Here is a 115,343-nt window from a genome sequence, read left to right on the forward strand (position 1 = left end):
TCTTGATGCGAATGATTCCAGCGGTACTGCAGGCACTGGATACAAAACAACCTATTTAGAAGGTGGCAACCCGGCACGGATCGCAGATACCGATATATCCATCTCGGATGTGGATAATGCGACCTTAACCGGTGCCAGAATCCAGATTACAAACGTGGAAGCGGGTGATTTTCTTTCTATCGGCGCTTTGCCAGGGGGGATTACGGCAAGTGCCTATAACCCGTCCACTGGGGTAATTACTTTATCTGGAACTGCAAGCCTTGCCGCTTACCAAACGGCAATCAGAGCGATTCAATACTCAAATGATGGCTCGGCATCGGGTGCCGATCGAATAGTCAATATTGCAGTCAATGATGGTGTTGATTGGAGTAATACCGCTGTATCTACTATAGCCATGCAGTTGGTGCCAACTATATCGGTTTCTGATGTCTCTGTTCAGGAGCCACAGTCCGGTACGCTGAGTATGACGTTCACCGTGAATGTGGATACAGCACCTACAAGTGCTTTGACATTCACTGTCAAAACCCAGGATGGCTCCGCGACAGGTGGGTCCGATTATCAGAGCATTGCACCAACTACCTATACGATTCCGGCCGGTGCTACGAGTGCGACGATCACGGTTATTGTAAACAGTGATTCAAACCAGTTCGAAGGAGACGAAGCGTTTTACCTTCAGCTGACAGGATTTAATCAAACGGTTAATTTCGCACCTGGCAGCCAGACCATTGCCGGTGGGGTTCAGGCTACCGGTCATATCGGCGCCAATAACGGCGCGCCGGAGGCCAACGATGATGTATTTATCACCGGCGTTGACGAAGCTCTCGTCACCGGTAATGTACTCAGCAATGACGTGTTGGTAGATAATGCCTCCATCACAGGCTTCCAAAGCACGAGCACCAATGGTGGAACAGTCGTTAATAACGGCGACGGTACCTTTACTTACACGCCCGCTTCTGGTTTTACCGGAGCAGACAGCTTTACCTATACCCTGACCGACGCAGATGGTGAAACCTCAACCGCCACGGTCACTGTTGAGGTGGCGGCAACAGTTGTGCAGCCTCCAGAGGTCACTGGCGTTGTGGATGTAGATTATCTGGAGAATGCCGGTGCTCAGGCATTGCTCGGTGGTATACAGATCAGCGATGTGGATAGCAGTACCCTATCCAGTGTGGTGGTGGAAATAGCCGGTTACATCCCTGGTCAGGATCAATTGACCTACTTGACCGCAGGTACCAGTGTTACCGTATCTGCCGTGCAGTCGGGTTCAACCTATACGCTCACTTTTTCCGGTGGTGTGGATATTGCTGAATACCAGACTGTGCTCCGTACGTTGAATTATACCAACACCTCCGATAACCCATCCGCTGCACAGCGCGAAGTAACCGTTACGGCTTACGACAGCGATTACGCCAACCTGGGCGACTCGGAAACCTTTACCCTGACCGTTCAGCCTGTTAACGATGCGCCTGAGGTGACAGATAAAGACCTGTTTGCGGTTGAGGGCAGTCTGCAAGTTCCGATGGCAATTCAGGCGCCAACTGATGCCGATACAGATGTCAGCGAATTGCAGATTGTCGTTCAATCCTTGCCGGCGACCTCCACAGGCACCGTATTTTTAAGTGATGGCGTTACACCTGTAAGCGCAGGTCAGGTGTTGACAATGGCACAACTGACCTCATTGGTGTTCACCGCGGGTGTTGTGGAGGCCAGTGATGCGTTTGTTTATACCGTTTTTGATGGTGAGTTAACTACAACCGGCACCGTGTCAATCAATGTGGGTGCAACCGAGCCTGATTTTGGTACGGTGTATGAAAGTGGCTTGCCCGATGGTAATTCCGTCGAGGGCCAAAGCGCGGAAGTGTCCGGCAATCTGTTTGAAAATGATGGCGCCGGAGCCGGAACGTTAACCAGTATTGAGTTCAACAGCGTCAGTTATACCGCAGTTGGCGGAATTATCACTGTCGATACTCCTCTGGGCGTACTGAGCGTCAATGCGACAACTGGAGATTACACCTATACGTTGGATACAGCTGACTCAACTGGCAACGATGTGGCCGAGCAGTTTGTCTATAACTACAACAACGGTGTTGACCTTTCCGATACGCTCACCATTACCATTGTCGACGATGTGCCAACGGCCAACGATCTGGTGGAAAATATTCCGGAGTCAGAGGAGCAGATTTTTAATCTGATTCTTACGCTGGATGCATCCGGTAGTATGGCATGGGGTGCTATGACTGGATCAACCAATCCGGGCGCCGGTGAGCCAACCCGGATGGCGCTTGCTAAACAAGCGCTTACTGCGTTAGCCAGCGAGTACTTTAATCAGTCAAGCCAGGTGACAATTACGCTGGTGCAGTTCTCTGGCAGTGCAGCGGTCGTTGGTACCTATACCGATTTGGGCAGTTTCAATGCTGGGCTTGCCACCGTGAATGCGGGTGGTGGCACCAATTATGTGGATGCTACTGATGAAATCCGCACTCAATTCCAGGCGGATCTGGCTGCCCAGAATCCGGCGGACAATGTGCAGAATATCTCCTACTTCATTTCTGATGGTGAGCCCAATGCTGGGACCTCGCCCATTGGTAGTGGCTTCATTGAGTACGTAAATGCCAATGGTATTAACTCTTATGCTGTAGGAATAGGTTCAAGTCTGCCAAGTGATTTAGAGGACCTGAATTATATTCATAACATTGATTCATTGGGCAAAGGTGGCGGACATGTGGACGCTGCCTTGCATGTACCCGATCTGAGCTTGCTCGAGTCGGAATTGTTAAGCACCGTGCCAACGGCATTTGGGGGGAATATTACCGTTAATGGTTCTGTCTCCAATGTAGTATTCGGAGCGGATGGCGGTTATGTATCCGAAGTCAGTATGGATATTGGCGGGACGTTATACACTTTTACTTACAGCGGGGTAGGTTCAGTTTCCGCTTCGCCGGCGTTGTCTGGTCTGATCGTTGACGGATCTAAAATTACAATTGGACCTGCTGTTTTAGCTTTTGGACTTGGAACATTTTCATTCGATTTTTCTGACGGTGGTTATACCTTTAGTGCACCGAATGGGTTGGCTGGAAATTCCTTGCAGTTCGATTACACGGTATCAGACAACGATGGAGACGTTCAAAGCGCAAGCGCGACAATCAATATCGTTGATGATAGTCCGGATGCTCGTGATGATTTGGTGATTGCCGTAGAAGGCAATGTGACCGAGGGTAATGTCATTACCGGACTTGGTACTGATGGTGGGCCGGCATTAGGCTCTGATTTTACCCCGTTTGCGGTACAGGGGGGTGGTGTAGACAAGATCGTTGATAATGCCGCGCTGACTCAATTTACCTATAAAGGCCAGACCATAGGTCTTGAATTGACATTGGTTACACAGCCTGAGCCAACGGGTGCTAGCGCCAATGTTGCACTGACGTCAGCGGGAGCCGGTAATGGATCGGTTCATGATTTTCTGATCACTACACCAAGCGGTACGTTGGTTTATACTGCAGCCGGCAATGCTCGCGGCCTTGGTGTTAATAGCGGTGATAGCGACAATCGTTTGAATAACGGAGAGCGGATTGATATCGCATTTGACGAAGTCGCATTACCTTATGGTGTTCAAAACCTGCAAATAGCAATGCGCGACTTTACTGCCGATAACAGTGTGTCAATTACGTTGTTTGGTGAGAATAATAATGTGATTGCTACGCTTGTCCGAAGCGGTTTTTCTGGCGGTAACGGAACGATTGATCTGTCCGCCTACGAGGGCGTGTATTCCGTCTCCGTGACCGGGCAAAGTGGTGGTGATGGCGATGCTTTGCTATTTAATCTTGCCTATGATCCTACGCCAGCTCCGGCCCCTGAGTTGGTCGAGACAGGTGGTAATAACGGCAGCAATCTGAGTTGGACCTTTAGCTACGATTTTGACCTGAGCGGTAACCCGATTTACCAGGCGACGGTTATGGATAGCAATGACGCTTCTGTCTATGTAATGCGTTCTAATGGTTATTTCAGCTATACCAGCAATGCAGCGGCGAATGCGCAGCAATACGATATCGATACGACAAGTGCGGCAAATGTTTCGGCAGGTGACTTTACGCTAACCTCTCCGGCTGGAATAAGTTATGACACGAATGGTGCCATAGTTGCTGGAGGTCCGACCTTCGGAGACGGAGGTCGGATTTCTGAAGGTGAGACGATGTCTGTCAATTTTTCAAGTGTCACTGCGCCGGATGGTGTGCAAAACGTCGTGTTAACTCTTGGCAGCTATGCTCCAGGTGAGGCAGTCTATATTACAGTGGTGGATAAGAACGGTTCGGTTTTGATAAACAACCAATTGTTCGATTCGGCAAATATAGATCTCAGCGGTTATGGTAACGTAGCGCGCGTCGATATCACAGGTGCCCCCACGAACGCAGGCCAAGGTGACTTGGATTCAAATCGTGCAACCCATGTCGGTTTGCTTGCTGTGCAATATGCGATTTCACCTACAGCAGGTGATTTATTGGATCCTGTGCTCGTAGATTATGTTCTTACCGATAAAGACGGTCAGTCTGATAGCGCTCGACTGGCTGTATTTACACCCGATAACAATATTCTCGGTTCCGCAGGCGCAGACAGCATCTCAGGCGGCGCATTGAATGATGCCATTACCGGGCTGGACGGCGACGATATTCTGGCAGGGAATGCCGGCCACGACACTTTGTCTGGTGGTGCCGGGAACGACATTCTGAGTGGTGGGGCCGGTATGGACTACCTGTTGGGTGGTTTGGGCAACGATACCCTGGATGGTGGCGCGGACGATGATTTGCTCAATGGCGGCGCAGGCAACGACTTGCTGGATGGTGGCCTGGGCAATGATATTTTACTGGGTGAGTCAGGCAATGATGCGCTCTATGGCGGGTCTGGCAATGACCGTCTTGAGGGGGGTGCCGGCAATGACATACTTTACGGTGGTTCTGGCAACGACATCCTGTTTGGTGATGATGGCACCGATACGCTATTTGGCAATGCGGGTGATGACATTCTGACCGGTGGTCGTCATATCGACACCTTTGTGTGGAATTCGCCCGATGCTGGTTCAACGGACATTATCACCGACTTCCAGGTAGGTTTTAACGGCGACATTCTGCATTTAGCCGATCTGCTTACTGGCGAGAACGCGGGCAACCTGGAAGAGTACCTCCAGTTTACCGAGTCAGGCGGGGATACCTATATCCATATCGACGTGGATGGCGGTGCAACCTTCGAATCCAGTCAGGTCATTATTCTGCAAGGTGTGGATATTACCGCGGCGGGTACGCTGTCGACCCAGCAGATTCTTGACGACTTGCTGGCGGGCGGAAACCTGACCATTGATACCTGATCAGAACCCGGCTTCGGCCGGGTTTTTTATTTGAATCTTCCTCCCGGCTCGGGAATACTCTGCTCCATCAATCCTTGATGGGGGCAAAGCCATGAAATTTTGGCAGGCGGCTTCGTTTGCGTTGGTGGGGAGTATGATCGCCAGCCTGGTACCGGCGCAGACCACTGAAAAAGCTGAGTATCGGCAGGGCAGTGTTGTGCTCGGCAAAGTCAGTGAGGGTACCCGCGTTTTTCTGGGCGATCGCGAATTGAAGGTGAGTCCGGACGGTCGCTACGTTTTTGGCATCGGGCGCGACGAAAAAAACAATCAACGTCTGCGTCTGTTGGCGCCAGACGGCAGCAATCGACTGCAGGATGTACGTGTACTGGCGCGCGAATACCGAATTCAGCGGGTCAACGGTGTGCCGAGTGAAACCGTTACGCCGCCAGAAGCACAGCTTAAACGAATCCGTGAGGAGGCTGCACAGGCATGGGCTGCGCGCGACGTGAACAGCGACCTGACTGATTTTGCACATGGCTTTATTTGGCCATTGATTGGCCCGGTTACGGGGGTGTATGGCAGCCAGCGCATCTACAATGGTGTACCTAAAAACCCACATTTTGGCGTCGATGTTGCGGCGCCGACGGGTACAGTAGTCGTTGCCCCCGCTGGTGGCATAGTCCGCCTGGCCCATGAGGATATGTTTTTTTCTGGCGGCACCCTGATCCTGGATCATGGGCATGGACTGACCTCCAGCTTCATTCATTTGAGTGCACTGCTCGTCGAAAAGGGTGAACGGGTAGAGCAGGGACAGCCCATTGCCGAAGTGGGGGCCACTGGTCGCGCGACAGGGCCTCATTTGGACTGGCGTATGAACTGGTTCGATGTCCGGGTGGATCCGGCAACCCTGGTTGGACCGATGCCCAAGCAATAAATACTACGAATACCGCAATTTTCCGCCAGAATTCCGCCCAACCGAGACAGCCGAGGTTGGGCGTTGTACTATATGGCCCTTTGCCCGCGAAACAGGCTGAATGAAATGATTGATCAAAAATTGCTCAGCATCCTGGTGTGTCCGGTGAGCAAAGCGCCACTGGAATACCTTAAAGAGCAAAATGAGCTGGTGTGCTGGGCCAGTGGGCTGGCATACCCGATCCGGGATGGCATTCCGGTCATGCTGGAGACGGAGGCTCGCACGATTTCCGACGAGGAAAAAGCTGCGCACGAGGAGGGCAAGTAAATGCAGGGCGATACTATTTTCGGCAAGATTGTCCGCGGCGAAATCCCAACGGATTTTGTCTATCAGGACGACCTGTGTGTATGTATTAAAGATATCAACCCTCAGGCACCCGTGCATCTGTTGGTGATTCCGCGCAAGCCCATTGCCCGCCTGGTTGATGCCAGTCCAGAAGACCAGGCCTTGCTGGGTCATCTGATGCTCAAGGCCGGCGAGATTGCCCGGTCAGCAGGCTGTGGTGATGCATTTAGACTGGTGATCAACAACGGCGAACAAGCGGGTCAGACGGTGTTTCATCTGCACCTGCATATTCTGGGTAATAAGGTCTACACCGAATCCGGTCTGGGAATGTAATCGGACGTAAGTCCCTCAAATAGTTTGGAAGTTGTAAAGATGAAAAGCGCAGAAATCCGCGACGCCTTTCTTAAGTTTTTTGAATCGAAGGGGCACGCCATTGTACCTTCAAGTTCACTCATTCCCGGCAATGATCCAACGTTATTGTTTACCAATGCGGGTATGGTGCAGTTTAAAGATGTTTTTCTGGGGGATGACAAGCGCCCCTACACGCGCGCGGTCAGTTCGCAGCGCTGTGTGCGTGCGGGTGGTAAACACAACGACCTGGAAAACGTTGGCTACACCGCCCGTCACCATACATTTTTTGAAATGTTGGGTAACTTCAGTTTTGGCGACTATTTCAAGCGTGAAACCATTGGGTACGCATGGGAGTTTCTCACTGGTGCCGAGCATCTGGCGATTCCGAAAGAAAAATTGTGGGTCACTGTTTACGACGAGGATCAGGAGGCGTACGACATTTGGCACAAAGAAATCGGTGTGCCGGCCGAACGCATCATCCGTATTGGTGATAACAAGGGCGCCAAGTACGCCTCGGATAACTTCTGGGCGATGGGCGACACAGGGCCCTGCGGTCCCTGCTCTGAAATTTTTTATGATCACGGTCCGGAAGTAGCCGGTGGCCCGCCCGGCAGTCCGGATGAAGATGGTGATCGTTACATCGAAATCTGGAATAACGTATTCATGCAGTTCAACCGCACGCCCGACGGCGTGATGCACCCATTACCGAAACCCAGTGTGGACACCGGGATGGGGTTGGAGCGGATTTCTGCGGTAATGCAACATGTGCATTCCAATTATGAAATTGATCTGTTCCAGAATTTGCTGCAAGCCGCTGCCAAAGCGACCGGCACTACGGATCTGAGCAATCAATCACTGCGGGTTATTGCCGATCATATCCGCTCCTGCGCGTTCCTGGTGGTTGATGGGATTGTGCCTTCCAATGAAGGTCGCGGTTACGTGCTGCGCCGAATCATGCGTCGTGCAATCCGTCACGGCCATAAATTGGGGCAGCAGCAACCCTTCTTTCATACCCTAGTGGCGGCGCTTGCGGATGAAATGGGTGCAGCTTATCCGGAATTGGTAGAGCAGCAAGCGCACATCACCAAGGTTCTGTTAGCCGAAGAAGAACAGTTTGCCAAAACGCTGGATAAGGGCATGGCGGTGCTGGATCAGGCTTTGGCGCAATTGAAGGGTGATACCCTCGACGGCCTGACTGTATTCAGCTTGTACGACACCTACGGATTCCCGGTTGACCTGACGGCGGATATTGCCCGCGAGCGCGGCTTAAAGCTGGACATGGCGGCCTACGAATCGGCGATGCAGGCCCAGCGCGAGCGCGCGCGTGCCGCCGGCAGCTTCAAGGTGGATTACAGCAATAGTCTGAAGCTGGACGGCGCCACTGACTTCACGGGTTACGACGCGTTGGCCGGCGAAGGCAAGGTCGTTGCCATACTTAAAGGGTCCGACACGGTTGCCAGCCTGCAAGCAGGTGAGCAAGGTGCGATTGTCATGGATGTGACGCCCTTTTATGCCGAGTCTGGTGGCCAGGCTGGCGATACAGGTTATTTATCTGCTGCGGGTGCTCGCTTTGAAGTGCAGGATTGCACCAAGCAGGCAGGACATCACATTCATCACGGTATTTTGCAAGATGGTGTAATTAAAGTAGGCGATACGCTTGGCGCTGAGGTGGATGCCAATGTGCGCGGTGATACCGTCCTAAATCACTCAGCGACCCACTTGTTGCATGCGGCCCTGCGCAAATTATTGGGCGAGCATGTTACCCAGAAAGGTTCTCTGGTAACGGCCGAGCGATTGCGCTTCGACTTCTCTCATAACGAAGCCGTCAAGCCGGCGGAGCTTGCCGCCATTGAGCAAATGGTTAATGAGCAGGTGCGCAACAACTCCGAAGTTCATACCGATGTATGCGACATGGAGCAGGCCAAAGCCAAAGGTGCAATGGCATTGTTCGGCGAAAAGTATGGCGATGAAGTGCGGGTATTGAGTATGGGCGACGGCTTTTCAGTTGAGCTGTGTGGCGGTACTCATGTGAAGCGGACAGGCGATATCGGTTTATTCCGCATCGTATCTGAAGCGGGCATCGCATCCGGTGTGCGCCGAATCGAAGCCGTGACTGGAGCCCGTGCACTCGCTTCTGTTGAAGAACAATCTCAAACCCTGGGTAATGTGGCGGCTTTGCTGAAGACCAGCCCGGAACAATTGCAGGATAAAACCGAGCAGTTGGTGGCATCACATAAAGCGTTGGAAAAAGAACTGGCCGGGCTCAAAGCCAAGCTGGCTTCAATGGCCAGCGGTGATCTTGTCAGCCAGGCCCGGGATGTGGCCGGGGTTAAAGTGCTGGCTGTCAAACTGGACGGTGTAGATCCGAAATCGTTGCGCGATAGCGCTGACCAGCTGAAAAATAAGCTGGGTTCAGCCGTTGTGCTGCTGGCGACAGCGGAAGACGGTAAGGTGTCGTTGGTGGCTAGCGTCACCAAAGACCTTACGGCGCGATTAAAAGCCGGCGATCTGATGCGGCACGCGGCCGAGATGGTTGGCGGTAAAGGCGGTGGTCGTCCGGATATGGCGCAGGGTGGCGGTACCGATGTGGGTGCGCTCCCAGGTGCATTGGAATCAGCGTATTCCTGGGTTGAGTCGCAATTATCCTAAGGTTGCGACATTAAAATGCGCAATATAAATATATTGCGCATTTTCTGCTTAACTTTGCTTTAATTTTGTGTTTTAGTTGCGCGTCCCGGCCGCAGCCCCGTGCTGTGGTCATTGATATTTTCATTTTTTCAGAGAAGGGAAGGCTTATTCATGAGCCTGTTGGTACAAAAATATGGCGGTACCTCGGTAGGTACTGTCGAACGAATTGAGGCTGTGGCTGCAAAGGTCGCCAAGTTCCGCGATCAAGGCCACGATATGGTGGTGGTGGTTTCGGCCATGAGTGGTGAAACCAACCGATTAATTGACCTGGCAAAAAGCATTCAGGAAACACCAGATCCCAGAGAGCTGGATGTACTGGTATCCACTGGCGAGCAGGTCACCATCGCGCTTTTGTGTATGGCGTTAAAGAAGCGCGGCTATGATGCCTGTTCTTATACTGGCTCGCAGGTGCGCATCGTCACCGATAACTCCTTTAACAAAGCGCGCATCCAGCAAATTGATGACGCCAATATCCGGGCCGATCTCAAGGCCGGTCGCGTAGTCGTTGTTGCGGGTTTTCAAGGTGTGGATGAGCAAGGCAATATCACTACACTTGGCCGCGGTGGCTCTGATACCACAGGCGTTGCATTGGCTGCTGCGCTTAAAGCTGACGAATGCCAGATTTATACCGACGTGGACGGTGTTTACACGACCGATCCGCGAGTCGTGCCCAGTGCCCGCCGCCTGGAGCGCATTACTTTTGAAGAAATGTTGGAAATGGCAAGCCTTGGTTCCAAGGTTCTGCAAATCCGCTCCGTAGAATTTGCCGGTAAATACAATGTCCCGCTGCGCGTATTGCACAGTTTTCAGGATGGTCCCGGCACACTGATTACCCTCGATGAGGAATTGAATACCATGGAACAGCCTATCGTTTCAGGCATAGCCTTTAACCGTGACGAAGCCAAAGTGACTTTGGCAGGTGTACCCGATTTGCCGGGTGTAGCGTCGCGTATTCTTGCACCAGTGGGTGAAGCCAATATTGAAGTTGACGTTATTGTGCAGAACGTTTCTTCCGACAATACAACGGATCTCACGTTTACTGTTCACAAGAACGATATGAATAAAGCCCGCTCCGTTCTGGAAGCGGTTGCGGCAGAAATCGGTGCGCGTGAAGTAAAATGCGACGACAAGGTTGCCAAGGTGTCGTTGGTTGGCGTGGGGATGCGGTCTCATGCGGGCGTGGCAGCCACCATGTTTAAAGCGCTGGCAGAAGACAATATCAATATCCAGATGATCACCACCTCAGAAATCAAGATCTCTGTGATTATTGATGAAAAATATCTGGAGCTGGCGGTGCGGGGACTGCACACGGCGTTCGGTATGGACAAAGACCCTGTTGAGCAACAGTAACGGAACTTTTGCGCACAGCGGGCGTCTTATCAACAGGGTTTAAGGGTGTAACCAACTAGTACTGTTAAATTTCCAATTCTGGGCTTTAATAATAGGGTAGGGAATGTACTGGAACGTTGGTTTTGTTATAAAAAGCACCGAACGGCCAGTTTTTGGGTTATGATAACCCGCGACTGGCGGGACCTTCGGTGGTACCCTAGTACAACAGGATGATTTAAGGAGAATCGTGATGTTGATTTTAACCCGTCGCATTGGTGAGACGCTGATGGTGGGCGATGAAGTAACCGTGACCGTACTCGGGGTTAAAGGTAACCAGGTACGGATCGGTGTAAACGCACCTAAAGAGGTGGCCGTTCACCGGGAAGAGATTTATCAGCGTATCCAACGGGAAAAGCAGGAAAGCAACGACTGATTTTCACGCTTCGGAATACAGCAAAAACAGCGGCATTGGCCGCTGTTTTTGTTTCTGACGCATGGTTTTAATGATGTTGAACGTTTTCTGAACAGATTGAGACTAATCCAGAAAAATTCACATAACTCTTTGATTTTATAACGGATGTGGTATTATGCCGCACCTGTTGGAGAGGTGGCCGAGTGGCCGAAGGCGCGCCCCTGCTAAGGGCGTATACCCTAATCCGGTATCGGGGGTTCGACAAGGCGGCGACTAGCCGCCGCTGGACGCCGTAGCAAAGCGAAGGCGCCCCGAAGGGGTGAGGCGCACAGCGGCGAATCAATCCCTTGGCACGGTACCTCCCACAAAACCCTCGCCTGAAAAGGCGGGGGTTTTTTGTATGTCAGAAGCACCAAAGGGCCAGACCCCTTGGTGAGTTGGTGTGAGGCCATTTTCTCCTTCCAAAGTTGGGTTATCATGCCCGTCACTCGTCCTAAAACAAACGAATAATCGGGATAGAAGCATGGTAAAGGTTAAAGCTGCCCTCGGTAACGTGGGTGTTCAGGTGGTTATCGCCATGGTGTTGGGCACATTGGTGGGTGCCATGATGGGGCCGTCTGCCGCGGTATTTGCACCGCTGGGTGACCTGTTTATTAATCTGATCAAAATGCTGGTGGTGCCGCTCATTGCCATCGCCATCATTGCAGGTGCGGCCAATTTGGGTGGTTCCTCGGCTGCCGGTAAGTTGGGTGCGGCGACCTTTGCATTCTTTCTTGGGACGTCGGCGTTGGCGGTTGCTTTGGCATTGGTGGCCGGTGAATTGTTCCAGCCCGGACACGGTGTGGATTTGTCCTCTGCACGTCACCTGTTCTCCAATGAATATGCGGATAAAGGTGGGGTTCCAGGTGCCGTTGAAACGGTACTGGGTATGATTCCCACCAATATTTTTCAATCCCTGAATGACGCCAATATCCTGCAAATCATGGTGTTTTGTCTGTTTTTGGGTATCGCTTTATCGCGACAGCCGGATGCACAGCGCCAGCCTCTGATGCAGGGTATGGACACTATTGTGAATGCCTTTATCTGGATGATTAACGTCGTTATGTGGTTGGCGCCCCTCGGCGTATTTGGCCTGATGGCAGACGCCGTCGGCACCTTTGGGTTTGCCATGCTGAATCTGGTGATGAATTTATTCCTGGTTTACGTGTTTGCCATTTTGGTGTTCGGTTTTGTGGTGTATCCATTACTGGTGAAGCTGTTTTCCAGTCAGTCTGCGCTCGAATTTTTATCCAAAATGAAGAAGCCACAGGCTGTCGCACTTTCAACATCTTCAAGCATGGCCACACTGCCGGTAACCATGGAGGTTGTCGAAGAAGAATTGGGTGTGTCCAAGCCAACGGCCGCATTTGTATTGCCGTTGGGCGCGACCATCAATATGAGCGGTAACGCGATTTACTATGGCCTGGTGGCGGTCTTTTTTGCTCAGGTGTTCAATGTGGACCTGGGTTTACCCGCCTACCTGGCAATCATTTTTACGTCTACGCTTGGCGCGATTGGTCAGGCCGGTGTGCCAGGGCCTTCATTTCTCGTGGTGGCGGTATTACTGGCAGCGGGTATTCCCATTGAAGGTCTTCCGTTATTGTTCGCGCTGGATCGGATATTCGACATGATACGAACGGCGTTGAATATCACGGGTGATGCTGCATGCGCCGTGATTGTAGATCGGTTGGCCAAGCCGACAGAGTAGACGGTTGGGGTAGGGATGCAGAAAAAAGCCGGCGTTAAGCGCCGGCTTTTTTCTGGACGATGGCGCCTTTGTTGACACCTTCATAGGCCTGCACCCGGATACTGTCGCCCGGGTTCTGCTCGGCAAGCGAGCTGGCAATGTGTTCGGCCAGGCATTCTACGGTGGTGTCTGAATCCACCAGGTAGCAATGCTTTGCGGGCATGGACAGAAAAAAATCACCTTGCTGTGCCTGGTAGCGGAAATCGATCAGCGGGTCCGGTTGGCCGATTATGTCGTCACGCGTGCCGATATAAATATCCTTCCATAGATCCGCCCAGTACTGCTCGAGACCGCTGTCCTTGACCCCGTTACGCCAGATCTGAATACGTGAACGGTGGCCGTGGGCAATACGTTGGCAGTTGCCATCATGCTTCTTCAGGCCATGGGAATAGTGGTAGAAGGCGCCGCTGATAGCTTCCTCTTCAAACGCCATAGTTAACCTGGCGACCCCATCACCAAACGCGTGCCGCAATTGTTGTTCGCACCAGTGTGCAACCGTGGAGGGTGTTATCTGATCAGCGTCAATCAGCGCGATGGCGGACTTGGGTGAGCGGCAACGCAACTGGGTATCACCAAAGCGCCACTCCAGTTTGATCTGACCATCCTGTTCCGCCCAGGTCAGGTTCGGAGAGCGGGTGGGAACCAGCAGGCAATGATCAATCCGGTCGTCGAGAAAAGTGCGAACCTGCTTTTTGACGCGGCCGAAATCACACACCATGCTCTGGTCGTCCAACTGACCCTCCAGCTGGATACTGGCCAGCCAGGTCTCGCCCAACAGCCCGCGCTCAGGGTGCAGGTAGCTGAAGTCGGCATTGGTGAGTTGGTCAACAAATAACAGCATGAGTGTCTCCAGTAAGGTCGGGCATGATACCGCTCTGGCGGTCCGGTCGCCAGTTTTCAAGTGCAACCTCTGGTGCCAAACTGACGCAGGCCCCTGACCGGGTAATGCCTTATTAACAGCCTGCTAAACTGATGTGGGTAAGTATAGAGCTTCAGAGGATGCGCTGGGTGCGGTCACTTTCTGCCGTACACCAGGCCAACCGCTGGTTGGGAGGATCATTGCAAAAATTTTTTCAGTGGGCGGTTTATGGCGCGCTAGATCCGGGCCTGCTTGACGAAGTGCAGGCCAGGCAACAACGCCTGTTGCGCTATACCCAATGGCTACTCATCAGTTTGATCCTGATTTTCTGGGTTATGGCCTGGGTTCAGTGGGTGCCGGTCCGTCTTGTGGGGCTGTCGATTGCGCTCGGGTTGTCGCTTTGGGGGCTGCTGGCGGTGAATTGGCACCGGGTCGCGCCTCACCTGAGTATGGCGGCTGTCGGCGTCGCCATTGTTATTGGCTGTTACTCCAATGGTGGCTTGGGCAGTGTCGCTTCCGCCTGGCTCTTATATCTCCCCTTGATTGCCGGCGTGATGGGAGGGATGGCTTTAGCCAAGGTTTGGATTGGCGTCGATATTGCGATTATGTTGACCCTGTGGGGGTTGTCCGCCTCGGGTTTTGTCTTTCCCGACCTCACACCCGAGTATTTCAAGCAAAGGCAGGACACGTTACAGCAGTTTGTTCAGCTTGTTGGTGTGGTGTTGGCGTTGGCCGGATTGATTGGGCAAGTGGAAGCGTCGGAACAGGCCATGAAGGCAACGATCCGTTCCCTCAAAGAAGAAATGCGGGCCCGGGTCATTGCAGAACAAACCGCTGGCGCAGCACTGGCGCGCCAGCAGGCGTTTTTTACGTCCATGAGTCATGAACTCCGCACCCCCCTGAACGCCATCATCGGTTTCGCCCGCATGTTGATGCAGCGAAAAGAGGGAGCTGCATTCAGCGCCCGGGATCTGGATTCTGTTGCCCGGATAAAAACCAACGGTATGGATTTACTGGCGTTGGTGAATCAATTGTTAGCACTTCGCAAAAGCGGTGATAGTGAGGGGCTGCTTCATCGGGAAACGGTTGACCTCGGTACGCTATTGGCGCAGGTGTGTGGTGATCTCCGTTCTTTGGTGCGCAAGGGGGTGGCTTTACAGGTGAAAACAGCTGCACCCGTTACTCTGGAAACTGACACAGGCTTATTGCACCGGATTCTGGTTAATCTGGTGGGAAATGCGCTGAAATTTACCGGGCAGGGCAGCGTGACGGTCGGGTTGGAAGCGCGGGAGAATTACGTCGTCATCAGTGTGACCGATACCGGCCCGGGTATTGCTGAAGAGGATGTGGCGGTGCTGTTTGAGCCTTTTACCCGCGGTGTAGGGCGCGAGGAAACAGAAGGCAGCGGTTTAGGGCTGGCATTGTCGCAACAGTGGGCAGGGATGTTGGGGGGCACCATTACCGTCGAATCAACCTACGGCAGTGGCAGTCGTTTTTGTCTGGAGCTTCCCTTGCAATAGTGATCAAGGTGACAGGCAAAAAAAGGGCAGCCGGTGTGGCTGCCCTTGGCGTCGTTGTCACAGCATCAGAACTGGAACACAACCTTTACGCTTGAATCCACATCGGCGGTGTCGATGTAGCCAATCAGTGAAGGGTTTTGTGCAATCAGCTTTTTCACATCGGCGCTGGAACCCACTTCCTTCGGAGGTGTGCCTTTACCTGTGAATAGCAGCTGTGCCCAGTAGGCTTTGATCTGCTGATCGTTCTTTTTCAGTACCGTGGATACGAAGGCGCTGCGATTAGCGGAGCCATCGGCCTGGTCCACCGGGATGGCGTCGGAGCCGTCGGGGAAGGCCTTTTTCTTACCCAGGAAAATGCGCGAAATGTCGTCTTCGCTCATGCTGTTGGTGTTGCCGGGGTGAACCACCACGGCAACGCCGGACCATGCTGCACAGCTCATCAGAACAGCAGCAATTGCCAGCAGGCGGGAGGCGAGTTTCTTAGAGAATAACGCTTTCATGAAATTCCTCCCTTAAAACACTGAGTCGATAGAGAAGCGCAGGACACCAGCGTCGCCGTCTACACCCACATTTCCGTCAGAATCAAACATACGCTGTGAGTAGTCGATTTTGAAAGAGGCTGATGGGTGGAAGTTGTAACGCATACCTACGGTCCAGGTTTGGTTTTCACCTTCGGCTGAGCTTGCCACTGCTTCAACGCCGCCAATCAAGAATGGCAGTGCAGGGTTTGCGCAGCGCGGATCGGTTGGTGTTGCCGCACAGGTAGTGGTGATTTCTGATGCTAAACCATCCTTGCGGGTATCTTCCTGAACCTCGTAGGTGATGTGGAACATCAGATCATTAAAGGTTTTGCCCAAAGTCAGGTAGGCAGAATCCTGATCAGCGATGAAGGAGTCATCTACTTTGATCTGGGTAATTTCACCTGCAAATAACCAGCTGCCATTGTCTGCCTTGAAGCCCAGGCCAACGAAAGAGCCTTTGTCATCCTCTACGGAAAAGCCCGCTTCGGTGTCGGCCCAGCCGGACGCCACCAGGTTGCCTGCAAGACCGGCTAAAGTGCCATTGGTAATGCTGGTGTCAGCCTGGAAATAAGCTGCTCGCAAGGTCAGCCAATCGTTGTTGACGGTCCAGGCACCACCCCACAAGTTGCGCAAGTCAGCCTGTGATGCCTCACCCGAAATAGTGAGGTCGTTAGCAGTACGGCCCAAAACCAGCTGCAAACCAGAGTCCCAGCTGCCCAAGGCCCCGTTGAACTGAAGGTTGGCACCTTCCATCGTCGAGAAGAAGAGGTCATACACAGACTCTGGTGGACGAATCCACGGGTAGGCATAACCTACATCGAGAAAGTCTGAGTACTGGTAGAAGGGAATACGCAGTTTGCCCACGTTGATGCGCGACGCGTCACCAAAGTCGTAGGACACGAAGGCCCATTCCATTTCTACGTTGAAGTCGTCTGCACCCCGGGCAATGGCCTGCGCTGTAACGGAGAGCCCGTTACCCAGGTTGCTGGACGCTTGCAGAGCCAGCTTGGATTCGGGCCGGAAGTTAAAGTCGTCGTCGTATCCATAAAGACGCAACTCTTGACCGTCATCGCGTGTGGCTTCGCTGGTGCTGATGCCGCCGGTGATGGAGGCAAAACCATTCCAACGAATATCCGCGGCGTTGACGTTAACCGCCAGGGCCGATGCCATGCTAGCAACAGCTGTTGCGAGTAAGGCTTTTTTCATAATCACTCTCTCTCGGTTGATGTTGTAAACAGGGTAGATGACAAACGCAAAATTTGCGTAATAAAAAGCGGCTTTTTATAGGTATTTAGTAGGCCTGGAGTGGCCCTTTATTGTGTGCTGACCAGAAGGACGTTGACGGTCAGTTAAGATTTGGTCGCCGATACTATTTAACCGTGACCCATGCGTCAAATTAATGCGTACTTTTTCTGTGACCTGCTGGTCATATTAGAGAAGCGTCACAAATTGCGTATAATGCGCGCCAGTCGGCCGCTGAAGGCCAATAATTGTCTGATTTTGTTCCGGAAATTACCCATGACCATCCGCACGCGCATTGCCCCGTCGCCCACTGGTGACCCCCATGTGGGCACGGCCTACATCGCCTTGTTCAACTACTGTTTCGCCAAGAGTCAGGGCGGCCAGTTCCTGTTGCGTATTGAAGACACGGATCAGGTGCGCAGTACCCGGGAATCCGAGCAGGCCATCCTCGACAGCCTGCGCTGGCTGGGGCTGGATTGGGACGAGGGTCCGGACGTGGGCGGGCCGCACGGGCCCTACCGGCAGTCTGATCGCAGCGAAATCTACCAGACGTACTGCGACGAGCTGCTTGCCAAAGGGCATGCGTTCAAATGCTACCGCACACCCGAAGAACTGGATGCCCTGCGCGACGCGCGCCGGGAGCAGGGCGGCTTTGCCGCACTCAAACCCTCAGAGTTGGCGTTGCCGGCAGATGAGGTGGCCAAACGTGAAGCCGCAGGCATGCCCTATGTGATCCGCATGGTGGTGCCCGAGGGCGAAGGCCCTTGCCCCATCGAGGATATGCTGCGTGGCACCATCGAGCTGGATTGGGGCCAGGTTGACGCCCAGGTGCTGCTCAAGTCCGACGGTTTGCCCACCTATCATCTGGCAAACGTGGTGGATGATCACCTGATGGGTATCACCCATGTGTTGCGCGGTGAGGAGTGGATTAACTCGGCACCCAAACATAAGTTGCTGTACGAGTATTTCGGGTGGGACATGCCGGTGCTGTGTCACCTGCCGCTGCTGCGCAACCCCGATAAATCCAAGCTCAGCAAGCGCAAAAACCCCACGTCTATCCTCTACTACAAGGATATGGGCTATTTGCCCGAAGGCCTGCTGAATTATCTGGGCCGTATGGGCTGGTCGATGCCAGATGAAAGCGAAAAGTTCACCCTTGAGCAGATGATCGCCAACTTCGACATCATGCGGGTATCTTTGGGTGGCCCCATCTTCGACGTGGAAAAACTCGATTGGCTCAATGGCCTGTGGATCCGGGAGAACCTGTCTGAGGAGCAGCTGGCCGAGCGCCTGCACCACTGGGCCTTCAATAAAGAGCGCCTGATGCAGCTGTTGCCCTTCGCGCAGACCCGCATGAACAAACTGTCTGACTTTGCCCCGTTGATGGCGTTCATGGCCGCCGGCCAATTGCCCATCTCCCAGGCCAGCTTTGCCGACCTGAAAATGGAGGAGGACCAGCTTAAAGCCGTATTGCAGTTTGCTCTCTGGCGCCTGGAAGCCCTGCGGACCTGGGAGCGGGATGCCATTTTCAATGAGCTGAAGACCCTGGCCGGCCAGATGGACATCAAGGTAAAAGATTTCCTGGCCCCGCTGTTCATTGCCATAGCCGGTACCACGGCTTCATTCTCGGTCATGGACTCCATGACCCTGCTGGGCCCGGACATGTCCCGTGCCCGCATCCGCCACGCGCTCAACAGCGTGTTTGGTGAAATCGGTAAAAAGCAGGCCAAAAAGCTGGAAAAAGCCTACGAATTGCTCGGAAACTGACCACCCAGCGGCCCCCCAGTGGGGCCGCTGCAGGTTACATAAGTTTTTGATTTATAAAAGCTTGACACTCCCCAGACCGGTGATAGAATGCGCACCACTTCTGAGGCAGACACCCAAGCACACTGCCCAGACCCAAGTTTTGGGGCTATAGCTCAGCTGGGAGAGCGCAACACTGGCAGTGTTGAGGTCAGCGGTTCGATCCCGCTTAGCTCCACCAAATAAAAAACGGTTTTTTATTTGGTGGAACTAAGCGGGATGGAGTTAAGCCCCCGGTTGATGTGCATGGATGCACTAATGCCGCGAGGGCAACGGCGACCTTCAGCCGTTGGGCCGTAGGTCCGAGCACAGGGATGTGCGGGTCATTTGAACGTAGCGGCGCAAAGCGACCGAAGGGGTGAGACCGGAGGCCGACAAAAGGCCGGGAGCCTTTTGATCCGCACTGGCGCCCGAAGGGCAGGGCACAGGGATGTGCCCTGGATAATCATTCCGCGCTACCGTCTTCACCTAAGAATTAATTCTTTCGTGAACTGGCCGGACTCCGACTTCTGAGATTAAAGTCCACATTAAGTCCAAATCAGTAAATTCATAACGGCAATCATCTGCTACTGAGGAATCTCCTGTTCCCAGGCTGAATCAAAGCCGTTGTTTCCGCAATGAATGTGAAGCGCCGAATAGGTTTGCTCAAGCAGGTACTCAACGTCTTGATCCAAGGTCGCGTCTACAATGGCCCAATAAAGCCGCGCAAGATGGGTGGCATCGTCGGGCGATTGAACGCCAGTTTCCAGCAGTTGCAGTGCGCGTGTATCACCGAGATTTTGGGCTTGCTCTGCAACAAATTGTCGCGCCCGCTCATTTCGAAATTCGATCATAAGGCCTCCTGAGCGTCCTTGATGACGGCCATTCTATCTGCAATCCATTCAAGTTTTGAGCGAAGTTCTGCTACGTGCATCTTTTGGGTCACGGCCAGCAAATAATGTTGTTTCTTTCTGTCCGTAGGATCTGGAACGAATTTAAGTCCTTCGGGAATGTCCGCAACCTCAAGAATCCAATATACAGATACTGGTTTGCCGGGGTTTCGCTTGGCTTTCATCCGCTGAATACCTTTGAGGTGCTGCCAGTGGGCTGAAAAGGAAAGGCCGTGCGCTATAGAGGGTTGCACCCAGTTACCGCAACTGGAAAAAATGTAGTCATCGCGTTGTATGCCATTTAACACCTCGCGATGGGTGCTGCCTGGGTTTAAATGAAGGGTAGGGTGCTCTCCGTCGACGATGGGTCGTGCGAACCATTGGCTGAGTCGTTTTAATGCGTCTCTTAAGTCCTCAAGTGATTTAAACTGCTCCATCCATAAGCCTCCTGTTTTGAGGAGGGTATGCTAGAAGCAGCTACAGTTAAACTAAAGCAAAATCAGGGGTACATACGTGCCACAATTCATCCTGTGAGTGCTATAACGCTAGCTTTGCAGTCGGGCGCCAAGTGGGTGTTGCGCAAGGTGCTGTTTAGATTCGCGTGGCCGAAGGCCCGAGCACAGGGAAGTGTGAGTCCATCCCGCGTCCCGATCCAGAAGCAAACCTTTACCCTGGCCTGATAACGCGGAGTTAATCAACTGTCTGCCGAGCCTCTCTCGCACATTCATTCGCGCAGCATTCGTCCTGTAAAAAATCAATGAGTTCATCCAAAGCCGGATACTGTGGTACGCAATACAGGGTCCGGCCTTCGCGCCGTTGAACCACTAATCCCACTGTTACCAAGCGGGTCAGGTGGTGTGACAGGGTTGAGCCGGGCACGTTGAGGGCAGTTTGTATGTCGCCAACCGGTAGGCCTTGATGACCGCCCTTGACCAGCAGGCGGAATATTTCCAATCGGGTGGCGTGGCCAAGTTCTGCCAATCGTTTGGCGGCGAGTTCGAGTTGCATGGACGTTTCCTGCGGGTAGGCGCTTATTTAATATTTCCATATTACTAGAAATTTATTGACGGCGGGGCGTTTTCTGCTCATCATATTTCCATAATACTGGAAATATAGATTTTATTTTATGAACCCTGAACTTTTGGCAATGCTGTCTGAAGCCGCAACCCTGTTTGTATGGCTAGGTCTTGAGCTCACACTGCTGTTTTTAGTGATCAGTTTTTTGGTGGGCGTGCTTCAGGAGTGGATTCCTGCCAAGCGGGTGCAAGCCACACTGGGGGCTAGTGGCGGGCGTGGCTATTTTTGGGCTGCGATGCTTGGTGGGCTGACCCCGTTTTGCAGTTGTTCGACCATCCCGATGTTGGCTGGCCTGTTGAAGGCGCGCGCCAGTTTCGGGCCGGTCATCACGTTCTTGCTCACCTCGCCGCTGCTCAACCCGATTGTTCTGGGGCTGTTTCTGGTAACGTTTGGCCTTGAGGTGACGCTTTTCTATGCGACCTTTGCGTTAAGTGTTGCCATCGCCATGGGTTACCTTTTGGCTTCACTTGGGTTTGATCGGTATATCCGCCCCGGGGTATTTGGGCGCTCACCTTCCTGTGCTGAACCCGCAGTCGTCAATGGAAACGCAGACTCAACGGGTTGCTGTAGCCAGGTTCAGCCGTCGGGTGTAAGCATCGATGCAGGCGGTTGTTGTGTTGTTGCGCCCGTTGTGGTGGCGCCACTGGCGGGCCGTTGGTTGCGTATCTGGCAGGAATCGTGGAGCCAGTTTACCCGCCTGATGCCCTACCTGTTTGTGGGCGTTGCATTGGGCGCGTTCACCTACGGTTTTCTGCCAACGGAGCTGATTGCCCGCTATGCCGGGGCAGATAATCCGCTCGCGATACCCGTCGCCGCTGTAGTGGGCGTGCCTTTGTATATCCGGGCGGCTACTGTGATTCCACTGTCTGCCGCGCTGGTGGCAAAAGGTATGAGCATGGGAGCGGTGATGGCATTGATCATCGGGAGTGCTGGCGCGAGTCTTACCGAGGTGGTATTGCTCAGGTCTTTATTCCGTTGGCAAATGATCGCAGTCTTTGTCGCGGTGATTTTCGGCATGGCCGTAGTGGCGGGCTATGGCTATCAACTGGTTTTTTAAGCACGAAATACCAAAGGACCGTTAACCGTTTTTACTAGGGCCTGTTCACACTATTTTGGTTGCCGCTGTTGCGGCTAAAAAAGCGCCAATTTAGGCGCGAGGAGTGCAGTTTGGTTACTCCAAATTAGCGACGAGCAACGACGAGTGGCGTTTTTTTAGCCGCAACCCGAAGGGCTGGACCCATTTTTGCGCCCAGCATCGTTGTTGGTCGCTTATGTAGCTCGCTACACGGCGCTCCCGCCGTCTTGCTGGACACAAAAATGGGTTCCAGCAGCGACAATCAAAATAGTGTGAACAGGCCCTAGTTCACCTCGCAACCGGACTCAACCACCCTGCCAGATTCAACAACACTGGTTATAACGTGGATGTCGTCCGGATGAAGGTGGTAAAAACGGGCCAGAGCCCGTGCAAGGCCGAGTTGTATTGCAGAGACCTGAGTATCTGACCAAACGGAGGGCAGCCAGAGATTGGCCATAACTTTGTAAGTTTTGCCCCATTGTTGGTTTCGTGTAATCAGGTTGACGGTAATGTGTTCCGGATCAATACCCGCCTCCCGCGCCCACAGTTCCACAAGGTTTTCGTTTGAAGGCTGACAATCGGGTGATATCACGCAGTTAACGATGGGCATAGTTTTAATCCAAAAAAAATTCCAATCCAAAAAAGCTCCAATCCAACATAATTCCAATCCAAAAAATGCCTGATCAAACCCTGCACAGGGCAGGGCGCTGAGCGATTGCCGTTTTTCTTGGACTGCTAGACCAATGCCAGCACTGTACGCAATTGTCGCGCTGCATCCGTTTCTTTTCCATCATTGTCCACTAACGGAAAGCCCGCGTTGATACGAAAGCAATCCCGATAAAACCCGCGGCTGCTGAACAGCTCGCCTGGCCGCAGGTCTATGTGCTGCGCATACGCACGTTCTGCCAGCAATTGGCTATCCAATCCCGGCACTTGCACCCAGAGTACGCAGCCGCCAGTGGGATCGCTGATGCGGGCCTGGGGCAGGTGCTGGCTGATCACCTGCCGGTATTGACGAAGCTGGCTGGCGAGTGTGGGTTTCAGGCGATTGAGATGACGCGAGTAGTCGCCGGTGTTGATCAGGTCAGCTAAGGCCAACTGGGCGTGCAGGTTCACGCCGTAGTGCTGATGGCTTTGCCGTTCGCGCCATTGCGGAGCAAAGCGGCCGGGCCAGCACCAGCCCAACCGGAGGCTGGCGCCCAGGCTTTTGGACACGCTACCGCACCAGAGTATCCAGCCGTCGCGGTCGAAGTGTTTGGCGGGAATGGCGGCGTCTGGCCGGGTGTCCAGCTCCAGGTAAATATCGTCTTCGATCATGGGAATCTGGTAGCGCGCGGCCATGGTAGCTAATTGCTGCTTCTGGTTAACCGACAGACAGATCCCCTGCGGATTCAGGTGGCTGCTGGAGAGCAGGCAGGCCTGCACGTCTCCGGCGGCCAGGTGCTGTTCAAGTTGTATCAGGTCCACGCCTTCCCGGGTGCCGGGAATTTCCAGCACCTGCCGATCCAGGCTCGCGAGCAGTTCCAGCAGGCCATTAAAACAGGGCGAGCTGATGGCCACGGTATCGCCAGGTCGGGTACAGACTTCCAGTGCCTGGCGTACGGCATCCAGACAACCATGGGTGATGTGCAGGTCATCGGCCTCGGGGTAGAGCTGGTAGTGTCGCAGGTGTTGGGCCAGGGCCTCCCGCAATGCGGCGGCGCCCGCGCGCGGCGGGTAGTCATGCAAGCCGTTACCCAATCGTTGGAGGGCGCGCTTCATGGCGCGCTGCAAAGCCTGTGTGGGCAACAGTTCTGGTGCCAGTCTCGAAATCCCCAAAGGCCCCAAGGGCAGGCCCGGGATTTCCACCGCCCGGTTGGCTTTTACTGCCACGGCAGTAAAGGGCAGGGGGGCGGGCGGATTGCTGGTCTGAGGCGCGCCTTTCACATAGAAGCCGGATTGCGGTACCGCCTGAATCCATCCGCCGGCTTCCAGCCATTGGTAGCAGTTCACCGCCGTGGTCATGCTCACCTGGTGCTGTTGGGCGAGGCTGCGCAGGGCTGGCAGTTTGTCGCCGGCTGTGAGCTGACCCTGCTGAATCTGGCGTTGAAGATTGTTGGCGAGCCGTTTGTATTGCATAGCCTTCTCCTTCGAAGCGCATTAATTGTACTCTAAAAATATTCAATATTTGAATCTGTATCTTTTTTGCCGTCAGGTCACAATCACCTCACCTATCTGGAGGTGTGTATGTCGAATCGGGACTTATTGATTGTTGTGGCGTTAATGGCGCTGTGGGGGCTTAACTTTTCTGCCATCCAATTGGGGGTGGACCAGATTAATCCGTTGCTGCTGACGGCGGCGCGGTTTTTCTGTGCCGTTATTCCCGCCATTCTGTTTGTGCCGCGCCCCGCGGTGGCCTGGCGTTATCTGGTGGCCTATGGCCTGAGTTTCGGTGTGGGCATCTGGGGCATGATGACGCTGGCGATGGATATGGGATTATCCCCGGGCATGGCAGGCCTGCTATTGCAGCTCAATATTGTTTCGGGTCTGGCGCTGGGATGGTGGCTGTTCGGAGAGGTGATAACAGCGCAAAAAATCGCCGGTGCCGGGCTGGCGCTGGCCGGTTTGCTGCTGACGCTGTTGCTGACCGACGGCTCCGTCAGTTGGGCAGGCCTGGGGCTCGCCATGATTGCCGCCCAGTGTTGGAGCCTGATGGGGGTAACGGTTAAAAAGGCCAATACCGACAAGGTATTTGCGTTTGGCGTCTGGGGCATGGCATTCGCGCCTTTGCCGCTGGTGCTGCTGGCCTGGGGCTGGTTTGGCGCCGAGGTGTTTTATCAATTGCCAGACAGGTTTAACGGGCGCGCGCTGTTTTCCATTTTGTTTCAGGCCTGGCCCACCACCTTATTGGGATATTGGCTGTGGAACAGACTCAACCGTCGTTACCCCATGTCGCTGGTGGCGCCGTTTACCTTGCTGGTGCCACTGTTTGGCTTTCTGGGCAGCGTGGTGTTTTACGGTGAGCAACTGGGCCCGGTAAAAATTGCGGCCTGCGTGTTGATTCTTACCGGCCTGGCCATCGGGCAGGGTTGGGTGAAGCTGCCGGTCGGGCGCCGGCAGCCCGTGTAAAACCCATCAGTGGTGTGGTGCGGCGCGACGGATAATCGCACCACAATCCACGCTGGCGGGCAGGGAACCATACAGGCCGAGTTCGGGTGCGACCAAACGGCTTTGAATAAACGCATCGGCTAACGGCGATTGCATGTGCATGAGTGCGGCGGCGCTGCTGCCCAATGCAAGCTTCTGCATCAAAAGCCGGCCGTGTGTCAGTAGTTCCCGTTCACTGCTCTGGAATTGTTTGTGCAGCTGGTTTTGCAGCGCGGTGAGTGCCGGAAAACGGGACCAATCGGCCCAGAGTGCCTCCAGGCAGTCCGGGTGTTTTTTCAGAATGCGCATCAGGTCCAGGCATTGCACATTGCCGGAGCCTTCCCAGATGGCATTGATGGGTGCTTCGCGATAAAGCCTGGCCATGGGGCCGTCTTCCATCACGCCCATGCCGCCAATGCATTCCATGGCTTCGTAAGCGTGGCCCGGTGTGCGTTTGCAAATCCAGTATTTACCCACTGCTGTGCCCACGCGCAGCAGTGCCTGATTAACCGGCGTGGGATTGTCCAGGCACTGGGCCATACGCACCGCAAGCGCGAGCGAGGCTTCGCTTTCCAGCGCCAGATCGGCCAGCACCTTTTGCATCAGCGGTTGATCGATCAGTTTCGCGCCAAAGGCGGCGCGGCGACTGCAGTGATGAATGGCTTGCGCCGTGGCCGCCCGTTGGCCGGCCGCCGAACCGATCATGCAATCGAAGCGGGTGAGCGCGACCATTTCCAGAATGTTGGCCACACCCCGGCCTTCATCGCCAATCAGCCAACCGAGTGCGCCGCGCAATTCGGCTTCCGAGCTGGCGTTGGATACATTGCCCATTTTGTTTTTCAGTTGCTGGATTTGCAGCGGATTTTTGCTGCCGTCAGGGCGCCAGCGCGGCACCAGAAAGCACGAAAGCCGATCTTCCACATAGGCTAACACCAAAAAACCGTCGCTCATGGGCGCGGAAACAAAATACTTGTGGCCCACCAATTCATACATTTCGCCACTGCCCGGTTGGCCAACGGGATAGGCCCGGGTGGTGTTGGCGCGCACATCGGAGCCCCCTTGTTTTTCGGTCATGGCCATGCCGAGCGTGAGACCGGTTTTCTGGTACCAGGGGCGGTTGCTTGCATCGTACTGGGTTGATGAGGTGCCCTTGATCCAGTCGGCCGTGATGTTGGGTTGTTTGAGCAGCGTGGGTCGGGCAGCAAAGGTCATGGTGATCGGGCAGCCGTGACCGGCTTCCACCTGCGTCTGTTGGTAGTACATGGCCGCCCGGTGTTGATGGGCGTTGGTGTCTGTTGCCTGCCAGGGGCTGCAATGCAATTGGTGCTGCATGGCCGACTGCATGAGCTGGTGATAGGCCGGATGAAAACTGACTTCATCCACGCGCTCGCCAAAACGGTTGTGGGTTTTGAATTGGGGTTTGTGGGCGTTGGCGTCAAAACCCAATTGCAGGTAGCGCGCGGACCCCGCCAGCTCACCAAACGCCGTGAGCCCGGTTTTTTGTGGCGTCGATAAATGTTGCGTGAACTGTAATAACGCCTTGTCAGATTCCAGCAGCGAGATATTTTCCAGCGCACCGGATTGGTTCTCTACCGCGTGTGTATCGGCCAAATAATTCATTGCGGATCTCCCGTGAGTAAGGCGCGCAGGCAAAAATTAACCAGGTGCTCGATGTGTTGCTCGGTCAGCCGGGCGTAAGGGTCTGGCAGAATCAGGCTGTCGGCCATCACCGCAACAATGGCGACCGCGGCCACCTGCACGGGTTGCTCGACAAACACCTGCTGCTGAATACCTTGCTGAATGACCTGCTGAAACTTTCCGGCCCAGGTGGCTTTGTAGGTTTGGCGCGCTGCTTCAAGCTCCGGTGTAACCGGCTCGGCCAGCAGGGCGTAGGACAAGACCGGATTGGCATTGGCGCGTTGGGCAAACGCGGTGAGCAGCGTGCGCAACTGGATCTCGGCCGGCGCGAGCGCATTGACCGAATCAAACACAGCCTCGATTTCATATTGTGTGGCGCGTTCAAACAGCGCCACCACCAGAGCGGACTTGTTCTTGAAGTAGCGGTAAACATTGCCCGTGGCCATGCCGGCCTGCTGCGCAACCCCGGCGATGGAAATGGCGCTGAAGCCCTTTTTCGCCAGCAGTTTATGCCCGGCCCTGAGCAGGGCATTGCGGGTGTCGGCTTTGTTCTGGCGGGTGTAGTCGGTTTCCTGATAAGCCATGCACAGTTAAATAAAGTGAATTAGAATTCACATTATCAGATTTGCGGGGCGCACACCAGCAATTGGCGTGATCGGGGTCAGACTCCCCCATACCCAGGTATGGGGGAGTCTGACCCCGATAAACCCGATAAACAAAAAAGGCGGCCGGAGCCGCCATAAGATGCTGCAGTAGAACGCTTGCAGAATTATTCGCCGGCGGGGTTGTAGACCCAGATCATGTTGTTTTCATGGTTGCTGGTATCTTCCCCGATCAGTACCCGGCCATCGTCCAGTACCAGCAGGTTGTCCGGGTTGCTGATACCGTCGGTTGAACAGCGATTGGTTGCCGCCGTGCTGTCGTAGGGACCACCTACCACCACGGGTTCCATGCGCGTGGTGTTGTAGTTGGCATCCAGGCCCATGCGGTACACCACGCCACAGCGATTTTCAGTCAGTTGAATGTCGCCTTCGTTATCGGTCATACCGCTTCTGACTTCAGACATGGCCACATACATCACCGGCAAGGTGCCACTGGCCGCGCCGTGGTAGTTAATGTTAATGCCTTCCATTTTGCGGAATTCCACCGTTGCTCCCTTGGCTTCAGCGGCGCGCAGGGTTTCCAGGAACGCATAGCGGTCATCACCGGTGCCATTGGCCGCCCAGTCATCGATTTCTGCCTGGGTAATGTAGCTGGTGGCGCCATCCACATAGTCGGTTTCATCAATGTTGTCGTAACTGGCGATCCAGGTTTCCAGCTGGGCATTGGTGGCGGTACCAAGCTCAATCCAGCTCAGGTTCATGCCGGCGCGGGCGGTATCTGAAGTTGCATCCTGTGTCACTTTGGCGGCATACAGGGTGCCACTGCTCAGATCGCCGGGGTTGGTGGCAACGAACTTGTAGAAGCCTTTGTCAGTGCCATCGTCGGTCAGGTAAACAGTTTTCTGATCGGGCATAACCACGGCATTTTCATGTGCCATACGACCCAATGTGAAATGCTTAACCGGTACCGGTGCGGCCGCTGTCGGCTGGGTTATTTCTACGATATAGCCGTAGCGGTAGGGGTTGGGAAAGGTACCGCCCAGATAGTCTTGCAACAGCTGCACGTCGGTGTAGCTGGGGTAGCCCGAGGTGTAGGCCGGGTTGTTCCAGTTCTCCGCGTTTTCGGCTTCGTAGTTCTCTTCTGCCACCAGCGGGGTATTCCATGGTGACAGGGTACCGAAGCAGTTGATCAGCGTGCCCATTACGGCAGAAAAGTCCACGTTCATCACGTCACTTACGCTCCACTCACCTTCGCTATCGCGGCTCACGTGCATGCGGCTGACCGCGCCCGGGCGGTCTTCCCAGCTGGTGAACAGGTAACCTTCAGACCCGTCGGCGTTAGCGGCGACAAAGGCGTTAAAATCCGGGTCCTGTGATTGTTTCAGTGCTTGGGTGTTGGCACCGTTTACGATGCTGCCCAGACCAAACGGCAACGCGCCCTGATAGGTGTCTCCGGCGCGGCCAAGGACTTTGTAGCTGCCAATGGCGAGCTGGGTGGTGTTGGCTTCGGCACTGCCATCCGCCGGTACAGCCACATCTGCCAGTCGCTTGTCGAGGCGATCCAGATCCATGCCCTCAACCACGCCGACCGCAGCCAGGTTTTCCGGTGCTGCCAGCGTATCGGAAGGGTGTTGTACGTTGAAGAAAAGCTCGCCGTTATCGGTTTTGTACAGGCCGGTGACCTCCGAGCCAATGGGCAGGGTTGCCAGTCGGATCAGGCTGGGTGCCGCCACCAGGTCCTGACCGTCGGCGCCATCAGCACCATTGGCTCCGTTGGTGCCATTGATCCCATTGCTGCCGTCGTCGCCACCGCATGCGGTGAGGGCAGTGGCAATTGCCAGTGCCAATAGGTTGCGTTGAATCCCAAACATACTTGCGTCTCCCTTAGGGTTATTCCGCAGCCACTTGTGCTGCATTTGATGATGATTGCCAATCGAGGCGCAGGTCCCAACCCAATGCCTGGTGCTTCGGGTCGAGTGGTCGAGTGCCTTCATCGATGGCCTGATGAATGTTCTTTGCAGGTACCCAAGTGGCATCCCGACCCAAGCGATAGCTCTGGGTGCGCACAATATGGGTGTAGGCTTTGTTGAGCTGGCGGGCGCGTTCGGCCGAGGGGGTAATCAGCTGATATACATCTGCGGCGAGAACGGCCCCGGTTTTTACCTGGCCTTTGTCATCAAACCAGCGCGCCAGCATTTCCGTGTTCTGACGGAATTCATCGCCACCGCCGACACGTTTGAAATAGGCCAGAATTTCCGGTTCGGCATGACTTACCGTGGGCGCGTCCGGCATGCCCTGTAAATTGATATAACCCCAACCTTCGGGGCCCGTGACCTTGCGCCCAATGGAGAAGGTCTGATCGATGGTGCTGCCAATGGCACTGTGGCAGCCCATGCATGCCATGTTTTCTTCATGCGTCTGCGGCCGGAGTTCACCGCTGGCGTCTTCGACGAATGCACTGATCATCCAGCCCATGCCATTTTCCATACCGGCATCACCATGGTGGATAAAGTAGGGCAGGTCTTCGTCGACTTTTTCTTTGCGTTCTCGCCGATACCGGTTGTCCAGTTCGGCATCGGACAAGGTTTTTATTTTGCGCATGTGGCGCAATTCTTTCATCCGTGGCGGCGCGACTATCTGATCGTCCTGATCAATACCAAGATAGCGCACGCTGTGTAAAAATTCGGTGCCGGTAGGGTATTGTTGTGGCGTGACGACCACCTGGCTGGCATCACCGAAATAGTGTTCTTGTGCGCGCAAGCGGGTTTCTGCTGCATTGAATCTTCCGTCGCCGTTGATATCAATCTGGTAGCGGGACTCATCAAACGGAAGCACAGAAATGGATGGCAGATCTTTGATGGTTATTTCCACTAGGGCGAGATTCAACCTGTAAATATCGATATTGTATTGGCCCTGACGCTCACGGAAGGGAGTGTCAAGGCGTATAGCCACATCGCCAAATGAGCCGTTGGTGGGCCAGAAAGTCGACGGGAAGGGCTTGTAATTGAATGCAACCCAATGGCTGTTGTCGAGTGCTATGCCGTCCTGGTCAAATGCGCCGTCTGCCAAATGAAAGTTCTGCAAATCGGGTGTATAACCCTGCCAGTTGTTTGCTTTTAGTCGAGGTGCCAGGGCCGTATAGTTGTCTTCATTGACGTAGCGATCAATGGTTTGATCGCTGATGGCTGCCACATAATCACGTCGGTCGACAAACAAATTCTGCCAGTGATTGTTGACGCCCACATCCGAAAACAGGTAGTTGCCCTGCAGGGCACCGTCGTCTAGTTTGTTCATACGGTAATCGGCCGATTTACCCCGCGGGTAAACCTGGTGGCAAACAAAGCAGGGATTGTGTGATGCTTCGGTGCGGGTGTAACACTGGGGTGGAATCGGCGCCTCCTGGTTGTACAGGCGATCATTTTCCACCGGCAGTATCTGGTGCGGCTCGATACTCGGAAATCCGGTATACACAGGTTGATTGGCTGCCAGATCAGAGGGTGTCATATCGCTGCAGGCGGAAATAAGCAGGGCTGGAAGCCACAAGAAACGGATCGTGTGTTGCATATTCTTATAAGCTGCTGGTCTTGAATCAGCGCCCACAATAGCCAGCAATTGTGACAAGCTTGTGCCAGGCACATGACACACGGGTTGCAGTTGTGTGAAGCCGTGTGCCAGAGGAATAAACTAAGCGGAAAGTGGCAGGATAGGTTGGTTAAATTCTCTGCACTTTGACAGAGTTAAAACAACAGACGGGAGTCAGCGCAATTGAAATGGACAATGTGGGGCGTGTGTTTAGGATTTGTTGTTTTTCTTTCGGGGCCAGTGAGCGGTCAGAGTTTTCGCCCGATTGAACAGGCCAACTTGTGGTATCTCTATCTCGATACCGGCATGGTTGTTATCGAACTGAATGACCGTTATGCGCCGAAAACCAGCGCGCGTATCCGCGAATTGTCGGGTGCGGGGTTTTATAACGGAAAAAGTTTTTACCGCGTCATCGAGGGCTTTGTGGCACAGGCCGGGGCGAATGGAAATAGTCCGGGTATGCTGCCCTTGCGGCTGGAGGCAAATGTGAAATTGACTGCGCGCGATCCGCTTCAGCTGGTGCAGCGACCGGATATGTTTGCACCCATCACCGGCTTCTGGCGGGGGTTTGCCGTGGGTGTGGGACAGGATCAACGCACCAGCTGGTTGTTGCATTGCCCGGGTGCGGTGGGGATGTCGCGCGCCGATGATCCCGATTCCGCCACCACCGATTTCTATATCGTTATCGGTCAGGCGCCGCGCTATCTCGACAATATCATGACCCTGTTCGGGCGCGTGGTATGGGGTATGGACAAGGTGCAGCAAATTCTCCGGGCCAAGCCCGAAAGCGATGGCATGCTGGCTGCCGGTGACCCGCAAACGAAAATCCGTTGGGCGGCGGTGGGTAGCGCACTGCCGGCGGAGCAGCGCATTGCGCTGAGTGTGGAGCAGACCGAGGGCGAGGATTTTGAGCAAAAGCTGGCCGACCGGCGGGCGCGGGCCCATCCGTTCTTTTTTCAGAAGCCGCCCGCGGTATTGGATGCCTGTCAGGTACCTATAGCGGTCAGGCGAGCATAATGCTGGTGAGGCCGGCACTGCTCACCAGCAGTAGCACGGCGCCCAGCCAGCGATAGAACACGCGGGCGTCGGTTTGCGCCAGGTAGTTGTGTAACCGTTGGCCGAGCCAGTGGCCGACGGCGGCGCAGGGCAATAACCACAGGTGCTGGATGAGTTGCAGGTCCACATCGGCCCAGATGAAGGCAGCCATCTTAATGGCCACCAGAATAAACCAGAGGGCAAAGAGCGTGTTGCGTAGCCTGGCCTGGGCCACGTGCGCAGCAAATACCGCCACGATGAGCGGCGCACCAATCAGGGACGTGCCCGACACATAGCCGCCCAGCATCAACAGTGCAGTGTCCATCCAGGGCTGCTTGCTGACGATGGGGCGGTTGGCAATGTAGCTGATGGAGTAGATCACCACGATGGCAAAAATAATGCCGGTCATGATGTGGTTGGGCAGCGCCAGCAGTCCGAATACGCCAATCAGTTTCGGTACCAGCATGATGCCCAGAGCGCGTTTGAGATAGCCCCAGTCAACCCGGGTATCCACCCCGGAATCTTTGTGTTTACGGCGATCACCCCAAATACTGAGACTCGAAAACACCAACAGATGCACAGCGATGATCGGCAGATACACCAAGGGACGGTCGTCGATCAGCAGGATAAAGGGCAGGGACAGGACCGCGCCCCCGAAGCCTAAACCTGAACGGACAAAACCCGACCAGATGAACACCAATGCAATCAGCAGGTGGGCAATAACAGACAGTTCAGGAAAAAACGGTGTCATCAGGTGTGGCGTTTACCGGCTTTTTTGAGCGCTTTTTTCGCTTCTTTTTCGGCGTCACGCTCCGCTTTCAGCGCGCGGGCCTGTTCCACTTCCAATAATTCCTGCGCGATGACCTCCGGGGTTTCCAGTGTGATCCGGCCAAGTCTGGCAGCGCGGAAATCCGACACCAGTATTTCACCGCCTTTGTAATAGTCCACTTCATTGGCTTTCATGCCGCCTCGGCGTTGGCAAACCGCAGAAATCAGGCCCAGGCTGTCTTTGGGCAGGCTTTTAAGGCCATAGCGTTCCTTCAGTCCTTCCGGATAGTTGGGCAGCAGGTAGTCTGCCAGGTAGAGCCCCAGGTCTTCAAAGTCGATCACCGTGTTCTTGATGGCACTGGTGGCCGCCAAGCGGAAACCGGTGTTGTTATGCTCGAGTTTGGGCCACAGCATGCCCGGACTGTCAAACAGGATGACCCCGTCTTCGAGGTTAATTTGTTGCTGGGCTTTGGTCACGGCCGGTTCATTGCCGGTTTTGGCCGCCGGCCGGCCGGCCATGGTATTGATAAAGGTGGATTTGCCTACGTTGGGAATGCCGGCCACCAATACGTTGATGGTTCGGTTCTGTTCGGCCTTGGTTGGCGCCAGCTTGCGCACCAACTCCGGAATCAGGCTCTTCAGTTTACCCGGCATGCGCAGGTCTACCGCCAGGGTGCGGGTATTGTCCTGTTGTTCAAAGTGCGTCTGCCAGGCCTGGGTCATGGCGGGGTCGGCCAGGTCATCTTTGCTCAACAGCTTGATCACCGGCAGATGAGTGCAGGCCTCGGCGATCACCGGGTTCTGGCTGGAGTGGGGCACCCGCGCGTCCAGTATTTCCACCAACACGTCAATGCGCGGTAACAGCTCAAGCATTTGCTTGCGCGCTTTATGCATGTGACCGGGATACCACTGGATGCTCATGCCTGTCTCCTGAAAATGTGCAAGGCGGCAATTTTACCCATTGGCGCGGGCTTTGGCGAACCGGACTATACTAGGTCCTGAATTAAGGAGGGTGAATTGATCAGAATTGCTGTTGCGTCCGTTGGGCTGATGGCCAGTGCCGCGTGGGCCTTGGACCAGAATTTTGGCGTCACCCCGTCAGTATTGGAATGGGTTCAGAGCAAATGGGGCCCCGAGGCCCGGGTTCGCGTGGCCAGTTGGCCAGAGAATATGCAGGCGAGCCTGCAGAATCATTCTACCGATGAGCAAAAACTCACCAATGCCAACGATTTTTTCAATCAGGTGCGTTGGGTTGCGGATTTGGAGCATTGGCAAAAAGAAGACTATTGGGCCACGCCCATTGAAACCCTGGCCACTAATGCGGGCGATTGTGAAGATTTTTCCATCGGCAAGTATTTTACGTTACTGCACACACAGCTGGCGCTCGACAAGTTACGCATCACCTATGTTAAGGCGTTGGAGTACAACCAGGCCCATATGGTGTTGGCTTACTACCCCTCGCCGGATGCAGAACCCCTGATTCTGGACAACATCAATAAAACCATCCTGCCCGCGTCTCAGCGGGAAGACCTGTTGCCGGTGTACAGTTTTAATGGAGATGGTTTGTGGTTGGCCAAAGCGCGTGCAAAAAAACTCACCAGCGACACGCAAAAAAACCTCCCACAGTGGCGGGAGGTGAATGAACGTATGCTGCGTGAAATGAACGAAGCGGGTAAACCTACACCTTGAAGTGCGCCACCAAGGTGGTGAGTTCCTGCGCGGTGTGGTCCAGCTCGTTGGCGATTTCAGTGGAGCGGCGCGCGCTGGAGTGCGCATTCTGGGCCAGTTCGGCCATGCTGCCTACATTGCGGCTGATTTCGTCTGATGCGTAGCTTTGCTCTTCAGCCGCGGTGGCAATCTGGGTATTCATATCCCGGATGCGTGAAACGGCATCGGTAATGGCGCGGATGGAATCGCCTGCGGCACCGGCCAGCTCCACGGTCGCGCTGGTTTTGCCCTGGCCGTCGCGCATGGCTCTGACGGCAGTGGCTGCACCGCTTTGAACGGTTTCAATAATCTGTTGAATTTCCGCTGTGGATTCCTGCGTGCGCTGGGCCAGGCCGCGAACCTCATCCGCTACTACGGCAAAGCCACGGCCTTGTTCGCCGGCGCGCGCCGCTTCAATGGCCGCGTTCAGGGCCAGCAGGTTGGTTTGCTCGGCAATACCTTTGATCACACCCAGCACGGTGCCGACGCTGGACGTATCCTGTTCGAGCTTGTCCATGGCAACGGCAATTTTGTCCACTTCGTTTGACAGGGTGTTGATGGCCGCAATGGTTTGTTGCATGACATCCAGACCGGACTTGGCGTTGTTATCGGCAGCCTGAGCCGCGTCTGCAGCACCGGCGGCATTACCAGCCACTTCTTGCACCGTTGAACTCATCTCGTTAATGGCAGTGGAAACCTGGTCGGTGAAGTGCTCGGTTTTACCCGTGTGTTGGGCAATTTCGGATGCGGTTTCGTTGATGTTGCCGCTGGCTTCATTCAAGGCCGAGGCGGTTTGTTTAACGGCGGCGATAATGTTGACGATTTCTGCACGCATGGACTCCAGGTTGCGGGTCAGGTCACCAATTTCGTCCAGCCGATTACTGGCCAACGCACGGCTGAAATCGCCTCGGCCGAATCGTTGAATGTCTTTCACCATTTGGTGAATCGGCAAAATGATCGAGCCTTTCAATGTCCACCCGAGCAGTGCGAGGATCACGACCGCAGCGACAATCAGGCCCATCGCGGCAGTGGTCGCGAGCGCGTCGGCGGCTTCGTCCACCTTGCGCGAGTCACTTTGTACTGCTTGGGCAAGACTGGCTGCGGTTTCATCGAGTAATTTGGCGGGCTCACGGTCAATGCCGCGCACCGCCTGATCGCCCACTACCGGATTGAACTCGCTGAACACAAAATCTTCAAAGCCCTTGTTGTAGGCGTCGTACATTTTTTTGTGGGCATCGCGGAATTGTTCCACCTGTGCCCTGTAGGGGCTGGCACCCATAGCGGTTTCAAGTGCCCGGGCTTTTTCCTGGATGAGTTGGTGTTTGGTTTTAAACCTGTCCCAGTATTTTTCCCGATCGGCTTCGTCAAATCCTCTGAGCAGGACGTTCTTCCATTCCTGCACCTGAATTTTGAATTCGTAGTTGATTTCAGAGATGTTGCGTTCGTAGGTCAGCTGCTTGCTGAGCAGGTCCCGATATTCCTGTACTGAGCCATTGAGAGCCGATACAGCAAACTCGGCCACCAGAAACATAGCCAGCAGACCCGCGCCCACCAAGGACATCAACCGCGCCTGCATACTTGATCGAAGCCAGTTCATGGCAACCCCTTTAGTAATAAACACACATTTTTTAATAAGTTTTGATGACTAAAAAGTCACCAATACGGTTTAAGTATATGCAAGATATCGGCAGTTGCCGGTAAAACTTAGGGATTAATCGTCCGCCGGTCGTGAAAAATTTTGTGGACCGGCAATGAGCGCTGCGAGCGTGTTTGGCATGCCCGTGCGGCGGGTAAACCCCGGGCGCCCATCCGGGGAAAAAGGCGGTATGCCTGTTGCCTTGAGTGGTTGTTTGCACCGCCAGAACAGGCAGGCGAAAAAAAGGGCCGCAATGGCGGCCCTTTCCTGCAACACTGAAAACTTACCAGCCGGTAACTTCTTTCAGTGCAGCACCGATGTCAGCCAGGCTGCGTACGGTTTTCACGCCGGCATCTTCCAATGCGGCGAATTTCTCGTCGGCGGTACCTTTACCACCGGCGATGATGGCGCCAGCGTGGCCCATGCGCTTGCCAGCGGGTGCGGTCACACCGGCGATGTAGGAAACAACGGGCTTGGTCACGTTGGCCTTGATGAAGGCGGCCGCTTCTTCTTCCGCTGAACCGCCGATTTCACCGATCATCACGATCGCTTCAGTGGCGGGGTCTTCCTGGAACAGCTTGAGGATGTCGATGAAGTTGGAACCGGGGATAGGGTCACCGCCGATGCCCACACAGGTGGACTGGCCGAAACCGTAATCGGTAGTCTGCTTCACGGCTTCGTAGGTCAGGGTGCCGGAGCGCGACACGATGCCCACTTTACCTGGCAGGTGAATGTGACCGGGCATGATGCCGATCTTGCACTCGCCGGGGGTGATCACGCCGGGGCAGTTAGGGCCGATCAGGGTCACGCCCAGCTCGTCTACCTTAACCTTGGCTTCCAGCATATCCAGAGTGGGGATGCCTTCAGTGATACACACGATCAGTTTGATACCGGCGTTGGCCGCTTCCAGGATGGAATCCTTACAGAAGGGCGCAGGTACGTAGATCACAGAGGCGTCGGCGCCAGTGGCTTCAACCGCTTCTTTCACGGTGTTGAATACGGGCAGGCCCAGGTGGGTGGTACCGCCTTTGCCGGGCGTTACACCGCCAACCATCTGGGTGCCATAGGCAATGGCTTGCTCAGAGTGGAAAGTACCCTGGCTACCAGTGAAACCCTGGCAGATAACCTTGGTATTTTTGTTGATTAATACGCTCATTACTTGCCTCCCGCCGCTTTAACAACTTGCTGTGCGGCATCGGTCAGGCTGGTGGCAGCGATGATGTTCAGGCCGCTGTCGCTCAGTACCTTGGCACCCAAGTCTGCGTTGTTACCTTCCAGGCGTACAACCACAGGTACTTTTACGCCCACTTCTTTCACTGCACCAATCACGCCTTCGGCGATCATGTCACAACGCACGATACCACCGAAAATGTTGATCAGAACTGCTTCGACGTTTTCGTCGGACAGGATGATCTTGAACGCTTCAACCACGCGCTCTTTGGTAGCGCCACCGCCCACGTCCAGGAAGTTGGCAGGCTGGCCGCCGTGCAGCTTCACGATGTCCATGGTACCCATGGCCAGACCGGCACCGTTCACCATGCAACCGATGTTGCCATCGAGGGCCACGTAGTTCAGTTCCCACTTGGCCGCGCGTGCTTCACGGGCGTCGTCCTGGGAAGGGTCGTGCATTTCCTTGATCTTGGGCTGACGGAACAGGGCGTTGCCATCGATGTTGATCTTGCCGTCCAGGCAGTGCAGGTTGCCCTGGTCGGTGATCACCAGCGGGTTGATTTCCAGCAGGGCGAAGTCATAGTCCTGGAACATCTTGGCCAGACCCAGGAAGATCTTGGTGAATTGCTTCACCTGGTCGTTGTTCAGGCCCAGTTTGAACGCCAGCTCGCGCGCCTGGTAGGGCTGTGCGCCTACCAGCGGATCGATGGTGGCCTTCAGAATTTTTTCGGGTGTTTCTTCCGCCACTTTTTCGATTTCAACGCCGCCTTCGGTGGAGGCCATGAAAACGATGCGACGGCTGGCGCGGTCTACTACCGCACCCAGGTAAAGTTCCTGCGCGATGTCGGTACAGGATTCCACCAGAATGCGTGAAACGGGCTGACCCTTTTCGTCTGTCTGATAGGTAACCAGGTTGTTGCCCAGCCACTTCTTGGCGAAATCTTCGATTTCCTGCTTGGAGCTGACGAGCTTAACGCCGCCGGCTTTACCGCGGCCACCCGCGTGAACCTGGGCCTTGACTACCCACTTGTCACCACCGATTTCGGTAGCGGCTGCAACGGCTTCAGCCGGTGTTTCGGCGGCAACGCCTTTGGACACCGGGAGACCGTATTCGGCAAACAACTGCTTTGCCTGATACTCATGCAAATTCATGATGTCGTTCCACTTTTATGCGATATGCGTTTGTTGGTGCGAGCAAAACTCTGTTCGCCTCTTCGTCACAATACGCTGTACCTGTGATGGTCGGCCGGAGCCGACCCCCTGTTTGCGCGGTGCAATCACCGCGCGCTCTACGCCGTATTGTTATTATTTGCGCTTTTTGCGGTTGGCAATGTGAATGGCGTGGCCATTCGCCGCCAGGGCCGCTTCTTTCACCGCCTCGGACAGAGTCGGGTGACCGAAAATGGTCATGCCGATATCCTCGGCAGATGAGCCAAACTCCATGGCAATGGCAACCTGCTGCACCAAGTCGGCAGCAGAGGGGCCCACAATGTGCGCACCCAGCACGCGGTCTGTGTCCGCGTGTGCCAGAATCTTCACCATACCTGCTGTTTCGTTAGCAGCCATGGCGCGACCACTGGCGGCAAAGGGGAAAAGTCCTACGTTGTAGGGCTCGCCCTCGGCCTTCAGTTGTTCTTCCGTCTTACCGACCGCGGCGACTTCCGGGTGGGTATAGATCACGTTCGGGATAATGTCGTAGTTAACGATGCTCTTCTGGCCGGCGATGCGCTCGGCAACCACCACGCCTTCTTCACTGCCTTTGTGTGCCAGCATCGGGCCGCGCACCACGTCGCCGATGGCCCAGACGCCAGGGGCAGACGTGGAGCACAGGTCGTTTACGTAAATAAAACCGCGCTCGTCCAGGTTCACGCCGGAATCTGCTGCCAGCAGGTTCTGGGTGAAAGGACGACGGCCCACGCACACGATCAGCTTGTCGAACACTTCTTTCTGCTCTTTGCCATCGGCATCGGTGTAGGTCACGGTAACGGACTTTTTCTTGCCTTTGCCTGTGACTTCGGAGCCGGTCACGCGGCAGTTCAGGCGGATGTCCAGACCCTGCTTTTCCAGAATCTTTTTGGCTTCTTTGGCAATCTGCTGATCCATCATGGCCAGGAAGTTAGGCATGGCTTCCAGCAGCACCACTTTGGAGCCAACCCGGTTCCACACAGAACCCAGCTCCAGGCCGATAACGCCGGCACCGATCACACCCAGGCGCTCGGGTACCGCATCAATTTCCAGTGCGCCGGTTGAATCCAGAATGACGTCGTTGTCCACGGGGGCAACAGGAATGTTCACGGGAATAGAGCCTGACGCCAGGATTACGTTGTCCGCAGACAGGGTTTCCACTTTGCCGTCGTGGCCGGTTACTTCCACTACACGGTTGGCCAGCAGCTTGCCGGTGCCGTAGTAGGATTTCACGCCATTGGCCTGGAACAGGGCAGCGATACCGCCGGTGAGCTTCTTCACGATGTCGGCCTTGCGGGCGATCATGGAAGGCACGTCAATTTTCACGTCTTTGGTGCTGATACCGTGAATGCCCAGATCTTCCTTGGCTTCATGGTACTTGTAAGAGCTGTCCAGCAGGGCTTTGGAGGGGATACAGCCCACGTTCAGACAGGTACCGCCATTCACGCCCTTACCGTCGGCGTTTTTCCACTTTTCAATACAGGTGGTTTTCAGACCCAGCTGCGCGGCGCGGATTGCGGCCACGTAACCGGCGGGGCCGGAACCAATCACGATAACATCAAATTTTTCAGACATGTTGTGTCCTCAATTCTGAAAAAGTTTAGGGGAGCACCGCTCCCCGAGAAATCAGGCTAAAGGGCTAAATCAGATTTCCAGCAGAATGCGTGCCGGGTCTTCGATCATGTCCTTAATGGCAACCAGGAATTGTACGGCATCTTTACCATCAATCAGGCGATGATCGTATGACAGTGCCAGATACATCATGGGGCGTATTTCCACCTTGCCGTTCACGGCCATGGGGCGCTCCTGAATCTTGTGCATACCCAGAATCGCGGTTTGCGGCGGGTTCAGGATAGGCGTGGACATGAGCGAGCCGAACACACCACCGTTAGTGATGGTGAAGGTGCCACCCATCATATCATCCATACCCAGCTTGCCGTCACGGGCGCGCAGGCCGAAGTCGCGGATGGTGTTTTCGACATCTGCCAGGCTCATGTTTTCGGAGTTGCGCAGCACGGGCACTACCAGACCCTTGTCGGTGGACACAGCCACGCCGATGTCCTGGTAGCCGTGGTAGACCACGTCGTTGCCGTCGATGGAGGCGTTAACGGCGGGGAAGCGACGCAGGGCTTCGGCCGCGGCCTTCACGAAAAAGCCCATGAAGCCCAGACGGGTGCCGTTGTGGGACTTTTCGAACTGGTCTTTGTATTTCTTACGCAGTTCCATCACCGGGCCCATGTCCACTTCGTTGAATGTGGTGAGCATGGCGGTGGACTGGCTGGCTTCCAGCAGGCGCTCGGCAATGCGTGCACGCATGCGCGACATGGGCACACGCTTCTCGGTGCGATCGCCGGCGGGCAGTTCGATGCCACCGGTGCTGGCCGCGGCGGCTTTAGCGGGCGCTGCGGCAGCCGCAGGAGCAGGTGCGCCACCTTTCAGGTGATCGATTACGTCACCTTTGGTGACCCGGCCACCCTTGCCTGAACCGGCCACGGCGTCGGTGCTGACGTTGTTTTCGTCGGCCATTTTGCGCGCAGACGGGTTAACCAGTTTGTCGTTGCCGGCGGCGGGTGCTGCGGCAGCGGCAGGTGCTTCAGCCGCGGGTGCGGAGGCTGCGGGCGCAGCACCTTCTTCCAGACGGGCAATCAGCTCGTTGGAAAGAATGGTTTCGCCTTCGTCCTTCAGGATTTCAGCCAGTACGCCGTCGGCGGGCGCCACCACTTCCAGAACCACTTTGTCGGTTTCGATATCAACAATCAGTTCATCGCGACTTACAGCTTCGCCGGCTTTTTTGTGCCAGGTAGCGATGGTGCCATCGGGCACAGATTCAGGGAACTGGGGTGCTTTGATTTCGATGCTCATTGTTTGTATTCCTTAGCCTTAGCCAATTCGGTTGACCGTTACTTAACGGTCAGTGCGTCGTCGATGAATTTGTTTTGTTCTTCCAGGTGCAGGGACATGTAGCCTGCCGCCGGTGCTGCCGAAGCCTCACGGCCGGCAAAATTCAGGTAAGCCTTGGGAGACAGATCTGAAATTACGCGGCGCATGTGGTGCTGGCTGGAGTACCAGGCACCCTGGTTCATGGGCTCTTCCTGACACCAAACGAAGTCAGTGAGCTTGCTGTAGGGCTTGAGTGCTGCCAGCAATTCTTCCTCGGGGAAGGGGTAGAGCTGTTCCAGGCGGACCAGTGCCACATCGTCCTGGCCACGCTCCATGCGCGCTTCCAGCAGGTGGTAATAAACCTTGCCCGAGCACAGCACCACGCGCTTGATCTTTTTGGGGTTGACGGTGGTGTCGGCCAGCACATTGTGGAAGTGGCCGTTGGCCAGTTCTTCCAATGTGGAGGTGGCCAACTTGTGGCGCAGAATCCATTTGGGGCTCATCACCACCAGCGGGCGACGCATGGGGCGAATGGCCTGGCGGCGCAGCATGTGGAAAACCTGCGCGGGTGTGGTGGGAATGCAGACCTGGATATTGTGCTCGGCGCACAACTGCATGAAGCGCTCCAGACGCGCGGAGGAGTGCTCCGGGCCCTGGCCTTCATAGCCGTGTGGCAACAGCATGGTCAGGCCGCACAAACGGCCCCACTTGTGTTCACCCGAGGTAATGAACTGGTCGATCACTACCTGCGCACCGTTGGCAAAGTCACCAAACTGGGCTTCCCAGATCACCAGTGCGTTGGGCGTGGTGGTGGCGTAGCCGTACTCGAAGGCCAGTACCGCTTCTTCGGATAACAGCGAATCGTAAATATCGAAGGGCGGTTGATCGTCCTTCATATTTTGCAGCGGCACATAACGCGCTGCATCTTTCTGGCTGTGAATCACGGCGTGGCGGTGCGAGAAGGTACCGCGCCCTACGTCCTGACCGGTTAACCGCACGCGATAACCATCGTCCAGAATGGTGGCGTAGGCCAGTGTTTCTGCCATGCCCCAATTAATGGGCAGGGCGCCACCCGCCATTTTGATACGGTCTTCGTAGATCTTGGATACCTGACGCTGCACCACGATGCCGTTCGGCACTTCGCACATTTTCTGTGCCAGTTGCTGCAGTTTTTTCATGGGCACGCGGGTGTCGCCTGCGGCGGTCCAGTCGTGGCCGATGTAAGGCGTCCAGTCCACAAACATGCTCTTGTCCGGCTCGCTCACCAGGCCGGAAGCCACGTGCTCGCCGCGATCGAGCGCTGCACGGTAGTTGTCGGCCATGGCCTGTGCTTCTTCCGCGGTCAACACCTTTTCGTTCACCAAGCGCTCGGCATAAATAGTGCGCGTGGTTTTGTGCGAACGGATTTTTTTGTACATCAAGGGTTGCGTGGCCGACGGCTCGTCGGTTTCGTTGTGACCACGGCGGCGGTAGCACACCAGGTCAATTACCACGTCTTTCTTGAATTCGTAGCGATAATCCATGGCCAATAAGGTCACGAACATGACCGCATCCGGGTCGTCACCGTTGACGTGGAATACCGGGGCCTCGATCATTTTGGCTACATCGGTACAGTATTCGGTTGAACGGGCGTCTTCACGGAAACTGGTGGTAAAGCCCACCTGGTTGTTCAGCACCAGGTGAATGGTACCGCCAGTTTTGTAGGCGCGGGTTTGTGACATCTGAAAGGTTTCTGTCACCACACCCTGACCGGCAAAAGCCGCGTCGCCGTGAATCACGATGGGTACCACGCGATCGCCGGTCGGATCGGAACGGCGATCCTGACGGGCACGCACGGAGCCTTCCACCACGGGAGAAACAATTTCCAGGTGCGATGGGTTAAACGCCATCGCCAAATGGATTTCGCCGCCGGGGGTCATGATGTTGGAGGAAAAGCCCTGGTGGTATTTCACGTCACCGGAGGTGGTGACCAGTTTTTTGCCTTCGAACTCGGAAAAAAGGTCGGACGGGTTCTTGCCGAACACGTTAACCAGGGTGTTCAGGCGGCCGCGGTGGGCCATGCCCAATACGATCTCTTTGGCACCGTGCGCACCGGCACTTTTAATCAGGCCGTCCAGCATGGGAATCATGGCTTCGCCGCCTTCCAGACCGAAGCGCTTGGTGCCCGGATATTTGGAATCCAGATGGCGCTCAAGGCCCTCGGCGGCGGTCAGGCGCTCAAGAATGTTGAGTTTGATTTCGTTGCTGAAGCCGGCATTAGAGCGTGAGCTTTCCAGCCGCTGCTGCAGCCACTGCTTCTCGGCGAAATTGGTGATGTGCATGATCTCCGGGCCGATATTGCCGCAGTAGGTCTTTTCCAGCACATCGATGATTTCGCGCAGGGGCGCTTCTTCTTTGCCCATGAACAAATTGCCGGTCTGGAATACGGTATCCAGGTCGGCGGGAGTCAGGCCGTGGAAGCTCAGGTCGAGGTCGGGCACCTGCTCGCGTTTCATCAGACCCAACGGGTCGAGTGTGGCTTTCTGGTGGCCGCGGAACCGGTATGAACTGATCAGCTGAACCACTTTTACCTGCTTGCGCTCGTGCTCCACGTTGGCGCCGCCAGAACCGGGGGCAGCAATGGGGCGGGCACGGTTTTTACCCAGCAATTCAAAGTGTTCGCGAATAACGGAGTGGGGCGTGTCCTGAACGTGCACACCATCCACGCGGGGCAGCTGCTCGAAATAGCGCCGCCATTCCTCTGACACGGCCTTGGGGTCGTGTAAATAGGTATCGTACAGATCTTCTACATAGGCGGTGTTCCCATCGGAAATATGGGAAGACTTCCTGAGCAGCTCCAACATGCTTTCTTGCATTTTACCCACCTGGTCGATGGGGCATCGTCTAGCTGTGAGGGCTGTGAATGCATCCAATGGCGAACATTGCGCGTACACATTCCCGGACCGGCGCACCGGTCAAGCGGTTACCCGTTGAAAGCGATGGCGATCCAAAGCTCTCACAGTAGATCGGGCCGAGCCCGACATACCCCTGCTACTTACTAGCAAATACTAGTCATTAACTGGGCGTTCTCTTTTGAAGAAACGCCGTCCTGTTCCTGCGCGAACGCAGATGAAAAATCAGTAGGGCGCCAGCCGCCGGCGGTAATCCTGCGGTCTGGTGCCTGGGTTCCGCACCTTTTCAGACCAATCCGGTACTCTTTGGTTCCGGGAATGGTGGCAGTATCGCTTGTATTTTCTTATGACTAACCCCCAACACGGGTTGGGGGTTAGTGCGCTACTACACTCTGGGCTTATCGCCCCGGGCTTATACCGCCCGTTGTAACAACATATTGCGAATGTGGCCAATGGCGCGCGTGGGGTTCAGACCCTTCGGGCAAACCGCCACACAGTTTTGGATGCCATGGCAGCGGAATACGCTGAAGGGATCATCCAGTTTGGCCAGACGTTCTTCGGTGGCGTTGTCGCGGCTGTCCGCCAGAAAGCGGTAGGCTTGTAACAAACCGGCCGGGCCGATGAACTTGTCGGGATTCCACCAGAAGGACGGGCAGCTGGTAGAGCAACAGGCGCACAGAATACACTCGTACAGCCCGTCCAGCTTTTCGCGGTCTTCCGGGGTCTGCAGCCGCTCGATGGCGGGCGCAGGGGTGCTGTTCTGCAAGTAGGGCTGGACCTTTTTGTACTGATCATAGAACTGGGTCATGTCGATCACCAGATCGCGGATCACCGGCAGGCCGGGCAGCGGGCGCAGAACCAATTTGTTATTTACAACACACTCGGACAAAGGCTTGATGCAGGCCAGGCCGTTCTTGCCGTTGATGTTCATGCCATCGGAACCGCACACGCCTTCACGGCAGGAGCGACGATAAGCCAGGCTGGGGTCCTGGGCTTTGATCAGCTCCAGCACGTCCAGCACCATCAGGTCTTTGCCCTGAGTATCCACCTCATAGGTTTGCATATGAGGGGCTTTGTCGGACTCAGGGTTGTAGCGATAAATTTCAACTTTCAACATATCTGTAGCTCCCCGAATCAGTAAGTACGCGCTTTGGGTTCGAACGCTTCCACCGTTTTCGGTGTGAAGTTAACCGCACGCTTGCCCACCGACTTGTCGGTTGGGAAATAAAGGGAGTGACACAGCCAGTTCTGGTCGTCGCGCTCCTGGAAATCTTCGCGCGCGTGAGCACCGCGGGATTCCTTGCGCTCTTCGGCCACAATGGCAGTGGCTTCCGCAACTTCCAGCAGGTTCTGCAGTTCCAGCGCTTCGATACGGGCGGTATTGAAGGCGTTGGACTTGTCTGCCAGCGTGACGTTTTCAATGCGCGGGCGCAATTCAGCCAGCTTCTTGATGCCATCCTGCATGAACTCGCCTTTGCGGAATACACCAAAGTGATTCTGCATGATGCTCTGCAGTTCTTTACGCAGGGCTGGGGCCGACTCGCCACCGGTCGAGGTGTTGATTTTGTTCAGGCGCGCCATGGCCGCTTCGATATCGGACTCGCTGGCTTCGCGATGTTCGACACCTTCACGCAGGGCTTTTTCAATGAACAGGCCGGATGCGCGGCCGAATACCACCAGGTCGAGCAGCGAGTTACCGCCCAGACGGTTGGCACCGTGTACGGATACGCAGGCAACTTCACCACAGGCGTAGAAACCGTCAATCACCGAATCGGTGCCGTCTTTGTGGGTCAGGGCCTGACCGTGCACGTTAGTGGGGATACCGCCCATCATGTAGTGACAGGTGGGCACAACCGGCACGGGTTCTTTCACCGGGTCAGCATGGGCGAAGGTACGCGACAGCTCACAGATACCCGGCAGGCGGCTTTCCAGCACTTCCTCGCCCAGGTGATCGAGCTTCAGGAACACGTGATCGCCGTCCGGGCCGCAGCCGTTGCCGGCCAGAATTTCCAGCACCATGGAGCGGGCCACGACGTCGCGCGAGGCCAGGTCTTTGGCATTGGGTGCGTAACGCTCCATGAAGCGCTCGCCGTGCTTGTTGATCAGGTAACCACCTTCACCGCGACAACCTTCGGTCACCAGTACACCGGCACCGGCAATACCGGTGGGGTGGAACTGCCACATCTCGATGTCCTGTACCGGGAAGCCGGCGCGCAGCGCCATGCCGATACCGTCGCCGGTGTTGATGTGGGCGTTGGTGGTGGAGGCGTATATACGGCCTGCACCGCCAGTGGCAAATACGGTGGCGCGCGACTTCACGTACACCACTTCACCGTCTTCAATATTGATGGCGATGACGCCAACCACAGCGCCGTCCTGGTTTTTCACGATATCGACCGCGAACCACTCGTTCAGGAATACGGTGTTGTTCTTGACGTTGTTCTGGTAAAGGGTGTGCAGCAGGGCGTGACCGGTTCGGTCAGCGGCCGCACAGGTACGCGCAGCCTGGCCGCCCTTACCGAAATCTTTGGATTGACCACCGAATGGACGCTGGTAGATGCGGCCTTCTTCGGTACGCGAGAAGGGCAGGCCCATGTGTTCCAGTTCGAACACGGCTTCGGGGCCCACGGAACACATGTATTCGATCGCGTCCTGATCACCGATATAGTCGGAGCCTTTGACGGTGTCGTACATGTGCCAACGCCAATCGTCCTGCGGGTCTGCAGAGGCAATGGCACAGGTGATACCACCCTGGGCTGACACAGTGTGCGAGCGGGTGGGGAATACTTTGGTGATAACGGCGGTTTTATAGCCGGACTGAGCCAGCTGCAGCGCCGCGCGCATGCCTGCGCCGCCGCCACCGATTACGATGCCGTCAAAAGAAATAGTGCGCATGTTAGCCATGAATCAATGCCCCCAGAGAATTTCAATGGCCCAGACTGTGTAAGTCAGGGTGACCGCTCCCAGTACCACCTGTGCAAACAGGCGCAGCACAGTGGCCTTGGCACCCATGAGGCGGTCTGTCAGGTAGTCGGTCAGTACGGCCCACAGGCCGATCCAGGCGTGCGCGGCGAGAGAAATGATTGTCGCCAGTGTAAATACGCGCATCCATAGCGTGTCGAACAACGCGCGCCATACGTCAAAGGACAGATCCGGCGTTGTCATTACAAAGCCTGTAATAAAGACGGTATATGCAGCCATGACAATGGCGCTGACACGCTGGATCAACCAGTCGTACAGGCCGCTGCGGCCAAAACTCGTTACGGCAGTTACCATATCCAAACCCCCAGAGCAGCAATGATGATGAAGGCAATGGCAATAACCAGCTTGGCACCGGCCTGGCCGCCTTCAAGACTTTCACCTACACCCGTATCCATGATCAGATGACGGATGCCCGCAACCATGTGATACGCCAGCGCGGCCAAAGTGGCCCACAAAATCAGCTTACACAGCGGATTCTGGAAGTGTTCCTTAAGCTCGGTAAAGCTGGCTTCGGAAGACAGGCTGGCTTCTAGCATCCACAGCAGAATGGCGACGCCGGCAAACAGCGCAACACCAGAAATGCGGTGCAATATAGAAACATAAGCGGTAATAGGAAGTTTGATTGTGGAGATGTCGAGGTTAACAGGTCTGTTTTTGTTCACTTGTGTCACACCTTGTTGCCCGGAATCCGGGCCGTTCGAGGCGCCGCATAAACGGCGTAAATTCCTCTAGCATAGGTAGCAAATGGCGGAATCACCAGCTACCCCCCCTGCAAGACGCGCGAAATTATAAGGAGGCGCCCACTAAAATACAAACACCTTGCGGTACTTATGTCCTTGAATTTCGGGAAAACGGACATTTCTTGCGTACAACTGGAGGCGTTTGTCATTTGGTCGTTTGAAACCTGTCCGGCTTGGTTGATTTATGCTCAATCGGCTGGCGTGCACTAGACTAAAGTCGCGGCGGGCAGTGGGCTCACAAGCGCCTATAATCCTGATATTCATTTGACAAAAACAAACTTAACTTTATAGTTGTGCGCGCTCTAAGGACCGCCCGAGCCAGTCAGCCCGAGGCCATTAGTGCTATAAAAGAGGGTTTGCAAGCCCCGGAAGAAGAGACGATTACAACTTGCAGAAATAGGAGTCCCAAGATGGCTGAGAAGAAAGCGCAACTGGCAATAGAGGGGCGTGACCCCATAGATTTGCCCATATACTCCGGTTCAACCGGCCCTGACGTTATCGACGTCAGCAGTCTGACAGCCAATGGATACTTCACGTATGACCCGGGCTTCATGTCCACTGCGTCATGTGAGTCCAAGCTGACCTATATCGACGGTGCCAATGGCGTACTGTTGCACGGCGGCTACCCCATCGAACAGTTGGCAGAAAAGTCCGATTACCTGGAAACCTGTTACCTGTTGCTCAACGGCGAGTTGCCTAATAAAGAGCAGAAAGAAAAGTTTGTCAGCACCATTATGAACCACACCATGGTGCATGAGTCTCTGACCAATTTCTTCCGCGGCTTCCGTTACGATGCGCACCCCATGTCGGTTATGGTGGGTGTTGTTGGTGCTCTGGCTTCTTTCTACCACGACTCTCTCGACATTAACGATGCAGAGCATCGCCAGATTTCTGCGCATCGCCTGATTGCTAAAATGCCTACCCTGGCGGCCATGTGCTACAAGCATCACATCGGTCAGCCGTTCATGTACCCGGACAACAGCCTGAATTATTCAGAAAACTTCCTGCACATGATGTTCGGCACGCCGTGTGACGATCCGAAAGTGAACCCGGTTCTGGCCCGCGCGATGGATAAAATCTTCCTGCTGCACGCGGATCACGAGCAAAATGCGTCTACCTCTACCGTGCGTCTGGCGGGCTCTTCGGGTGCCAACCCGTTTGCGTGTATCGCCGCCGGTATTGCGACTTTGTGGGGCCCGGCGCACGGCGGTGCCAACGAAGCCGTACTGGATATGCTGGAAGAAATCGGCTCTGTCGACAACATCGACAAGTACATTGCCAAAGCCAAAGACAAGAGCGATCCGTTCCGTCTGATGGGCTTCGGTCACCGCGTTTACAAAAACTTTGACCCCCGCGCCAAAGTGATGAAAGAAACCTGCGATGAAGTGCTGGCTGAGCTGGGTCTGGAAAATGATCCGCTCTTGGCCATCGCCAAGCGCCTGGAAAAAATTGCGCTGGAAGATGAATACTTCATCGAGAAGAAACTCTACCCGAATGTGGATTTCTACTCCGGTATCATCATGAAGGCCATCGGCATTCCCACCGAAATGTTCACCGTGATTTTCGCCACTGGTCGCACCGTGGGCTGGATTGCACACTGGAACGAAATGATCTCCAATCCGTACAAGATTGGTCGTCCTCGCCAGCTCTATACCGGCCCGGTCAAGCGCGATTTTGTCGCCGTCGACAAGCGCTGATACAGGCACCAGAAAAAAACCCCGCTTAGCGGGGTTTTTTTCTATCTGCGCACCGGTTTTTTAAGTGGCGGTCAGCACTGGCTGGTTCGTCTTCGTAACATGCCCGATGTGGGCTAATCTAAGTGCAAACAGGCGGAAGGGTTGCCTGTTGTGGAGGAATTCATGGGTAAAATGCAAATGCCGGATGCGGCCAACGCGCTCAAAGGCCGGCCGGAATCGATGGAAATAACCGGTATTCATTTCGTCAATGGTGTGAGTATCGTCGGGCCTTTTCCCGCAGGCCTGGAAACGGCCATTTTCGGTCTGGGGTGTTTCTGGGGTGCAGAGCGGCGTTTCTGGCAGCAGCCTGGAGTCTATTCCACGGCGGTGGGCTATGCCGGCGGTTATACCCCTAATCCCACCTACGAAGAAGTGTGTTCCGGCGATACGGGCCATGCCGAAGTGGTATTGGTGGTATTCGACCCCACAATCACAAGCTACGAGGCCTTGCTGAAAGTATTCTGGGAAGTACATGATCCTACCCAAGGTATGCGCCAGGGTGGTGATCTGGGGACGCAATACCGGTCGGTGATCTACACGCTGAACGACGCCCAAGCCGCGTTGGCGCAAGCCACGTTTGAGCGTTTTCAGGCCGGGCTGCGGGAAGCGGGACTGGGCGAGATCACCACGGAAATCGCGCCGGCCCCCACGTTCTACTATGCCGAGGAGTACCACCAGCAATACCTGGCGAAAAACCCGGCGGGCTACTGCGGTTTGGGTGGCACTGGTGTGTGCCTGATGCCTTAGCGCTCTGTGGCGACCAGTGCCGACTGGTTTTCCGGTGTCAGGTAACTGCACCAATCGCTCCAGCTGCCCGGATACAGATCGGTGTCCGCTCCGGTCAGCGCCGCACTGAAAATGTTCACGCAGGCGGTAACACCGGAGCCGCAGTAAACCACGGCGGGATCGCCGCTCAGGTCGATGCCCGCCGCTCGCCAGCGTTCGGCTTGCGCGTCGGGTGCAAGAAAAAAGCCCTGTTCGTCGGTGGCGCTCTGCCAGGGCAGGTTGCGCGCGCCGGGAATGTGCCCGGCCACCGGATCGATAGGTTCTTGTTCGCCCCGGTAGCGCGATGGTTCGCGCGAGTCCACAAGGCAGGGCCGTTGGTTCAGGAGTTGCTCGCGGGTCTGGATGCCGGCAAAGCACTCCGCCAGTCGGATATTGCCGGTGACTGTCGTCGGGGGCTCGCCCTGTTCAAAGGGAAAATCACCGTTCCGCCAGGCATTGAATCCACCGTCTAACAGGCGCACGTTGGTAATCCCGGCACGGGTCAGCATCCACCACAACCGGCACGCATAGGCACCGCGGCTGCTGTCGTAGAGCACGAACTGGCTGTCTGTTTGCGCCCCCAGGGCGCGCAGCCTGTGTTCAAACGCGCGGATGCCCGGTAACGGGTGGCGACCGCCATGTTTCGTTACCGGCGCCGATAGATCCTGATTCAGGTCCAGATAGTGTGCGCCCGGAATATGCCCGCTGAGGTAAGTCTCGCGCCCCGCAGTGGGGTTGGCCAGGTCGAAGCGGCAATCGATGATGCGTGTCGACGGCGTTTGAAGGGACAAGTGAAGTTCGGCAGCAGAAATCAGCATGGTGTCGGCTCGGTTGGGCGTCAGCGCAGGTCCTCGGGCGTTATGCCGCGCAATTCAAAGGCAAAGGCCAGTATATGCGCCACCGCAAGATACAGATTTTCCGGAATTTCTTCATCCAGCTCCAGTTGCATTAACAAGGCAACCAGGCCGGCATTGTCGCACAAGGGGATATCGTGGGTGTGCGCGAGTTCGACGATCTCGCGGGCTAATGCGTGTTCGCCCTTGGCCACCAGACGGGGTGCGCTTTTGCCGTCGTACAGCAGGGCGACGGCCTGTTGGATGGCAACCAGTTCCTGTTCGGCGTCCGTCATGCGTGGGTATCCAGCAGTGGGCTGCTTGTGTGCGAGGGGCCTGCGGGCATGCGGCCGGCCAGACAACGGATCTGGCCGACCTGAATGCCATCGTCCTGCATCGCACGGGCGAGCTGCCCGAGGCGTTGATTGATGTGGGATTCCAGTGTCGGCTGGTCGGTCCACAGCGTGCAGTTCAGTTGCTTGCCGTCGGAGCGCAATCGAACATCCAGCGCGCCTTGTTGCGGAATGTCGATAGTCAGACTGAAGCTCCATTCAGCGATCCGTTCGGGTTTGCGGCGTCGGTTGCCTGCCGGGGCGTCATCCTCGGGGCGGCGCCAGTGTTTTTCAATGGTCAGTAACAGCGGCAGGGTGTGCGGGTCTGATTTGATCGGGAGTTCCAGTTGCAGGCGTAGATTGTCCGCACCATCCACTTGGGTTTGGCCCAGTAGCTGCAATTGCTGACGGGTGATGTTGGCCAGCCAGCTCTGGATTTGGGCTTTCAGTTGTGGAAGTTGTTTTGGTTCGGGTGTTATCTCCGTGGGTAACTGCAGCAGATTCAGCAGTTTCTGCAGCAGGTCGCTGCCGGGCGCTTTGCTGGTCAGCGCCAGCAGGCTCCAGAGCAGGAGCTTGGTATCGGCGAAGGGCGCGGCGCCGGTGGGCGTTGTATCCGGTGCGTCCAGCGCGCGGCGCAGATTGGCTTCTGCAAACAAACCGCTTTGCTGAATCGCGGCCTTGACCTGGGCTGCATTGACCGGGATGGAAACCTGCGTGTGGGCCAGGGCGCGCGCCAGTGGTGGATTCTGGCTGATGGTTGACGAATGAGTTAAGGATTGTGCGCTGATCCCTGCGGGTTTTGCCAGACTGATGGCGGCGCGCAGAAGCTGGCTGATTGCCAGCTGTTTTGTTTGTGGCGTATTCAGTGCTGTCTGGCTTTTGTTTGCCAGCAGGCGGTCGATCAATGTGTTCAGCGCTTTGGGTGGTATTTGCTGAGGCGTGCCCGGTGTTGGTCCGGGTGGCGAGGCTGCCGGCGCAGGCACTTCAGCCCGTGGTGTTGGTGCGGGTTGGGGTTCTGCAGTCTGCGGTATCAGCCCCCGTGGAGTGACCTGCAGCTGCAGTTGACTGCCGGGCGTGTGCGGCCTGTCGGTGAGCAACCAGCGCGCCTGGCTCGCAATCAGCAACCGTGTGAGATGCGGTTCGGCGCCTGAGCCTGTAGCGGGCGGCTGAGTCGCGGGTCCGGTGGCGACAGTCGCTGTTCCCGTCGCGTTCATCAGGGTGCTCAGGGTCCTTTGTTGCGTGCCGGTGAGCAATTGATGGAGGTAATTTTTTTGCAGCGGCGTCAGCGGCTGGCTGCTGATCACCTCGGCATTGATCAGCGGCCAGGACGGGGTGCCGGCAGACGGGGCCCCCGGGGGCAGGAGTGGATTGATCGGGCTGCTGTTCATGCCTACAGCATAGCGCCTGTTCACTAATGGGTGAATGTACGGCCTGCGGTGGTTATAATCCGGCTCCCATTGACCATTTCGCAGCCGGGCTGCGTTTCAAGGACCTCCATTGCAAGCACCGCTGCTCTCCCTTGTCAATTTCAGTTGCGAGCGCGATAACCGTTGCCTGTTTGAAGGCCTGAATGCCCGTTTTAACGAGGGTGAAATCTGGCACATTGAGGGTCCCAACGGGGTGGGCAAAACATCCTTGTTGCGGCAAATCACCGGCATCAGCCGCAGCTTCGGTGGCGAGTTGCGCTGGCGCGGGGAACCCGTATCGCGGGCGCGTTTCGAGCTGGCCAGTGATTTACTCTACATTGGCCACTTGCCGGGTATCAAAGCCAGCCTGAGCGCGCGTGAAAACCTCGCCGCATACTGCCCCGGCGTGCCCGACACTGTGCTCGATCAGGCGTTGGCCGGGGTGGGCTTGTTCGGGTTTGAAGATGCGCCCTGCTATCGACTGTCGGCGGGCCAGATGCGTAAAGTCGCACTGGCCCGACTGTCTTTATCCAAACAGACCCTGTGGGTACTGGATGAACCGTTTACTGCGCTCGACGTAAAAGCGGTAGCTGCGTTGGAGCAACGCTTTGTCGGGCATGCCGCGGCGGGCGGCTGCGTGATCATGACCACCCACCAGGCTTGTCAGATCGACGGACTGAAAACCCTGCGGCTCGGTGACTACCAGCCCGGGAGGTCCGCATGACGGAGAGCCTGGGAACCGCGCTTGGGCGCCAATTCAGCCGCGAGCTGAAGCAATCGGTGCGGGCCTCGTCCGAATGGGCTAATCCCGTGATCTTTTTTGTCATGGTCATTACTATGGTGCCCATCGGCATCAGTCCGGATGCAAAACTGCTGGCGGTGCTGGCGCCGGGTATGATCTGGGTGGTGGCCTTGTTGGCCACGTTGCTCTCGTTGGACGGATTATTCCGCACCGATCGCGATGACGGCAGTCTGGAGCAATTACTGATCAGCCCGCATCCGCTGCCACTGCTGGTGATGACAAAGGTGATGGTGCACTGGCTGGTAACCGGCCTGCCGCTGACACTGCTGTCGCCGGTGCTGGGCATGATGCTGTCGTTGCCGGCCGAGGGCTATGTGCCGTTGGTCTTATCGTTGTTGATCGGAACCGGCAGTCTGAGTTTTATTGGCGCGATCGGTGCGGCACTGACCGTCAGTTTGCGGCGGGGTGGTCTGTTGATTGCGCTGATCATTATGCCGTTTTACGTGCCGGTGTTGATATTTGGTGCTAACGGGGTCAGCCGTGCCATTGAAGGCTTTGCCCACAGCGGGCAACTGGCGGTGCTGGGTGCGTTTCTGGCCCTGAGTGTGGCGCTGGCGCCGTTCGCCATTGCCGCCGGGCTGCGGATCTCTGCGGACAGTTAAGTGAATCTGTAAGCAAACAGTTGAATTGCAGTAATACAAGAGGAATACACGTGGGTTGGCAATGGTTTCATCGATTGGGATCGCCGCGCTGGTTTTATGAAAAAACCGGCGTCTGGTTGCCCTATCTGGCAGTGGTGACTGCGTTGTTAATGCTGACGGGGTTGGTGTGGGGCCTGGGTTTTGCGCCCATGGATTACAAGCAGGGCAACAGTTTTCGCATTATTTATATCCATGTACCTGTGTCATTTCTGGCACTGGCTGGTTATTACATCATGGCCATTGCCGGTGCCGTGGGATTGATCTGGAAAATGAAGCTGGCCGATATGGTGATGAAATCGGCAGCGCCCATTGGTGCGGCGCTTACGTTTCTTGCGCTGATTTCCGGTGCCATCTGGGGCAAGCCCACCTGGGGCACCTATTGGGTCTGGGATGCGCGCATTACCTCCATGCTGGTGTTGTTTTTTCTGTATGTGGGGGTGATTGCCTTGCAAGCGTCCTTTACCAACCAGCAGGCTGCCGCCAAGGCCAGTGCGGTGTTGAGTCTGGTGGGTATGATCAATATTCCGATCATCTACAAATCGGTGGACTGGTGGTACACCTTGCATCAACCGGCCACCATTAAATTTACCGAAGCACCCAGCATGCACCCGGATATGTTTTATCCGCTGCTGGTGATGATCGTGGGCATGTACTGTTTCTACGCGCTGGCGTTGATTTTGTTTACCCGGGCAGAAATCGTGCAGCGTGAAAAACAGACCCAGTGGGTGAAGGCGTTGGGAGGTGCCGGATGAAATTTCAGTTCGATTCCTTCGAGGCCTTCATGGCCATGGGCAACCACGGGCCCTTTGTCTGGTCGGTGGTCGCCATTACCCTGGTGACCTGGGGCCTGTTAATCTGGTGGCCCCTGCGCAGTCATAAACAGGCGCTGGCCGAACAGCGCCGTTTGGCGCGGATAGAGCAAGCAAGAATTCAGCAGGCCGCAGAGCAGGAGTAGTTATGGCAATGCATCCGGTGCGCAAACAGCGTTTGATCATGGTGTTGTTTGTGGTGATTTTTTCCAGCCTGGCGATCAGCCTGGTGGTGTATTCCCTGCGTGAAAACATCAACCTGTTTTATCCGCCCGAAAAACTGGTCAACGGCGAAGCGCCCATAGACAGAACCATCCGCGCGGGCGGCTGTGTTGTACCGGGTACCGTGGCACGCGATCCCGAGAGTCTGAAAGTGTCGTTCGCGATTTCCGACGGCATTGCCGACGTGACTGTGACCTATCAGGGCATTTTGCCGGATTTGTTTGCAGAGGGTGAAGCGGTGGTGGTGAATGGTCAGCTGCACGGTGACGGCAGTTTTGAGGCGCGTGAAGTGCTGGCCAAACACGACGAGAACTACACGCCACCGGAAGTGGCCGAAACCATGAAGAAAAACGCCGAAGCCCAGGGCATTGAACATCAGAAAGCCTGCGGGGTAATGAATTATGGTGCCTGAGTTAGGTCATTTCGCGCTGATCCTCGCATTCGGTTTGTCGTTGCTGTTGGCAACGGTGCCGTTGATCGGCAGCTTCAATCAGCAGCGGTTACTGATGGCCACGGCGCCCTCGATGGCCACCGGCATGTTTGTGTTTGTGGCGCTGGCGTTCGTGTGTCTGAGCTACAGCTTTGCCACCGATGATTTTTCCGTGGCGTATGTGGCCAATAACTCCAACAGCCTGCTGCCCTGGTATTACAAGCTCAGCGCCGTGTGGGGTGGGCATGAAGGCTCGCTGTTGTTGTGGGTATTGATCCTGACCCTTTGGACGTTTGCGGTTGCCGTTAAATCCCATCATATGCCCATCGAAATGCGCGCGCGCGTGCTGGCAGTAATGGGCATGGTGGCGGTGGGTTTTATCAGTTTCACCTTGCTGACCACCTCCAATCCCTTTGATCGGCTGTTGCCTTCAGTGCCCTCAGAAGGTAGTGACCTGAATCCCCTGTTGCAGGACTTTGGTCTGATCATCCACCCGCCCATGTTGTACATGGGTTACGTGGGTTTCTCGGTGAGTTTTGCGTTTGCAATCGCCACGCTGATTTCCGGTAAATTGGATTCCGCCTGGGCGCGTTGGTCGCGGCCCTGGACCAATCTGGCCTGGGCCTTTCTCACCATCGGTATCGCACTGGGTTCCTGGTGGGCCTATTACGAACTCGGTTGGGGCGGTTGGTGGTTCTGGGACCCGGTGGAGAATGCGTCCTTTATGCCGTGGCTTGCCGGCACTGCGCTAATGCACTCACTGGCGGTGACAGAAAAACGCGGCGTGTTCAAAAGCTGGACACTGTTGCTGGCGATTTTCACTTTCTCGCTCAGTTTGCTGGGGACCTTTCTGGTGCGTTCCGGCGTGCTCACGTCGGTGCATGCGTTTGCCACCGATCCCGAACGCGGGTTGTTTATTCTCGCCTTCCTGTTAGTGGTGATTGGCGGTTCACTCACGCTTTATGCACTGCGGGCGCCGGCGGTTAAAAGTGCCACCAGCTTCGTAGGTATTTCGCGCGAATGGTTTTTACTGGCGAATAACATATTGCTGGTGGTGGTGCTGGCGACTGTGTTGCTGGGCACGCTGTATCCGCTGATAGCCGATGCCCTGGGCTGGGGCAAAATTTCCGTGGGCCCGCCTTACTTCAATAAATTTTTCATCCCGCTGATGGGGGTGTTGTGTATTCTGTTGGCGGTGGGGCCGCTCACGAATTACAAACGCAGCTCGGAAAAAGAACTGTTCCAGTGGTTGCGCTGGCCCTTCGTAGCGGCTGTTGTGCTGGGCGCCCTGGTGCCCTGGTTGTATGAAACGCCCTATGTCTGGCAAGCCAGTATTGCCGTATTCATTGCCAGCTGGATGGTGTTGGCCGCCGCGCGCGATCTGCGCAATAAAACCCGGCACAGTGCAACCCTGTGGGCGGGACTGAAAAAATTGTCCGTCAGTTACTTCGCCATGCATCTGGCCCATTTGGGCATGGCGGTCACGCTGATCGGTGTGGCTTTCGTGTCGCTCTATGCGGAAGAACGCGATGTGCGCATGTCGGCCGGTAAGTCTTTGGATATTGAAGGTTACCATTTCGAGCTCACCGAAATCCGCCAGGTGCGCGGCCCGAACTACCTGGCCGACGAGGCGGTGATTCTGGTCTCCAAAGGCGATGATCTGATCGCCGAAATGCGGCCCCAAAAACGCAAATACCTGAGTGGCGGCAACCTGATGACCGAAGCTGCTATCGATGCCGGTTTGTTCCGCGATTTGTATGTGGCCATGGGCGAACCGCTGGGCGATGGTGATTGGGCCATGCGGGTGCATTTCAAACCCTTTGTTCGCTGGATATGGTTGGGCGCGATATTCATGACGTTGGCGGGCATTGCCACGCTGTGGGATAAACGCTACCGCCTGCGCGTGGCGCAGAGTCGGCGTGAAGCCGGCACAGCAGTGCCCGGGCAAACACAAGGAGCCTGACCAGAATGCAACGGTTAAAGCTGTTTCTGCCGTTAATTATTTTTGCCGGCCTCGCACTCCTGTTCTGGCGTGGTTTGAGCCTGGACCCCAACGCCATGCCGTCGGCCTTAATCGATAAGCCCATGCCGGCCTTTTCATTGCCCACACTGGAAGACGAAGGCACGCCGGTGGATGAGTCCTTGTTCAAGGGCCAGGTGACGCTGTTGAATGTGTGGGCCACCTGGTGCGTGTCCTGCCGGGTTGAGCACCCGTTTCTGGTGAAGCTGGCAGAGCAGGGGGTGCGCATTGTGGGGCTGAATTACAAAGATGACCCCCGGGCCGCGCGGGAATGGCTGGTGAAACTGCACAACCCTTACGAGCTGTCGGTGATCGATGCAGACGGCCGGCTTGGACTGGACCTGGGTGTATTTGGTGCGCCTGAGACGTACGTTCTCGATAAAACCGGCACCATTCGCTACAAACACGTGGGCGTGGTGGACGACAGGGTGTGGCAAACCACACTTGGCCCGATCGTGGAGCAATTGAACGCCCAGTAGCCGGCCGGCTCCTGAGCGTTCAGGTTAATTACCCCACAATCAGAGGCAGCTGGCCGGCCCGATCTCGGTCCAATCGCTGCTGGTGCCCGGTTCCGATTGCGTCCACCAATTGGCGCGCCATTGCCGGCCGGCATGATCCACTTCGGCACCGGCCTGATAGGCTTTACCACTGATCCACACGTGCGGGATGTCGCTCAGCAAATCCCAGGTGTCGTTGGTTTGTGCCGGTTCACTGCCGGAATTCCACCATTTGGCTTTCCACACTAACTGCTGGTGCGCAACCACGCTGCCGGCGGTGTACACGTGGTGTGCTTCCCAGGCAGGATAGTTGCCCGCGTTGGGGTCGGTTTGGCTACAGCCTGGCGTTTGATTGTGTTTGATATCCACGCGAGCGCTGGCGCTGCTGTTCTGTAACCAGATTTCATTGGCCACCCGATTCTGGCTATCGAATACTATCTGCCCGTTGGCTTGCTGCATGCCCACCTGCACATCGCTGTAACGCTGATTTACGCGACCGGCCAACGCCTCTGCCCAGACACCTTGGTCACTGTTGGCTGAGCTGATGGCCAGGGTTTCAAACACCTGCTCCTGCCCATTGGCATCAAAAACCCGAAACCAGACCTCGTCACCCGGCTGTGCCACATCGGTGCTTTTTACAAAGTAACCGGCACTGATCCAGCTCGGCGGCGGGGTGGTGCCGCTGAAGCGGATATCCGAGCAGTTGTAGAATCCTTCACCGGCTTCGTCAGCCCGCTGCCAACGGGTAAACAGAATCGCATCGCCGTCGCGGCCGGCCGGCAGGTTCACGGGTACCTTGTACATTTTATGCCCGTTCATATTCACCACGGGTAGATTGCCGTGAGTGGCCACTAACTCCAGGTGATCCCATGCCAGCGTCTGTGTTGCCGGATTAAAACCCGGTTTGGTGACATAGACCTCCCAAAAGCTGGGGTTGTGCGGGGTGGATGCGTGAAACAGTAGATCGATCTGGCCACTGACCTGGGTGCGCTGCCAATCCGTGTGGGCCAGACTCATTCCCGCTTTACTGGCGTCGCCAGCGCCACAGAGATTGCCATCCTTGACCGTTTGCCTGACGGCGGCCGCGTTATTGTAGTCCACCACGTTTGCAGAAAACTCGTGGTGCTGGGTCAGCGGTGTGGCGCCCGAAACCTGAAAAGCGGCGCGGCACGCCGCGTTAGGGATGCCTGAACCGTCCGCCGGCCACCAGTAGCCGCCGTCATCCACGCAGAATTGCTGCCGGGCCTTGGGGTATTCCACATAGCCGTGGCTGGTGGCCTGTTGGCTGGCAAGCAGGCCGGTCAGCGCCATGACCAGTGCCGGTGCCGTGAGGAAGTGAGCGTGGCTTATGTTTGTTATTGCCATGTTTGACTCCTTGTTTGATTGAGTTCTCTCGGGCAGCAGGCAGTTGAACGCCTACTGGAGATGACAACGTTGTCATCGCTGTTCAGAATAAGGCCACTTTGGCCATAAATAAACCGAAAAGGCGGGCACTCTCGTGCCAGCTACCGCGGTTTTTGTTGATGGAGATCAAAATACGCACAAGCGGCTGGCGCTACTATGATCCCAACGAATCACAGAACCCCAGCGGGAGGTGCACTATGTATATGGATGGCGTTGTTGCGTATGGCTTGGTAATTGTTGCGGCCACCTGTGCGATGCTCTGGTATGTGGGACGCTATGCGTGGCGTCACTACAAGCAGGACGCTGAGGCGGCTGAGAAGAAAGCCTGAGTGGATTCATCAATCAATGAAAAAGCGCCGACCTGGCGCTTTTTTTATGCCTCACTCAGCCCAATGGCGGCTTTAAGGTGCTGAGGTTTTCGGGGGCGTCGACACGTCTTTGCACAGCAGCATGTCCACAATCCGGTTGGATGCACCAGGGTAAAAGCCCGCTTCCTGCTGATAGCCCCGGCCGTTTTCAAAGGTGCCGAACAGCAGATCAAACACCGGTAAGTCGGAAAAGTTGCGGTAATGGACTCCCCGCTGGTGGTGCAGGCTGTGGCTCTCCGGCCGCTGAATCACAAACCCGAGCCAATAGGGCGTTTTGATATTGGCATGTTGGAACAGCTGCAGAAAAGTTCCCACCAGTAAAAAGACCGTAACTGCCTGTGGGGTAACGTCGATCAGCAGGGCGAGTGCAATGCTGCCCACCAGTGAGAATCCGATCATATCGGTGGGGTTGAAGTAAAAGGTGCCCCAGGCATCCACGCGCTCTGCACTGTGGTGAAACTGATGAAACACCCGCCACAAAAAGTTATTGCTGTGGATGGCCCGGTGCCAAAAATAAATGCCCGCTTCAAATACCAGCAGTGCAACGGCGGCACCGCCCAGTGTGCCTAAATGGGTTAAATCCAGAAGCTGAAACTGACTCAACCAAGGGTCGACCCACATGGGCAGATAGGCTGTCAGAAAAAAATAAATCCAGAAAAATACACCGCAGCGCAAGTACCAGCCTTTGATGCGGGGTAGGGGGCGGGCAGGGAACAGCGATTCCCACAAAATAATCGCGGCATAAAGGCCGATGATGGCGAGCGATACCGGGTCGAGCAGAATTTCCATGGGGCCGGGCATGGTGCAGTCCTTTGTTTTTGGGCCTTTGTCCGAAAAACCATCCTACGCGTTGTTACACCGATTGAAAGGGGGGAAAGGTGTGGGTTACCGGCGACACCCGACAAAATGTAAGTCCTTGGTGTGAGGTTTTACTTATCAGGCGCCAGCGCGTAGATAAAAGCCATCACCACATCGCCGTTCTCACATTCCACCTCAATTGGAATACGCTGATAGTCATTCCCTTCGAACGCATCCAGCGATGCCCACAGGTCGGGTAATTCGAGGGAGTGAAGCAGAAATCCGTGTATTGGAATGCCCTGGGAATCGGGACGCATAGCGGGGTAGCCATCAGCAGAAGCCCAACCCGCTTCGATCAACTGGCCTTTGACGGTTCCGGTCTGCCAGTGGCCAGCCAGTGCCTGCAGCAGGTGGTGATTTTTTCTGCCGGGGGCCAAGGTGCCGTAGGTGAAAAGCCGGGTGTTTGTCGCGTGGGGCATAGGTCAAGGTATGGGCAAAAGGGCGCAGCCTTACAGTTATTGGGTGCCTGCTGATTGAATCAGCAGCACCCGTGGACAATTATTGATCTAACGTAAACTGAATTTTGAAATCAATGAGATTTTTAGACAGCGGGGCGGCAAGTAATTCGGTGCCGGCATAAAACATCGGTATCCCTTCGCCACCGTCATTGCGATAATGCAGTATCAATGCGTCTTTACTGTCGGTGGTTTTCAAGCCGGCAATGATGCCTGCGAGTAATTTCTCCGCGAAATTGGCCTGGCGCAAACCCGCCAGCATTTCATTCATGATCTCACGGTTTTTCGCCGCTATCTCGGGAAGCGCCTGTTCACCTTCCATCGGGTAGGGCATGACCGGCCCCTGTTTCAGTGCCGGCACAAATTTAATGGTGCGGTCTTCATCTGGCGCCAACACGTCGGTAAATGAATCTACGCGGCCATCGCGATAGGTGAGGGTATTTATCGCCTCACCGGTGTAGTCTTCTGTGATCTGCAGGGTGACCTCGTAGCCCTCGCCCAGCATGGAGGGTTCCATGTGCTTGATCGCCAACCGGACTGGCCGGCCCGTAGCGTTTGCCACCCTTTCTGTGAGTACTGCATCGGCCGCGTTCGGGCGCGCGTAGCGGAATTCAGATGAAAACTCGATGGTACCTTCCGCATTGATTATGGGTTGATCGTCAGCATCATACGCACTGTCGTCTTGGGTGGCGTCCGGTTCAACTTCAAAATAAGGCTCGGATCTCAGCCACTCAAGTTGGGTTTCGATATCGGCGGACTCAGGAAAACGGAACCGGAGATCGGCCAGCACCCACACATCCAGTTCGCGTTTGGCGCTTAGTCGGAAATGCCAGTCGATGTCGGTGGTGACGGGATCGCCTGGCCGGCTGTTGTCAACTTCATGCAGTACACCCTCCTGTTCAATCAGGAAGGTGACGGCCATGCGCGCCCGGCGGTAGCCGTCGTCTGCCGGGTTCCAGGCATCGTCTTCGGAATAGTTTTCCTCCTGCGTTTGCAGGTATTGTTCGTTTTCGGGTTCCTCCTGTGCGGAGCAACCAGAGATTAAAATGCCAGTCGAAAGCAGTAGGTAGGTGGTAAGAATATGGGCCGTACGCAGCATGGTGATTATCCTTAATACACAGTTCAGCTGGCTCATAAGCTAATCCGGTCTTGTGATTAACTCAAGAGGGTGGGGTGGCGTCTGTTCGCAGATCAGAAAAAAATCGACGATTTGGCTGTCGGGTTGGTTGTTTGCGAAGATTGCTTAGATGAGGGTTTGCACAGCTTTCTAGATGATGTATTTCATTCCCGTGGGCTGGTGCTGTTGGTGAATGGGTGGTTTGTTTGTGTGTTCTGGCGCCTTGGAGATTGTTAGGGGGTTTGTTGGTTTAGGTGTTTTAATTTTTATCTGACCACAAGTTAAACTTAGCGATGTGGGTTTGAATAAGGCGTTTAGCTGGCAAAAGAACGCCTTACACCGACTTGTCAGTGCTCATCCTATTGAAATAATGGAATTAAATCTCTCTCCTGTGCACCACTTCACGCTACAATTGGCGCCGACTATGGGGGTAAGAATGCTCAGAATATTGATGTGCGCGTCTTTGTGTGTCGCATTGAACTCATGCGTCAACCGATCGCCTTTGCCAGCGGGGGGCGCTTTAGAAAATAAGCCGTATTTGCCTGCGCCCGATCTGGTATTTGAAATCGAAGGTATGAGCCATTGCACCTCCGTCGATGACGCCAGGCTACACATAAATAAAGGCGAGCCTGTCACGCTTATCGTGCATGGTTGCTTCTTATCCGCGGGCCGGTTCCGTGCCCTGGCCGACGTGTTTGCTTTTCACGGGCAGCAAACGATCTGTTTTAATTACGACGACCGTGACCGAATCAGTGACAGTGCCGCACAGCTGAATCAAGCGCTCGCCAAACTTAGTGAGAAAATTGATACTGATCAAATCACCGTGATAGGGCACAGCCAGGGTGGGCTTGTCGCGCGTCAAAGCGTAAGTGAATTCAATGATGCGCAAGCCCTCTCAAAAAAAACCAAAATTTCTTTAGCTACCATTTCAGGGCCTTTTGGTGGCATTGAATCCTCAAAGCATTGTGGTTGGCGTTGGCTGCACCTGGCCAGTTTCGGTATAACGACTGCCGTTTGCCAAGCGGTAACTGGCAGCAAATGGACAGAGATTCCACCCGACAGTCGCTTCATACAAAACCCTACGCCGCTTAATACAAACGTAGTTCGTTTCTTGAAGATCAATACCGATGAAACCGAAACCTGCCGTCGCCATGATGCTGAAGGACGCTGTATTGAAGATGATTATGTATTTTCATTGGCAGAGCAGTCGCACCCTGTGCTGGACCAACTAGAAATTGTCAAGCAAGCCACGGTAAAAGCCGGCCATGTAGAAATTGTGGGTGATTCCATTACGGCGCCAGACAAGTTGATACGCGTTTTGCAGCAGGGCGGTTATATGCGTGATACTCCTGCGGAAAGGCAAGCTGCTTTTCGTGACTTGCTTGATCAGCTATATGTTATGAATTGACTGCCGCTTCGTTTGTTGATACTGCCAAGTTGCGGAAGGGTAGTGCTGAACGTGTTTGCTTAGCGCCAGTCCATGCCTTGCAAGAGTCATGGGTGGCTGGTTGTAGTAAAAAAGGGTTGAGAAGTATATGGCTGGGGTGTCGGCGCTTCGAGCGCGTTCGCCCTGTTGACAGAGAACGGCTTCCGACCCCATTATCTTAGTGGGAGGATATTTCCTTAAACATAAATTACTGGGCTTTGAGCTCTATTACATCCCATCCACGTCTATGCAGCCGGCCTTGCAGGCAGAAGACATAGTGCTTGCTGACACCTGGGTTGATGTGAGCACATTAATACCCGGGGACATCATTGTATTTGAACACCCTACTATCCACGGTATGCGCCTCATCAAACGCATTGCCAAGATCGATACCGATACGGTTATGGTGCTTGGAGACAACGCCAAAAATAGTCTGGACAGCCGCTCGATAGGCAATATTAACAAACAGTTAATTTTGGCAAAGGCCAGTGCCTACATCCGAAGTTGCCACATAGGTAAAATAGCCGACATTGAAAATTAGATGAAATTCATCTTCAGGCTGCAAGCCTTACCGGTAACCTTACTTGTGGCATACATATAAAATCGAAATACTTCTTTGCAGGCATCTTTCAATTCCTTTTGTTGGCGAGAGCTCAATAATTCTGACTTCTCGACATCAACCTCAATTTTCCCCAGGAATTTATCGCTATAGATGTTCTGCTCGCCGGTAAAAGCATATTTAAACATGGCATCATCAACTGCAGCCATCATCTGACGGGCTAAAGTGCCATACTCATCGCAACCTTGCATCGCGATCTTTACAAAAAAATACTCTCCGACATATATCTTCTCCTCTGAATAAATCAGAGGTTCCAGCAGGCAGTCGATGTCCAGCTCACTGAAAAGCTCGTCATCCTTCCAAGTGGCGAAATACGTTAACCCACCAATCTCTCTCGAGCCGACAGGCCTAAAAATAGCACAATTCAAATCATTAACAGCCGCGATCCTCGCAGGCATAAAACCCACGGAAGCAGAAATTTTTTTGCCAACTGTACGATCTAAATTAGAATCGTAGGCATAGATATTTGGATCATTTTTAAAAGCAATATAATAGAAATTCGACTTACCAACATAGGCCGCAACAGGTTTATCAGTAAATGTTTCGCGTAACGCATTTCCATCCCAGCAGTAGCTTTTGTCCCCACAGCTAAACAATACCGAATCATCCACCCTTTCTGGTTGAACAACTATACTTACGCTCTTTGCCTCGGACGGTAGTGCTGCAATGCTATCAAATCTTTCCAAATCAAAAACCGCGACATCACCATGAGTTCCACTACGAGTATATATAAATAGCAGATTATCTAGTTGTGAAAACTTCGTCCAGGTAGATTTAAAGCTCTTTCTAGCCACCTCATTAAAATCTTTGTTCAGCTTAACAACTTCATGAACTGAATAATCGTAGAAAAAGTAAAAGCAATCGATAACCGCCAGCAAAAACCAACTAGTTGCAAAAGTGCAAGGAGTCAACTCATTTGCCGTCTTAAAAAGATATACATTAGGATCTGGGAATCGCGACTCAACGCTAACTGAACAATCGCCAAATGATTTTGTTTCACGAGAATCGATAAATATGTCCGCTTCCTGCTTTGGCACTACTGATTTCCTGTCACCCACAAACGTAGCTAGCAAATTAGCCTCTTTGTAGTAAATTGCTACGTCATCAGTATCGTGCTTAAATATTCTAATATCTTCCTTTGTAAACTCTGTGAGGTGCAATTCTTGGCCACCATCCACCCTGTAGTAGTAATAAAAACTCTTTAAATAAAAACAACTACCTACAACTTGCGGGTATGTATGACTTCCTGAAACCGCGAATAAATTCATCTTAAACCCCTCCGTTCAGTACTGAACGACATCACCCAGTGTTGCGCCTTGCTCAAAAATATTATCAATAACAGGTTTAACATTATCAGTTAGAAATATCGTTAATGTTCCGTTGATCTTTGAATCTTCGAAGTTTTTTAGCAGATCATCATTGCCTGACTGTTTTAAAATTGGATACAAACTATCTGGGCTGTTCGCTATTTTATTAAATAGTTCTGACTTAATTATTTCAATATCACCGCCATTTATTTTATTAAACAGCCATTTAACATCAACCTCACCTGGTTTGCTGAATGCGCGCGCAAGGTCTAATAATCGGGGTCAGATAAGCATTATGGCGCGTTAAGCGTCTTCGCTGGTAAGCCCTCCGGCTTTGTCGCGGAAGGGTAGCACCAAACGTGATTGCCCAACACCAGTCCACGCTTTGCAAAGGCCATGGATGGCCTGGGAGCGAATCGGTACAGGACGTATCGTTGAGCGGCAAAGCGTGGGGTGGGGTTGGGCTTGTGAGGTTAGGGTGGGGTTCCGCGATCTCGCGGTTATTTGGTGGGGGAAAATGAGGTGTGTGTCGGTGCATTCGCGGCTGGGAAGCGGATGGCCGCTCCGCCGTTCCAACTACATAGATAAGTGCCTGGTTTGAGGGGTGCGCTAGAGGGTTGGGTGGGTTCGGACGGGAATGACTCGCACCCTTCGGGGCCGGCTATCAATCATAGATTGATAGCGTTCGGCTGCGCACAAAGCATCGCTTTGTAAACGCTTGCCTCACCCATGTGCTCGGGCCTGCGGCCCAACGGCCGGCTGGCCGTTGCCCAAAATCGCTCCCGGCGATTTTGTGAGTCGGACCGGACGGGACTCGAACCCGCGACCTCCGGCGTGACAGGCCGGCATTCTAACCAACTGAACTACCGGTCCGCTAAACCGGGTTGGCGTGAGTAACTTAGGTTAAACACTGCCTTATATGGTGGGTGGTACAGGGGTCGAACCTGTGACCTACGCCTTGTAAGGGCGCCGCTCTACCAACTGAGCTAACCACCCGTTGTTCAAGAGCCGCGTATTCTACGCATAAATCCGGCCCGGTCAACACTCGGGTGAACTTTTTTATGACTATCAATACCTTGGGCGTTTGGTGGGCGGGTTGGTATACTGCCGGCCGTCTCAACTTTGGTGTGGAGCCTGGCTGTGCCGACCCTGCTAAACCTCATCCGTGCAAGCCTTCTGGGGCTGACGCTTCTGCTGACCGGCCATGCGCTGGCCGTGATTGATGTGTACCAATTCGACAGTGAAGAGCAGCGCCTGCGCTACCTCGAGTTCATCGAAGAAATGCGCTGCCCCAAGTGCCAGAACCAGAACCTGTCCGGTTCTGATTCACCCATTGCCGCTGATTTACGCCGCGAAATCCATCGTCTGCTGCAGGAAGGTAAAAGCGATGACGAAATCGTCGAGTTCATGGTGGCGCGCTACGGTGAATTCATTCTCTACGAACCGCGCATGCAGTCATCCACCTATATATTGTGGCTCGCCCCCATTGGCATGCTGTTGGTGGGGCTTGTGGTCGCGATTCTCATGTCGCGCCGGAAAAACACCCGGGCCACCGTTGATGATGTCGAAAAACAAGCCCGCCTCAAGGCACTGCTGAACGCGAACGAACAGGATAAATAATGACCTACTTCTGGATTGGAGCGCTGCTGTTGGCGCTCATGGCCGGGCTCGCCATCCTTTGGCCGCTCATGTTTGGCGGTAAAGGCGCTGACCTCAAGCGCGAGGCCGTTAACGTTGCCATTTACAAAGACCGCAAGGCCGAGCTCGATGCTCAGCTGGCGGCCGGAGATCTTGATGCTGACGCCCATGCGGCAATGCTCGCAGAGCTCGACGACAGCCTGCTGGAGGATGCCCAGGGTGAGGATAGCCAGCAGCCCGTAACCAACCAGAACAATGCACAGTGGATCCTCCTGATCGCTGCGGTGCTACTGCCTTTGGCGGCCGGTGCCTGGTACTGGGAAAAAGGCGCCAGCCAGGAAGTGGTGCTGCGGGAGATGATGCAGAACGTCAACGGCCCTGAAGATGCCGGCCAGGTTATCGCCATGCTGCGCGACAGCGTCGACAAGCAGCCGGATAACACCCAGAACTGGTTTATGCTCGCGCGCATGTACATGGAAGTCGGGCAATTTGCCGACGCCACCATGGCCTATCTGGAAGTGGTCAATCGCGAGCCGGAAGCGGCCAATGTGGTCGCGGAGATGGCCCAGGCGCTGTTCCTGGCGTCCAAAAACGAAATCACTCCCGAAGTGCGCAAGATCACCCAGCGGGCCCTGAAGTTGGATCCCAACAACGGCACCGCCCTCGGGTTAGCCGGTATCGACGCGTTTGAGCAGCAACAATACCAATCGGCCATTGATTTATGGACCCAGGCGGCCGGCCAGAGCATGCCCGGCTCACCCGCCCGGCAAGCGCTTGAGGGCGGGATTGCCCGCGCTAAATCCATGCTGGGTGAGACAGCGGATGCGGGTGTGGCGGTTGCACCGGACAGGCCCGATACGTCCGGGAAGCCGGTAATCCGCGTGTCCGTCGCCCTGGCCGACAGCGTGCCGCGCGCGGGCCAGACGGTATTTGTCTACGCCCGTGCCTGGCAGGGTGCCCGCATGCCACTGGCAATCCAGCGGCTGAATATCAACGACCTGCCTGCGACCCTCACGCTGGATGACAGCATGACCATGATGGCCGGGGTCTCCCTCGCCAGTGCCGGCGAGCTGGAAGTGCTGGCGCGGGTGTCGGCATCCGGTAGCCCGGCGCCCCAGCCGGGTGACTGGGAAGCGTCTTCCGGACCGGTTTCGCTGGCCGAAGGCGATGCCACCGTCACCCTCACCGTGGATCGCCAGATTCCCTGAATATGGGCGTTGGTAGGGTGAAATGGCGTGGTTGACCGTGTAGAATCGGCCGATCTTTGGGCATCCGTTCAAGCCGGCAGGGAGCGCTAGCCATCACCCCATCCGCTTGGCCATGTTTGGCCCATAAATATTAGAAAAAACAGTAACTTATAGTAGAGTGAAACGGTTACATGCGGCTTAAATGTATCAAGCTGGCCGGGTTCAAATCATTTGTTGACCCAACCACAGTGCAATTTCCCTCCAACCTGAGTGCGGTGGTGGGACCGAACGGTTGTGGCAAATCCAATATTATTGACGCCGTGCGGTGGGTGATGGGTGAGTCCAGCGCCAAGAACCTGCGCGGTGAAAACATGACCGACGTTATTTTCAACGGTTCCGGTGGTCGCAAGCCCGTGGGCCAGGCGTCTATCGAGCTGGTGTTTGATAACTCCGAAGGCAAGCTGGTGGGCGAGTACGCCGCCTATGCCGAGATTTCCATCCGCCGTAAAGTGACCCGTGAAGGCCAGAATTTTTACTACCTGAACGGCAATAAATGCCGCCGCCGCGACATTACCGATATTTTCCTTGGCACCGGTCTGGGCCCGCGTTCTTACGCCATTATCGAGCAGGGCATGATTTCGCGCCTGATTGAAGCGCGCCCGGAAGACCTGCGGATCTTTATCGAGGAAGCCGCCGGCATTTCCAAATACAAAGAGCGCCGGCGCGATACCGAAAACCGTATCCGGCGCACCATGGAAAACCTGGAGCGTTTAACGGATATCCGCGATGAGCTCGACCGGCAATTGTCGCGTCTGGAACGTCAGGCCCAGGCGGCAGAGAAATACGCCGAATACAAAAAAGAAGAGCGCGAATTAAAAGCCCAGCTGCAAGCCTTGCGCTATCGCGTTCTGGCCGAACAGGTAAGCGTCAAGCGCAGCGCTATCCGCGAGCTGGAAGTGGAGGTGGAGTCCTTCGTCGCCGCCCAGGTCAACAAAGACACGCTGATTGAAAAATACCGTGCCCAGTACACCGAGCTGGGCGATAAGTTCAACGAGGTGCAGGGCCGCTATTACTCCGTGGGCTCAGACATTGCCCGCATTGAGCAAAGCATTACCCACGCTCAGGACCGCGTGCGCCAGCTCACTGTCGACCTGGACCAGACCCGCCGCGACTGCAAAGAAGCGGAAGAGCACATGCGCCTGGACGCAGAAAAAGCCGAAGGCTGGCAGGCGGAGTTGCTGGAAATTGAACCGGAACTGGAGCTGATCCAATCCGCCGGTGAAAGCAGTGGCGAAATGCTGCTCGAAGCCGAAGAGCAAATGCAGGCCTGGCAACAGGAGTGGGACGAATTCAACCAGCATGCGCAGGCACCGCGCCAGAAAGCCGAGGTGCAGCAGTCGCGCATTCAGCACCTGGAACAGGTGCAAACCCGGTTGCTTGAGCGCATCCGCAAACTGGATGAAGAAAAATCCCAGTTGACTGCGGGCGACGTAGAAGACGAAATCGAATCGCTCAATGAGCAACTCACCGAAATGGAACTGGAAGGCGAATCCGCCCGCGACCGTTCCGAACAGGTGGTGGAAGACATTAACAACCTGCGCGAGAGCAACAACGACCTCGCCAACCAGCTGGACGAACACAAATCCCGCCTGCAAACCCTGCGCGGTCGCCACGCGTCGTTGGAAGCGCTACAGCAAGCCGCGCTCGGCGAGCAGAATAAGGCGGTGACCCGTTGGTTGGAATCCAATCAACTGGCCGACAAACCACGCCTGGCTGAGGGGCTGAGCGTGCGCGATGGTTGGGATAAGGCCATCGAGACAGTACTGGGCAACCACCTGCAGGCGGTTTGCGCCGACGGTCTGGATCAGGTGGCCGGGGTGCTGGAAAGCCTCACGCAAGGCCAGTTGGTGCTGGTGGATACCCATGCCAGTGTGTCTGCCGTTAATGGCACCAAAGCCACCTTGCTCAGCAGTTTTGTGGATGCAGAGCACGGCATCGACGCCCTGATCGGCTCCGTGTACGCGGTTGAAACCCTGGCCGAGGCGCTGGCGTTGCGCCCGCAGTTGGCTGCGCACGAATCGGTCATTACCAAAGACGCCATCTGGATCGGTGCCAATTGGTTGCGCGTGGTGCGCGACACCGATGCCACGGCGGGCGTGCTCGCGCGCAAACAGGAACTGGAAGACATCGGCGCAGAAATTGCCACGCTGACCGACACAGTGAGCACCCAGTCCGAACAACTGGCATTGGGGCGCGAGCGACTGAAAGAACTGGAACAAAGCCGCGAGCAGCTGCGTCGCAACCTCGACGAGCACAATAAACGCTACGGCGAAATCAAATCCCAGCTCACTGCCAAGCAGGTGCGGGTCGAACAGATCCTGGATCGCAAAAAACGCATCACCGAAGAAGTGGGTGAAGCGCGCGAGCAGATGGAGCTGGAAGCGGAAAATCTGGCCGATGCGCGCATGATTCTGGAGGAGGCCATCGATGCGATGGAGCGCGATACCGGCCGGCGCGAAGAGCTGATGACCCAGCGCGACGGCATCCGTGCCAAGCTGGATCAGGCCCGCCAGAAAGCCCGCCACGATAAAGACCGCTCACACGAACTGGCCATGCGGGTGCAATCCCTGCGCACCCAGTTACAAGCCATCCAGTCCGGCATGAGCCGCCTGAAAGAACAGAGTCAGCGCCTGGCGGAGCGACGCGAACAGCTGGAAGCGGCACTGGCCGACAATCACGACCCGATTGAAGAATACAAGCTCGAACTGGAAGCCCTGTTGGAAAAACGGGTGTCAGTGGAGCGGGAGCTGGGCGAAGCGCGCAAGGCGGTAGAAACCGTCGAGCAGGATTTGCGCGCGGCAGAACAGCAGCGCAACCGCGCCGAACAGGATGTACAGAAAGTGCGCTCCAATCTGGAACAGGAACGACTGGCGGCGCAGACGTTGGATGTGCAGAAGCAAGGCCTGGAAAACCAGTTGAAAGAGGAAGAGTTCGATCTCGAGCAGCTGCTTGAATCCTTGCCGGAAGACGCCGAAGAGGCGCCGATGGTGTCCGAACTGGAAACGATCGGCAATCGCATAACCCGCTTGGGCCCCATTAACCTGGCGGCCATTGACGAATACAAAACCGAGTCTGAGCGCAAGCACTACCTGGATGCCCAGAACGACGATCTGGTGGAAGCGCTGCAAACGCTGGAAGACGCCATCCGGCGGATTGATCGCGAAACCCGCACCCGCTTCAAGGAAACCTTTGATCTGGTGAACAGCGGCTTGCAGGAGCTGTTCCCCAAAGTCTTTGGTGGTGGGCATGCCTATCTGGAACTCACGGGCGAGGATTTGCTCGACACCGGCATCGCGATCATGGCGCGCCCGCCAGGCAAGCGCAACAGCACCATTCACCTGCTCTCGGGCGGGGAAAAAGCACTGACCGCCATTGCGCTGGTGTTCTCGATTTTCCGCCTGAATCCGGCACCTTTCTGTATGCTGGATGAGGTGGATGCGCCGCTCGATGATGCCAACGTCGGGCGCTACGCACGCATGGTGGAAGAAATGTCCGCGCACGTGCAATTCATCTATATTACCCACAACAAAATTGCCATGGAAATGGCGCACCAGTTGATGGGGGTTACCATGCACGAGCCGGGCGTGTCGCGTCTGGTAACGGTTGATGTGGAAGAGGCGGCCGAACTGGCGGCCTCCTGATAATTGCGGTAATTTAACGGGTATAACTGGTTATGAATCCATATCCAATCAACGCGGTGAAGGGACTTCGTCATGCGTGAATGGCTAACGGTCATTATTGCCTGCCTGATCATTGGCGTGTTGCTCGACGGCTTGCGCCGCATGCGCGCGGCCAAACGCAATGAAATGCGTATGTCCTTGTCCATGCACAAGGGCACCAATAAAGAAGACCTGGCGGCCTACGGCAGCGAGCTCCCCAACGGCGGCGCGCGCGTAGTCTCCAAACGGGATGTGCCGCCGCCCAAAGTTGCACCCAAGAAGCCGCGCCCGGTCGATCCCAAGCACGAGCCCAAGCACCAGGAAGAGCTGGATCTCGATCAGCATGTGCCGCTATTGATGAATGTGGACGACGAGGCTGATGGTCGCACTGAACCTACGATTGGCGCGCCAGTGGTCCCGGACGTCGAAGACACAGCAGCTGCCGATCCGGCCGTGGCTGTGCCGGTCGAGTCGCCGGAGCCTGCGGCCGATGACGGTATTGATGAGGATGCCTACGACCGGGTGCTGTTTTCCGGCAAAACCGATGCGGTCCACGCCGATACCCACGGGCGGGAGCCAAAGTTGGCCGATGCGGCACCGGAAGAGGTGTATGTGATCAGTGTGGTGGCGCCCAAAGGTGAAGTTTTCGCCGGCCCCGCCGTGAAAGATGCGATTCTTGGCGCTGGACTGCGGTTCGGCTCTCGCAAGATTTTTCATTATCATCAGGATGAAGACGGCGAAGGCCCGATTCAGTTCAGCCTGGTGAATATGGTGCAGCCCGGCGTATTCGATTTGCAGAAATTTGACGAGCTGGAAACCCCCGGCCTCAGCATGTTTATGACGCTGCCCATGGAAGGCTCTGCGATTGCGGCCTTTGATGCCATGGTGACCACTGCGCGTGCGATTGCCGAAGCGCTGGAAGGCGACCTGAAAGATGAACAACAATCGACCCTCACGCAACAAACGGTGGAACACAACCGGGCGCGGGTGACGGAATACGAGCGCAAGCGCCAGCTGGAACTGGCGCGGGCTTGAGGCGCGACGATAAAGCCCGGTAATACCGGGCTTTTTTACAGGCGCTGAAAATAAAATAACCGACAACGCTGGAACTTCATGTCAGACCAAAAACAAACCTACGAAGAGCTCAAGCAAGCGCTGAATTACCACAGCTACCGTTATTACGTATTGGATGATCCGCAATTGCCGGACAGTGAATACGATCGGTTGATGCAACAATTGCAGGCGATAGAAGCGGAACACCCGGACTGGATCACGGCTGACTCCCCCAGCCAGCGGGTCGGGGCGCAACCGATGGCCGCGTTTTCGCAAGTGCAACACAAGTTGCCGATGCTGAGCCTGGACAACGCCTTCAACGAAGAGGATATGCGCGATTTCAACAAGCGATTGCAAAGCTTGCTGAAGTCCGCCGAACCCATCGAGTTTGCCTGTGAGCCCAAGCTAGACGGCATTGCCGTCAGCCTGATGTACGAAAACGGTTTGCTGGTCCAGGCCGCGACGCGCGGCGATGGCTCGGTAGGGGAGGACATTACTGCCAATGTGCGCACCATCGGCTCGGTACCGCTCAAGCTCATGGGCGGTGATTTCCCTGCACTGCTGGAAGTGCGCGGCGAAATCTACATGCCCAAAGCCGGCTTTGAGGCGCTCAACGAAAAAGCCCGTGCGGCCGGTGAAAAAGTCTTTGTGAACCCGCGCAATGCGGCGGCGGGCAGTTTACGTCAGCTCGATGCGCGCATTACCGCATCGCGGCCACTGGAGTTCTGTTGTTACAACATTGGTGTGGTGGAAGGCGGGAATATTCCCGATCGACACACGGATGTATTGCAACAACTCCAGCGTTGGGGGTTTCTGATCAATCGCGAAATGGCTGCGGTGAGCGGTATCGATGCTTGCCTGGCTTACTTTGCGCGCCTGGGCGAAAAACGCGCGGCGTTGCCCTATGACATCGACGGGATAGTTTTCAAGGTCAATAGCCGGCAATTGCAAAATCAGCTGGGATTTGTGGCGCGCGCACCACGCTGGGCAATTGCGCATAAATTCCCCGCCCAGGAAGAAATGACGCAATTGCTGGAAGTTGAATTCCAGGTGGGTCGTACTGGCAGCATTACGCCGGTAGCGCGTCTACAGCCCGTATTCGTGGGCGGCGTGACCGTGTCCAATGCCACCCTGCACAACCGCGATGAAATAGAGCGGCTGGGTGTGATGGTGGGCGATACGGTGATTGTGCGCCGCGCCGGTGACGTGATTCCGCAGGTGGTATCGGTGATTACCAGCAAACGGCCTGCGGATGCCCGTCCGGTGCAGTTCCCGGAAAACTGCCCTGTGTGCCAATCCCCGGTGGCACAGGTTGAGGGTGAGGCAGCCGTGCGTTGTACGGGCGGGCTTTTGTGTGCGGCCCAGGTCAAAGAAGGCATTAAACATTTTGCCTCGCGCAAAGCCATGGATGTGGATGGGTTGGGCGATAAGCTGGTGGAGCAGCTGGTGGATGAGGGGCTGATCAGCTCTGTCGCCGATCTGTTTTCTCTGACCGAAGCACAGCTGGTGGGGCTGGAGCGCATGGGGGAGAAGTCGGCGCAGAATCTTCTGGCCGCGCTGGAAGCCAGCAAAAAAACCACACTGGCCAAATTTTTGTTCGGGCTGGGTATCCGTGAAGTGGGGGAGACCACCGCGCGCACACTGGCGCAGCATTTTGGTGGGCTCGAGGCCATTATGACCGCTTCCGAAGACGCGCTGTTGGCGGTGCCGGATATTGGCCCGGTATCGGCTGCGAGCATCCGGCAATTTTTTGAATCGGAAAAACACCGCGAGCAAATCCAGCAACTCATTGCCGTGGGGTTTGAATGGGCTGAAACCGAGCCCGCGGCACGCGACGCATTGCCCTTGGCCGGACAGACCTGGGTGCTGACTGGCACGCTGGAGCAGATGACGCGCGATCAGGCCAAGGACAAATTGCTGGCGCTTGGCGCCAAGGTGGCGGGCAGTGTGTCGGCCAAAACTCACTGCCTGGTGGCGGGGCCCGGGGCCGGCTCCAAGCTCACCAAAGCGCAGGGGTTGGGTATTCCGGTGCTGGATGAGCAGGCATTTCTGGATCAATTGACTCAGTGGGAGGCGGGGGCGTGATTGGTTGGCAGGCGCTGATAAAACACACGGCATTGGTGTTGGCGGTCATACTGGCCTCGGGTTGCGCCACGTCGCCGCCCAGTAACCCCGACAATCTGTGCGATATTTTTGAGGAAAAAGACGATTGGTATGAGGATGCCAAAAAAGCGGAAAAACGCTGGAAATCGCCCATCCCGACCATGATGGCCATGATGCATCAGGAAAGCCGTTTTGTGGCCAAGGCCAAACCGCCCCGTACCAAAATCCTGTGGGTAATCCCCGGTCCGCGCAAAAGCAGCGCCTACGGCTACTCGCAAGCCAAAGATGAAACCTGGGAATGGTACCAGCACAACAGCGGCAACAGCTGGTCGTCGCGCGATGACTTTGCCGATGCCATCGATTTTATCGGCTGGTACAACTACCAGAGCGGGCGGCTCTCAAAGATAAAGTCCAACGATACCTACCACCTGTACCTGGCCTATCACGAGGGGCATGGCGGGTTTAACCGGCGCACTTACCGTGACAAACAATGGTTGAAAAACGTGGCCAAAAAAGTGTCCTCCCGGGCTGCGACCTATCAGGCGCAGCTGAACCGCTGCCGGGAAGATCTGGAGTCGGGTGGCTGGTTCTGGTGACGACTGGCAAAAGCGCAACCCGGTCGTTGTTGGCAGTGCCGGATATGCGGTAGAGTTCGGGCAATAGTTTCAGGAAACAGGTCATGCATAACGATCAGGAATCCATCGTCTACGGGTGCATCAAGGATGTGAGCGGTTCGCTTGGGGACCAGCAACGGCGCAAGGTCAATGCCCGTGCCATGATGTCATTGCCTGAAGCGGACGATTGGCCATTTTTGTGCCGCGATATGTTTTCCCTGCCCGTGACCGACGTGCACAACCTCTACCACACCGATGTAATGCACTTCGGCGCCTCCTACAAAGCGGTGGAATACGAGTGGGAGCAATGGCTGGCGAAATTTGAAGACCTGCTGTCCCGCATGTACTGGGTCAGTGCCACTGTTCACCTGGAAACCGAACTGTCTGGTACCCACACCTTTACCTGGGAGGCTAACGGCAGCTATCACGCCCCCGGCAGCGGGGGCATCTCTGTGCGGTGCGAGTGGAGCCACGAGGGCGGGTTGCAAATCTGACCTATGGCCATTGCGCTGGACTCACTGCCCGCCGGCACCCCGCTGGCGGATGATATACGCCTGGTGTTTTTTGATATCGACGGCACCTTGCTGGATCGCGAAGGGCAGCTGCAGCCTGCGACCCGAAAGGCTATTGCCACGCTGCACCAGCGCGGCGTGATGACCGCGTTTGCCAGTGGCCGTCCGCCCTTTGCTGCCGACGCCCTGCAGGCCGAACTGCAACTGACCGGCCCGTCGGTGTTTTACACCGGAGGACACTGCGTCTGGCAGGGCAGTACCTTTGCCGACCACACCCTGGCGCCCGACGAGTGGCATGCTCTGGCCCGGCAGGCGCGGGCGCAATCGATCTATCTGGAAGGTTATTTCGACGATCACTATGTCACCTGTTCGGCGTCTGATATCACCGCCGAGCATGCCCGCCACCTGCGCGTTCAACCGCGATTGTTGCCGTTCGGGCAATGGCCGCGGCAGCCGGCGAAAAAACTGCTATTGGGGGTTAATCTCGAGCGCGAGCCCGAAGGGCTGGCGGCGCTGGAGGCAGATTTTCCCGCGTTTCACTTTGCCTATGCCCACCTGCCGAGTCGGCCGCAATGGCAATTTGCCAGTGTGGTGTCCAGATTTGTGGATAAAACCGACCTGTTCCATCGCTTAGTGAATCATCTGGGCCTGGTACCAGGGCAGGTTGCGGCATTTGGCGACGGGGGCTCCGACCAGGCGTTTTTGCAGGCCGCCGGTCACGGTGTTGCCATGGGCAATGCGTCGGCGCAGGTAAAGGCGTGCGCCCGCTGGGTGACTCGCCCGTCATGGGAAGATGGCGTAGCCTATGGATTGGACCGTTTACTGGGCAATCGTTAATCGGGTGGCTGAGACGCTGCTTGGCAAGCTAACCGGCCTATAGCTCACACGGCTATTTACTATTTGGGATATGAATGATTATCGGTCGATTGTTTAAGAAAAAGGGTTCGTTGGGCCTGAGCCTGGCGGCCTGTCTGGCCTTTATTTTAGCGGCTATCCTGGCCTGGGATCTGCCGCTGTCGGAGGCCATGCGCTTCGCCCTGGCGAGTCTGCTGGCGCTGATTGTCATCATGTTTGCGGCCGCGTTGACGGTGGTGACCATACATCTATTGGCCGGATTATGGCGTAAAATACGCAAACGTTTGTTTGAATAGCCGGCTATGACCCAACAAGACGTCAGTGTTCCCAGCAATTATGCGCGCACGCTGCTCCAGACGGTGGAGGAGAGTGGTGGCGACCGTCAGGCCTTGATGGCCGAGCTGGGCATTGCCGAGTCTGACCTGGAGCCCAACAAGCCGTTTTCGGCCTTGCGCTATGGCCGGTTATACCAGCGCGTCATGCAGGTGATGCAGGACGAGTGCTTCGGCATGTTCAGTGGTGGCAAGGTGCGTTTGGGCTCGTTCCGCTTGTTGTGTCTGACCGTGATCCAGACCACCAATTTGCGTCAGGCCATCGTACGTGCCGGCGAATTCAGCGAGATTTGCCGGGGTTTTCTGGTGCGTTCGCGCCTGTCGGAGCCTGCCCCCGGGGTGGCCCGCATCGAAATGTGTGGCATTGCCGAGATTTCCGATGCTGAGTTCGACCGCATGGTGCGCGAGGCCAAGCCCATTCAGGTCCGCACCAGCCTCGCGGTCTGGCAGCGTTTTAATTCCTGGTTGATTGGCCGCGAAATCCCGCTGACAGGGCTGTATTTCGCATTCCCCTGCCCGGAAGAATTCCGCGAGATGGCGGAGTGTTACCCCACCCAGCTGCATTTTGACCAGCCGTTCACCGGCTTTGAGTTCGACGCCAGCCTGCTCGATGCGCCAGTGGTGCAAAACCAGGATACCCTGATGGATTTTGTGCGCTCGGCGCCTTATCACCTGGTGATCAGCGATGCCAGCCAACAGAGCCTGAAAGCCAAGGTGCGCGCCATTCTGTCGAAGGATGTCAGTGGCAGCCAGCCGAGTGCCGAAGCCGTGGCATCGCGCCTCAATCTGTCGGTGACCAGCCTGCGACGGAAATTGCAGGCGGAAGATACCTCCTATCAGCGGCTGAAAGACGAATGCCGTATGGAAGCCGCTTTCCACTACCTGAGCTGCCCCGAGCTCACCAACAACTGTATTGCCGAGCGCCTGGGTTTTGATGAAACCAGTGCGTTCTTCCGTGCGTTTAAAAAGTGGACCGGTATTACCCCCGGTGACTACCGCAAAGGGCTCGAAAAGGCGTCCTGAACCGGCATTTGCGCCAATTCCACCTACACTTAGCTCATGCCCGTGAGATGTGACCGGATCGCGCAAAAATGTCACTTATTGTGGTTGGTTTCGCTATTGAGAGCGAAGGCGCAATACCGGATTCTTGAACAATACCGAATTCTATAACCAGATCGAAAACCAGAGGTTAATGACATGAGTGATTACAAAACCCCGTTGCGTGACATCCAGTATGTAATGTGGGAGCTGTTGGGCTATGACCAACACTACCAGTCATTGCCGGGTGGCGAAGAAGCCAGCGCCGATGTGGTTAGCGCGGTAATTGAAGAGGGTGCCAAGTTCTGCGACAACGTATTGGCACCCCTGAATGCTGTGGGCGACCGCGAAGGCTGTAAGTGGGATGACGGAGTCGTGACCACACCCACAGGCTTCAAAGAAGCTTATCAGCAGTATGTGGAAGCCGGCTGGCCTTCCATGTGTCATCACCTGGAACACGGCGGTCAGGGCCTGCCCCAGTCTCTGGGTACCATCCTGAGTGAAATGGTCGGATCTGCCAACTGGTCCTGGGGTATGTACCCCGGCCTGTCCCATGGCGCCATGAACACCATCGAAGCGCACGGCACGCCCGAGCAAAAAGAGCATTACCTGACCAAGCTGGTCGAAGGGACCTGGACTGGCACCATGTGTCTGACCGAGCCTCACTGCGGTACCGACCTGGGCATGCTGCGCACCAAAGCCGAGCCCAATGCCGACGGCTCCTACAGCATTACCGGCACCAAGATCTTCATCTCTGCCGGTGAACACGACATGGCCGAGAACATCGTGCACATCGTTCTGGCTCGTCTGCCCGATGCACCGGCGGGTACCAAGGGTATCTCCCTGTTTATCGTGCCCAAGTTCAACCTCAACGCCGATGGCACCCTGGCTGACCGCAATGGCGTGAAGTGCGGTTCTATCGAACACAAAATGGGTATCCACGGTAACTCTACCTGTGTGATGAACTTTGATGGCGCCCGCGGCTACCTCATTGGCCCGGCCAACAAAGGCCTGAACTGCATGTTCACCTTCATGAATACCGCCCGTCTGGGTACTGCGCTGCAGGGCCTGGCACACGCGGAAGTGGGCTTCCAGAAGTCACTGGAATATGCGCGTGACCGCTTGCAGATGCGCGCGCTGTCCGGCCCCAAGAACCCCGATGGCCCGGCCGACCCGATCATCGTGCATCCCGACGTCCGCCGTATGCTGTTGACCCAGAAGGCCTTCGCCGAAGGTGGCCGGATGATGATTTACTTCACCGCACAGCAGGTGGACATCATTGATCGCTCCGATGATGAAGAAGCCAAAAAAGCGGCCGATGAGCTGCTGGGCTTCCTGACTCCGATCGCCAAAGCCTTCCTGACCGAAACCGGTTTTGAGGCGGCCAACCTGGGCCTGCAGTGCTTTGGTGGCCACGGCTTTATTTCCGAGTGGGGCATGGAGCAGAACGTACGCGACTGCCGTATTTCCATGCTGTACGAAGGCACCACCGGTATCCAGGCGCTGGATCTGCTGGGCCGCAAGGTATTGATGACCAATGGCGAGTCGCTCAAGCGCTTCACCAAGATCGTGCACAAGTTCTGCCAGGCCAATGAAGGCAACGAAGCCATGGCCGAGTTCATTCAGCCGTTGGCCGCCATCAACAAGGAGTGGGGCGACCTGACCATGCACGTGGGCATGGCGGCAATGAACAATCCGGAAGAAGTGGGTGCCGCGTCGGTGGATTACCTGATGTATTCCGGTTACGCCGTTCTGGCCTACTTCTGGGCGTTGGCGGCCGCCAATTCCCAGGCCAAGTTGGCTGCTGGTGAGGGTGACAAGGCGTTCTACGATGCCAAAGTGAAAACGGCGCGCTTCTACTTCCAGCGCCTGTTACCGCGTACCCGTACCATGGTCGATACCATCAAATCAGGTGCCAATAACCTGATGGAACTGGACGCAGACGCTTTCGCATTCTGATAGCGGTATTTTGTGTCCCTGACGTTTACACAACTGCAGCAGCGCTTCGAAGCCGGTTTTTTGCCTGAAAAGGCAGCCGGTCTCGATTCGCTGTTCCAGTATGTGGTGCCTGATGGCAGCAATTTCTTCATGCGGGTTGCTGGCGGCGCGCTTGATCTGAGTGCAGGCGACGCCGTCGATCCCGCTGATCTGATTATTACCCTTGAATGGCACACGCTGGAGCAGCTGCTGGCCGGTGAGCTGAGCAGCATGCAGGCCTTTATGTTTGGCCATATCAAGGTGCAGGGCAGTCTTTCGCTGGCTTCGCGGCTCATCGAACTGTTTTCAACCGACGCACAGCACTGATCCTGCAACCCAACTGTGGCTTGCAGGAATGCTGGCCAGCTATAACAATAACAGCCCACCCTGGTGTATCGGCCGGGGTATGAGGAGGAGATGTGATAGATACCAATACCACCGTGGTAGAAGTGTTAAACAAGGCTTGTGAAACCTTCGCCGCCAACCCGGCATTTACCTGCCTGGGCCACACCATGACCTATGCAGAGCTGGACCATCTGAGCCTGCAATTCGCTTGCTATCTTCAACAAAAGACAGAGCTTAAGCCGGGCGACCGTATTGCTGTGCAGCTGCCCAATCTACTGCAGTACCCGGTCGTGGTATTCGGTGCGTTGCGCGCGGGCCTGACTGTGGTCAATACCAATCCGCTGTACACCGCCCGTGAGCTGGAACATCAACTCAACGATTCCGGTGCCAAAGCCTTGGTGGTGCTCGCCAACATTGCCGCAACTGCCGATAAGGTGGTGGCCAAAACCGGCGTCAAGCAGGTGATTGTGACTGAAGTGGGGGACATGCATCCGCCGCTCAAGCGTTTCCTGATTAACAGCGTATTGCGCTATGTGAAGCGCGAAGTCCCGGTACTGAATTTCGCCCATCGGGTGAATTTGCGCGATACCTTTGGCGCTGCAGACATCAATCGTTATGAACCGTCGGCACACGTACCCGCCGATGTGGCGGTATTGCAATACACTGGCGGCACTACCGGCGTGGCCAAGGGAGCGATGCTGACCCATGCGAACCTGGCGGCCAATATGCAGCAGGTGCGCGATGCGCTCGGCGATTCGATCAATATCGGCAAAGAGTACTACGTGGCGCCGCTGCCGCTCTATCATATTTACGCTTTTACCCTGCATTGCATGTGTTTATTGTCGTCCGGTTGCCATTCCTTGCTGATCCCCAATCCGCGCGATATTCCGGGGTTTGTGAAGGCCTTGAAGGGGCAGCCTATTACCGGTTTTGTGGGGCTGAATACTTTGTTCAATGCACTCTGCCGGGATGAAAATTTCGTCAAGCTGGATTTCTCGACCCTGAAAACCACCTCCTCCGGTGGTATGGCGCTGACCAGCGAAGCGGCCAAGCGTTGGCAGGATGTAACCGGCTGCGCCGTCGCCGAAGGTTATGGTATGACCGAGACCTCACCGGTTGTGACCTTTAACCCCGCTAACGCCATCCAACCGGGCACGGTTGGGCTGCCGGTACCCGAGACCGAGGTCAAAGTGGTGGACGAAGAGGGCAACGCGTTGCCGGAAGGTTCGCCCGGCGAGTTGTGTGTGCGCGGTCCGCAGGTGATGAAGGGGTACTGGCAGCGTCCGGAAGAGACCGCCAAAATCCTCGACGACGATGGCTGGCTGAAAACGGGCGATATGGCAGTGATTCAGCCCGATGGATACGTAAAAATCGTAGACCGTAAAAAGGACATGATTATCGTCAGTGGCTTCAATGTCTACCCGAACGAAATCGAAGATGTGGTGTGTCAGCATCCTGCGGTAGTCGAGGCTGCGGCCATTGGTTTGCCGGACGAGAAAAGCGGCGAACAGGTAAAGCTGTTCGTGGTCTCGTCTGACCCATCGCTGACTGAAAAAGACGTGATCAGCTTCTGCCGTGAAAACCTCACCGGTTACAAGGTGCCCCGCACCGTGGAGTTCCGCACTGAATTGCCCAAATCCAACGTGGGCAAGATTCTGCGGCGCGAGCTGAAGCCCGCTGCCTGATCCCTGCACAGGACTCCAAACGCCGGCATTTGCCGGCGTTTTTATTTGAGGCTCCTTAATATTTCACACTCGTGCTAAAGTTCAGCCAGATCAACTGTTTGATTGGCGTGTGAACCGATAGGGAGGCGGATGAGCGCAATAAAGCTGAAAAATGCCCTGGTGCTGTCTGGTGGAGGCGCGCGTGCGGCCTACCAAGTGGGCGTCTTGCAGGCAATCGCCGAGATTCTGCCTGCAAGCCAACGCAATCCCTTTCCCATTATTTGTGGCACGTCGGCTGGCGCCATCAACGCGTTGGCCATTGCCAGCCATCCGGGCCACTTCCGAGAATCAGTCGATGCGTTGGTGGATATCTGGCGCAATATCACCGTTGATCAGGTGTATAAAAACTCTTTGTCAGACCTGATGAAAGGTGTACTTAAGCTGGGTATGTCTTTGTTTAACGAGGGCGCCGGTAAAAACCAGCCGTTAGCCCTCTTGGACAACAGCCCACTGCATCAGCTCATTCACGACCGTATCACCTTCAAACACATTGGCCCCGCCATTGCTGCGGGTGATCTGGACGCGGTGTGTGTGACGGCGATGGGATATTCATCCGGTGAGTCGGTAAGCTTTTTTCAGGGCCGGCCCGACCTGCGCGGCTGGCGCCGTTATCACCGCATAGGCACGCCCACTCAGCTCGATGCCCGTCACCTGTTGGCGTCATCGGCCATTCCCACCATTTTCCCCACCGTCAGGATCAACCGGGAATACTTTGGCGACGGCGCGGTGCGGCAATTGGCCCCGATCAGCCCGGCGCTGCACCTGGGTGCTGACCGGGTGTTTGTGGTGGGGGTGAGTGGTAACCGGAACCCGGAACATTGGGGTAAGCGACGCCCGGTGAAGCACTCGCCGTCCATGGCGCAGATTCTCGGCCATATGTTCAATGCCGCATTCGTGGATAGCATGGAATCCGATATGGAGCACCTGGACCGGGTAAACCGCCTGCTGGCCATGGTGCCGGAAGACAAGCGGGCGGAGGCCGGCTTGCCGCTGCGGCAGGTGGAAAGCCTGATTATTTCACCGTCTCAGGAACTGGATAAAATCGCGGGGCGAAAGGTGCGTTACCTGCCCAAAACCCTGCGATGGTTTTTCAGTTCCACCGGTGCCACTGCCAAGGGCGGTGGTGCAACGGCGGCCAGCTATCTGCTATTTGCCCCACAGTTCTGTTCGGAGTTGATTGATCTGGGATATCAGGACACTATGTGGGAAGCCGACAGGGTCAGGCAGTTTTTCGCCAACCCCTGATCAGCACAAAATAACCCCGGCACAGGGGTAAGCCGCCATTAAAAAGAGCGGCGCACAATAACTATTTCTTTTGAGGGAAGAAACCTGATGACTGAAGCCAAGTCACGCCGTGCCAAAGGTGAGCAGACCCGCCGCCTGATTCTGGAGGCGGCATTGCGATTGATTGTAGAACACGGCCACAAAGCGGTGACCCACCGCGCAGTGGCTGCTGAAGCCGATGTAAATCTGTCCTTGACCACCTATTACTTCAAAGACCTGAAATCGCTGATTTCCGAAGCATTCGACCTGTATCGTGAGCGCATTGAGCGCGAAACGCAGGAAACCTGGTCTGAGGTGTTCACCTACATAGCAGAGCATCCGGCCGAGTCTGGCCCAAGTGCTGCCGCGCTGAGGGAACGTTTGGCCAACTGGGCGGCAGATTACATCATGGAGCAGGTGACCCAAAGGCCGAGCGGATTGGTGCTGGAGATGACCCTGTTTTACGACATGCACTTAGATCCGTCCCTGCGTTTGGCCGCCGGCGCTTTGCGGTCGCGATTCAAGACCGATTTCATCAGTCTGTGCCAGCGTCTGGGTTCCGATTCGCCCGAAGTGGACGCAGAGCTCTTTCTGGGCACCCTCCAGCGCCTGGAATACGAAGGGCTGGCGGCGGGAGCCAAGCCTGAGCGGGCCTCCATATACGCGCAGATGCACCGTCTGCTGCAGTGGATCATGGGTTCAAGTCCCGCCTGACAGCAACGTTGGAAAAGCGAACTACACTCTAATACAGGCCTGTGGGCCTGTTTTCATTTGTGAAGAGTGTATTCAGATGCAAGCGTTGATTGTGGAGCCCTCTGCTACCTACCGAAAGCTGTTGTCATCTACCTTGGCGGTTCATGGATTCAGCACCCTGGAAGCGGACAGTGCATCCACCGCGCTGTTGCTGGCAGAACAGCATCCTGCACAACTTGTGGTGGCTTCAGCGGCCTTGCCCGATATGGCCGTTGCGCGTTTGTGCCAGTCTTTGCATCAGATTGCCAATCTGAGGCATGTACCGGTGTTGGTGCTCAGCAGCAAAATTGACCCGGAGCTCCAGAAGGAATGTCTTGAGGGCGGCGTTACCGACCTGTTTCACAAGAAAAATTTTGCCCAGTTCGAGCGCTCTGTGGACGAGTTCGCCCGTCAGATCATGGGGCGCAATCGCGCCCATGGCCGCATTCTGTACGTTGAGGACACCCGGAGTGTCGGGGTCGCAACCAAAATGCTTCTTGAAAATGCGGAGCATGATGTAACGTTTTTTACCACGGCTGAGGAGGCGATGGCGGCCTTCAATCAGTCGGATTTCGATCTGGTGCTGACCGATGTTGTACTGGCAGGTGAAAACAGTGGGCTCACACTCGTGCGTCAGATCCGCTCCCATCAGGATGTTAATAAACGCGATATTCCGATCATTGCAATCAGCGGCTACGGCGATGAAGCCAGGCGCTTGCAATTGTTCAAGGCCGGCGTTTCCGATTACACGGCCAAACCTGTGTTGGCCGAGGAGCTTCTAGCCCGGGTGAACAACCAGATCAAAACTCAGCGATTGGTCAGCCAATTGAAAATGCAACAGCAGCAACTTGAACGTTTGGCAATGCGCGATCAGCTGACCGGTTTGTACAACCGGCATTTTCTGATGGAGGTGGTCGAGAAGCGCATAGCAGAGTCAAAACGCAAAAGCACGGATCTGTCCTTGGTTATTCTTGATGTTGATCATTTCAAGCAAGTGAATGACGTGCACGGCCATGCAGTGGGCGATCAGGTCCTCGTGCAAGTTGGCAATATGCTGCAACAATTTGGCCGGAAGGATGATGTGATTGCCCGCTACGGTGGCGAAGAGTTTGTCATTCTCATGAGCCACTGTGGGCTGAATGACGCCGAGCGCAAGGCTGATGCATTGCGTAATCGGCTCATGGAGCTGAGGCCAGCCGATCTGGAGGTAACCGCCAGTTTTGGTGTGGCTGCACTAACGCCGGACTCGGGTGACTTTGCTACGCTGTTTGGGCGCGCTGATGCTGCAGTGTATCGCGCGAAAGAACAGGGCCGGAACTGCGTTAGGGTCGCCGAAATAGGGCACGGCTTGACGGTGGGGCTGTAGTAATGAATTGCCGGCGATTTGCGTTATGCAGGGACGCTCTGACAATCGGGTTGCGTGGGAACGCCGGGGTTAAGCGAGAATGGAAAGTAAAATGACAGATTCACGGTTCACGATTGCGTTGGGCGCAAACCTGGATGTGAGTCAGGTGCAGGAAAAATATAAACTTTTCGAAGATGCATTGGCGCGGGCAAGCAGCTTTACAGTGGATTTGTCATCGATAAACCGAATTGATACGGCCGGTATTCAATTGCTGCTGGCGTTTAAAAAGGAGGTTCAGTTCCGCAGTGGAAACGTGACCTGGACTGCGCCCGCCCAGCCTTTTTTGGATGTCGCCTCGCAACTGGGGCTTGCTCACGAATTTGAAGGGCATTGAGTATGGCATGTGTTCTGGTGGTAGATGATTCTGTGTCCATGCGCGGTATGGTAGCCGCCACCTTGGCAGCAGATGGGCATCGGGTGGTGGAGGCCGAGGATGGCGTTGAAGCACTGGCCCGGGCGCAAGCCGCGCAATTTGATGCGGTAATTACCGATGTCAATATGCCCCGCATGGATGGAATTACGCTGGTGCGAGAATTGAGAAAATTAACGCAGTTCAAATATACGCCCATTCTGGTGTTAACCACTGAGTCTTCGGTGGAAAAAAAGCAGGAAGGGCGAGCGGCTGGTGCAACGGGATGGCTGGTAAAGCCTTTCAATCCCGAAAAATTATTGGCCACCGTGGCGCGTGTACTGGATTAAGGTATGTCAATTGATCTCTCTCAGTTTCATCAGATCTTCTTTGACGAAAGTCTGGAGGGGCTGGATGCAATGGAACAGGCATTGCTTGACGTAGTTAAGAATGGCAATGCGTCAGACAGTGTGATTAATACCATATTCCGCGCAGCCCATTCTATCAAAGGCGGTGGGGGCACTTTCGGTTTTAGTGATATCGCTGAGTTAACCCATCACCTCGAGACGGTACTGGACCAGGTGCGCAGTCACCAACGGGATCTGTCAGACGAGGTGGTTGAGGTTGCATTTCAGAGTTGCGACATATTGCGCCGGATGATTGCCGGGCATCAACAAAAGCAACCGGTACCCTTCGAACAATACCAGGGGCTGCATGACAGTCTGGTTCAACTTGCGGAAGCTGGTGTGTCTCCGTCCACCATTGTCGCGCCAAAAGACACCGTCACTGAAACAGTCATGGATCCGGTCGGGCATAAGGAATTTGCAGGCGCTGGCGCTGGCGCAGATGGCACGGCGGTCAAATCAGCGCCAGGCGAACGCGGAGGGTATGCGGGTGGCAATCAGCGATGGTTTATTCGTTTTTGTCCACAGCCCGATATTCTGCTCACGGGTAACGAGCCTTCACGGATATTTCGCGAATTGGCCACATTAGCCAAGCTGGATGTGCGCGCAGACAGTTCGCGTCTGCCGGCATTTGGCCAGCTGGAACCCGATGAGTGCTTTCTGTCATGGAAACTTTGTCTTGAAGGCGATGTGAGTGAAGCTCAGATAGAGGAAGTGTTTGAGTGGGTATCCGATAGTTGTGAGCTGGACATCAAGCCCGTGAGTCAGGTTACCGTTAATACTCAGGCGCCGGTTGCTGGTCAGGCAACCGAACGGAATACTCTGACCGAATCTGCACCTACCGAGAATAATGCCGTAGCAGATGACGCTCTCCCAGATACCCATCAGGGTGACAACGCTATAACCAAACCGGACACCGCCAGCGGGGTGCAGGTAACAACCGCCAGTATATCATCCGGGGAGCCGACAGCCTCGCAAAGTACATCAATCAGGGTCAGTACTGACCGGGTAGATGATCTGATAAATCTGGTGGGCGAGTTGGTGATTACCCAATCCATGCTGAATGACATGAGTCGGGAGCTTGAGAACGAGCGTTTTGAGCGCCTGATTTCCGGGTTGCAGCAACTCACCCAGCAAACCCGGGATTTGCAGGAAAGTGTGATGCGTATCCGCATGTTACCCATCAGCTTCGTATTCAACCGTTTTCCGCGCATGCTGCACGATTTGTCCGCAAAAATGGGCAAGCGTATACGACTGGATATTACCGGTGAACAAACCGAGTTGGATAAGACAGTCATGGAGCGCATTGGTGATCCCTTGGTGCACCTGATTCGCAATGCGGTTGACCATGGCATTGAACCAGCCGAAATCAGGCTTGCGTCAGATAAGCCAGCGGAGGGCGTGATAAGCCTCCGGGCCTTTCATCAGGGCGGGAATATTGTTATCGAAGTCAAAGACGATGGTGCGGGTATTCAACTGGACCGAGTGAGGTCGCGCGCGGTAGAAAAAAACCTGCTCGCGCCGAATCAAACGCTCACTCAGGCTGAAGCGATAGAGTTACTTTTCCATCCGGGGTTCTCCACAGCAGAAGCTGTGAGTGAAGTCAGTGGGCGCGGTGTTGGCATGGATGTGGTTCGCGCCAATATTCATGAGCTAGGCGGTTCGATTGCGGTGGAGTCCGAGCCCGGTAAAGGCTCCCGGTTCCGTATCCAACTGCCTCTGACGCTTGCGATAGTGGATGGACAGCTGCTGGGTGTGGCGGGTGACGTGTATGTGGCGCCACTGCTCAATATAGTGGAATCTGTGCAAGTGCGACGTAGTGGGTTGCGCAAGGCGGCTGCTAATCAATGTTTTTATACCTTGCGAGACGAGAACATACCCGTCGTCAGTCTCGAGGCAATTTTCGGATTTAACCCCCAGGCATTGGTATCGGAAAATGTCCTCATCGTAGTGGTTGAGGCGGCTGGACAAAAATTGGCCCTCCTGGTTGATGAGCTGCTTGGCCAGCAGCAGGTAGTGATAAAAAGCCTATCAAAAAATTACCGCAAGGTAGACGGTTTGGCAGGTGCGACGATATTGGGTGACGGGAGGGTTGCCTTGATTCTGGATGTGCCGGGTTTGTACAAGCTGTATCAGAAAGGTATTGGTCGCAGGGGGCTTTATGCCGTTGCCTGATACTGCCAGTCAATCAGTCGGTGCGCCTTTGGTGTTGCAGGATCTGGCGGCTGATGAGCAGGCAATCGATCTGTTGCACGATTTGGATATGCTGGTGCAGGGTAACCAGCTGATGACATTGTTGGTGGGGGATGAGTACTACGCTATTGATATTCGGGCAGTGACTGAGATAAGACGCTATTCCAACGCAACACGTCTGCCGAACGCATCCGATCATGTTTTGGGTGTGATCAATATGCGTGGGGACATAGTCCCTATACTGGATTTGCGTTTGCTGCTTGGTGTGGGTGATGCAAAGGTGGTGGATACAACGGTGGTTATCATTCTGTCCGAGTGTGTTGAGGGCACGCGTCGATCGCTGGGGTTTGTGGTAGATGCAGTAACGGACGTAATCGCACAGGATAGCGGGTCGGTACAGGTCGGAACGCCTGGCGCAAATCAGATCCCGTATGAATTATATGCCGGGCTGATAAGCCTGGAAGATAAAACGTTAACGCTTTTGGATACCCAGAAAATGTTGGCGCTGGAGTCAGATTAATGGATTTTCTGATTTTTGATCTGGCGGGTGAGCGTTATGCATTGAATGCGTCAGCGGTAGAGGAAATTCGCGTCTGGGAGGGGGCGACACCCCTGCCAACCTTACCGGCTTATGTTCTGGGTGTGGTCAATTTGCGTGGCATCATCGTGCCGCTGATCGATTTGCGTGCGCGCTTTGGATTGGCGGCTATAAAACCGGGGAAAACCTCCGTAGTGGTCTATCTGAATTTACCGGGTCATCAACATAGGATTGGACTGTTGGTGGATAACGTGCAAGACATGATCAATATCCCGGCCGGAAGCCAGTTACAGCCCCCCGGTTTCGGAGCGTCCATCGATGTTGGTTTTATCGAGTCCATGTTCGAGGGGCCGTATGGATTGGTTCTGGTGTTGGCAATGGATGCACTGATGGATCCGGATGTCATGTTCAGACCCCTGCAATCCGTGCAGGCGGGCTGATGTGTACTGTTATAACGATGAAGCCGGTTGAATTGGATGCCGGTCGTGGACTACTTGATTCGCTTGGCCCGGCAACTGACCTTCGGTTGCTGAACTCAGGCGGTAATTCTACCAGGAGAGCTGGAAATGGAAGCTGATCATATGCAGTCGCACTTTCAATCTGCGATCAATAATGCCCTTACCGCCATCATGATGATAGATCGGGATTTCAAAATCACCTATATGAATCGCGCCACGCTGCAACTGTTCAGGAAGCATGAAAGCAGTTTGCGCAGTGTGTGGCCTGCATTTGAAGCTACAGAAGAGTATTTGATGGGAGGCTGTATCGATCAGTTCCATCAAAACCCGGAGCATCAGCGACGACTGTTATCCAATCCCAGCAATCTGCCCCACAAGGCGGATATTCAGATCGGGCCCTTAACAATCGAACTCAACGTGACGGCCATAATAGACAAGCAAGGTAACTACGTTGGTAATACGCTGGAATGGAGTGATGTAACCGATGCCCGAGAGCATGAACAGGCCAGCTACCGGTTCAGAAGCTCCGTTGGCGCCATGACAAACTGTTTAATGATGGCGGATCTGGAGGGCAACATTGTATACGCCAATAATGCGGTTAAATCCATGCTGAGAAACCGTGAGCCGGAGTTGCGCAAGAGCTTTCCCAATTTTTCGGTGGATAGATTGGTGGGTACCAATTTTGATACCTTTCATCAGAATCCTGCGCATCAGAAGGCCATTCTGTCTAATCCGGCGAATTTACCGTATGTGGCCAATATTAAGGTAGCGGACTTGCACTTCAGGCTGACAGCCATCCCGCTTCTGGATGATATAGGAAACCATCTTGGCAATGCAGTGCAATGGGAAGACACAACTCATATCAGAGAAACAGAAACTTTATTGGAAGGGCTGATCAAGTCCGCGAGCGAGGGCGATTTGTCTGCACGTATAGACACTGAAGGTTATCAGGGTTTTGATAAGATCATTTTCAGTGCCATTAATGAGTTGCTGGACTCTGTCAGCCGCCCCATCGATGAGGCCATACGGGTGGCCGAAGCGGTTTCCGGTGGCAATCTGGGTGAAGTGGTGCAGGGTAATTTTGGCGGTCGGTTCTCTGATTTGGCGGGTGGTCTTAATGCCAGTAATGCAAAGTTAAGTGAACTGGTCGGGGAGATAAAACTGGCCTCACGTACAGTGCTGGACGCCGCCAGAGAAATCGCCCAGGGCAATCTGGATCTCAGTCAGCGAACAGAAAATCAGGCCTCCTCATTGGAAGAAACGGCCAGCGCCATGGAGCAACTGGCTTCCACGCTGTCTGAAAATGTAAACCGAACGTCAGAGGCTTCGGAGCTGTCTCGCAAAGCGATGACTAAAGCCTCCGATGGCACCCAAGTCGTTGCTTCAGCGATCGACGCGATGGATGCCATCAAGCGTACCAGCAAAAAAATTGAGGATATTATTGGCGTCATCGACGAAATTGCCTTTCAGACTAATCTGTTGGCGCTCAATGCGGCGGTGGAAGCTGCGCGAGCGGGAGAGCAGGGTAGAGGCTTCGCAGTTGTTGCTGCAGAAGTCCGCAATCTGGCACAACGCAGCGCCAGTGCTGCCAAAGAAATCAAATCCCTGATCAGCGACAGCGTAGAGGCCGTTGGCGAAGGTTCCCGTCTGGTCAAAAATACGGGCGATACGTTGAAAGATTTGTCGGACGCTGTGATGTCTGTGGAAAGCTATATCAGCGAAATCAATATCGCCAGCAAAGAGCAGGCAGCAGGGATCAATGAAGTGTCCCAAGCGGTGTCTCAAATGGACGAAATGACACAGCAAAACGCCGCTCTGGTAGAGCAAGCATCGGCCTCCAGTCGGGCTATGGAGGAGCAAGCAAGAAGTTTACTCGATCTGGTTTCCTATTTTAGTCAGGATGATATGCCAATGACCCGCCCGAAGCGGCGCCAATTGCCTGATGCCCGGCCAGCTGTGCGGCCTGCCGGTGGGCGGCATACGTCAGGCGGTGAGGAATGGGAGGAGTTCTGAGTTCATCGTCGGAGGGTGGTTTGTACGAACTGTCAGCTGCCGATTTTCGTTTTCTGTGCAGTTTAGTGTATGAGCATTCTGGCATTGTTTTGGGTGAAGCCAAGAGACACATGCTATACCGCCGCATCATGCGTCGAATCAGGATTCTGAAAATTGATAGCTTTGCCGGTTACTGCAACTATATTCGGCGCAATGCGCAACAAGAGTTACCGGCTTTTATAAATGCGGTTACCACTAACCTGACCCGATTTTTTCGGGAGTATCATCATTTTGAATATTTGAAACAGGAATATTTGCCCCAGCTCAAACGTGCCGGCTCAGGTCGAGTCCGGCTCTGGAGCGCTGGCTGCTCTACGGGGGAGGAAGCCTATTCCCTGGCGATGTGCCTGAGATCAGTTTTTGCAGATCATGAGCTTGACGATAAGCTGATACTGGCGACCGATCTGGACACGGAGGTGCTCGATGTGGCCAGTCAGGGGTGTTACCCCATGTCGGCGGTTAAAGATATCGCGCCGGCCGAACAAGCCAGGTATTTTTTAAAAGATAAACGCAATGCATTGTGCAAAGTAAAACCAGAGATATCTACTTTGATTCGCTTTCGCCAGTTGAATCTGTTGAACGAATGGCCAATGCGAGGTCAGTTTGACGTCATTTTTTGTCGTAATGTGTTGATTTATTTTGATCGCGAAACCCAGTATCAGGTGGTCTCCCGCTTGGCTCAGAGACTGCACTCAGGCGGGCTGCTATGTCTGGGGCACAGCGAATCGCTTGATCGGCGGGTGATGGGGCTGGTGCCGGTGGGGCGAACCATGTTCAGGCGTCAATAACATGGCCAGGCTTGAAATCAGTGTGCCGGTCAGGGCCGGTTTTGAACACATTAACCGGTATTGGGATCGGCAGCGTCATCGTGTAACCGCTAAGATACTGCCCGGCGAGTTTTTTGTATCGGTGCATCAGGAGTTAATCGCAACCACGCTGGGATCTTGCGTCGCCGCCTGCTTATGGGATGCGCGCGCCGGAGTGGGGGGGATGAATCATTTTATGCTGGCGGTTACAGGGGATCATCCCGACGCCGTGCGATGGGGCAACCAGTTAAGCGAAGCAACCCGTTACGGCAATTATGCGATGGAGCATCTGATCAACGAAATGCTCAAAGCGGGCGCGCGGCGGGAGCAGTTGGTGGCTAAGGTATTTGGTGGTGCAAACTTAATTGCCGGGATGAGTGATATCGGCAGGGTCAATAGTGAATTTGTCTGTCGCTATTTACGGGATGAGAAAATAACGCTGGTCTCCAAGGATTTGCTCGGCGCGTCGGCGCGCAAAGTGCTATTTGACCCGGTTAATGGCAAGGTGTTTATTAAGCGACTGCCGGAGATGGGTAACCGGACCGTGCAAAGCAGAGAAAGTACTTATCGGGAAGGTATCACTAATCAATCCATGGACGGTGATATTGAATTGTTCGAGTAGGGCATACCGGATATGAAACAGATCAGTGTCATAGTAGTAGACGATTCTCGCCTGGTCCGTGAACTGTTGACCGAAATCATAAACGCTGATCCAGTGTTGAATGTAGTTGCCTGTGCAGAAGACGCTTACCAAGCGCGAGAACTCATTAAGCTGCACAATCCGCAGGTTATAACGCTCGATGTGGAAATGCCCGGCATGAATGGGATTGCGTTTCTCAAAAACCTGATGCGTTTGCGGCCGATGCCTGTGCTCATGGTCTCAACGCTCACCGCGCGCGGCTCAGACATCACATTAGAAGCGTTGGAGTTAGGGGCGGTTGACTATGTCACCAAACCCGTAGGTGACCCGGAGCATGGTTTGCAGCGATTGGCCGGTGAGATTGTACAGAAGCTCAAGGCCTGTGCCCGCGCAAATATCACCGCAATTGAGCACAATGCCAAGCAACATCAGTTCAGTGAAGTCCGGGTAGTGAAGCCCGACCCGGCAGCCGTGAACCCTTTTGATGTTATTGTCATTGGCGCCTCAACTGGCGGTACAGAGGCGATTAAAGAGATTTTATGCAGTTTGCCCATGGGCATGCCGCCGGTAGTTCTGGTGCAGCATCTGCCGCCAAAGTTTGCAGAAAACTTTGCCAGGCGATTAGGTGTGATTACGGCTTTCCAGGTGATGGCGGTCAGCGAAGGTATCGTTGGATTACAGCAGAATACGGTCTACCTGGCGGGGGGAGATTGGCATCTTGAAATTAACCGGTGTGCTACAGGTCGTATAGGCCTGAAAGTGTCAGATACGGCCAAAGTCAATCGGCACCGGCCATCGGTGGACGTACTGTTTAACTCAGTCGCCGAACATGTAAAAGACCGGGCGATCGGTGTGCTGTTGACCGGTATGGGTATGGACGGAGCGGCAGGCCTTGGCCGGATGCGTTCAGCCGGGGCCTATACACTGGCACAGGATAAGGACTCCTGTGTCGTGTGGGGTATGCCCCGCGTAGCGATGGAGCAGGGCGCAGTAGAGGAGGTGAAGCCATTGTGCGAAATGGCCGGACGTTTGGTGCAGCTTTGTTTCGGGCGTCGTAGTGGTTAGCAGCATGGATGAGGCAGATGAGTGGCGTCAGCTATTGCAGTCCCATCTGGTTTATGCGCGCGCGGAATGTGAACAGTTGATAGAAGAATTGCTGCGTGCACAGGGGTTGGTCGTGTCTTCTTGCGAGGTGTCAGGTAGTGCCCTTGCTGATCTGGCGAAGGAGGATTTGTCGGTATCGGCGCGCACTTCACTCTACCAACTGATGAGAAGTAATCAGTTGGGTGACTTGCATGCACAAATAAGCCAATCGAGTATCCGGCGTTTGCAACTGCTGCATCGGCAGTTGGATTTGTTGCAAGCTCTGCTGAACGAAGAGCGAGACCCCGCCCGGTTTCAACAGCACACTCAGGCCTTTTCAGCGCTGCAAAAGGCGTTCGAGCAGTCTATCAAGGGGCGACATATACACCAGTCGTCGATGGATGAGGGCGACGCGGAGCTTTTTTGAAACAGGTTGTCAGTATCGCGGTAAACCTGTGCTTTTCGTTGTTCCGATGCGTCTGATATGGCATGGGTTCATGCAATATTCCGGGTTATGTGTTCTGGCTTGATTCACAGTATTGATCGCCTCCAGCGCTTTTGGCTTGGTACAGCGCTTCATCTGCACGTTCAAACCAACGCTCAAAACTGTCGCCGGCCTGATAGTAGGCGAAGCCAATACTGCAGCGGTATTCAGGCAGGTTATTATCCGGTGCGGCTCTGATTGCGGTCATTATCCGGTCGATCAGAATGGTGGCGTCATCTTTGTGCTGGTGATGACATATAATCAGGAATTCTTCGCCACCCCAGCGCGCCAATCGGTCGGTTTCCCGCAGGCAATGATTGACCCGTTGCGTAAAGTTTTTGAGCACCTGATCGCCAATCGTGTGTCCGAAGTTGTCGTTGATAAGTTTGAACTTGTCCAGATCCAGCACCAGCAAGCTGATAATGCTCGGCTGGCGTTTCCAGCGTTGCAATTCATCCTCTGCTAGCTCTCGCATGGCTCGCCGGTTCAGGGCGCCGGTCAGGCTGTCGTAGCGTGATAGATGTGTCAGGTGTTCATTTTTTATTTCGAGTTGTGATTGCGCCTGGCGCAATTGCTGATTGGATTCGGCCAGTCGGTGGTTGAGCAGGCGAACCGACCAGTAGCGCTCTACCATGACCCCCAATATCAGAAGAAATAAAGTGCCGACCTGCCAGGCCAGGCTGTAATCCGTTTTTCGTGAAATGCTGATAGGATTCCAGTGGCGGTAGATTTCGGCATGCTGTTGATGTTCGATATGGGCCAGAGCGGTATCGAGTATACGTTGCAGTTCAGGGTCATCCTTGTGGACTGCCATCCGCAGTTCGTCGCGCTGTGGCAGATCTGATGCAATATGAAGATTGGATAAGCCCAGATTTTGAATGTGGTAGGTCATGGCCAGAAGTGACCCGGCGATGGCGTCAGCCTTTCCCCGTGATACCTGTATCAGGCCATCTAATTCCGAATTCACGGGCAATGTATTGATGTGCGGAAAATGCTTGCGCAGAAATTCATCCTGCATATAGCCTTTGATAACGGCAACCTTATGAGACGCCGTCAGGTCTTCATAGTTGTTGATACTGTGCTTGTGTTCGAGCCGGACGACCATCACATTGGGATCCCTGAAGTACACGTCGGTAAAGCGGGCAAATTGTGCGCGTTCTTCGGTATGGTTCAGCATCGGGATCATATCGCAACGACGCTCGGCCAGATATTTCAGTGTCTGGCTCCAGGATCGGGTGGGCACCAGGAAAAAGCTGGTCCCGATCATGGATTCCAACAGGTTAATGTAGTCTCTCGACATGCCAATATGCATGCCTTGTTCAATGGATTCAAACGGATGCCAATCCGGATCCACGCAATAGGCGATGCGACCTTTGTCCGACAGGTATTGATGCTGCGCTGGGGTCAGTGCCAACTCAGAGCTGTGATTGTTGTTCGCCCACAGCAGGGCGCTGAGTATCCAGATCAGTTTTCCGAGTCGCATCCGGCGCCTATAGTGGAGAGGTTTGTCCTTGAGCCAAGAGTATAGGACAACAGCCTGCTAGTGATCGAAAAATATCCGGCTTGATGCGCAGGCCCCCTGGTCGCCGGCACCGGCGTCAGTGCAAAAAAAAGCCCCAGCATGCTGGGGCTTTTGTGATTACGCGTAGAAGCGATTTACACGCGCACTTCCTGGATCTCGACCGCGGCAATGCGTTTGCCTTCGTCGGCGGCTTTCTGGAAGGACTCAATTTCATTGAAGTTGAGGTAGCGGTAGATCTCGCTGCTCATGCTGTCCAGTTCCTTGGCGTACTCCAGGTATTCCGCCGGGGTGGGCAGTTTGCCCATCACTGCGGCAACTGCCGCCAATTCGGCTGAACCCAGGTACACATTGGCACCCGTGCCCAGGCGGTTGGGGAAGTTACGGGTAGAGGTGGAAACCGCGGTGGAGTTGGGCGCAATGCGGGCCTGGTTACCCATACACAGGGAGCAACCGGGCATTTCAGTACGCGCACCTTTGGCGCCGTAGATGTTGTAGAAACCTTCCTCCATCAGCTGGTGCTCGTCCATTTTGGTGGGCGGGGCAATCCAGAGGCGGGTAGACAGTTCACCTTTGGTGGCGGCCAGCAGTTTACCGGCGGCGCGGAAGTGACCGATGTTGGTCATGCACGAACCGATGAACACTTCGTCGATCTTGTCGCCGGCCACTTCAGACAGCACCTTGGCGTCGTCCGGGTCGTTCGGGCAGCACACGATAGGCTCTTTGATGTCGTCCAGGTTGATATCGATCACCGCGGCGTATTCGGCATCGGCATCGGCTTCCATCAGCTCGGGATTGGCCAGCCACTCTTCCATCTTGCGCGCACGACGTTCCAGGGTGCGTACGTCGCCGTAGCCCTGTTCGATCATCCAGCGCAGCATCACGATGTTGGAGTTCAGGTATTCAATGATGGGTTCTTTATCCAGCTTGATGGTACAGCCGGCAGCGGAACGCTCGGCCGAGGCATCGGACAACTCAAACGCCTGCTCAACTTTCAGGTCAGACAGGCCTTCGATTTCCAGAATGCGGCCAGAGAAGATGTTTTTCTTGCCTTTCTTATCGACGGTCAGCAAACCTTCCTTGATGGCGTACAGCGGAATCGCGTGCACCAGATCGCGCAGGGTAATGCCTGGCTGCATTTTGCCGGAGAAGCGCACCAACACAGACTCGGGCATATCCAGCGGCATCACGCCGGTAGCCGCCGCAAACGCCACCAGGCCGGAACCGGCGGGGAAAGAAATACCAATCGGGAAACGGGTGTGCGAGTCGCCACCGGTGCCCACGGTATCGGGCAGCAGCATGCGGTTCAGCCAGCTGTGGATGATGCCGTCACCCGGGCGCAGGGACACGCCGCCGCGGTTCATGATGAAGTCGGGCAGGGTATGCTGGGTGTCGATGTCCACGGGCTTGGGGTAAGCCGCGGTGTGACAGAAAGACTGCATGGTCAGGTCGGCAGAGAAGCCGAGGCACGCCAGATCTTTCAGTTCGTCACGGGTCATGGGGCCGGTGGTGTCCTGTGAACCCACGGTGGTCATCTTGGGCTCGCAGTAGGTGCCGGGACGGATGCCTTTGCCATCGGCCAGGCCACAGGCGCGACCTACCATCTTTTGTGCCAGGGTGAAGCCCTTACCGCTGTCAACCGGTGCTTCCGGCTGACGGAACAGGTCGCTGGCGCCCAGGCCCAGGGATTCGCGGGCTTTCTGGGTCAGACCACGGCCGATGATCAGCGGGATACGACCGCCGGCCTGGACTTCGTCCAGAATCACGTCGGACTTGAACTCAAACTCGGAGATCACATCGCCAGCTTCGTTCAGGATCTTGCCATCGTAGGGGCGGATTTCGATCACGTCGCCCATGTTCATGTTGTCGACCGGCGCTTCAAAGACCAATGCACCGGCATCTTCCATGGTGTTGAAGAAGATGGGGGCGACTTTGCCGCCGATACATACACCACCGGCACGCTTGTTGGGCACGCCCGGGATATCGTCGCCGAAGAACCACAGCACGGAGTTGGTGGCCGACTTACGGCTGGAACCGGTGCCTACAACATCACCCACGAACGCAACGGGCAGGCCCTTGGCCTTGATCGCTTCGATCTGCTTGAGCGGGCCAACGTTGCCCGGATCGTCCGGGGTCAGGCCTTCGCGCGCCATTTTATACATGGCGTTGGCGTGCAGGGGGATATCGGGGCGCGACCAGGCATCGGGGGCCGGCGACAGATCGTCGGTGTTGGTTTCGCCGGTGACTTTGAATACCACCATTTTGGTGGACTCGGGCACTTTGTTGCGCTTGGTGAACCACTCGGCATTGGCCCAGGACTCCAGTACGGCCTTGGCGTGGGCGTTGCCGGCTTTGGCTTTTTCTTCCACGTCGTGGAAGGCATCAAACATCAACAAGGTGTGTTTGAGCTGTTCTGCGGCAACGCTGGCAAGGTTTGCATCGTCCAGCAGGGCAACCAGCGTTTCAATGTTGTAACCGCCCAGCATCATGCCCAGCAGCTCAACGGCCTTTTTCGCATCGATCAGAGGGGATTTGGCTTCACCTTTGGCAACCGCGGACAGGAAGCCTGCTTTCACGTAGGCCGCTTCGTCCACACCCGGTGGCACGCGGTTGGTGATCAGGTCGAGCAGGGTTTCCTCTTCACCGGCCGGCGGGTTTTTCAGCAGCTCCACCAGCTCGGCAGTTTGCTCGGCTGACAGGGGCTTGGGGGGTACACCTTCGGCGGCGCGCTCGGCGACGTGTTTGCGGTAGGCTTCAAGCACGATGAATGTCCTCTGTATATCACTGTGTGTGAAAGCACCTGGCGTAGGAGCCAAATTTGAAGGGGCTCACTGGCTGGGTTGCTTTCGTGGCCTCTGGCGCGTGGTTCTCGCGCACCGGAGGAATTTTTGGCCTGCATGGCTCTGGGTGCAGAGATTGCAGCCGGCCTCTCTGAGGCAATGAGATCGCTGGGGCAGGGCCCAAAAATCAGCGCTCGGCGGGCGCAAAATTCTACCGGACTCGCGGGTCGATGTTAAGTCGATCGCTCTGAAATCAAACACTTACATAGTGACTATTCATGTTGTGAATGATATTTCAGAAGCATTCATCAGTACTCACCGCGCCCTATAGCTTAGCAGCTGCGGTGGATTTTGCGCGCGACTCTGGGTATGGTGTCGGGCCCGTTCAAACACCTGAATTCATTTCTGTTGTCCATGTTAACGCCCGTAAAAACACCCTGTGTCGGCATTTGTTCCACCGGTATCGGCGATGCAGTTTGCCGGGGCTGCAAGCGCTTCTCTCACGAGGTCATTGATTGGAATGCCTACTCGGAGGCGCAGCGCCGGATCATCGAAAACCGGCTGGCAGGCTTCATGGCGCAGGTGGTGGCACGCTACGTGGTGGTAGAGGATGTGAACGCACTGCAAAACCAATTGGAGCTTCAGCGGGTCAGGTACCGACAGGACCGGGAGCCCTTGTGCTGGGTGTTTGATTTATTGCGTGCGGGTTCAAAATCCATTCGGGAGCCGGCGCATTTTGGCTTGCGCCTGTTAACCCGGTCTCCTTTGCCGCAGATAAAAGCGGATATCGATGCGGATTACTACGCGCTGTCGGTTGCTTACTACGAGGCTTATATCCTTCCGGGGCTGACCAAGGATAAAGCTGACCCGGCATCGCAGGGCTGCTAGAATGCCGCGCTTTGCCGTAAGCCGTTGAATTATGACCGCCATTCCTGAAATCCGTGCGTTCCTGCGCTGCGAGACTCCGCAGGGCTGGATAGACGCCGCGCTCGCGCACCCCGAAATTCTGCTGATTGATCATGCCAATTGCGAGCTCAAGGCCGCGCAGACTGCGCAGGGGCTGATGTGGAAATACGGCATGAACAATTCGGACAAGGGCCCTTATAACCTGGTGCCGGAGACGGCGTTTCTGCTCCTGAACAAAATGTCCCGGTTGGCGCGCGAGGAATTGCGTCACTTCGAGCAGGTGCTGGCGTTTATGAAAAAACGCCAGGTGGTGTATGAGCAGTTGTCTGCGGCGCGCTACGCGGCAGGTTTGCGTCAGCTGGTCCGGACCCACGAGCCAGCCAAGTTAGCTGACACCCTGTTAGTGGGTGCGATCATCGAAGCGCGTTCGTGCGAACGATTCGAAGCGCTTGCGCCCCACCTGGACGAGGCCTTGCAGAAATTCTATTTGTCACTGCTGAAGTCCGAGGCCAGGCATTATCAGGACTACCTGGCGCTGGCGGCAAAAGTTGAACAACCGGATGTGATTGAGCGCCAGCTGGACAAGTTGCTCGATGCAGAAGCGGCACTGATTCAAGGCTCTGACACGGAGTTTCGGTTCCATAGTGGCGTGCCCGCCTGAAGCCGACCGGTTTTATTGTGGTGTGTCGGGTTTTGACATCAGGCTTTTGAGGCAGCGCAATACCCGATAGGCCAATTGGTTGGGCTGGAACGGTTTTACCAGATAGTCGGTCACGCCAGCGGCTACCGCCTGTTTCACCTGCTCCTCGTCATGGGTGCCGGTGACCATAATGAATGGCGTCGTTTTGTGGCCGGGCATGACGCGTAGCGCCTTCAGTACATCCAGGCCGTTGACCTGTGGCATATCCCAGTCGCAGATGATGATATCCACGGTGTTGTTCTGAATGTGATCCAGTGCCAGTTTGCCATTGCTGACGGCCTCCACGTGGTTGAACCCCAGCTGCTTTACGCAGGCGCTTTCCACATTCCGTATTGAGTCCATGTCATCGATGATGAGCACGCGGCGCTTGCTCAGTTGTTTTGCCAATGCTGCATCCATCTAGAGGCCTCTGAAACGGGTAGGAGCTTACCCAAAGCCTAGCAGTTGACTGAAAAACTTCCCGCGGGTTCAGGCAGTAGCCGCAATCCGGCTACCGTGGGGGCTCGATGGCCTTTTGTTCCAGAGAAAGGCTGGTTTCGTCGGCGCGCAAGAACCACAGGTGTGTGTGCCAGTCGCCCAGCACAATGCGTTCGCCCGCGCTGACGGCGTGGCGGGCAGGTCTGTGAGTGTGTCCGTGAATCATCAGGCTGACGCCATTGGCCTGCATCACCCGGTCTACTTCCGCCGAGTTCACATCCATGATGTCTTCGGCTTTCATGGCGGCAAGTGAGCGGGTTTCTGCGCGAATCTTCTCCGCCAGTTGTCGGCGGACAGGCAGGGGTTGTGCGAGTAATGGGGCCTGCCACGCGGGGTTGCGGGCCTGTGCGCGAAATGCCTGGTACTCCACATCGTCGGTGCACAGTGTATCGCCATGCAACAACAGGGTGGGGCGGTCGTACAGGTCAATAGGGGTGGGATCGGTCAGCAGGGTGGCACCGGTATTGGCACAGAAGTCGTCGCCAATCAGAAAGTCCCGGTTGCCGGCCATGAAAAACAGCTGTTTGCCCCCGTCGCTATATGCCTTGAGCGCGGCCTGCACCTCGAGCGCCAAGGGCGCGTCGTCGTCGTCACCGATCCAGGCTTCGAATAAGTCGCCCAGAATGTACAGGGCGGTGGCCGCCTGTGCTTCTTCCGTCAAAAACTGCAAAAACGCCCGGGTAATGGCCGGGCGTTTCGCATCCAGATGCAGATCTGAGATAAACAGTGTTGTCATGCGGGTCAGGCGACAAACGCCTTTTCGATGATCACGGGTTCAACCGGTACATCCTGATGGCCTGCGCTGGAGCCGGTTTTCACGGCTTTGATTTGCTTGACCACGTCCATGCCATTGACCACCTTGCCGAATACGCAATAGCCCCAGCCCTGGGTGTTCTTACCGGTGTGGTTCAGGAAGCCGTTGTTCTTCACATTGATGAAAAACTGGGCGCTGGCAGAGTGGGGATCCATCGTGCGGGCCATGGCCAGCGTGCCTTCGTCATTGGACAGGCCGTTGTCAGCTTCGTTCTCAATGGGGTCGCGGGTCTGTTTTTGCTGCATATCGGGCGTGAAACCACCGCCCTGAATCATGAAACCATCGATCACGCGGTGAAAAATCACGCCATCGTAAAAGCCTTCCTCAACGTATTGTTGGAAGTTGGCGGCGGTTTTGGGGGCCTTGTCAAAGTCCAGCTCGATGTCGATGTTACCGAAGTTGGTTTGTAGGGTAATCATTGCCTGTATCCTTAAAAACTGCGGGATGGTGGGTGTCTGCGCACGGTAAGACCGCTATAATACGCCGTTTGCCTGCCCGCGAAAACCTGCGGGCCACCCAATTCACCGGATATCGAATTACCATGTCTGAACCTACAGTCGCCAAACCCCAGCACTTTCTGGCTCAAATCATCAGTCAGGACCTGGCCGAAAAGAAGCACACCAAAGTCATTACCCGTTTTCCGCCCGAGCCCAATGGCTACCTGCATATTGGTCACGCCAAGTCCATTTGTCTGAATTTTGGCCTGGCAGAGGAATTTGGTGGCGAGTGCAATCTGCGCTTTGACGATACCAACCCCGGTAAGGAAGACCAGGAATACGTGGATGCCATTGCTGAGGATGTTCGTTGGCTGGGTTTCCAGTGGAGTGGCGATATCCGCTATGCCTCCAGCTATTTCGATACCTTCTACGAGTGGGCACTGCATTTGATCCGGGCGGGCAAGGCGTACGTGTGCGAATTGTCGCCAGAGCAGGCGCGGGAATACCGTGGCACCCTGAAAGAGCCGGGGAAAGACAGCCCCTTCCGCGACCGCTCGGTGGAAGAAAATCTGGCCGAGTTTGAAAAAATGCGCGCTGGCGAGTACGACGAAGGTGCCTGTGTATTGCGGGCCAAAATTGATATGGCCGCGCCTAATATCAACCTGCGCGACCCGATTTTGTACCGTATTCGCAAGCTGGCGCACCACCAGACCGGCGACAAGTGGTGTATCTACCCCACTTACGATTTTGCTCACGGTCAGGAGGATGCCATTGAGGGCATTACCCACTCCATCTGCACGCTTGAGTTTGCCGATCACCGGCCATTGTACGAGTGGTTTATCGATAACCTGCCGGTTCCCCATAAACCCAGGCAATACGAATTTGCCCGGCTCGAACTCAATTACACGGTGACCTCCAAGCGCAAACTCAAACAGCTGGTGGATGAAGGTCACGTGGATGGCTGGAATGATCCGCGCATGCCCACCATATCCGGTATGCGCCGCCGGGGTTACCCGGCCAGTGCCTTGCGCAAGTTCTGCGACCTGATTGGTGTCACCAAAGCCGCCAGTACGGTGGACGTGGGGATGCTTGAATTTGCGGTGCGCGACGAGCTGAACGATATGGCGCCGCGGGCCATGTGTGTGCTCAACCCGCTCAAAGTGGTGATTACCAACTTCAACGGCGCTGTTGAAAACATGACCCAGCCTGTACACCCTAACAAGCCTGAACTGGGTGAGCGTTCGCTGCCATTTACGCGTGAAATTTTTATCGAGCGCGATGATTTCACTGAAGACACCAGCTTGTCGCGCAAGAAGTTCAAGCGCCTGGTGCTGGGTGAGTGGGTGCGTTTGCGTGGGGCTTACATCATCAAGGCGGAAGAGGCCATCAAAGATGAGGCCGGGAATACCGTGGAACTGCGCGCTTCCTTGGTGCCGGATACCGTTGGCGCTAACCCGCCTGAAGGCGTGAACCCACGCGGAGTGATCCACTGGGTCTCTGCCACTGAGAATCTGCCCATTGAAGTGCGCCTGTACGACCGCCTGTTTAACGATGAGGCCCCCGATGCCGGTGACAAAAATTTTCTGGATGCGCTGAACCCGGATTCCCTGGTTATTATCGAACGCGCTTATGCAGAAATCAGTCTGGCAGACGCCAAGCCAGAGCAGGCGTATCAGTTTGAGCGCGAAGGGTATTTTTGTGTGGACAGTAAATACAGCAGCGCAGAAAAACCCGTGTTCAACCGAACTATCGGTTTGAAAGATAACTGGGCTAACAAAGTATAACGGACTAAAGATCTTCCTATGGCACTACAGGTTTACTCGTCGCAATCGCGGCAAAAAGAAGTTTTTACGCCTATCGATCCGAGCTGGGTCAAGATGTACGTGTGCGGCCCTACGGTGTACAACCTGGTGCACATCGGTAACGCCCGACCGGTCGTGGTATTTGACACATTATTCCGTCTGCTGCAGTGCCTTTACCCGAAAGTGACTTATGCACGCAATATCACCGATATTGACGATAAGATCATGAAGGTTGCCTTTGACGAAAAGGTCACCATATCGGATGTGTCCAGTCGCTATGCCGATGAATACAAAAAGGACATGGCTGCACTTTACAATTTAGAGCCCAGTATCACGCCATTTGCAACCGATCATCTGCAGGAAATGATCGCAATGATCAATGCGTTGATTGAAAAAGGGCATGCTTATGCGGCCGAAGGTCACGTATTGTTTGCGGTGCAGAGTATGGCGGATTACGGCAAGCTGTCGAACCGTTCGCTCGACGACATGCTGGCCGGTGCGCGGGTAGAAGTTGCTCCGTATAAGAAATATGCGGGTGATTTTGTGCTGTGGAAACCGTCTACTGGCGATGAACCCGGTTGGGAATCGCCGTGGGGATACGGTCGGCCGGGCTGGCACTTAGAGTGTTCTGCCATGATCGAAAAGCATCTGGGCACCACCATTGATATCCACGGTGGTGGCAAGGACCTGATTTTCCCGCATCACGAAAACGAAATTGCACAAAGCTGCTGTGCCCATGATGGTCAGCCTTTTGTGCGTTACTGGATGCACAATGGTTTCGTGAATATTGATGGCGAAAAGATGTCCAAATCACTGGGCAATTTCCGCACGGTGCGCGAGTTGTTGGAAAGCTACGACGGTGAAGTCATCCGCTTGGCGTTGCTGAGCGCGCATTACCGGTCGGATATGGATTTTTCCAAAGAATTGTTGGAACAGTCCAAAACCAATCTGGACACTTTCTATGCGGCACTGCGTCCGTTGCAAGATGTGCAGGCGGAGGATGTTGATATAACCGATTCCGCGTTTATGCAGGCACTGCAGGATGACCTGAATACGCCGTTGGCTTTGAGCGAACTGCACGCATTGATCAAACAACTGAACAAGGCCAATGCAGCCGATAAGCCGGCACTGAAAGGTCAGGTGCTGGCGGCTGCCCGGTTGTTAGGTTTGTTGAATAAATCGCCTGACGATTGGTTTAAGGCCGGCGCTGCTGGTGCGATTGATGAAGATCAGATTGAGGCATTGATTGCCGAGCGCAATCAGGCCAGGGCCGATAAGAACTGGGCGCGTTGTGATGAAATTCGCGATCAGCTGAAGGCCGAGGGCGTGGTGCTGGAAGATAGCAAAGACGGCACCCGTTGGCGCCGGGAGTAATGGTAATAAGGGCCCGCGGGGCCCTTTTTTTTGACCGCTAGAAGGCCAGCACGTAATCAAGGTAAACGCGGTGGTCGGTGGCGTTGGCATTGGAGCGGAGGTTTTTATTGTTCCAGATGTCGTATTCGTTGATGTTGTTGCGGTAGTAACCAGAAATGAAGGTCAGATTCAGCCCGGGCATGCCCGCATCGCTGAAGTCATACCGAAGCGCTAAATCCACTTCCCACTCGGTGCCTTCAAGGTTGGGGTTGTTCGGGTCTGACTGGAAATCCTGGCTGGCGCGCGCGTCACTGCCATGGGTGAAACTCAATCCCCATTGTAGGCCGGGCAGGGAGTCGATGATCTTTTGATTAAACTGTGCGTGAAAAACTTTTTCATTGGCAGCTACAAATTCGGAGATCTGGCGTTTGTTCCAGTGAACCATGGCGCCGTGGTCTTCGCTGTACCAGTAGTGATCGAAGCCATCATCTCCGTTGCGCGAGAGCATGACACCAAAATCGATGTCATCACTTTGGTATTCCATCGAAATGCTGGCTTTTTTTCCGTCGAGTCCGGTACCGGCTGTCCGCTCGCCAAAGGTTGAGTCGTACAGGTGGCCGGCATCGACCGCCGTGAGGTAAGTTACCTTCAGTTCCAGGTGGTCGCCGTTATCAATCGCAAAGCGGTAGCCGCCGCTCAGATGCATGCGCTTGAGGTAGTCCTTGGATTCGCCAGTCTCTGCATTCAGGTAGAGTTGCTGGTTGGAGTATCGGGCGCCGACCAGCACCAGATTATCAATCTGATCGCCCGCATTGTTGGTAAAACGGGTGTAGTCACCGGCGTGACGTGCACTCCAGCGATCGGTGTGCATTGCATAGGCTTGCCAGTGGCCCTGGCCGAAGTGTATGGCTTGGTGCAGGAAGCTGCTTGGGGTTGCGCGTGAGCCCGATGACTCGAGCGTTAAATATTCGAGTGTCGAGGCGCCCGCCGCCAGGTAATTGGCGTCGTTATATTTTACGCGGGCAAAAAGTTGGCCTATTTTTCCGTATCCGGTATCCATTGTGCCGTCGGGTAGCTTTTCGAAAATGTCGGTGCTGCGATTATCGTCGCCACCGCGAAGCTTTATGGCCCCGTAAATTGACGCCCCCACATCCAGATGCTCGCTGAAGCTACCGTTAAAATAATTCAGTTCAGCGGCCTGGCCCCACTGGTCGATAATCGTGGTGCCTGCACCGGTCTCATCCCGGTCTTTATTAAAATAGATATTGCGTAATTTAAGTTCCCAGTGGACGGGTTTTGTCGCGGATTGAGCCGATTCCAGGTCAATGCTGTCGTCCAGAATATCCTTGAAATTCTCGGGCACGTCGGCCTGAGATGCCATGCTTAGGGTGAGTGCCGCAAACAGGCTGCAGGGGAGTGTGGCGGTTTTCCTGATCATGGGGATTTCCCTGATTGAAGAATGGAATCGGAATCAGGATAAGGATACTACACAAGTTGTTTGCAAAAGTGGGGCTGCGCCAGAAAGGTGGCCAAAAAACAGCCAGATTTGACCTCTGACACTACCGGGTAACTGCACTATAATGGCCCTCTTTTAACCTTCGGGTATTGCTCATGATTCAACCAGCGTTCCGATTCCGGCGTCTGCGTCGCACTGAGACACTGCGCCAATTGGTCCAGGAAACACACCTGCGGCCGGAAGACCTGATTCTGCCCTTGTTTGTCGAAGAGGGAATCAGCGAGCCCGTGCCGGTGGTCAGTATGCCGGGGGTTGTTCGTTATCCGGAGTCAATGTTGGCGGCGCAGGTGCAGGCAGCCTGGCAGGCTGGCGTGCGGGCTGTGTTGCTGTTTGGGGTGTCTGCCCACAAAGATGACTGTGGGTCAGACACCTGGCGGGAAAATGGCTTGCTCGCGCGGATGATCTCAGCCGCCAAGGCTGCTTGCCCTGACATGTTGGTCATTAGTGACAACTGCTTTTGTGAGTACACCGATCATGGCCATTGTGGCGTGGTGGTGGACGATGATGTGGACAATGACCGGACACTGAAAAACCTGCAAAAACAGGTGGTGACCGCAGCCAGAGCCGGGGCGGATATGATTGCCCCTTCCGGCATGATGGATGGCATGATTGCCGCGATTCGCGAGGCCTTGGATCAGGCCGGGTTCATTCACATTCCGGTGATGTCCTACTCCACCAAGTTTGCATCGGCATTCTACGGACCTTTCCGCGACGCGGTTGACAGTAATTTCAAAGGCACCCGCGCCAGTTACCAGATGAATCCGGCGAACGGTCGCGAGGCCCTGGCGGAGTCGATGATGGATGAAGCGGAAGGTGCCGATCTGTTGATGGTCAAACCCGGGCTTGCCTATCTCGATATCCTGGCCGCTATCCGGGCGAACAGTAGCCTGCCGCTGGCGGTGTATCAGGTCAGCGGAGAATACGCCATGATCAAAGCCGCAGCGGCGGCGGGCGTTATCGATGAGCGCGCGGTGGTAATGGAGAGCCTGCTGGCTTTCAAGCGCGCCGGTGCCGACCTGATTATTACTTACTATGCTTTGGATGCCATTGAATGGCTCAAGCATTCCTGAACTGGAGACCGACTAAAATGAAAAAAATTATCGTTCCATGCTTGGCAGTACTGTCTTTGTTTCTCGTCGCCTGTTCACCCGAAGTCGGCAGCGATGCCTGGTGTAAAGCCATGAAAGAAAAACCAAAGGGTGACTGGACGGCTAACGAAGCGTCAGATTTCGCCAAGCATTGCGTCTTCAAGTGAGTGAAGCCTAGACTGACGCGCAACTTCCATGTTTTTTACTGATTCCCGCCTCCATTTCTTTCGCCCCTTGGTGGGCAAATACCGGGAAGTGGTGGTTGAGTGTGTCCGCTTGCTTTATCAGAAGCTGTACACGGATCTCACCGGCTATGGTCAAAGTCACGGGCGTGATTTTGTTATCGATGTCTTTGTCGAAGCGATTGCCCGGGCGCCGCTTTTGGATGAAGAAGTCGGTGCACCTGAGGGGCGGTTTAAAGACGCGCGTGCTCTGGCGGGCTTCATACTGAATAATTTGCTCGATAATGGCTGGATGGAGCGTCGTCTCGATGAGGCCACACTGCAAAGCCACTATGGTTTTACCCGGATGGGGCGGGGCTTTGCACAGCCGTTTGTCGAATCGGGCAAGCTCGAATACCGGTCGCGCAACCGGAACACCCGGAATACGCGCAACAGCCTGCAGGCATTCGCTGAAAAGGGCGAGGTGTACGATCTGCTCGATGCGTTGGAGTATTCAGAACGCATCATTTCTGATTTTGCCGATACCATTGCCGAGCTGGAAGAGCGGCGATTGCAGTTGGTCAGGGAGGTGGAGTCACGTCAGTTGATCGAGCAGGCTGCCGATCAGTTTTTTGATTTTATTGACACGGTGTTTAAACCCGATCTTGAAGTGAGACTTTCTGCCGACAGCGTGGAAAAATACCGGGACCAGATAGCCTCTCTGATCAGGCAGGTTAGACGGCGCCGGAAATACGGTGAAGGGGAGCATGCAGAGTTGCTCTGGCAAACAGTGATGGAAATGCGCTTGCGCAAATTACTTCCCGGTCGGGTGGTCGAAGGCCAATCACTGTTGGAAAACATCGTGCACACCATTGAAGAGCGCTTGCAAAGCGCGTGTGACATTATGTTGCCCGCCCTCCGGCGTGCGCTCAACAGTTTTACCGCCCGTGCTGACATTATTATCCGGCAGCTGAGTTATTTGCACCGGCAGGCCGACGAACCCTTGCTGGATGCCTGTAGCCGTTTACGTGAAATGTCTCCCGATAATCAGGAGCAGGCACTGCAGCGGATGGGGCAAGTGTTGGCCGGTGTGCGATCGGGCTGGCCCGCGTCGGAACAATTTGTCTTGCGCAGTCGCAACCGGCGTCGAACTGTCCGTGCGACCCTGGCCAATGCCCCGGGCTTGGATCGCGATGCGCAGAAAGCGCAGTTCATCAGCCAGGTTCTGGATCAGGCCTTCCATGTTTCCAGTCAGCACATACGTGCCTACGTCAGCGATAAGCTGATTACCCAAGGGCGTGTTTACAGTAAGCATCTGGCGGTGCAGGATGCGCGCCAGTTGCTGGCCTTGGCCCATGTGGTCAGTTTGGCCGGCGAACGGCTGGATAATGGATTTGAAATCCTGATTCATCCGGCGCGGTCAGACAGTGCTGGCTTGCAGGTTTTTGAGGCCAGCAATTGTGGTGATGGCTATTTTGACAGCCGCGAAAATTTTGAACTTGAATTGGTGGACAGGCAGCGCGCGTCATGACAATGCGAGAATCTCTTGAGCAGGCTCTGGCTGAAAAGGATCTGGGCTTGAACCAGTTCCAGACACTGATTCAGCGACTGTTGGATTATGGCATTATCTGCCGCGATGAAAGCCAGGTAGAAGCCGAGCTGTACGACCTGTTTTTACGCATTGAGACCCTGGTGGATGAGTATCTGGCTTTTGCCGGCATCCGCTACTTCCACGAACCCCGTTTTGAGTATGTGCGTCTGGTGCCACCCGGCTCGCAATTGCCGGGTGTGGACGATGAGACTGAGGATGCGCCATTTAATCAGGGCTTGCGTGCGGCGTTGCCGCCGGCGCTGGTGGCGGTAGTCATGGTACTGGCCGTGGAGTATGAGAAAGCGCTGCGTGAAGCGCGCGTTGACGAGCGCGGCTTGGCCAACCTCAGCCTTGAGGCGCTGAGCCTTTCTTTGAAAAATCTGTTGGGCCGGAGTTTGCCGGATGCCTTGCAGGAGCGCAAAGCCTTATTCCGACAAATGCGTCAGCTGCGACTGGTGCGAATGAGTGCGGAAGCGGATTTATTGCAGGGCGATAGTTGGCTGCAAATCCGACCGATGATTCTGACGCTGGTGAGCCCGGATGTGTTGTCACAAATTGAAGATCATGCAGGCCAATCTATTGTGATTGGCGATGCAGACGACACGGCGCTCGAGTCCACCGGACCGCGGGATAATTCCAGCGTAGACTCCGGGGCGGGTGAATAAGTATGTACCTGAAAAAATTCATTTACGTTAACTGGGGCAATATCCCTCACGGTGAATTCGAGTTTGGTCCCACCAATTTATTTTCAGGTGGTAATGGCTCGGGCAAAACCACGGCGGCCGATGCCATTCAAACGGTGATGACTGCGGCGCATGACGGGCTGTTTCACTTTAACCCCGGTCAGGATGAGTCGACCCAACGCGGGCGCGGGGGCAAGCAGGTGCGAACGCTCGCGTCCTATGTGCTGGGATGCGACGATGGCGCCTATGCGCGGCCCGAATCGGCCTTTGGCTACCTGGCCGCTTGTTTTGTGCCTCATCCGGGTGAGGATGCCGTTGCATTTACTGCAATGCTGGCGATGAGCGCGTTTGTGGAACAGGCCGGTCGGCAAAAAACGGCGCGCATGGACAGCATCGATTTCTATCTATTACCCGATGTTTCATTGGTCTTGGGCGATCTGCTGAAGGAAGATAGCGGGGGCCGTTATGTGGTGCCCACTGATCAGATACAGAAGTTATTGCGCAAGCAGTATGGCGATGCACGGGTAGAGAAATACGAACGCAAAAAGGCGTACCTTTGCCGACTTTATGGCGCTTTGCGCGGGCGCGATGATGCAGTGAGTGAACGCGAGGCCATCAATGCCGCGCGGGCATTTTCGCGCTTCATGGCTTACAAACCCATTAAAGCGATTGATGAATTTGTCGCCACCGAGGTGTTGGAGCCGAAGGACATCGGTGATGCGGTAAGGGATGTGTCGAGCATGCTCAAACGCATTCATGCCATGGAAGCCGATGCCCGCAAAGTCGCAGAGGCGGCCGATCGATTGCAGCAGGCGCGCAATAGCGCGGACACGTTTATCGCGCATTGGCTGGAGTTGCAACAGCTTATCTATGCGGTGGCGCGGCGTGATTACGATATTGGACAAAAGAAGTATCTGGCCGAAAAGTCGCGCCAGACCGATCTGAAAACCCAGCTGGAGCAGAACCTGCGCGATTCCGATATCGCGCGCGAGCGGCTTGAGGTGTTGCAGCAGGAAATCAACGAAATACAGCTGCAAAAGTTACAGGTGCCTGCATTGCGCGATCGCGAACAGCTGGCGCGTGAGCAGCAGCAAATTGAAGCCGCCATGGTGCGAGCCATGCCGCCACTGATGCAGGACGTGGCAGGTATCCGTCAGGCGCAGGCCAATGCGGCACAGCTATTGACGCTGTCAAAAACGGTGCCATGGGAAGGTTTCGAGCGTCCGGCTTTTAAAGCGCTGGCGGCGCGTGTCGCTGAAAGGGCCTCAGGAGAGCCGGCCGATATTCACCAGCTGGCCAATCGTGACTGGATCGATATCAGTCCACTCGAATCCCAACTGGATGCGGCGCAAGGGTTGCAGCAGTTGCACAATGATTGGGTGGCCGCCTGGCATGCAAAGGGTGGTCTGCAGCAATCGTTACAGCAGGCATTAGATAAGCAGTTGACGCAAGTCAGGCAAACGGAGCGTCAGTTGCAGGCGCGTCTGGCTGAAGTTGCCCAACTGGAAGCCAAACAAGTCAGCTATCCGTCTTATGTGCGGGTGGCGCTGGAGGCGTTGCGCAGGCAACTGCCAGAGGCCGACGCGAGGGTCTTGTGTGATCATGTGGAGGTGGATGATCCGCAATGGCAGGCCGCTATCGAAGGTTATGTGGGGGGCGCTCGGTTCGGCATTATTGTCGATCCCGATTGGGAGGCGGAAGCCATTCGGTTAATCCGCCAGTTGCCTGGGCGGGACAACCGGGCTCGGGTCATTCAGGGTTCACAAGCCCGCAAGGATGCAGATCGCATGACACTTGAAGCCGACTCCGTCCTTGGCGTGATGAGCTTCAGCCACGATACCGCGCGCCATTATATGCAGGCCAGTTATGGTCAGGTGCTGCGGGTTGACAGTGCTGATGCGCTCAAACAGGTGCGTCGTGGTGTTACCCAGGATGCCATTGGAGCGGCCAACTACGCATTGTTCCGCTGTGACATTGATGAGGCTGATCTGGTGTTCGGCCTGAAGGCGCGGGAACGCGCGTTGAAGGCCCGTCAGGCAGAGACGCAGCAATTGGCGCGTGAATTACAGGCGCAACAAGAGCAGGCGGGTGCCTTGCAGCAATTGGTCGACCTGACAGACGGACTTGGCCTTAGTCGCTATGCAGATAGCCTTCAGCAACTGTTGGCCCAGCAGCGTGAGCACGAGGCATTGAGTGCGCGTTTGGCGCGTCTGGATGTCAGTGACTTTGCCGAGCTTGAGCAGACGGCAAATACCCTGCAGGCGAGTTTTAATGAGCAGAAGCAGGCGCTGGCGGCATTGGAAGAGCAGCGTATCCAGGTGGAGGCGGAGCAGCGGCTGGTGACGCTGAACTGCCAGAAAGCCGACCAGCAGCAGGACGAAAAGCTGGGTCAGCTGGAAGCAGCCGAGGATCGATTGGCACAGCTGGTGAATTTATGGCCGGACTTCAATGCGGATGCGGCGCTGGAGCAGGCCGAAGACTGGGCTCAGACGCGGCAGGTGGCGCAGCTGAATGAGCAGCAAACCGATATCCGTTCGGGATTGGGCCGCATAGTGCGCCGGCTCGACAACCTGGTTCAGGAGCACAACCTCGCCGCCGATCTCGCCGACGGTATTGTCTATGAGCCGGACCTGGCGAGCCTGGAAAGTGATACAAATTTTTCAGCGATTTGTCAGCTGCAGCGAAGCCTTGATGGCCTTTATAACCGGCTTCGCAACAATATTTTGGCGACCCGTCAAAGCGAAATCAGCGGTATGCGCGAGAGCTTTAACAACGCCTTTGTGACCAACCTGTGTCACGCGATTTACCAGTCCGTCAAAGAAGGCGAGGCGACACTTGAACAGCTAAACCGCGAGTTGGAGCACCATCGCTTTGGTGCCGACCGGGAGCGCTTCTATTTTGGCTACAGCTGGGTGCCGGAGTTCAATGAATACCGGCAATTTTTCAAAGCGGTTATCGACAATCCGAGCATCGGCGATGGGGAATCCCTGTTCGACATGCCACTGGACAAAAAGCAGCGCCAGGTGCGCGACAAGTTGATGGCGATGTTACTGGACGCCGACGAGCAAAGGGCCCTGAAGGAATTGGCCCGGATTGCCGACTACCGCAACTATCGCAGGTATGAGATATACAAGGAGCCAGAAGGTAAGGAACCCATTGCGCTGAGCCAATATGGTACCGGCTCCGGTGGCCAGCTGGAGACCCCGGCTTATATTATACGCTCTGCAGCCATCACCTCAGCGTTCCGGTTTAATGAGGGGCGCAACCATCTTCGCATGGTGTTGGTGGACGAAGCCTTCTCCAAAATGGACGAGCACCGTTCGAAAGAGGTTATCCAGTACCTGACTGAAACACTCGGACTTCAGCTGATGTTTATCATGCCGTCCAGTAAATCCGGCCCCTTTATGGATCTCATCAGCAACCAGTTCGTATTCAGCAAATGTGCCACAGAGCAGGCTATTGGTGAGCTTCGCAGCAGAGTGTTGGTGGATCGGCAGGTATTGAATCAGTCGGCCATCAAAGCGTTAATGAACGAACATCGCAGCACTTTGCGGCATCAGGCCAGTCTGGACTTTTTAGAAGAAATGGAGCGGGTAACGGGGGCGGGCTGATTCCCACTGGCGAGAGTCGAGGGTGCCAAAAGGGGGCATTCCGGCTTGAGGGTGGGTGACTGGAATGAGAGATGACTAATTGGTCATGTCTTGTTGGTACCTTCGCGCTATAAGTGTCGGTGTTTTTTACGCCATTTTTGTTGTTTACCCTACAGTCCGTATGGATTAATATTGTCATTCCGTACTATTTCAAGCACTGTTCAGTGTCGGGTACGGGGCTCAGGGGGCGCTTTGAGTGAAGCAGTAAAAAGGACTGATCGTAGGATCGCAGCAGTATATTTTTTATA

General features: G+C 55.3%; 99 protein-coding genes and 3 tRNA genes. 62 read left to right on the plus strand and 40 right to left on the minus strand.

Annotated elements, in window-relative coordinates:
- Positions 1 to 463 precede the first annotated feature (463 nt).
- The 8 genes from M5M_RS20550 (at position 464) to M5M_RS00040 (ending at position 13,120) form a co-directional block, all read left to right on the plus strand.
- Positions 464 to 5,356, plus strand: coding sequence for an Ig-like domain-containing protein (locus M5M_RS20550; protein WP_016389117.1), 4,893 nt, complete (start codon positions 464 to 466; stop codon positions 5,354 to 5,356).
- Between the two features lie 91 nt (positions 5,357 to 5,447).
- Complete coding sequence (locus tag M5M_RS00010; protein ID WP_015045417.1) at positions 5,448 to 6,269, plus strand: M23 family metallopeptidase; 822 nt, start codon at positions 5,448 to 5,450, stop codon at positions 6,267 to 6,269.
- Positions 6,270 to 6,374: 105 nt separating this feature from the next.
- Complete coding sequence (locus M5M_RS00015; RefSeq protein WP_015045418.1) at positions 6,375 to 6,575, plus strand: Trm112 family protein; 201 nt, start codon at positions 6,375 to 6,377, stop codon at positions 6,573 to 6,575.
- Entirely contained in the window at positions 6,576 to 6,926 is a 351-nt protein-coding gene (locus tag M5M_RS00020) for a histidine triad nucleotide-binding protein (RefSeq protein WP_015045419.1), read from the plus strand. It abuts the gene before it with no gap.
- A gap of 39 nt (positions 6,927 to 6,965) precedes the next feature.
- Positions 6,966 to 9,593 carry an alanine--tRNA ligase gene (alaS, locus tag M5M_RS00025; protein ID WP_015045420.1) on the plus strand — a complete coding sequence of 876 codons (2,628 nt, stop codon included), beginning with the start codon at positions 6,966 to 6,968 and terminating at the stop codon, positions 9,591 to 9,593.
- A 150-nt stretch (positions 9,594 to 9,743) separates the two neighbouring features.
- Entirely contained in the window at positions 9,744 to 10,982 is a 1,239-nt protein-coding gene (locus tag M5M_RS00030) for an aspartate kinase (protein ID WP_015045421.1), read from the plus strand.
- A gap of 229 nt (positions 10,983 to 11,211) precedes the next feature.
- On the plus strand, positions 11,212 to 11,394 hold the full coding sequence (gene csrA, locus M5M_RS00035) for a carbon storage regulator CsrA (protein ID WP_015045422.1): 183 nt from the start codon (positions 11,212 to 11,214) through the stop codon (positions 11,392 to 11,394).
- Between the two features lie 502 nt (positions 11,395 to 11,896).
- Complete coding sequence (locus tag M5M_RS00040; RefSeq protein ID WP_015045423.1) at positions 11,897 to 13,120, plus strand: dicarboxylate/amino acid:cation symporter; 1,224 nt, start codon at positions 11,897 to 11,899, stop codon at positions 13,118 to 13,120.
- 34 nt (positions 13,121 to 13,154) lie between these two features.
- Here M5M_RS00040 and M5M_RS00045 read toward each other — a convergent pair whose 3' ends face one another.
- A complete protein-coding gene (locus M5M_RS00045; protein WP_015045424.1) occupies positions 13,155 to 14,000 on the minus strand; it encodes a 6-carboxytetrahydropterin synthase in 846 nt (281 codons plus the stop codon).
- 218 nt (positions 14,001 to 14,218) lie between these two features.
- Here M5M_RS00045 and M5M_RS19210 point away from each other — a divergent pair, with 218 nt between their 5' ends.
- Positions 14,219 to 15,538: a sensor histidine kinase gene (locus tag M5M_RS19210; protein ID WP_016389118.1), complete on the plus strand. Its 1,320-nt coding sequence runs from the start codon at positions 14,219 to 14,221 to the stop codon at positions 15,536 to 15,538.
- Between the two features lie 65 nt (positions 15,539 to 15,603).
- Here M5M_RS19210 and M5M_RS00055 read toward each other — a convergent pair whose 3' ends face one another.
- Positions 15,604 to 16,038, minus strand: coding sequence for a type 2 periplasmic-binding domain-containing protein (locus M5M_RS00055; protein WP_015045426.1), 435 nt, complete (start codon positions 16,036 to 16,038; stop codon positions 15,604 to 15,606).
- A 12-nt stretch (positions 16,039 to 16,050) separates the two neighbouring features.
- Positions 16,051 to 17,265 (minus strand): hypothetical protein, encoded by a 1,215-nt coding sequence (locus M5M_RS00060; protein ID WP_024330541.1) that lies wholly within the window; start codon positions 17,263 to 17,265, stop codon positions 16,051 to 16,053.
- Positions 17,266 to 17,577: 312 nt separating this feature from the next.
- Here M5M_RS00060 and gltX point away from each other — a divergent pair, with 312 nt between their 5' ends.
- Together gltX and M5M_RS00070 are read left to right on the plus strand one after the other, a co-directional pair.
- Positions 17,578 to 19,068, plus strand: a complete 1,491-nt coding sequence (gltX, locus tag M5M_RS00065) for a glutamate--tRNA ligase (RefSeq protein ID WP_024330540.1) — start codon at positions 17,578 to 17,580, stop codon at positions 19,066 to 19,068.
- Positions 19,069 to 19,209: 141 nt separating this feature from the next.
- Positions 19,210 to 19,285 (plus strand) — tRNA-Ala (locus tag M5M_RS00070).
- Between the two features lie 385 nt (positions 19,286 to 19,670).
- Here the strand turns inward: M5M_RS00070 and M5M_RS00075 are convergent.
- From M5M_RS00075 to M5M_RS00090, 3 genes are all read right to left on the minus strand, one after another.
- Positions 19,671 to 19,937, minus strand: coding sequence for a hypothetical protein (locus M5M_RS00075; protein ID WP_015045428.1), 267 nt, complete (start codon positions 19,935 to 19,937; stop codon positions 19,671 to 19,673).
- Complete coding sequence (locus M5M_RS00080; protein ID WP_015045429.1) at positions 19,934 to 20,410, minus strand: hypothetical protein; 477 nt, start codon at positions 20,408 to 20,410, stop codon at positions 19,934 to 19,936. The genes M5M_RS00075 and M5M_RS00080 overlap by 4 nt, the downstream gene beginning before the upstream one ends.
- A 253-nt stretch (positions 20,411 to 20,663) precedes the next feature.
- The gene (locus tag M5M_RS00090) at positions 20,664 to 20,981 is read right to left on the minus strand and encodes an ArsR/SmtB family transcription factor (protein ID WP_015045431.1); all 318 of its coding nucleotides are present in this window, start codon (positions 20,979 to 20,981) and stop codon (positions 20,664 to 20,666) included.
- 118 nt (positions 20,982 to 21,099) lie between these two features.
- On the opposite strand from M5M_RS00090, the gene M5M_RS00095 reads away from it, so the two are divergent.
- The gene (locus M5M_RS00095; protein WP_015045432.1) at positions 21,100 to 22,107 is read left to right on the plus strand and encodes a permease; all 1,008 of its coding nucleotides are present in this window, start codon (positions 21,100 to 21,102) and stop codon (positions 22,105 to 22,107) included.
- Between the two features lie 301 nt (positions 22,108 to 22,408).
- On the opposite strand, the gene M5M_RS00100 is transcribed toward M5M_RS00095, so the two are convergent.
- Both M5M_RS00100 and M5M_RS00105 read right to left on the minus strand, forming a co-directional pair.
- Positions 22,409 to 22,765: a hypothetical protein gene (locus tag M5M_RS00100; protein WP_016389121.1), complete on the minus strand. Its 357-nt coding sequence runs from the start codon at positions 22,763 to 22,765 to the stop codon at positions 22,409 to 22,411.
- Between the two features lie 95 nt (positions 22,766 to 22,860).
- On the minus strand, positions 22,861 to 24,243 hold the full coding sequence (locus tag M5M_RS00105; protein ID WP_015045434.1) for an aminotransferase-like domain-containing protein: 1,383 nt from the start codon (positions 24,241 to 24,243) through the stop codon (positions 22,861 to 22,863).
- Positions 24,244 to 24,351: 108 nt separating this feature from the next.
- On the opposite strand from M5M_RS00105, the gene M5M_RS00110 reads away from it, so the two are divergent.
- Positions 24,352 to 25,233: an EamA family transporter gene (locus tag M5M_RS00110; RefSeq protein ID WP_015045435.1), complete on the plus strand. Its 882-nt coding sequence runs from the start codon at positions 24,352 to 24,354 to the stop codon at positions 25,231 to 25,233.
- A gap of 6 nt (positions 25,234 to 25,239) precedes the next feature.
- On the opposite strand, the gene M5M_RS00115 is transcribed toward M5M_RS00110, so the two are convergent.
- The 4 genes from M5M_RS00115 to M5M_RS00130 form a co-directional block, all read right to left on the minus strand.
- Positions 25,240 to 26,871 (minus strand): acyl-CoA dehydrogenase family protein, encoded by a 1,632-nt coding sequence (locus M5M_RS00115; RefSeq protein WP_015045436.1) that lies wholly within the window; start codon positions 26,869 to 26,871, stop codon positions 25,240 to 25,242.
- Positions 26,868 to 27,473, minus strand: coding sequence for a TetR/AcrR family transcriptional regulator (locus tag M5M_RS00120; protein ID WP_015045437.1), 606 nt, complete (start codon positions 27,471 to 27,473; stop codon positions 26,868 to 26,870). Before M5M_RS00120 ends, M5M_RS00115 begins: the two co-directional genes overlap by 4 nt.
- A gap of 185 nt (positions 27,474 to 27,658) precedes the next feature.
- Positions 27,659 to 29,362, minus strand: coding sequence for a PhoX family protein (locus M5M_RS00125; RefSeq protein ID WP_015045438.1), 1,704 nt, complete (start codon positions 29,360 to 29,362; stop codon positions 27,659 to 27,661).
- A gap of 19 nt (positions 29,363 to 29,381) precedes the next feature.
- Positions 29,382 to 30,995, minus strand: coding sequence for a hypothetical protein (locus tag M5M_RS00130; protein ID WP_211216996.1), 1,614 nt, complete (start codon positions 30,993 to 30,995; stop codon positions 29,382 to 29,384).
- A 261-nt stretch (positions 30,996 to 31,256) separates the two neighbouring features.
- On the opposite strand from M5M_RS00130, the gene M5M_RS00135 reads away from it, so the two are divergent.
- Complete coding sequence (locus M5M_RS00135; protein WP_144062356.1) at positions 31,257 to 32,090, plus strand: peptidylprolyl isomerase; 834 nt, start codon at positions 31,257 to 31,259, stop codon at positions 32,088 to 32,090.
- On the opposite strand, the gene M5M_RS00140 is transcribed toward M5M_RS00135, so the two are convergent.
- The gene (locus M5M_RS00140; RefSeq protein ID WP_015045440.1) at positions 32,077 to 32,859 is read right to left on the minus strand and encodes a sulfite exporter TauE/SafE family protein; all 783 of its coding nucleotides are present in this window, start codon (positions 32,857 to 32,859) and stop codon (positions 32,077 to 32,079) included. The two genes, M5M_RS00135 and M5M_RS00140, sit on opposite strands and share 14 nt — an antisense overlap.
- Positions 32,859 to 33,797, minus strand: coding sequence for a ribosome biogenesis GTPase YlqF (gene ylqF, locus M5M_RS00145; protein WP_015045441.1), 939 nt, complete (start codon positions 33,795 to 33,797; stop codon positions 32,859 to 32,861). Before ylqF ends, M5M_RS00140 begins: the two co-directional genes overlap by 1 nt.
- 96 nt (positions 33,798 to 33,893) lie before the next feature.
- Between ylqF and M5M_RS00150 the strand changes: the two genes are divergently transcribed.
- Positions 33,894 to 34,565, plus strand: a complete 672-nt coding sequence (locus M5M_RS00150; RefSeq protein ID WP_015045442.1) for a transglutaminase-like cysteine peptidase — start codon at positions 33,894 to 33,896, stop codon at positions 34,563 to 34,565.
- On the opposite strand, the gene M5M_RS20285 is transcribed toward M5M_RS00150, so the two are convergent.
- The 10 genes from M5M_RS20285 to sdhC form a co-directional block, all read right to left on the minus strand.
- The gene (locus tag M5M_RS20285; protein ID WP_016389123.1) at positions 34,555 to 36,180 is read right to left on the minus strand and encodes a methyl-accepting chemotaxis protein; all 1,626 of its coding nucleotides are present in this window, start codon (positions 36,178 to 36,180) and stop codon (positions 34,555 to 34,557) included. The two genes, M5M_RS00150 and M5M_RS20285, sit on opposite strands and share 11 nt — an antisense overlap.
- 322 nt (positions 36,181 to 36,502) lie before the next feature.
- Positions 36,503 to 37,375, minus strand: a complete 873-nt coding sequence (gene sucD / locus M5M_RS00160) for a succinate--CoA ligase subunit alpha (protein ID WP_015045444.1) — start codon at positions 37,373 to 37,375, stop codon at positions 36,503 to 36,505.
- The gene (gene sucC / locus M5M_RS00165) at positions 37,375 to 38,541 is read right to left on the minus strand and encodes an ADP-forming succinate--CoA ligase subunit beta (RefSeq protein WP_015045445.1); all 1,167 of its coding nucleotides are present in this window, start codon (positions 38,539 to 38,541) and stop codon (positions 37,375 to 37,377) included. The genes sucD and sucC overlap by 1 nt, the downstream gene beginning before the upstream one ends.
- A 153-nt stretch (positions 38,542 to 38,694) precedes the next feature.
- On the minus strand, positions 38,695 to 40,149 hold the full coding sequence (gene lpdA, locus M5M_RS00170; protein ID WP_015045446.1) for a dihydrolipoyl dehydrogenase: 1,455 nt from the start codon (positions 40,147 to 40,149) through the stop codon (positions 38,695 to 38,697).
- A gap of 69 nt (positions 40,150 to 40,218) precedes the next feature.
- The gene (gene odhB, locus M5M_RS00175; protein WP_015045447.1) at positions 40,219 to 41,436 is read right to left on the minus strand and encodes a 2-oxoglutarate dehydrogenase complex dihydrolipoyllysine-residue succinyltransferase; all 1,218 of its coding nucleotides are present in this window, start codon (positions 41,434 to 41,436) and stop codon (positions 40,219 to 40,221) included.
- A 38-nt stretch (positions 41,437 to 41,474) separates the two neighbouring features.
- Complete coding sequence (locus tag M5M_RS00180; RefSeq protein ID WP_015045448.1) at positions 41,475 to 44,309, minus strand: 2-oxoglutarate dehydrogenase E1 component; 2,835 nt, start codon at positions 44,307 to 44,309, stop codon at positions 41,475 to 41,477.
- A 448-nt stretch (positions 44,310 to 44,757) separates the two neighbouring features.
- The gene (locus tag M5M_RS00185; protein ID WP_015045449.1) at positions 44,758 to 45,462 is read right to left on the minus strand and encodes a succinate dehydrogenase iron-sulfur subunit; all 705 of its coding nucleotides are present in this window, start codon (positions 45,460 to 45,462) and stop codon (positions 44,758 to 44,760) included.
- Between the two features lie 17 nt (positions 45,463 to 45,479).
- Positions 45,480 to 47,249 carry a succinate dehydrogenase flavoprotein subunit gene (gene sdhA / locus M5M_RS00190; RefSeq protein ID WP_015045450.1) on the minus strand — a complete coding sequence of 590 codons (1,770 nt, stop codon included), beginning with the start codon at positions 47,247 to 47,249 and terminating at the stop codon, positions 45,480 to 45,482.
- Between the two features lie 3 nt (positions 47,250 to 47,252).
- A complete protein-coding gene (sdhD, locus tag M5M_RS00195) occupies positions 47,253 to 47,621 on the minus strand; it encodes a succinate dehydrogenase, hydrophobic membrane anchor protein (RefSeq protein ID WP_015045451.1) in 369 nt (122 codons plus the stop codon).
- Positions 47,615 to 47,989, minus strand: a complete 375-nt coding sequence (gene sdhC / locus M5M_RS00200) for a succinate dehydrogenase, cytochrome b556 subunit (RefSeq protein WP_015045452.1) — start codon at positions 47,987 to 47,989, stop codon at positions 47,615 to 47,617. Before sdhC ends, sdhD begins: the two co-directional genes overlap by 7 nt.
- Positions 47,990 to 48,477: 488 nt before the next feature.
- Between sdhC and gltA the strand changes: the two genes are divergently transcribed.
- The gene (gene gltA / locus M5M_RS00205) at positions 48,478 to 49,764 is read left to right on the plus strand and encodes a citrate synthase (RefSeq protein WP_015045453.1); all 1,287 of its coding nucleotides are present in this window, start codon (positions 48,478 to 48,480) and stop codon (positions 49,762 to 49,764) included.
- A 162-nt stretch (positions 49,765 to 49,926) separates the two neighbouring features.
- The gene (msrA, locus tag M5M_RS00210; RefSeq protein WP_016389124.1) at positions 49,927 to 50,550 is read left to right on the plus strand and encodes a peptide-methionine (S)-S-oxide reductase MsrA; all 624 of its coding nucleotides are present in this window, start codon (positions 49,927 to 49,929) and stop codon (positions 50,548 to 50,550) included.
- On the opposite strand, the gene M5M_RS00215 is transcribed toward msrA, so the two are convergent.
- The 3 genes from M5M_RS00215 to fliK are packed head-to-tail and all read right to left on the minus strand — an operon-like array spanning position 50,547 to position 53,121.
- Positions 50,547 to 51,386 carry a sulfurtransferase gene (locus M5M_RS00215; RefSeq protein ID WP_015045455.1) on the minus strand — a complete coding sequence of 280 codons (840 nt, stop codon included), beginning with the start codon at positions 51,384 to 51,386 and terminating at the stop codon, positions 50,547 to 50,549. The two genes, msrA and M5M_RS00215, sit on opposite strands and share 4 nt — an antisense overlap.
- A 20-nt stretch (positions 51,387 to 51,406) precedes the next feature.
- Positions 51,407 to 51,697, minus strand: coding sequence for an EscU/YscU/HrcU family type III secretion system export apparatus switch protein (locus M5M_RS00220; RefSeq protein WP_015045456.1), 291 nt, complete (start codon positions 51,695 to 51,697; stop codon positions 51,407 to 51,409).
- Entirely contained in the window at positions 51,694 to 53,121 is a 1,428-nt protein-coding gene (gene fliK, locus M5M_RS00225; RefSeq protein WP_015045457.1) for a flagellar hook-length control protein FliK, read from the minus strand. The genes M5M_RS00220 and fliK overlap by 4 nt, the downstream gene beginning before the upstream one ends.
- Positions 53,122 to 53,230: 109 nt before the next feature.
- Here fliK and ccmA point away from each other — a divergent pair, with 109 nt between their 5' ends.
- From ccmA to M5M_RS00260, 7 genes are read left to right on the plus strand one after another with little or no spacing between them, the layout of a single operon-like run.
- Entirely contained in the window at positions 53,231 to 53,863 is a 633-nt protein-coding gene (gene ccmA, locus M5M_RS00230; protein ID WP_015045458.1) for a cytochrome c biogenesis heme-transporting ATPase CcmA, read from the plus strand.
- Positions 53,860 to 54,543, plus strand: a complete 684-nt coding sequence (gene ccmB, locus M5M_RS00235) for a heme exporter protein CcmB (protein WP_015045459.1) — start codon at positions 53,860 to 53,862, stop codon at positions 54,541 to 54,543. The genes ccmA and ccmB overlap by 4 nt, the downstream gene beginning before the upstream one ends.
- Before the next feature lie 50 nt (positions 54,544 to 54,593).
- Positions 54,594 to 55,334 (plus strand): heme ABC transporter permease, encoded by a 741-nt coding sequence (locus M5M_RS00240; RefSeq protein WP_015045460.1) that lies wholly within the window; start codon positions 54,594 to 54,596, stop codon positions 55,332 to 55,334.
- Positions 55,331 to 55,537, plus strand: coding sequence for a heme exporter protein CcmD (gene ccmD, locus M5M_RS00245; RefSeq protein WP_015045461.1), 207 nt, complete (start codon positions 55,331 to 55,333; stop codon positions 55,535 to 55,537). The genes M5M_RS00240 and ccmD overlap by 4 nt, the downstream gene beginning before the upstream one ends.
- 8 nt (positions 55,538 to 55,545) lie before the next feature.
- Complete coding sequence (gene ccmE / locus M5M_RS00250) at positions 55,546 to 56,025, plus strand: cytochrome c maturation protein CcmE (RefSeq protein WP_024330536.1); 480 nt, start codon at positions 55,546 to 55,548, stop codon at positions 56,023 to 56,025.
- The gene (locus tag M5M_RS00255) at positions 56,015 to 58,006 is read left to right on the plus strand and encodes a heme lyase CcmF/NrfE family subunit (RefSeq protein ID WP_015045463.1); all 1,992 of its coding nucleotides are present in this window, start codon (positions 56,015 to 56,017) and stop codon (positions 58,004 to 58,006) included. Before ccmE ends, M5M_RS00255 begins: the two co-directional genes overlap by 11 nt.
- A gap of 5 nt (positions 58,007 to 58,011) precedes the next feature.
- Positions 58,012 to 58,542 carry a DsbE family thiol:disulfide interchange protein gene (locus M5M_RS00260; RefSeq protein WP_015045464.1) on the plus strand — a complete coding sequence of 177 codons (531 nt, stop codon included), beginning with the start codon at positions 58,012 to 58,014 and terminating at the stop codon, positions 58,540 to 58,542.
- Between the two features lie 39 nt (positions 58,543 to 58,581).
- On the opposite strand, the gene M5M_RS00265 is transcribed toward M5M_RS00260, so the two are convergent.
- The gene (locus M5M_RS00265; RefSeq protein ID WP_015045465.1) at positions 58,582 to 59,925 is read right to left on the minus strand and encodes a lytic polysaccharide monooxygenase; all 1,344 of its coding nucleotides are present in this window, start codon (positions 59,923 to 59,925) and stop codon (positions 58,582 to 58,584) included.
- Between the two features lie 242 nt (positions 59,926 to 60,167).
- Between M5M_RS00265 and M5M_RS20895 the strand changes: the two genes are divergently transcribed.
- Complete coding sequence (locus tag M5M_RS20895) at positions 60,168 to 60,293, plus strand: hypothetical protein (protein WP_276324566.1); 126 nt, start codon at positions 60,168 to 60,170, stop codon at positions 60,291 to 60,293.
- A 72-nt stretch (positions 60,294 to 60,365) separates the two neighbouring features.
- On the opposite strand, the gene M5M_RS00275 is transcribed toward M5M_RS20895, so the two are convergent.
- The 3 genes from M5M_RS00275 to M5M_RS00285 form a co-directional block, all read right to left on the minus strand.
- A complete protein-coding gene (locus M5M_RS00275) occupies positions 60,366 to 61,133 on the minus strand; it encodes a sterol desaturase family protein (RefSeq protein WP_015045466.1) in 768 nt (255 codons plus the stop codon).
- Positions 61,134 to 61,261: 128 nt separating this feature from the next.
- Complete coding sequence (locus tag M5M_RS00280; protein ID WP_015045467.1) at positions 61,262 to 61,609, minus strand: gamma-glutamylcyclotransferase family protein; 348 nt, start codon at positions 61,607 to 61,609, stop codon at positions 61,262 to 61,264.
- A gap of 79 nt (positions 61,610 to 61,688) precedes the next feature.
- Entirely contained in the window at positions 61,689 to 62,780 is a 1,092-nt protein-coding gene (locus M5M_RS00285) for a hypothetical protein (protein ID WP_144062357.1), read from the minus strand.
- Positions 62,781 to 63,198: 418 nt separating this feature from the next.
- Here M5M_RS00285 and M5M_RS00290 point away from each other — a divergent pair, with 418 nt between their 5' ends.
- Positions 63,199 to 64,170, plus strand: a complete 972-nt coding sequence (locus M5M_RS00290) for an esterase/lipase family protein (RefSeq protein WP_162141180.1) — start codon at positions 63,199 to 63,201, stop codon at positions 64,168 to 64,170.
- Between the two features lie 199 nt (positions 64,171 to 64,369).
- A complete protein-coding gene (gene sodX / locus M5M_RS00295; RefSeq protein ID WP_276324567.1) occupies positions 64,370 to 64,729 on the plus strand; it encodes a nickel-type superoxide dismutase maturation protease in 360 nt (119 codons plus the stop codon).
- Here sodX and M5M_RS00300 read toward each other — a convergent pair.
- The 3 genes from M5M_RS00300 to M5M_RS00310 all read right to left on the minus strand — a co-directional run bounded on the left by M5M_RS00300 (position 64,726) and on the right by M5M_RS00310 (position 67,110).
- Positions 64,726 to 66,075: a hypothetical protein gene (locus M5M_RS00300; RefSeq protein ID WP_015045471.1), complete on the minus strand. Its 1,350-nt coding sequence runs from the start codon at positions 66,073 to 66,075 to the stop codon at positions 64,726 to 64,728. The two genes, sodX and M5M_RS00300, sit on opposite strands and share 4 nt — an antisense overlap.
- 838 nt (positions 66,076 to 66,913) lie before the next feature.
- A tRNA-Asp gene (locus M5M_RS00305) sits at positions 66,914 to 66,987 on the minus strand.
- 47 nt (positions 66,988 to 67,034) lie between these two features.
- Positions 67,035 to 67,110: transfer RNA gene (locus M5M_RS00310), tRNA-Val, on the minus strand.
- Positions 67,111 to 67,254: 144 nt separating this feature from the next.
- Between M5M_RS00310 and M5M_RS00315 the strand changes: the two genes are divergently transcribed.
- The 26 genes from M5M_RS00315 to M5M_RS00440 all read left to right on the plus strand — a co-directional run bounded on the left by M5M_RS00315 (position 67,255) and on the right by M5M_RS00440 (position 95,561).
- Positions 67,255 to 67,734 (plus strand): cytochrome c-type biogenesis protein, encoded by a 480-nt coding sequence (locus tag M5M_RS00315; RefSeq protein ID WP_015045472.1) that lies wholly within the window; start codon positions 67,255 to 67,257, stop codon positions 67,732 to 67,734.
- The gene (ccmI, locus tag M5M_RS00320; protein WP_015045473.1) at positions 67,734 to 68,960 is read left to right on the plus strand and encodes a c-type cytochrome biogenesis protein CcmI; all 1,227 of its coding nucleotides are present in this window, start codon (positions 67,734 to 67,736) and stop codon (positions 68,958 to 68,960) included. Before M5M_RS00315 ends, ccmI begins: the two co-directional genes overlap by 1 nt.
- A 170-nt stretch (positions 68,961 to 69,130) precedes the next feature.
- Positions 69,131 to 72,640, plus strand: coding sequence for a chromosome segregation protein SMC (smc, locus tag M5M_RS00325; RefSeq protein WP_015045474.1), 3,510 nt, complete (start codon positions 69,131 to 69,133; stop codon positions 72,638 to 72,640).
- Positions 72,641 to 72,712: 72 nt separating this feature from the next.
- Positions 72,713 to 73,693 carry a cell division protein ZipA gene (gene zipA / locus M5M_RS19215; protein WP_015045475.1) on the plus strand — a complete coding sequence of 327 codons (981 nt, stop codon included), beginning with the start codon at positions 72,713 to 72,715 and terminating at the stop codon, positions 73,691 to 73,693.
- 78 nt (positions 73,694 to 73,771) lie between these two features.
- On the plus strand, positions 73,772 to 75,796 hold the full coding sequence (ligA, locus tag M5M_RS00335; RefSeq protein ID WP_015045476.1) for an NAD-dependent DNA ligase LigA: 2,025 nt from the start codon (positions 73,772 to 73,774) through the stop codon (positions 75,794 to 75,796).
- Positions 75,793 to 76,410: a transglycosylase SLT domain-containing protein gene (locus M5M_RS00340; RefSeq protein ID WP_015045477.1), complete on the plus strand. Its 618-nt coding sequence runs from the start codon at positions 75,793 to 75,795 to the stop codon at positions 76,408 to 76,410. The genes ligA and M5M_RS00340 overlap by 4 nt, the downstream gene beginning before the upstream one ends.
- Positions 76,411 to 76,493: 83 nt before the next feature.
- On the plus strand, positions 76,494 to 76,922 hold the full coding sequence (locus M5M_RS00345; protein ID WP_015045478.1) for a hypothetical protein: 429 nt from the start codon (positions 76,494 to 76,496) through the stop codon (positions 76,920 to 76,922).
- A 3-nt stretch (positions 76,923 to 76,925) separates the two neighbouring features.
- Complete coding sequence (locus tag M5M_RS00350) at positions 76,926 to 77,777, plus strand: HAD family hydrolase (RefSeq protein WP_015045479.1); 852 nt, start codon at positions 76,926 to 76,928, stop codon at positions 77,775 to 77,777.
- 74 nt (positions 77,778 to 77,851) lie between these two features.
- Positions 77,852 to 78,091, plus strand: coding sequence for a hypothetical protein (locus M5M_RS00355; protein WP_015045480.1), 240 nt, complete (start codon positions 77,852 to 77,854; stop codon positions 78,089 to 78,091).
- A 6-nt stretch (positions 78,092 to 78,097) separates the two neighbouring features.
- Entirely contained in the window at positions 78,098 to 79,150 is a 1,053-nt protein-coding gene (locus M5M_RS00360; protein ID WP_015045481.1) for an AraC family transcriptional regulator, read from the plus strand.
- A gap of 174 nt (positions 79,151 to 79,324) precedes the next feature.
- Positions 79,325 to 81,124, plus strand: coding sequence for an acyl-CoA dehydrogenase C-terminal domain-containing protein (locus tag M5M_RS00365; protein ID WP_015045482.1), 1,800 nt, complete (start codon positions 79,325 to 79,327; stop codon positions 81,122 to 81,124).
- A 12-nt stretch (positions 81,125 to 81,136) separates the two neighbouring features.
- Positions 81,137 to 81,469, plus strand: coding sequence for an SCP2 sterol-binding domain-containing protein (locus M5M_RS00370; RefSeq protein ID WP_015045483.1), 333 nt, complete (start codon positions 81,137 to 81,139; stop codon positions 81,467 to 81,469).
- Positions 81,470 to 81,561: 92 nt separating this feature from the next.
- A complete protein-coding gene (locus M5M_RS00375; protein WP_015045484.1) occupies positions 81,562 to 83,172 on the plus strand; it encodes an AMP-binding protein in 1,611 nt (536 codons plus the stop codon).
- Between the two features lie 129 nt (positions 83,173 to 83,301).
- On the plus strand, positions 83,302 to 84,456 hold the full coding sequence (locus tag M5M_RS00380) for a patatin-like phospholipase family protein (RefSeq protein WP_015045485.1): 1,155 nt from the start codon (positions 83,302 to 83,304) through the stop codon (positions 84,454 to 84,456).
- 87 nt (positions 84,457 to 84,543) lie between these two features.
- The gene (locus tag M5M_RS00385; protein ID WP_015045486.1) at positions 84,544 to 85,188 is read left to right on the plus strand and encodes a TetR/AcrR family transcriptional regulator; all 645 of its coding nucleotides are present in this window, start codon (positions 84,544 to 84,546) and stop codon (positions 85,186 to 85,188) included.
- A gap of 76 nt (positions 85,189 to 85,264) precedes the next feature.
- Complete coding sequence (locus M5M_RS00390; RefSeq protein WP_015045487.1) at positions 85,265 to 86,572, plus strand: diguanylate cyclase; 1,308 nt, start codon at positions 85,265 to 85,267, stop codon at positions 86,570 to 86,572.
- Positions 86,573 to 86,663: 91 nt separating this feature from the next.
- On the plus strand, positions 86,664 to 86,945 hold the full coding sequence (locus tag M5M_RS00395) for an STAS domain-containing protein (protein ID WP_015045488.1): 282 nt from the start codon (positions 86,664 to 86,666) through the stop codon (positions 86,943 to 86,945).
- 2 nt (positions 86,946 to 86,947) lie between these two features.
- A complete protein-coding gene (locus tag M5M_RS00400; RefSeq protein WP_015045489.1) occupies positions 86,948 to 87,310 on the plus strand; it encodes a response regulator in 363 nt (120 codons plus the stop codon).
- A gap of 3 nt (positions 87,311 to 87,313) precedes the next feature.
- Positions 87,314 to 89,539: a chemotaxis protein CheA gene (locus M5M_RS00405; RefSeq protein ID WP_015045490.1), complete on the plus strand. Its 2,226-nt coding sequence runs from the start codon at positions 87,314 to 87,316 to the stop codon at positions 89,537 to 89,539.
- Positions 89,526 to 90,077, plus strand: a complete 552-nt coding sequence (locus tag M5M_RS00410; RefSeq protein ID WP_015045491.1) for a chemotaxis protein CheW — start codon at positions 89,526 to 89,528, stop codon at positions 90,075 to 90,077. Before M5M_RS00405 ends, M5M_RS00410 begins: the two co-directional genes overlap by 14 nt.
- On the plus strand, positions 90,077 to 90,535 hold the full coding sequence (locus M5M_RS00415) for a chemotaxis protein CheW (RefSeq protein WP_015045492.1): 459 nt from the start codon (positions 90,077 to 90,079) through the stop codon (positions 90,533 to 90,535). The genes M5M_RS00410 and M5M_RS00415 overlap by 1 nt, the downstream gene beginning before the upstream one ends.
- Positions 90,536 to 90,661: 126 nt before the next feature.
- Positions 90,662 to 92,566 carry a methyl-accepting chemotaxis protein gene (locus M5M_RS00420; RefSeq protein WP_015045493.1) on the plus strand — a complete coding sequence of 635 codons (1,905 nt, stop codon included), beginning with the start codon at positions 90,662 to 90,664 and terminating at the stop codon, positions 92,564 to 92,566.
- 20 nt (positions 92,567 to 92,586) lie between these two features.
- Positions 92,587 to 93,393, plus strand: coding sequence for a CheR family methyltransferase (locus M5M_RS00425; protein ID WP_015045494.1), 807 nt, complete (start codon positions 92,587 to 92,589; stop codon positions 93,391 to 93,393).
- A gap of 1 nt (position 93,394) precedes the next feature.
- Entirely contained in the window at positions 93,395 to 94,033 is a 639-nt protein-coding gene (gene cheD / locus M5M_RS00430) for a chemoreceptor glutamine deamidase CheD (protein ID WP_015045495.1), read from the plus strand.
- 12 nt (positions 94,034 to 94,045) lie between these two features.
- Positions 94,046 to 95,116 carry a protein-glutamate methylesterase/protein-glutamine glutaminase gene (locus M5M_RS00435; RefSeq protein WP_015045496.1) on the plus strand — a complete coding sequence of 357 codons (1,071 nt, stop codon included), beginning with the start codon at positions 94,046 to 94,048 and terminating at the stop codon, positions 95,114 to 95,116.
- Positions 95,117 to 95,120: 4 nt separating this feature from the next.
- Positions 95,121 to 95,561 (plus strand): hypothetical protein, encoded by a 441-nt coding sequence (locus M5M_RS00440; RefSeq protein WP_015045497.1) that lies wholly within the window; start codon positions 95,121 to 95,123, stop codon positions 95,559 to 95,561.
- An 85-nt stretch (positions 95,562 to 95,646) separates the two neighbouring features.
- On the opposite strand, the gene M5M_RS00445 is transcribed toward M5M_RS00440, so the two are convergent.
- Positions 95,647 to 97,101 (minus strand): diguanylate cyclase domain-containing protein, encoded by a 1,455-nt coding sequence (locus M5M_RS00445; protein ID WP_015045498.1) that lies wholly within the window; start codon positions 97,099 to 97,101, stop codon positions 95,647 to 95,649.
- Positions 97,102 to 97,274: 173 nt separating this feature from the next.
- Entirely contained in the window at positions 97,275 to 99,899 is a 2,625-nt protein-coding gene (gene acnB / locus M5M_RS00450) for a bifunctional aconitate hydratase 2/2-methylisocitrate dehydratase (protein WP_015045499.1), read from the minus strand.
- Positions 99,900 to 100,268: 369 nt separating this feature from the next.
- Between acnB and M5M_RS00455 the strand changes: the two genes are divergently transcribed.
- Positions 100,269 to 100,805, plus strand: a complete 537-nt coding sequence (locus M5M_RS00455; protein ID WP_016389125.1) for a DUF1289 domain-containing protein — start codon at positions 100,269 to 100,271, stop codon at positions 100,803 to 100,805.
- Positions 100,806 to 100,836: 31 nt separating this feature from the next.
- Positions 100,837 to 101,484, plus strand: coding sequence for a MiaE family protein (locus M5M_RS00460; protein WP_015045501.1), 648 nt, complete (start codon positions 100,837 to 100,839; stop codon positions 101,482 to 101,484).
- A gap of 12 nt (positions 101,485 to 101,496) precedes the next feature.
- Here M5M_RS00460 and M5M_RS00465 read toward each other — a convergent pair whose 3' ends face one another.
- The 3 genes from M5M_RS00465 to M5M_RS00475 form a co-directional block, all read right to left on the minus strand.
- Positions 101,497 to 101,922, minus strand: a complete 426-nt coding sequence (locus M5M_RS00465; RefSeq protein ID WP_015045502.1) for a response regulator — start codon at positions 101,920 to 101,922, stop codon at positions 101,497 to 101,499.
- A 91-nt stretch (positions 101,923 to 102,013) separates the two neighbouring features.
- Positions 102,014 to 102,736: a UDP-2,3-diacylglucosamine diphosphatase gene (locus M5M_RS00470; RefSeq protein ID WP_015045503.1), complete on the minus strand. Its 723-nt coding sequence runs from the start codon at positions 102,734 to 102,736 to the stop codon at positions 102,014 to 102,016.
- 5 nt (positions 102,737 to 102,741) lie between these two features.
- The gene (locus M5M_RS00475; protein ID WP_015045504.1) at positions 102,742 to 103,233 is read right to left on the minus strand and encodes a peptidylprolyl isomerase; all 492 of its coding nucleotides are present in this window, start codon (positions 103,231 to 103,233) and stop codon (positions 102,742 to 102,744) included.
- Positions 103,234 to 103,355: 122 nt separating this feature from the next.
- Here M5M_RS00475 and M5M_RS00480 point away from each other — a divergent pair, with 122 nt between their 5' ends.
- Both M5M_RS00480 and cysS read left to right on the plus strand, forming a co-directional pair.
- The gene (locus tag M5M_RS00480) at positions 103,356 to 105,035 is read left to right on the plus strand and encodes a glutamine--tRNA ligase/YqeY domain fusion protein (protein WP_015045505.1); all 1,680 of its coding nucleotides are present in this window, start codon (positions 103,356 to 103,358) and stop codon (positions 105,033 to 105,035) included.
- A gap of 18 nt (positions 105,036 to 105,053) precedes the next feature.
- Positions 105,054 to 106,427, plus strand: coding sequence for a cysteine--tRNA ligase (gene cysS, locus M5M_RS00485; RefSeq protein WP_015045506.1), 1,374 nt, complete (start codon positions 105,054 to 105,056; stop codon positions 106,425 to 106,427).
- Positions 106,428 to 106,464: 37 nt separating this feature from the next.
- Here the strand turns inward: cysS and M5M_RS00490 are convergent, their stop codons facing one another.
- Entirely contained in the window at positions 106,465 to 107,844 is a 1,380-nt protein-coding gene (locus tag M5M_RS00490) for an OprD family outer membrane porin (protein ID WP_015045507.1), read from the minus strand.
- Positions 107,845 to 108,017: 173 nt separating this feature from the next.
- Between M5M_RS00490 and hemB the strand changes: the two genes are divergently transcribed.
- The 5 genes from hemB to M5M_RS00515 are packed head-to-tail and all read left to right on the plus strand — an operon-like array spanning position 108,018 to position 115,056.
- Complete coding sequence (hemB, locus tag M5M_RS00495) at positions 108,018 to 108,992, plus strand: porphobilinogen synthase (protein ID WP_015045508.1); 975 nt, start codon at positions 108,018 to 108,020, stop codon at positions 108,990 to 108,992.
- 17 nt (positions 108,993 to 109,009) lie between these two features.
- Positions 109,010 to 109,177, plus strand: coding sequence for a DUF3012 domain-containing protein (locus tag M5M_RS00500; protein WP_015045509.1), 168 nt, complete (start codon positions 109,010 to 109,012; stop codon positions 109,175 to 109,177).
- Positions 109,178 to 109,205: 28 nt separating this feature from the next.
- Entirely contained in the window at positions 109,206 to 110,702 is a 1,497-nt protein-coding gene (locus M5M_RS00505; protein WP_015045510.1) for a Wadjet anti-phage system protein JetA family protein, read from the plus strand.
- A complete protein-coding gene (locus tag M5M_RS00510) occupies positions 110,699 to 111,427 on the plus strand; it encodes a DUF4194 domain-containing protein (RefSeq protein ID WP_015045511.1) in 729 nt (242 codons plus the stop codon). The genes M5M_RS00505 and M5M_RS00510 overlap by 4 nt, the downstream gene beginning before the upstream one ends.
- 2 nt (positions 111,428 to 111,429) lie before the next feature.
- Positions 111,430 to 115,056 carry an ATP-binding protein gene (locus tag M5M_RS00515; RefSeq protein ID WP_016389127.1) on the plus strand — a complete coding sequence of 1,209 codons (3,627 nt, stop codon included), beginning with the start codon at positions 111,430 to 111,432 and terminating at the stop codon, positions 115,054 to 115,056.
- Positions 115,057 to 115,343 lie beyond the last annotated feature (287 nt).

It is taken from the genome of Simiduia agarivorans SA1 = DSM 21679, from assembly GCF_000305785.2.
GTDB classification, from domain to species: Bacteria; Pseudomonadota; Gammaproteobacteria; order Pseudomonadales; family Cellvibrionaceae; genus Simiduia; species Simiduia agarivorans.

Excerpts from the sequence above, each read along its gene's own strand:
- M5M_RS00055 (WP_015045426.1), bottom strand. The coding sequence starts at position 16,038 with ATGAAAGCGTTATTCTCTAAGAAACTCGCCTCCCGCCTGCTGGCAATT.
- M5M_RS00460 (WP_015045501.1), top strand. The coding sequence starts at position 100,837 with ATGACCGCCATTCCTGAAATCCGTGCGTTCCTGCGCTGCGAGACTCCG.
- gltA (WP_015045453.1), top strand. The coding sequence starts at position 48,478 with ATGGCTGAGAAGAAAGCGCAACTGGCAATAGAGGGGCGTGACCCCATA.
- gltX (WP_024330540.1), top strand. The coding sequence starts at position 17,578 with ATGACCATCCGCACGCGCATTGCCCCGTCGCCCACTGGTGACCCCCAT.
- M5M_RS00045 (WP_015045424.1), bottom strand. The coding sequence starts at position 14,000 with ATGCTGTTATTTGTTGACCAACTCACCAATGCCGACTTCAGCTACCTG.
- M5M_RS00400 (WP_015045489.1), top strand. The coding sequence starts at position 86,948 with ATGGCATGTGTTCTGGTGGTAGATGATTCTGTGTCCATGCGCGGTATG.
- M5M_RS00420 (WP_015045493.1), top strand. The coding sequence starts at position 90,662 with ATGGAAGCTGATCATATGCAGTCGCACTTTCAATCTGCGATCAATAAT.
- M5M_RS00435 (WP_015045496.1), top strand. The coding sequence starts at position 94,046 with ATGAAACAGATCAGTGTCATAGTAGTAGACGATTCTCGCCTGGTCCGT.
- M5M_RS20285 (WP_016389123.1), bottom strand. The coding sequence starts at position 36,180 with ATGAACTGGCTTCGATCAAGTATGCAGGCGCGGTTGATGTCCTTGGTG.
- M5M_RS00080 (WP_015045429.1), bottom strand. The coding sequence starts at position 20,410 with ATGGAGCAGTTTAAATCACTTGAGGACTTAAGAGACGCATTAAAACGA.
- smc (WP_015045474.1), top strand. The coding sequence starts at position 69,131 with ATGCGGCTTAAATGTATCAAGCTGGCCGGGTTCAAATCATTTGTTGAC.
- M5M_RS20895 (WP_276324566.1), top strand. The coding sequence starts at position 60,168 with ATGGATGGCGTTGTTGCGTATGGCTTGGTAATTGTTGCGGCCACCTGT.
- fliK (WP_015045457.1), bottom strand. The coding sequence starts at position 53,121 with ATGAACAGCAGCCCGATCAATCCACTCCTGCCCCCGGGGGCCCCGTCT.
- M5M_RS00075 (WP_015045428.1), bottom strand. The coding sequence starts at position 19,937 with ATGATCGAATTTCGAAATGAGCGGGCGCGACAATTTGTTGCAGAGCAA.
- M5M_RS00380 (WP_015045485.1), top strand. The coding sequence starts at position 83,302 with ATGAGCGCAATAAAGCTGAAAAATGCCCTGGTGCTGTCTGGTGGAGGC.
- M5M_RS00470 (WP_015045503.1), bottom strand. The coding sequence starts at position 102,736 with ATGACAACACTGTTTATCTCAGATCTGCATCTGGATGCGAAACGCCCG.
- M5M_RS00110 (WP_015045435.1), top strand. The coding sequence starts at position 24,352 with ATGTCGAATCGGGACTTATTGATTGTTGTGGCGTTAATGGCGCTGTGG.
- M5M_RS00180 (WP_015045448.1), bottom strand. The coding sequence starts at position 44,309 with ATGCAAGAAAGCATGTTGGAGCTGCTCAGGAAGTCTTCCCATATTTCC.
- M5M_RS00440 (WP_015045497.1), top strand. The coding sequence starts at position 95,121 with ATGGATGAGGCAGATGAGTGGCGTCAGCTATTGCAGTCCCATCTGGTT.
- ccmB (WP_015045459.1), top strand. The coding sequence starts at position 53,860 with ATGACGGAGAGCCTGGGAACCGCGCTTGGGCGCCAATTCAGCCGCGAG.
- ylqF (WP_015045441.1), bottom strand. The coding sequence starts at position 33,797 with ATGAGCATCCAGTGGTATCCCGGTCACATGCATAAAGCGCGCAAGCAA.
- M5M_RS00465 (WP_015045502.1), bottom strand. The coding sequence starts at position 101,922 with ATGGATGCAGCATTGGCAAAACAACTGAGCAAGCGCCGCGTGCTCATC.
- M5M_RS00505 (WP_015045510.1), top strand. The coding sequence starts at position 109,206 with ATGTTTTTTACTGATTCCCGCCTCCATTTCTTTCGCCCCTTGGTGGGC.
- M5M_RS00395 (WP_015045488.1), top strand. The coding sequence starts at position 86,664 with ATGACAGATTCACGGTTCACGATTGCGTTGGGCGCAAACCTGGATGTG.
- sucC (WP_015045445.1), bottom strand. The coding sequence starts at position 38,541 with ATGAATTTGCATGAGTATCAGGCAAAGCAGTTGTTTGCCGAATACGGT.
- M5M_RS00445 (WP_015045498.1), bottom strand. The coding sequence starts at position 97,101 with ATGCGACTCGGAAAACTGATCTGGATACTCAGCGCCCTGCTGTGGGCG.
- M5M_RS00490 (WP_015045507.1), bottom strand. The coding sequence starts at position 107,844 with ATGATCAGGAAAACCGCCACACTCCCCTGCAGCCTGTTTGCGGCACTC.
- sdhD (WP_015045451.1), bottom strand. The coding sequence starts at position 47,621 with ATGGTAACTGCCGTAACGAGTTTTGGCCGCAGCGGCCTGTACGACTGG.
- sdhA (WP_015045450.1), bottom strand. The coding sequence starts at position 47,249 with ATGGCTAACATGCGCACTATTTCTTTTGACGGCATCGTAATCGGTGGC.
- cysS (WP_015045506.1), top strand. The coding sequence starts at position 105,054 with ATGGCACTACAGGTTTACTCGTCGCAATCGCGGCAAAAAGAAGTTTTT.
- M5M_RS00510 (WP_015045511.1), top strand. The coding sequence starts at position 110,699 with ATGACAATGCGAGAATCTCTTGAGCAGGCTCTGGCTGAAAAGGATCTG.
- zipA (WP_015045475.1), top strand. The coding sequence starts at position 72,713 with ATGCGTGAATGGCTAACGGTCATTATTGCCTGCCTGATCATTGGCGTG.
- M5M_RS00120 (WP_015045437.1), bottom strand. The coding sequence starts at position 27,473 with ATGGCTTATCAGGAAACCGACTACACCCGCCAGAACAAAGCCGACACC.
- M5M_RS00475 (WP_015045504.1), bottom strand. The coding sequence starts at position 103,233 with ATGATTACCCTACAAACCAACTTCGGTAACATCGACATCGAGCTGGAC.
- ccmI (WP_015045473.1), top strand. The coding sequence starts at position 67,734 with ATGACCTACTTCTGGATTGGAGCGCTGCTGTTGGCGCTCATGGCCGGG.
- M5M_RS00500 (WP_015045509.1), top strand. The coding sequence starts at position 109,010 with ATGAAAAAAATTATCGTTCCATGCTTGGCAGTACTGTCTTTGTTTCTC.
- M5M_RS00215 (WP_015045455.1), bottom strand. The coding sequence starts at position 51,386 with ATGCTGATTTCTGCTGCCGAACTTCACTTGTCCCTTCAAACGCCGTCG.
- M5M_RS00115 (WP_015045436.1), bottom strand. The coding sequence starts at position 26,871 with ATGAATTATTTGGCCGATACACACGCGGTAGAGAACCAATCCGGTGCG.
- M5M_RS00095 (WP_015045432.1), top strand. The coding sequence starts at position 21,100 with ATGAACCCTGAACTTTTGGCAATGCTGTCTGAAGCCGCAACCCTGTTT.
- M5M_RS00515 (WP_016389127.1), top strand. The coding sequence starts at position 111,430 with ATGTACCTGAAAAAATTCATTTACGTTAACTGGGGCAATATCCCTCAC.
- cheD (WP_015045495.1), top strand. The coding sequence starts at position 93,395 with ATGGCCAGGCTTGAAATCAGTGTGCCGGTCAGGGCCGGTTTTGAACAC.
- M5M_RS00020 (WP_015045419.1), top strand. The coding sequence starts at position 6,576 with ATGCAGGGCGATACTATTTTCGGCAAGATTGTCCGCGGCGAAATCCCA.
- M5M_RS00360 (WP_015045481.1), top strand. The coding sequence starts at position 78,098 with ATGACCCAACAAGACGTCAGTGTTCCCAGCAATTATGCGCGCACGCTG.
- M5M_RS00255 (WP_015045463.1), top strand. The coding sequence starts at position 56,015 with ATGGTGCCTGAGTTAGGTCATTTCGCGCTGATCCTCGCATTCGGTTTG.
- M5M_RS00285 (WP_144062357.1), bottom strand. The coding sequence starts at position 62,780 with ATGAGCCAGCTGAACTGTGTATTAAGGATAATCACCATGCTGCGTACG.
- M5M_RS00265 (WP_015045465.1), bottom strand. The coding sequence starts at position 59,925 with ATGGCAATAACAAACATAAGCCACGCTCACTTCCTCACGGCACCGGCA.
- M5M_RS00010 (WP_015045417.1), top strand. The coding sequence starts at position 5,448 with ATGAAATTTTGGCAGGCGGCTTCGTTTGCGTTGGTGGGGAGTATGATC.
- msrA (WP_016389124.1), top strand. The coding sequence starts at position 49,927 with ATGGGTAAAATGCAAATGCCGGATGCGGCCAACGCGCTCAAAGGCCGG.
- M5M_RS00345 (WP_015045478.1), top strand. The coding sequence starts at position 76,494 with ATGCATAACGATCAGGAATCCATCGTCTACGGGTGCATCAAGGATGTG.
- hemB (WP_015045508.1), top strand. The coding sequence starts at position 108,018 with ATGATTCAACCAGCGTTCCGATTCCGGCGTCTGCGTCGCACTGAGACA.
- M5M_RS00015 (WP_015045418.1), top strand. The coding sequence starts at position 6,375 with ATGATTGATCAAAAATTGCTCAGCATCCTGGTGTGTCCGGTGAGCAAA.
- ccmD (WP_015045461.1), top strand. The coding sequence starts at position 55,331 with ATGAAATTTCAGTTCGATTCCTTCGAGGCCTTCATGGCCATGGGCAAC.
- alaS (WP_015045420.1), top strand. The coding sequence starts at position 6,966 with ATGAAAAGCGCAGAAATCCGCGACGCCTTTCTTAAGTTTTTTGAATCG.
- M5M_RS00130 (WP_211216996.1), bottom strand. The coding sequence starts at position 30,995 with ATGACACCCTCTGATCTGGCAGCCAATCAACCTGTGTATACCGGATTT.
- M5M_RS00385 (WP_015045486.1), top strand. The coding sequence starts at position 84,544 with ATGACTGAAGCCAAGTCACGCCGTGCCAAAGGTGAGCAGACCCGCCGC.
- M5M_RS00390 (WP_015045487.1), top strand. The coding sequence starts at position 85,265 with ATGCAAGCGTTGATTGTGGAGCCCTCTGCTACCTACCGAAAGCTGTTG.
- ccmE (WP_024330536.1), top strand. The coding sequence starts at position 55,546 with ATGCATCCGGTGCGCAAACAGCGTTTGATCATGGTGTTGTTTGTGGTG.
- lpdA (WP_015045446.1), bottom strand. The coding sequence starts at position 40,149 with ATGTCTGAAAAATTTGATGTTATCGTGATTGGTTCCGGCCCCGCCGGT.
- M5M_RS00410 (WP_015045491.1), top strand. The coding sequence starts at position 89,526 with ATGCCGTTGCCTGATACTGCCAGTCAATCAGTCGGTGCGCCTTTGGTG.
- M5M_RS00280 (WP_015045467.1), bottom strand. The coding sequence starts at position 61,609 with ATGCCCCACGCGACAAACACCCGGCTTTTCACCTACGGCACCTTGGCC.
- M5M_RS00405 (WP_015045490.1), top strand. The coding sequence starts at position 87,314 with ATGTCAATTGATCTCTCTCAGTTTCATCAGATCTTCTTTGACGAAAGT.
- M5M_RS00480 (WP_015045505.1), top strand. The coding sequence starts at position 103,356 with ATGTCTGAACCTACAGTCGCCAAACCCCAGCACTTTCTGGCTCAAATC.
- M5M_RS00275 (WP_015045466.1), bottom strand. The coding sequence starts at position 61,133 with ATGCCCGGCCCCATGGAAATTCTGCTCGACCCGGTATCGCTCGCCATC.
- csrA (WP_015045422.1), top strand. The coding sequence starts at position 11,212 with ATGTTGATTTTAACCCGTCGCATTGGTGAGACGCTGATGGTGGGCGAT.
- M5M_RS00140 (WP_015045440.1), bottom strand. The coding sequence starts at position 32,859 with ATGACACCGTTTTTTCCTGAACTGTCTGTTATTGCCCACCTGCTGATT.
- M5M_RS00060 (WP_024330541.1), bottom strand. The coding sequence starts at position 17,265 with ATGAAAAAAGCCTTACTCGCAACAGCTGTTGCTAGCATGGCATCGGCC.
- M5M_RS00125 (WP_015045438.1), bottom strand. The coding sequence starts at position 29,362 with ATGTTTGGGATTCAACGCAACCTATTGGCACTGGCAATTGCCACTGCC.
- ligA (WP_015045476.1), top strand. The coding sequence starts at position 73,772 with ATGTCAGACCAAAAACAAACCTACGAAGAGCTCAAGCAAGCGCTGAAT.
- M5M_RS00040 (WP_015045423.1), top strand. The coding sequence starts at position 11,897 with ATGGTAAAGGTTAAAGCTGCCCTCGGTAACGTGGGTGTTCAGGTGGTT.
- M5M_RS00355 (WP_015045480.1), top strand. The coding sequence starts at position 77,852 with ATGATTATCGGTCGATTGTTTAAGAAAAAGGGTTCGTTGGGCCTGAGC.
- M5M_RS00290 (WP_162141180.1), top strand. The coding sequence starts at position 63,199 with ATGCTCAGAATATTGATGTGCGCGTCTTTGTGTGTCGCATTGAACTCA.
- M5M_RS00300 (WP_015045471.1), bottom strand. The coding sequence starts at position 66,075 with ATGAATTTATTCGCGGTTTCAGGAAGTCATACATACCCGCAAGTTGTA.
- M5M_RS00350 (WP_015045479.1), top strand. The coding sequence starts at position 76,926 with ATGGCCATTGCGCTGGACTCACTGCCCGCCGGCACCCCGCTGGCGGAT.
- M5M_RS00220 (WP_015045456.1), bottom strand. The coding sequence starts at position 51,697 with ATGACGGACGCCGAACAGGAACTGGTTGCCATCCAACAGGCCGTCGCC.
- M5M_RS00260 (WP_015045464.1), top strand. The coding sequence starts at position 58,012 with ATGCAACGGTTAAAGCTGTTTCTGCCGTTAATTATTTTTGCCGGCCTC.
- sucD (WP_015045444.1), bottom strand. The coding sequence starts at position 37,375 with ATGAGCGTATTAATCAACAAAAATACCAAGGTTATCTGCCAGGGTTTC.
- M5M_RS00030 (WP_015045421.1), top strand. The coding sequence starts at position 9,744 with ATGAGCCTGTTGGTACAAAAATATGGCGGTACCTCGGTAGGTACTGTC.
- M5M_RS00105 (WP_015045434.1), bottom strand. The coding sequence starts at position 24,243 with ATGCAATACAAACGGCTCGCCAACAATCTTCAACGCCAGATTCAGCAG.
- M5M_RS00365 (WP_015045482.1), top strand. The coding sequence starts at position 79,325 with ATGAGTGATTACAAAACCCCGTTGCGTGACATCCAGTATGTAATGTGG.
- odhB (WP_015045447.1), bottom strand. The coding sequence starts at position 41,436 with ATGAGCATCGAAATCAAAGCACCCCAGTTCCCTGAATCTGTGCCCGAT.
- M5M_RS00415 (WP_015045492.1), top strand. The coding sequence starts at position 90,077 with ATGGATTTTCTGATTTTTGATCTGGCGGGTGAGCGTTATGCATTGAAT.
- M5M_RS20550 (WP_016389117.1), top strand. The coding sequence starts at position 464 with ATGACGTTCACCGTGAATGTGGATACAGCACCTACAAGTGCTTTGACA.
- M5M_RS00090 (WP_015045431.1), bottom strand. The coding sequence starts at position 20,981 with ATGCAACTCGAACTCGCCGCCAAACGATTGGCAGAACTTGGCCACGCC.
- M5M_RS00185 (WP_015045449.1), bottom strand. The coding sequence starts at position 45,462 with ATGTTGAAAGTTGAAATTTATCGCTACAACCCTGAGTCCGACAAAGCC.